The organism is Idiomarina sp., assembly GCF_019431395.1.
Classification (GTDB): domain Bacteria; phylum Pseudomonadota; class Gammaproteobacteria; order Enterobacterales; family Alteromonadaceae; genus Idiomarina.
Genome location: NZ_CP080268.1, coordinates 1036321 through 1151663, shown reverse-complemented (window position 1 = coordinate 1151663; position 115343 = coordinate 1036321). Strand labels below are relative to the sequence as shown.

The 115343-nt window shown below is 48.5% G+C and carries 114 protein-coding genes, 1 tRNA gene and 1 pseudogene (2 of these 116 only partly in view); 71 read left to right on the top strand and 45 right to left on the bottom strand.

Features of this window, described 5'->3' with window-relative positions:
• The 14 genes and pseudogenes from era to KZ771_RS05660 all read left to right on the top strand — a co-directional run.
• Positions 1–637, top strand: partial view of a GTPase Era gene (era, locus tag KZ771_RS05725; protein ID WP_290654637.1) — the 3' portion only. Its footprint begins 311 nt before the window's first position; 637 of the gene's 948 nt are visible here — the last part of the coding sequence; its start codon lies off the left edge, out of view; the stop codon is at positions 635–637.
• A gap of 2 nt (positions 638–639) precedes the next feature.
• Complete coding sequence (recO, locus tag KZ771_RS05720; RefSeq protein WP_290654636.1) at positions 640–1350, top strand: DNA repair protein RecO; 711 nt, start codon at positions 640–642, stop codon at positions 1348–1350.
• Positions 1351–1372: 22 nt separating this feature from the next.
• Positions 1373–2101, top strand: a complete 729-nt coding sequence (pdxJ, locus tag KZ771_RS05715; RefSeq protein WP_290654635.1) for a pyridoxine 5'-phosphate synthase — start codon at positions 1373–1375, stop codon at positions 2099–2101.
• Complete coding sequence (gene acpS, locus KZ771_RS05710) at positions 2101–2478, top strand: holo-ACP synthase (protein ID WP_290654634.1); 378 nt, start codon at positions 2101–2103, stop codon at positions 2476–2478. The genes pdxJ and acpS overlap by 1 nt, the downstream gene beginning before the upstream one ends.
• 8 nt (positions 2479–2486) lie before the next feature.
• Positions 2487–3821: a 23S rRNA (uracil(1939)-C(5))-methyltransferase RlmD gene (gene rlmD / locus KZ771_RS05705; RefSeq protein ID WP_290654633.1), complete on the top strand. Its 1335-nt coding sequence runs from the start codon at positions 2487–2489 to the stop codon at positions 3819–3821.
• A 3-nt stretch (positions 3822–3824) separates the two neighbouring features.
• Entirely contained in the window at positions 3825–6002 is a 2178-nt protein-coding gene (gene relA, locus KZ771_RS05700; RefSeq protein WP_290654632.1) for a GTP diphosphokinase, read from the top strand.
• Between the two features lie 19 nt (positions 6003–6021).
• Complete coding sequence (gene mazG, locus KZ771_RS05695) at positions 6022–6810, top strand: nucleoside triphosphate pyrophosphohydrolase (RefSeq protein WP_290654631.1); 789 nt, start codon at positions 6022–6024, stop codon at positions 6808–6810.
• A 73-nt stretch (positions 6811–6883) separates the two neighbouring features.
• On the top strand, positions 6884–7477 hold the full coding sequence (locus tag KZ771_RS05690) for a DUF5610 domain-containing protein (protein ID WP_290654630.1): 594 nt from the start codon (positions 6884–6886) through the stop codon (positions 7475–7477).
• The gene (locus tag KZ771_RS05685) at positions 7467–7598 is read left to right on the top strand and encodes a hypothetical protein (RefSeq protein WP_290654629.1); all 132 of its coding nucleotides are present in this window, start codon (positions 7467–7469) and stop codon (positions 7596–7598) included. Before KZ771_RS05690 ends, KZ771_RS05685 begins: the two co-directional genes overlap by 11 nt.
• An 11-nt stretch (positions 7599–7609) precedes the next feature.
• The gene (locus KZ771_RS05680; protein ID WP_290654628.1) at positions 7610–7963 is read left to right on the top strand and encodes a DUF488 domain-containing protein; all 354 of its coding nucleotides are present in this window, start codon (positions 7610–7612) and stop codon (positions 7961–7963) included.
• A 97-nt stretch (positions 7964–8060) separates the two neighbouring features.
• Positions 8061–8168, top strand: a pseudogene (locus KZ771_RS05675) (type II toxin-antitoxin system prevent-host-death family antitoxin); the annotation flags it as partial.
• Positions 8169–8383: 215 nt separating this feature from the next.
• Positions 8384–10021, top strand: a complete 1638-nt coding sequence (locus tag KZ771_RS05670) for a CTP synthase (RefSeq protein WP_133538206.1) — start codon at positions 8384–8386, stop codon at positions 10019–10021.
• Positions 10022–10049: 28 nt separating this feature from the next.
• Entirely contained in the window at positions 10050–11342 is a 1293-nt protein-coding gene (gene eno / locus KZ771_RS05665) for a phosphopyruvate hydratase (RefSeq protein WP_290654627.1), read from the top strand.
• On the top strand, positions 11296–11973 hold the full coding sequence (locus KZ771_RS05660) for a hypothetical protein (protein WP_290654626.1): 678 nt from the start codon (positions 11296–11298) through the stop codon (positions 11971–11973). The genes eno and KZ771_RS05660 overlap by 47 nt, the downstream gene beginning before the upstream one ends.
• Here KZ771_RS05660 and KZ771_RS05655 read toward each other — a convergent pair.
• Complete coding sequence (locus tag KZ771_RS05655) at positions 11970–12785, bottom strand: hypothetical protein (RefSeq protein ID WP_290654625.1); 816 nt, start codon at positions 12783–12785, stop codon at positions 11970–11972. The genes KZ771_RS05660 and KZ771_RS05655 overlap by 4 nt on opposite strands.
• Before the next feature lie 110 nt (positions 12786–12895).
• On the opposite strand from KZ771_RS05655, the gene KZ771_RS05650 reads away from it, so the two are divergent.
• From KZ771_RS05650 to KZ771_RS05640, 3 genes are read left to right on the top strand one after another with little or no spacing between them, the layout of a single operon-like run.
• Positions 12896–13555 (top strand): Fe2+-dependent dioxygenase, encoded by a 660-nt coding sequence (locus KZ771_RS05650; protein WP_290654624.1) that lies wholly within the window; start codon positions 12896–12898, stop codon positions 13553–13555.
• A gap of 58 nt (positions 13556–13613) precedes the next feature.
• Entirely contained in the window at positions 13614–14963 is a 1350-nt protein-coding gene (locus KZ771_RS05645) for a GGDEF domain-containing protein (protein ID WP_290654623.1), read from the top strand.
• 8 nt (positions 14964–14971) lie between these two features.
• Complete coding sequence (locus KZ771_RS05640) at positions 14972–15475, top strand: GNAT family N-acetyltransferase (protein WP_290654622.1); 504 nt, start codon at positions 14972–14974, stop codon at positions 15473–15475.
• A gap of 8 nt (positions 15476–15483) precedes the next feature.
• Here the strand turns inward: KZ771_RS05640 and KZ771_RS05635 are convergent, their stop codons facing one another.
• Genes KZ771_RS05635 through KZ771_RS05625 form a run of 3 tightly spaced genes read right to left on the bottom strand, consistent with a single transcriptional unit; the run spans position 15484 to position 17517 of the window.
• Positions 15484–16482: a branched-chain amino acid aminotransferase gene (locus tag KZ771_RS05635; protein WP_290654621.1), complete on the bottom strand. Its 999-nt coding sequence runs from the start codon at positions 16480–16482 to the stop codon at positions 15484–15486.
• Positions 16483–16491: 9 nt separating this feature from the next.
• Entirely contained in the window at positions 16492–16788 is a 297-nt protein-coding gene (locus KZ771_RS05630; RefSeq protein ID WP_290572305.1) for a hypothetical protein, read from the bottom strand.
• A gap of 9 nt (positions 16789–16797) precedes the next feature.
• Positions 16798–17517, bottom strand: coding sequence for a sulfite exporter TauE/SafE family protein (locus KZ771_RS05625; RefSeq protein ID WP_290572307.1), 720 nt, complete (start codon positions 17515–17517; stop codon positions 16798–16800).
• 61 nt (positions 17518–17578) lie between these two features.
• Here KZ771_RS05625 and ftsB point away from each other — a divergent pair, with 61 nt between their 5' ends.
• The 9 genes from ftsB (at position 17579) to rpoS (ending at position 24157) form a co-directional block, all read left to right on the top strand.
• Positions 17579–17914: a cell division protein FtsB gene (ftsB, locus tag KZ771_RS05620; RefSeq protein ID WP_290572309.1), complete on the top strand. Its 336-nt coding sequence runs from the start codon at positions 17579–17581 to the stop codon at positions 17912–17914.
• Positions 17914–18597 (top strand): 2-C-methyl-D-erythritol 4-phosphate cytidylyltransferase, encoded by a 684-nt coding sequence (gene ispD, locus KZ771_RS05615; RefSeq protein ID WP_290572311.1) that lies wholly within the window; start codon positions 17914–17916, stop codon positions 18595–18597. Before ftsB ends, ispD begins: the two co-directional genes overlap by 1 nt.
• 27 nt (positions 18598–18624) lie before the next feature.
• Positions 18625–19113: a 2-C-methyl-D-erythritol 2,4-cyclodiphosphate synthase gene (gene ispF / locus KZ771_RS05610; RefSeq protein ID WP_290654620.1), complete on the top strand. Its 489-nt coding sequence runs from the start codon at positions 18625–18627 to the stop codon at positions 19111–19113.
• The gene (gene truD, locus KZ771_RS05605; RefSeq protein WP_290654619.1) at positions 19110–20174 is read left to right on the top strand and encodes a tRNA pseudouridine(13) synthase TruD; all 1065 of its coding nucleotides are present in this window, start codon (positions 19110–19112) and stop codon (positions 20172–20174) included. The genes ispF and truD overlap by 4 nt, the downstream gene beginning before the upstream one ends.
• Positions 20152–20913 carry a 5'/3'-nucleotidase SurE gene (gene surE / locus KZ771_RS05600; RefSeq protein WP_133538218.1) on the top strand — a complete coding sequence of 254 codons (762 nt, stop codon included), beginning with the start codon at positions 20152–20154 and terminating at the stop codon, positions 20911–20913. The genes truD and surE overlap by 23 nt, the downstream gene beginning before the upstream one ends.
• Positions 20914–20916: 3 nt before the next feature.
• A complete protein-coding gene (locus tag KZ771_RS05595; protein ID WP_133538219.1) occupies positions 20917–21555 on the top strand; it encodes a protein-L-isoaspartate(D-aspartate) O-methyltransferase in 639 nt (212 codons plus the stop codon).
• On the top strand, positions 21552–22139 hold the full coding sequence (locus tag KZ771_RS05590) for a YqaA family protein (RefSeq protein ID WP_290654618.1): 588 nt from the start codon (positions 21552–21554) through the stop codon (positions 22137–22139). Before KZ771_RS05595 ends, KZ771_RS05590 begins: the two co-directional genes overlap by 4 nt.
• A 14-nt stretch (positions 22140–22153) precedes the next feature.
• Positions 22154–23077 (top strand): peptidoglycan DD-metalloendopeptidase family protein, encoded by a 924-nt coding sequence (locus KZ771_RS05585; protein WP_290654617.1) that lies wholly within the window; start codon positions 22154–22156, stop codon positions 23075–23077.
• 81 nt (positions 23078–23158) lie between these two features.
• The gene (gene rpoS, locus KZ771_RS05580; protein WP_290572321.1) at positions 23159–24157 is read left to right on the top strand and encodes an RNA polymerase sigma factor RpoS; all 999 of its coding nucleotides are present in this window, start codon (positions 23159–23161) and stop codon (positions 24155–24157) included.
• 25 nt (positions 24158–24182) lie between these two features.
• Here rpoS and mutS read toward each other — a convergent pair whose 3' ends face one another.
• Positions 24183–26759, bottom strand: a complete 2577-nt coding sequence (gene mutS / locus KZ771_RS05575) for a DNA mismatch repair protein MutS (protein ID WP_290654616.1) — start codon at positions 26757–26759, stop codon at positions 24183–24185.
• A gap of 36 nt (positions 26760–26795) precedes the next feature.
• Here mutS and KZ771_RS05570 point away from each other — a divergent pair, with 36 nt between their 5' ends.
• Both KZ771_RS05570 and recA read left to right on the top strand, forming a co-directional pair.
• Positions 26796–27299: a CinA family protein gene (locus KZ771_RS05570; RefSeq protein ID WP_133538224.1), complete on the top strand. Its 504-nt coding sequence runs from the start codon at positions 26796–26798 to the stop codon at positions 27297–27299.
• A gap of 65 nt (positions 27300–27364) precedes the next feature.
• Positions 27365–28462, top strand: coding sequence for a recombinase RecA (gene recA, locus KZ771_RS05565; protein ID WP_290572327.1), 1098 nt, complete (start codon positions 27365–27367; stop codon positions 28460–28462).
• 2 nt (positions 28463–28464) lie between these two features.
• Here recA and KZ771_RS05560 read toward each other — a convergent pair whose 3' ends face one another.
• Positions 28465–29817: an anti-phage deoxyguanosine triphosphatase gene (locus tag KZ771_RS05560; protein ID WP_133538226.1), complete on the bottom strand. Its 1353-nt coding sequence runs from the start codon at positions 29815–29817 to the stop codon at positions 28465–28467.
• 9 nt (positions 29818–29826) lie between these two features.
• Positions 29827–31044: an HDOD domain-containing protein gene (locus tag KZ771_RS05555; RefSeq protein WP_290654615.1), complete on the bottom strand. Its 1218-nt coding sequence runs from the start codon at positions 31042–31044 to the stop codon at positions 29827–29829.
• 87 nt (positions 31045–31131) lie between these two features.
• On the opposite strand from KZ771_RS05555, the gene rssA reads away from it, so the two are divergent.
• On the top strand, positions 31132–32106 hold the full coding sequence (gene rssA, locus KZ771_RS05550; protein WP_133538228.1) for a patatin-like phospholipase RssA: 975 nt from the start codon (positions 31132–31134) through the stop codon (positions 32104–32106).
• Here the strand turns inward: rssA and ggt (KZ771_RS05545) are convergent.
• The 8 genes from ggt (KZ771_RS05545) to pspF all read right to left on the bottom strand — a co-directional run bounded on the left by ggt (KZ771_RS05545) (position 32103) and on the right by pspF (position 41859).
• The gene (gene ggt, locus KZ771_RS05545) at positions 32103–33806 is read right to left on the bottom strand and encodes a gamma-glutamyltransferase (RefSeq protein WP_290654614.1); all 1704 of its coding nucleotides are present in this window, start codon (positions 33804–33806) and stop codon (positions 32103–32105) included. The two genes, rssA and ggt (KZ771_RS05545), sit on opposite strands and share 4 nt — an antisense overlap.
• 95 nt (positions 33807–33901) lie before the next feature.
• The gene (putP, locus tag KZ771_RS05540) at positions 33902–35425 is read right to left on the bottom strand and encodes a sodium/proline symporter PutP (RefSeq protein WP_290572335.1); all 1524 of its coding nucleotides are present in this window, start codon (positions 35423–35425) and stop codon (positions 33902–33904) included.
• A 68-nt stretch (positions 35426–35493) separates the two neighbouring features.
• Positions 35494–36261 carry an ATP-binding cassette domain-containing protein gene (locus KZ771_RS05535; RefSeq protein ID WP_290654817.1) on the bottom strand — a complete coding sequence of 256 codons (768 nt, stop codon included), beginning with the start codon at positions 36259–36261 and terminating at the stop codon, positions 35494–35496.
• Positions 36255–37247 carry an oligopeptide/dipeptide ABC transporter ATP-binding protein gene (locus KZ771_RS05530; RefSeq protein ID WP_290572337.1) on the bottom strand — a complete coding sequence of 331 codons (993 nt, stop codon included), beginning with the start codon at positions 37245–37247 and terminating at the stop codon, positions 36255–36257. Before KZ771_RS05530 ends, KZ771_RS05535 begins: the two co-directional genes overlap by 7 nt.
• A 6-nt stretch (positions 37248–37253) precedes the next feature.
• Entirely contained in the window at positions 37254–38147 is an 894-nt protein-coding gene (locus tag KZ771_RS05525; RefSeq protein WP_290572339.1) for an ABC transporter permease subunit, read from the bottom strand.
• A complete protein-coding gene (locus KZ771_RS05520) occupies positions 38134–39162 on the bottom strand; it encodes an ABC transporter permease (protein WP_133538234.1) in 1029 nt (342 codons plus the stop codon). The genes KZ771_RS05525 and KZ771_RS05520 overlap by 14 nt, the downstream gene beginning before the upstream one ends.
• The gene (locus tag KZ771_RS05515; protein ID WP_290654613.1) at positions 39159–40778 is read right to left on the bottom strand and encodes an ABC transporter substrate-binding protein; all 1620 of its coding nucleotides are present in this window, start codon (positions 40776–40778) and stop codon (positions 39159–39161) included. Before KZ771_RS05515 ends, KZ771_RS05520 begins: the two co-directional genes overlap by 4 nt.
• Entirely contained in the window at positions 40771–41859 is a 1089-nt protein-coding gene (gene pspF, locus KZ771_RS05510) for a phage shock protein operon transcriptional activator (protein ID WP_290572345.1), read from the bottom strand. Before pspF ends, KZ771_RS05515 begins: the two co-directional genes overlap by 8 nt.
• A gap of 208 nt (positions 41860–42067) precedes the next feature.
• Here pspF and pspA point away from each other — a divergent pair, with 208 nt between their 5' ends.
• The 14 genes from pspA to KZ771_RS05440 all read left to right on the top strand — a co-directional run bounded on the left by pspA (position 42068) and on the right by KZ771_RS05440 (position 56706).
• Complete coding sequence (gene pspA / locus KZ771_RS05505; protein ID WP_133538237.1) at positions 42068–42745, top strand: phage shock protein PspA; 678 nt, start codon at positions 42068–42070, stop codon at positions 42743–42745.
• 43 nt (positions 42746–42788) lie between these two features.
• Positions 42789–43028, top strand: a complete 240-nt coding sequence (gene pspB / locus KZ771_RS05500) for an envelope stress response membrane protein PspB (protein ID WP_133538238.1) — start codon at positions 42789–42791, stop codon at positions 43026–43028.
• Positions 43028–43399 carry an envelope stress response membrane protein PspC gene (gene pspC, locus KZ771_RS05495; protein ID WP_133538239.1) on the top strand — a complete coding sequence of 124 codons (372 nt, stop codon included), beginning with the start codon at positions 43028–43030 and terminating at the stop codon, positions 43397–43399. The genes pspB and pspC overlap by 1 nt, the downstream gene beginning before the upstream one ends.
• Positions 43396–44778, top strand: coding sequence for a YcjX family protein (locus tag KZ771_RS05490; protein WP_290654612.1), 1383 nt, complete (start codon positions 43396–43398; stop codon positions 44776–44778). The genes pspC and KZ771_RS05490 overlap by 4 nt, the downstream gene beginning before the upstream one ends.
• Complete coding sequence (locus KZ771_RS05485) at positions 44775–45770, top strand: TIGR01620 family protein (RefSeq protein WP_290654611.1); 996 nt, start codon at positions 44775–44777, stop codon at positions 45768–45770. The genes KZ771_RS05490 and KZ771_RS05485 overlap by 4 nt, the downstream gene beginning before the upstream one ends.
• Positions 45771–45917: 147 nt before the next feature.
• The gene (megL, locus tag KZ771_RS05480) at positions 45918–47144 is read left to right on the top strand and encodes a methionine gamma-lyase (protein WP_290654610.1); all 1227 of its coding nucleotides are present in this window, start codon (positions 45918–45920) and stop codon (positions 47142–47144) included.
• A 31-nt stretch (positions 47145–47175) separates the two neighbouring features.
• Positions 47176–47979 (top strand): phenylalanine 4-monooxygenase, encoded by an 804-nt coding sequence (phhA, locus tag KZ771_RS05475; RefSeq protein WP_133538242.1) that lies wholly within the window; start codon positions 47176–47178, stop codon positions 47977–47979.
• Between the two features lie 61 nt (positions 47980–48040).
• Positions 48041–48379 carry a 4a-hydroxytetrahydrobiopterin dehydratase gene (locus tag KZ771_RS05470; RefSeq protein WP_133538243.1) on the top strand — a complete coding sequence of 113 codons (339 nt, stop codon included), beginning with the start codon at positions 48041–48043 and terminating at the stop codon, positions 48377–48379.
• A 139-nt stretch (positions 48380–48518) separates the two neighbouring features.
• Entirely contained in the window at positions 48519–50072 is a 1554-nt protein-coding gene (gene tyrR / locus KZ771_RS05465) for a transcriptional regulator TyrR (RefSeq protein WP_290572360.1), read from the top strand.
• Between the two features lie 263 nt (positions 50073–50335).
• Positions 50336–51409, top strand: coding sequence for a 4-hydroxyphenylpyruvate dioxygenase (gene hppD / locus KZ771_RS05460; RefSeq protein WP_290654609.1), 1074 nt, complete (start codon positions 50336–50338; stop codon positions 51407–51409).
• Positions 51402–52532: a homogentisate 1,2-dioxygenase gene (locus KZ771_RS05455; RefSeq protein WP_133538246.1), complete on the top strand. Its 1131-nt coding sequence runs from the start codon at positions 51402–51404 to the stop codon at positions 52530–52532. The genes hppD and KZ771_RS05455 overlap by 8 nt, the downstream gene beginning before the upstream one ends.
• Positions 52533–52538: 6 nt before the next feature.
• Positions 52539–53564, top strand: a complete 1026-nt coding sequence (locus KZ771_RS05450; protein WP_290654608.1) for a fumarylacetoacetate hydrolase family protein — start codon at positions 52539–52541, stop codon at positions 53562–53564.
• Positions 53564–54202 carry a maleylacetoacetate isomerase gene (maiA, locus tag KZ771_RS05445; protein ID WP_290654816.1) on the top strand — a complete coding sequence of 213 codons (639 nt, stop codon included), beginning with the start codon at positions 53564–53566 and terminating at the stop codon, positions 54200–54202. The genes KZ771_RS05450 and maiA overlap by 1 nt, the downstream gene beginning before the upstream one ends.
• 11 nt (positions 54203–54213) lie before the next feature.
• A complete protein-coding gene (locus KZ771_RS05440; RefSeq protein WP_290654607.1) occupies positions 54214–56706 on the top strand; it encodes a prolyl oligopeptidase family serine peptidase in 2493 nt (830 codons plus the stop codon).
• A gap of 10 nt (positions 56707–56716) precedes the next feature.
• Here the strand turns inward: KZ771_RS05440 and KZ771_RS05435 are convergent, their stop codons facing one another.
• Positions 56717–57277 carry a rhomboid family intramembrane serine protease gene (locus KZ771_RS05435; protein WP_290654606.1) on the bottom strand — a complete coding sequence of 187 codons (561 nt, stop codon included), beginning with the start codon at positions 57275–57277 and terminating at the stop codon, positions 56717–56719.
• A gap of 73 nt (positions 57278–57350) precedes the next feature.
• Between KZ771_RS05435 and ggt (KZ771_RS05430) the strand changes: the two genes are divergently transcribed.
• Entirely contained in the window at positions 57351–59153 is a 1803-nt protein-coding gene (gene ggt / locus KZ771_RS05430) for a gamma-glutamyltransferase (RefSeq protein WP_290654605.1), read from the top strand.
• Position 59154: 1 nt separating this feature from the next.
• Entirely contained in the window at positions 59155–59610 is a 456-nt protein-coding gene (locus tag KZ771_RS05425; protein WP_290654604.1) for a hypothetical protein, read from the top strand.
• A gap of 16 nt (positions 59611–59626) precedes the next feature.
• Here KZ771_RS05425 and KZ771_RS05420 read toward each other — a convergent pair whose 3' ends face one another.
• Positions 59627–59995: a histidine triad nucleotide-binding protein gene (locus KZ771_RS05420; RefSeq protein ID WP_133538251.1), complete on the bottom strand. Its 369-nt coding sequence runs from the start codon at positions 59993–59995 to the stop codon at positions 59627–59629.
• Positions 59996–60085: 90 nt separating this feature from the next.
• On the bottom strand, positions 60086–60430 hold the full coding sequence (gene hspQ / locus KZ771_RS05415) for a heat shock protein HspQ (protein WP_290654603.1): 345 nt from the start codon (positions 60428–60430) through the stop codon (positions 60086–60088).
• 86 nt (positions 60431–60516) lie between these two features.
• Between hspQ and KZ771_RS05410 the strand changes: the two genes are divergently transcribed.
• Positions 60517–60819 (top strand): PilZ domain-containing protein, encoded by a 303-nt coding sequence (locus KZ771_RS05410; RefSeq protein WP_290654602.1) that lies wholly within the window; start codon positions 60517–60519, stop codon positions 60817–60819.
• A gap of 10 nt (positions 60820–60829) precedes the next feature.
• Here the strand turns inward: KZ771_RS05410 and metG are convergent, their stop codons facing one another.
• Entirely contained in the window at positions 60830–62869 is a 2040-nt protein-coding gene (metG, locus tag KZ771_RS05405; protein WP_290654601.1) for a methionine--tRNA ligase, read from the bottom strand.
• A gap of 90 nt (positions 62870–62959) precedes the next feature.
• Between metG and apbC the strand changes: the two genes are divergently transcribed.
• Together apbC and dcd are read left to right on the top strand one after the other, a co-directional pair.
• A complete protein-coding gene (gene apbC, locus KZ771_RS05400; RefSeq protein ID WP_290654600.1) occupies positions 62960–63958 on the top strand; it encodes an iron-sulfur cluster carrier protein ApbC in 999 nt (332 codons plus the stop codon).
• Positions 63959–63991: 33 nt separating this feature from the next.
• Complete coding sequence (gene dcd, locus KZ771_RS05395; protein ID WP_133538255.1) at positions 63992–64579, top strand: dCTP deaminase; 588 nt, start codon at positions 63992–63994, stop codon at positions 64577–64579.
• A 17-nt stretch (positions 64580–64596) separates the two neighbouring features.
• Here dcd and yvcK read toward each other — a convergent pair whose 3' ends face one another.
• On the bottom strand, positions 64597–65493 hold the full coding sequence (gene yvcK, locus KZ771_RS05390) for a uridine diphosphate-N-acetylglucosamine-binding protein YvcK (RefSeq protein ID WP_290654599.1): 897 nt from the start codon (positions 65491–65493) through the stop codon (positions 64597–64599).
• Positions 65494–65566: 73 nt separating this feature from the next.
• Between yvcK and KZ771_RS05385 the strand changes: the two genes are divergently transcribed.
• The 4 genes from KZ771_RS05385 to KZ771_RS05370 all read left to right on the top strand — a co-directional run bounded on the left by KZ771_RS05385 (position 65567) and on the right by KZ771_RS05370 (position 69786).
• A complete protein-coding gene (locus KZ771_RS05385) occupies positions 65567–66973 on the top strand; it encodes a protein adenylyltransferase SelO family protein (protein ID WP_290654598.1) in 1407 nt (468 codons plus the stop codon).
• 69 nt (positions 66974–67042) lie between these two features.
• Complete coding sequence (locus KZ771_RS05380; RefSeq protein WP_290569611.1) at positions 67043–67564, top strand: DUF192 domain-containing protein; 522 nt, start codon at positions 67043–67045, stop codon at positions 67562–67564.
• Between the two features lie 33 nt (positions 67565–67597).
• Positions 67598–69310, top strand: a complete 1713-nt coding sequence (locus KZ771_RS05375) for a M28 family metallopeptidase (RefSeq protein WP_290654815.1) — start codon at positions 67598–67600, stop codon at positions 69308–69310.
• 92 nt (positions 69311–69402) lie between these two features.
• Positions 69403–69786 carry a hypothetical protein gene (locus KZ771_RS05370; RefSeq protein ID WP_290654597.1) on the top strand — a complete coding sequence of 128 codons (384 nt, stop codon included), beginning with the start codon at positions 69403–69405 and terminating at the stop codon, positions 69784–69786.
• 64 nt (positions 69787–69850) lie between these two features.
• Here the strand turns inward: KZ771_RS05370 and KZ771_RS05365 are convergent, their stop codons facing one another.
• From KZ771_RS05365 to KZ771_RS05355, 3 genes are all read right to left on the bottom strand, one after another.
• On the bottom strand, positions 69851–72952 hold the full coding sequence (locus tag KZ771_RS05365; protein ID WP_290569615.1) for an efflux RND transporter permease subunit: 3102 nt from the start codon (positions 72950–72952) through the stop codon (positions 69851–69853).
• Between the two features lie 12 nt (positions 72953–72964).
• A complete protein-coding gene (locus KZ771_RS05360) occupies positions 72965–74125 on the bottom strand; it encodes an efflux RND transporter periplasmic adaptor subunit (RefSeq protein WP_290569617.1) in 1161 nt (386 codons plus the stop codon).
• Positions 74126–74218: 93 nt separating this feature from the next.
• Positions 74219–75223 carry a zinc-binding alcohol dehydrogenase family protein gene (locus KZ771_RS05355; protein WP_290654596.1) on the bottom strand — a complete coding sequence of 335 codons (1005 nt, stop codon included), beginning with the start codon at positions 75221–75223 and terminating at the stop codon, positions 74219–74221.
• A gap of 138 nt (positions 75224–75361) precedes the next feature.
• Here KZ771_RS05355 and KZ771_RS05350 point away from each other — a divergent pair, with 138 nt between their 5' ends.
• On the top strand, positions 75362–76129 hold the full coding sequence (locus tag KZ771_RS05350; protein WP_290569621.1) for a hypothetical protein: 768 nt from the start codon (positions 75362–75364) through the stop codon (positions 76127–76129).
• Here KZ771_RS05350 and KZ771_RS05345 read toward each other — a convergent pair.
• From KZ771_RS05345 to asnC, 6 genes are all read right to left on the bottom strand, one after another.
• Positions 76081–77112 carry an ArsA family ATPase gene (locus tag KZ771_RS05345; protein WP_290569623.1) on the bottom strand — a complete coding sequence of 344 codons (1032 nt, stop codon included), beginning with the start codon at positions 77110–77112 and terminating at the stop codon, positions 76081–76083. The genes KZ771_RS05350 and KZ771_RS05345 overlap by 49 nt on opposite strands.
• Positions 77113–77141: 29 nt before the next feature.
• Positions 77142–77414, bottom strand: a complete 273-nt coding sequence (locus KZ771_RS05340; protein ID WP_290569624.1) for a cory-CC-star protein — start codon at positions 77412–77414, stop codon at positions 77142–77144.
• Positions 77415–77438: 24 nt separating this feature from the next.
• Positions 77439–79112: a carbon starvation protein A gene (locus tag KZ771_RS05335; RefSeq protein WP_290654595.1), complete on the bottom strand. Its 1674-nt coding sequence runs from the start codon at positions 79110–79112 to the stop codon at positions 77439–77441.
• Between the two features lie 126 nt (positions 79113–79238).
• A complete protein-coding gene (locus tag KZ771_RS05330) occupies positions 79239–79409 on the bottom strand; it encodes a DUF1328 family protein (protein WP_290654594.1) in 171 nt (56 codons plus the stop codon).
• Between the two features lie 128 nt (positions 79410–79537).
• Positions 79538–82168, bottom strand: coding sequence for a M14 family zinc carboxypeptidase (locus KZ771_RS05325; protein WP_290654593.1), 2631 nt, complete (start codon positions 82166–82168; stop codon positions 79538–79540).
• A 117-nt stretch (positions 82169–82285) separates the two neighbouring features.
• Positions 82286–82756 (bottom strand): transcriptional regulator AsnC, encoded by a 471-nt coding sequence (gene asnC / locus KZ771_RS05320; protein ID WP_290654592.1) that lies wholly within the window; start codon positions 82754–82756, stop codon positions 82286–82288.
• 161 nt (positions 82757–82917) lie between these two features.
• On the opposite strand from asnC, the gene asnA reads away from it, so the two are divergent.
• Positions 82918–83898 (top strand): aspartate--ammonia ligase, encoded by a 981-nt coding sequence (gene asnA, locus KZ771_RS05315; RefSeq protein WP_290654591.1) that lies wholly within the window; start codon positions 82918–82920, stop codon positions 83896–83898.
• Entirely contained in the window at positions 83898–84692 is a 795-nt protein-coding gene (locus tag KZ771_RS05310; RefSeq protein ID WP_365996587.1) for a CLCA_X family protein, read from the top strand. Before asnA ends, KZ771_RS05310 begins: the two co-directional genes overlap by 1 nt.
• On the opposite strand, the gene KZ771_RS05305 is transcribed toward KZ771_RS05310, so the two are convergent.
• Positions 84661–85323: a permease gene (locus KZ771_RS05305; RefSeq protein ID WP_290654590.1), complete on the bottom strand. Its 663-nt coding sequence runs from the start codon at positions 85321–85323 to the stop codon at positions 84661–84663. The genes KZ771_RS05310 and KZ771_RS05305 overlap by 32 nt on opposite strands.
• Positions 85247–85528: a hypothetical protein gene (locus tag KZ771_RS05300; protein ID WP_290654589.1), complete on the bottom strand. Its 282-nt coding sequence runs from the start codon at positions 85526–85528 to the stop codon at positions 85247–85249. Before KZ771_RS05300 ends, KZ771_RS05305 begins: the two co-directional genes overlap by 77 nt.
• 79 nt (positions 85529–85607) lie before the next feature.
• On the opposite strand from KZ771_RS05300, the gene KZ771_RS05295 reads away from it, so the two are divergent.
• Positions 85608–86591 (top strand): LLM class flavin-dependent oxidoreductase, encoded by a 984-nt coding sequence (locus tag KZ771_RS05295; protein WP_290571232.1) that lies wholly within the window; start codon positions 85608–85610, stop codon positions 86589–86591.
• Positions 86592–86784: 193 nt separating this feature from the next.
• Here the strand turns inward: KZ771_RS05295 and KZ771_RS05290 are convergent, their stop codons facing one another.
• Genes KZ771_RS05290 through KZ771_RS05280 form a run of 3 tightly spaced genes read right to left on the bottom strand, consistent with a single transcriptional unit; the run spans position 86785 to position 89837 of the window.
• Entirely contained in the window at positions 86785–87498 is a 714-nt protein-coding gene (locus KZ771_RS05290) for a DsbA family protein (protein ID WP_290571234.1), read from the bottom strand.
• A gap of 13 nt (positions 87499–87511) precedes the next feature.
• Positions 87512–89413, bottom strand: coding sequence for a protein-disulfide reductase DsbD domain-containing protein (locus KZ771_RS05285; protein WP_290654588.1), 1902 nt, complete (start codon positions 89411–89413; stop codon positions 87512–87514).
• A 49-nt stretch (positions 89414–89462) separates the two neighbouring features.
• Positions 89463–89837: a hypothetical protein gene (locus KZ771_RS05280; protein ID WP_290571241.1), complete on the bottom strand. Its 375-nt coding sequence runs from the start codon at positions 89835–89837 to the stop codon at positions 89463–89465.
• Between the two features lie 69 nt (positions 89838–89906).
• Between KZ771_RS05280 and KZ771_RS05275 the strand changes: the two genes are divergently transcribed.
• Entirely contained in the window at positions 89907–90293 is a 387-nt protein-coding gene (locus KZ771_RS05275) for a glutaredoxin domain-containing protein (RefSeq protein ID WP_133538277.1), read from the top strand.
• Positions 90294–90296: 3 nt separating this feature from the next.
• Here the strand turns inward: KZ771_RS05275 and KZ771_RS05270 are convergent, their stop codons facing one another.
• Together KZ771_RS05270 and KZ771_RS05265 are read right to left on the bottom strand one after the other, a co-directional pair.
• A complete protein-coding gene (locus tag KZ771_RS05270) occupies positions 90297–90587 on the bottom strand; it encodes a hypothetical protein (RefSeq protein ID WP_290654587.1) in 291 nt (96 codons plus the stop codon).
• 167 nt (positions 90588–90754) lie between these two features.
• The gene (locus KZ771_RS05265) at positions 90755–91354 is read right to left on the bottom strand and encodes an isoprenylcysteine carboxylmethyltransferase family protein (RefSeq protein WP_290571245.1); all 600 of its coding nucleotides are present in this window, start codon (positions 91352–91354) and stop codon (positions 90755–90757) included.
• A gap of 160 nt (positions 91355–91514) precedes the next feature.
• Here KZ771_RS05265 and KZ771_RS05260 point away from each other — a divergent pair, with 160 nt between their 5' ends.
• Positions 91515–92792: an acetyl-CoA hydrolase/transferase C-terminal domain-containing protein gene (locus tag KZ771_RS05260; protein ID WP_290571247.1), complete on the top strand. Its 1278-nt coding sequence runs from the start codon at positions 91515–91517 to the stop codon at positions 92790–92792.
• Here the strand turns inward: KZ771_RS05260 and KZ771_RS05255 are convergent.
• Together KZ771_RS05255 and KZ771_RS05250 are read right to left on the bottom strand one after the other, a co-directional pair.
• Positions 92782–93636, bottom strand: a complete 855-nt coding sequence (locus KZ771_RS05255; RefSeq protein WP_290654586.1) for a hypothetical protein — start codon at positions 93634–93636, stop codon at positions 92782–92784. The genes KZ771_RS05260 and KZ771_RS05255 overlap by 11 nt on opposite strands.
• Positions 93637–93670: 34 nt before the next feature.
• Positions 93671–94468, bottom strand: a complete 798-nt coding sequence (locus KZ771_RS05250; RefSeq protein ID WP_290571251.1) for a hypothetical protein — start codon at positions 94466–94468, stop codon at positions 93671–93673.
• Between the two features lie 156 nt (positions 94469–94624).
• Between KZ771_RS05250 and KZ771_RS05245 the strand changes: the two genes are divergently transcribed.
• The gene (locus KZ771_RS05245; RefSeq protein WP_290571253.1) at positions 94625–95146 is read left to right on the top strand and encodes a YqiA/YcfP family alpha/beta fold hydrolase; all 522 of its coding nucleotides are present in this window, start codon (positions 94625–94627) and stop codon (positions 95144–95146) included.
• Positions 95133–95540 carry an HIT family protein gene (locus tag KZ771_RS05240; RefSeq protein ID WP_133538282.1) on the top strand — a complete coding sequence of 136 codons (408 nt, stop codon included), beginning with the start codon at positions 95133–95135 and terminating at the stop codon, positions 95538–95540. Before KZ771_RS05245 ends, KZ771_RS05240 begins: the two co-directional genes overlap by 14 nt.
• On the opposite strand, the gene KZ771_RS05235 is transcribed toward KZ771_RS05240, so the two are convergent.
• Positions 95537–97450, bottom strand: coding sequence for a methyl-accepting chemotaxis protein (locus KZ771_RS05235; protein WP_290654585.1), 1914 nt, complete (start codon positions 97448–97450; stop codon positions 95537–95539). The genes KZ771_RS05240 and KZ771_RS05235 overlap by 4 nt on opposite strands.
• Before the next feature lie 121 nt (positions 97451–97571).
• Here KZ771_RS05235 and KZ771_RS05230 point away from each other — a divergent pair, with 121 nt between their 5' ends.
• Genes KZ771_RS05230 through KZ771_RS05220 form a run of 3 tightly spaced genes read left to right on the top strand, consistent with a single transcriptional unit; the run spans position 97572 to position 101277 of the window.
• A complete protein-coding gene (locus KZ771_RS05230; RefSeq protein ID WP_290654584.1) occupies positions 97572–98153 on the top strand; it encodes a biliverdin-producing heme oxygenase in 582 nt (193 codons plus the stop codon).
• A gap of 10 nt (positions 98154–98163) precedes the next feature.
• Entirely contained in the window at positions 98164–100248 is a 2085-nt protein-coding gene (locus tag KZ771_RS05225; protein WP_290654583.1) for a sensor domain-containing diguanylate cyclase, read from the top strand.
• 39 nt (positions 100249–100287) lie between these two features.
• Positions 100288–101277, top strand: a complete 990-nt coding sequence (locus tag KZ771_RS05220) for a Fic family protein (protein ID WP_290654582.1) — start codon at positions 100288–100290, stop codon at positions 101275–101277.
• Here KZ771_RS05220 and KZ771_RS05215 read toward each other — a convergent pair.
• The gene (locus KZ771_RS05215; protein WP_290654581.1) at positions 101234–102601 is read right to left on the bottom strand and encodes an MBL fold metallo-hydrolase; all 1368 of its coding nucleotides are present in this window, start codon (positions 102599–102601) and stop codon (positions 101234–101236) included. The two genes, KZ771_RS05220 and KZ771_RS05215, sit on opposite strands and share 44 nt — an antisense overlap.
• Positions 102602–102712: 111 nt before the next feature.
• Between KZ771_RS05215 and KZ771_RS05210 the strand changes: the two genes are divergently transcribed.
• The 4 genes from KZ771_RS05210 (at position 102713) to KZ771_RS05195 (ending at position 106977) form a co-directional block, all read left to right on the top strand.
• A complete protein-coding gene (locus tag KZ771_RS05210; RefSeq protein ID WP_290654580.1) occupies positions 102713–104356 on the top strand; it encodes a diacylglycerol kinase family protein in 1644 nt (547 codons plus the stop codon).
• 70 nt (positions 104357–104426) lie between these two features.
• Positions 104427–104780 (top strand): hypothetical protein, encoded by a 354-nt coding sequence (locus KZ771_RS05205; RefSeq protein WP_290654579.1) that lies wholly within the window; start codon positions 104427–104429, stop codon positions 104778–104780.
• A gap of 78 nt (positions 104781–104858) precedes the next feature.
• On the top strand, positions 104859–106751 hold the full coding sequence (locus KZ771_RS05200; RefSeq protein WP_290654578.1) for an ankyrin repeat domain-containing protein: 1893 nt from the start codon (positions 104859–104861) through the stop codon (positions 106749–106751).
• Positions 106752–106779: 28 nt separating this feature from the next.
• On the top strand, positions 106780–106977 hold the full coding sequence (locus tag KZ771_RS05195) for a hypothetical protein (protein ID WP_290654577.1): 198 nt from the start codon (positions 106780–106782) through the stop codon (positions 106975–106977).
• Between the two features lie 17 nt (positions 106978–106994).
• Here the strand turns inward: KZ771_RS05195 and KZ771_RS05190 are convergent, their stop codons facing one another.
• Together KZ771_RS05190 and KZ771_RS05185 are read right to left on the bottom strand one after the other, a co-directional pair.
• Positions 106995–108260 (bottom strand): M23 family metallopeptidase, encoded by a 1266-nt coding sequence (locus KZ771_RS05190; RefSeq protein WP_133538290.1) that lies wholly within the window; start codon positions 108258–108260, stop codon positions 106995–106997.
• 183 nt (positions 108261–108443) lie between these two features.
• Entirely contained in the window at positions 108444–109145 is a 702-nt protein-coding gene (locus tag KZ771_RS05185) for an aspartate/glutamate racemase family protein (protein WP_290654576.1), read from the bottom strand.
• Positions 109146–109253: 108 nt separating this feature from the next.
• On the opposite strand from KZ771_RS05185, the gene KZ771_RS05180 reads away from it, so the two are divergent.
• Positions 109254–109511 carry a hypothetical protein gene (locus tag KZ771_RS05180; protein WP_290571274.1) on the top strand — a complete coding sequence of 86 codons (258 nt, stop codon included), beginning with the start codon at positions 109254–109256 and terminating at the stop codon, positions 109509–109511.
• Between the two features lie 17 nt (positions 109512–109528).
• Here the strand turns inward: KZ771_RS05180 and KZ771_RS05175 are convergent.
• Together KZ771_RS05175 and KZ771_RS05170 are read right to left on the bottom strand one after the other, a co-directional pair.
• Positions 109529–109605, bottom strand: a tRNA-Pro gene (locus tag KZ771_RS05175).
• A gap of 78 nt (positions 109606–109683) precedes the next feature.
• Positions 109684–111318: a DUF3413 domain-containing protein gene (locus KZ771_RS05170; RefSeq protein ID WP_290654575.1), complete on the bottom strand. Its 1635-nt coding sequence runs from the start codon at positions 111316–111318 to the stop codon at positions 109684–109686.
• 71 nt (positions 111319–111389) lie between these two features.
• Here KZ771_RS05170 and yejK point away from each other — a divergent pair, with 71 nt between their 5' ends.
• Positions 111390–112433 carry a nucleoid-associated protein YejK gene (yejK, locus tag KZ771_RS05165; protein ID WP_133538294.1) on the top strand — a complete coding sequence of 348 codons (1044 nt, stop codon included), beginning with the start codon at positions 111390–111392 and terminating at the stop codon, positions 112431–112433.
• 63 nt (positions 112434–112496) lie between these two features.
• Here the strand turns inward: yejK and cspD are convergent, their stop codons facing one another.
• A complete protein-coding gene (cspD, locus tag KZ771_RS05160; RefSeq protein ID WP_290570252.1) occupies positions 112497–112712 on the bottom strand; it encodes a cold shock domain-containing protein CspD in 216 nt (71 codons plus the stop codon).
• Between the two features lie 224 nt (positions 112713–112936).
• On the opposite strand from cspD, the gene clpS reads away from it, so the two are divergent.
• Both clpS and clpA read left to right on the top strand, forming a co-directional pair.
• On the top strand, positions 112937–113251 hold the full coding sequence (gene clpS, locus KZ771_RS05155; RefSeq protein WP_133538296.1) for an ATP-dependent Clp protease adapter ClpS: 315 nt from the start codon (positions 112937–112939) through the stop codon (positions 113249–113251).
• Between the two features lie 42 nt (positions 113252–113293).
• Positions 113294–115343 carry the 5' portion of an ATP-dependent Clp protease ATP-binding subunit ClpA gene (gene clpA, locus KZ771_RS05150; RefSeq protein ID WP_290654574.1) on the top strand. Its footprint extends 221 nt past the window's final position, so 2050 of the gene's 2271 nt are visible here — the first part of the coding sequence; its start codon is at positions 113294–113296; its stop codon lies beyond the right edge, outside the window.

Here is a 115343-nt window from a genome sequence, read left to right as displayed (position 1 = left end):
CGACCTAATTTTGATGGTAGTAGAAAATACCAAATGGACTGACGATGACAAAATGGTGCTGGAAAAACTGGCCAGAACTGAGCGCCCGGTGGTGCTGTTAGTCAATAAAGTTGATGAAGTTAAAGACAAATCGAAGTTATTGCCTCATTTACAGTGGCTAAGTGATCAGCGTGAATTTAAAGATATCTTACCGATTTCCGCAAAAAATGGTGACAATATCGACGCGTTACGCACGGTGGTTAAAGCACACTTGCAACCGGGCTTTCATTTTTATCCCCAGGACTATGTCACCGACAGGTCTGTACGGTTTATGACCGCCGAGATTATTCGCGAAAAATTGATGCGTTTTACCGGCGACGAATTACCCTACGAGACGACCGTAGAAATTGAACAGTTTGGTAAGTCAGAGCGTGGTACAACGCACATTCATGCGTTGATTTTAGTTGAGCGTCCAGCGCAAAAACGCATGGTAATTGGCGAAGGCGGCAGTAAATTAAAGACCATTGGCACCGAAGCCCGACGTGACCTGGAAAAACTCCTAAGCAGTAAGGTTAACCTCAAGCTGTGGGTGAAAGTTAAATCGGGTTGGTCTGATGACGAGCGAGCGCTGAAAAGTCTGGGTTACCGCGAGGATTAACGGTGCCACAAGCGGCCTATGTTTTGCACCGTCGCGACTATCAGGAGTCCAGTTTACTGGTTGATTTATTAACCGTAAATGAAGGGCGCGTAAGAGTGATAGCCAAGGGCGCTAAACGTAATAAAAATCCCTGGCGAGCGGTATTACAAGCGTTTAATCCTTTGCAAGTAGAATATAGCGGTCGCCATGACTTAAAAACACTCACGCTGGCGGAGTCACCTGGCACGCCGCTTAGCCTCAGCAGCTACTATTTGTATAGTGGCTTTTACTTGAATGAGCTGCTGCAACGCCTGTTGCCGCAGTACGCTGAAGTCTCAGAGTTATTTCTTGCCTATGAGTCAGCGCTAAGCGCACTGGCAAAAAAGCAGGATATAGAAACGGTTTTACGTTGGTTTGAGTGGCAATTACTACAACAATTGGGACATGCATTTGATTGGCGAAGCGAAGCTGAAACCGGCATAACGCTGGATCAGCAGGCGCACTGTTATTTTGATCCCGAGCGTGGCTTTTTGCACGAGAACCCTATGCCCGATGCGACCCCACTGGATACGCAGTTGGTGATGTCGTTAGAGCAACTTAGCCAGCAACCGCTGGTGTCGGATCAGGTGTTAGATCCGGCACAACGCAAATTATGTAAATTAATTATGCGCGAAGCATTGGCAATTCATTTAGGCACTAAGCCGTTGCGCTCGCGAGAACTTTTTAAACGCTAACGCGCTAACAAAGGAGCAGGTAATGAGTAACTTACGCTTAGGCGTGAATATTGACCATATTGCGACATTGCGAAATGCCCGCGGCGTGCGTTACCCCGATCCGGTACATGCAGCGGCGATCGCTGAACAGGCTGGCGCGGATGGCATCACTATTCACCTACGGGAAGATCGTCGGCACATTATGGATCGCGATGTCCGTATGTTGAAACAAACGCTTAACGTGCCGATGAACCTGGAAATGGCAGTGACTGACGAGATGTTAGCTATTGCTGAGGAGATTAAACCGCGCTATTGCTGTTTGGTGCCGGAAAAGCGTGAAGAGCTTACGACGGAAGGTGGGTTAGATGTTGCAGGTCAGCTGAACACGGTGACGGCTGCGGTTGAACGGTTAGCTGCGGCGGGTATCACGGTATCGCTGTTTATTGATGCAAACGAACAACAAATTGATGCGGCAAAGGCTAGCGGCGCACCGTTGATTGAGCTGCACACCGGGCAATACGCTGAAGCTGAGACACTAGCGGAACAAGCGAAAGAGCTGCGCAAAATAGCCGAAGGCGCTCGTTATGCCGCAGGTTTAGGGCTACAGGTTAATGCCGGCCATGGCTTGCACTACCATAACACCCTTGAAATTGCGCAAATCGCAGAGATTGAAGAGCTAAACATTGGTCATGCAATCATAGCCCGTGCGGTACTCGTCGGGTTGGAAACCGCAGTCCGTGATATGAAAAATATTTTAAACAAGGCGCGTTAATGGCAATTTTTGGCATCGGTACGGATATCGTTGAAGTGGCAAGGATCCAAAATTCATTGAGTCGTGGGCAACAGTTGGCAAAACGTGTTTTAACACCGCTTGAGCTGGACGAAATGCAAGGTGATGCCAGCCCTGATCACTTTCTGGCAAAACGCTTCGCAGCAAAAGAAGCGTGCGCGAAAGCTTTTGGCAAAGGCATCGCTGAAGGGCTGTCGTTTCAGGATATGCAAGTAACGCACGACGAATGGGGCAAACCCGAGTGGAATTTTAGCGGTACTGCCGCGCAGTGGTTTGATGAGCTTAACTTAACTGCGGCATTTCTGAGCATCAGTGATGAAACGCGCTATGCAGTCGCGACGGTTGTGCTTGAGCGTTAGGTTAACCAATGGTTCAATTTTTTAAAGCCAGTAAAAAAACCGATAAACAACCTCGTAAAGGTAGTGTCGCTGCGCTCGACCACCAATTACAGGGCGTCGTTAGAGAGCAAAGTGGCGGTACCCGCTTTGTTGCAGGGGCCTTGCCCGGCGAACAGATTACCTATAAGCCGCTGAGTAAATTTAGTGCTGAATTATTATCGGTAAAGTCAGCCTCGACTGAGCGTATCGAGCCGCCATGCCCTTATTATCAAGCGTGTGGCGGATGCGACGTACAACACCTGAATGAGTCAAACCAGCAGACTTATAAACAAGCCGCGGTGGCCGGATTATTGCAGAAATTCGCCCAAACCGAACAGTTATCATGGCAGCCGACCTTAATGGCCGACGCATGGTGCTACCGACGCAAAGCGCGCCTGGCGACCTTTTGGGATGGCAAGCGGCAGCACCTGAGGCTTGGTTTTAGAGCGGCGAAGAGTAAACAAATAACCGAAATTGCGAACTGTCCGGTGTTGCGACCCTCGTTATCGGCATTAATCGAGCCGTTGCGACAGCTTATATTCGATACAGGACTTGGGCGAACTCTGGGGCATATTGAGTTAATTCAGGCCAATGTTGTGCATGTGGTTTTGCGGGTGCTCAAGCCTTTATCCGCGCCACAAAAGCAAGAGCTGAGAGCTTTCGCCGAACGACACTCGCTGGCGTTCTGGTTGCAGGACGATAACTCGATCGCATCGGTTACGACAGCAAAGGAATGTAATAACGCTTTCTGTTATGACCAAAGTATCGATGGTGACCGATTATATTTCACCCCGGGTGACTTTATTCAGGTAAATGCCGACGTTAACGAACAAATGGTGCGGCAGGCACTAGCGTGGCTTGCGCCGGAGTCTGAAGCGGTGGTGCTGGATTTGTTTGCCGGCGTGGGAAATTTTTCATTGCCACTGGCACGACGCGTAAAACAGGTTATTGCCATCGAGGGAGTTGCGGGCATGAGCCAACAACTGGCCGATAATGCCCAAGCAGCAGGTTGTGATAACCTGACTGCCGAAACCCAAGACTTGAGTCAGATTGGTGCTAAAAAGCTGGCTTCCTATAACGCGACTCACTGGCTGTTAGATCCGGCCCGTGCCGGTGCTGATAAAATTGTCGAGCAGTTAGGCCAATTGCCTGAACAGCGCAAGCCCACGCGCATTGTCTACGTATCTTGTGCGCCGGATACGCTGGCCCGAGACAGTAAATGTATTTTAGCTGCCGGCTACCGGCTTAAACAGCTCGGTTTAGTTGACATGTTCCCGCAAACCCATCACATTGAAACCATGGTGTGTTTCGAAAGAGTGGCGTAGACAATGGTCCATGTACGCAGTACCCACGTGGATGACCCCAATTACAATGATGAACAACAACATTGGTTGCACGATGTTGCTCAGCCCGAGGTAGTGAAGCAGCACGCAGCCGAGCTTGCTAAAGCTCACCCAAAGCATGCCCAGGCACTGCTCAAGGGCAAAGAAATGGTCGAAATTCTGGCGCCGCTCAATCTTGATACCGAGTCATTGGTCGCCTCGCTATATGCACCGTTAATCGAAGCCGGTGCGATTAATTTAGATAAATTGCCGGACGACACATCTAAAACGCTGCGCGTGTTATTGCAGAACGTTCACCAGATGCAAAGTATTTCTGATTTACAGCACTTTCAGCATGGTCAACCGGATGGTAATCAGATCGATAACGTGCGACGCATGTTGTTATCCATGGTGGAAGACGTCCGCGCTGTACTCATCAAGTTAGCTGAGCGTATCTGTTACCTCCGTGAAGTCAAAAATGCGGACGAAGAAACGCGTGTGTTGGCAGCTAAGGAGTGCGCGGAAATCTATGCTCCGCTGGCAAACCGGTTAGGTATTGGGCAGTTAAAGTGGGAGCTGGAAGATATCTCGTTCCGCTACCTGCATCCACAAACTTATAAAGCGTTAGCAAAACAGTTAGATGAACGCCGTCTGGATCGTGAAAATTACATCAGCGCCTTTGTCGAAGAATTACAACAATTATTACGTGAACAAGATATCGATGCCGAGGTGTATGGCAGGCCAAAGCATATTTACTCGATTTGGCGCAAAATGCAGAAAAAGCATCTGCAGTTTGATCAATTATTTGATATCCGCGCGGTGCGCATCCTGACCGATTCGTTAAAAGATTGCTATGGTGCATTAGGCGTCGTGCACACGCGGTGGCGGCATTTAGCGTCTGAGTTTGACGACTACGTTGCTACCCCTAAACCGAACGGTTATCAGTCGATCCATACCGTGGTGGTGGGGCCGGATAATAAAAACGTCGAGATTCAAATTCGCAGTCACGATATGCATGATGACGCGGAACTGGGCGTTGCTGCGCACTGGATGTATAAAGAAGGGGCCAGTGCCGGTAAACGTCATGGTTTTGAAGAAAAAATTTCCTGGTTGCGGAAGCTACTGGCCTGGCACGAAGACATGGCTGGCAGCGACTCGTTGGTTGATGAAATTCGCTCGCAGGTTTTTGAAGATCGGGTTTACGTGTTTACTCCTAAGGGCGAGGTGGTCGACTTGCCGGCGGGCTCAACGCCACTGGACTTTGCTTATTATATTCATAGCCAGGTTGGTCACCGTTGCGTGGGCGCAAAAGTGGATGGACGGATTGTGCCGTTTACCTATCAGTTGCAAAACGGTAACCGCGTTGAAATCCTTACCCAGAAAACCGCAAAACCGCGCCGCGATTGGCTTAACCCGCAAATGGGATATCTGCACTCGGCACGGGCACGGGCTAAGGTACACACTTACTTTAAAAAGCAGGACCGCGATAAGAATATAATCGCGGGTCGTGAACTGCTGGAAAACGAATTACATAAACACAACCTGCCACTAAGCAAGGCGAGCGATGCGCTGGAGCGTTTTAACGTGAGTTCGCTGGATGATCTGTTAGCAGCAATCGGTGCCGGCGATGTGCGTTTGCATCAGGTGGTTAACTTTTTAAAACCGCAAACCAGTGATGCCGAAAAAGTCGAACAGCTTAAGAAGCGGGCAAAGGTCAATAAACGTAAAGTCGGCGGTACCTCAGAAGTGGTGGTTGAGGGTATCGGTAACCTGATGATGCAGTTTGCTAAATGCTGCGAACCACTGCCGGGTGAGCCCATTATGGGCTTTATCACTCAGGGGCGGGGCGTCTCTGTACACCGCCGCGACTGTGACCAGCTTGCGAACTTGTTGCATCAGCATCCGCAGCGCGCTATTGAAGTTAACTGGTCACGCGAAACCAAGCAGGATTACCGTGCCGGTATTCGTATTTCTGCATTGGATCGTAACGGCTTATTGCATGATATCACCAGCGTATTATCGAACGAAAAAGCCGCTGTTTTACAAATGGATAGTGACGCGGATGGTACCTCACAAACCGCGACTATCGTGCTGCAGGTGGCGGTAAAGGATAGTGAAAGTTTGCAGCGCATTAGTCAGCGCTTGCGACAAATTAATGGTGTCGAACAAGTACAACGGGTGTAAGGGGTTAAGGGTTTTATAAATGAGTGAATTTAACGGTGTCGCCGAATTAACAGAAGTCATGCGTCGGTTGCGCGACCCCGAGGGCGGCTGCCCCTGGGATTTAAAGCAAAGCTTTGAGTCTCTGCTGCCTTACACCATAGAAGAAACCTACGAAGTGGTTGATGCGATTCAATCGGGTGACATGGCCGCGATAAAGGACGAGCTGGGTGACTTGCTGTTCCAGGTGGTGTTTTATGCACAGCTGGCGAAAGAGCAGGGCGACTTTGTGTTTGATGACATCGCCGCGCATACCGCCAATAAGTTGATTAGCCGCCACCCGCATGTATTTGGCAGTGATGCTGAACGCAACTTGTCCGATGCCGAAATTAAAGCCCAATGGGAACAAATAAAGCAACAGGAACGTACTGAGAAAAATGCCCGTGGCTCCGTGTTTGACGACATTCCCAGTCAGTTGCCAAGCATTTTAAAAGCCGCCAAACTGCAAAAACGTGCGGCCTCCGTCGGTTTCGACTGGCCAGAAGCCGAGCCGGTATATGACAAAATTGAAGAAGAAATACAGGAAGTAAAAGAGGCAACAGACCAAGCGCACATCGAAGAAGAAATTGGCGACTTACTGTTCGCTGTCGTTAACCTCGCACGCCACAAACAAGTTAACCCCGAAGCTGCGCTGCAACGCGCCAATGAAAAATTCAAAAGCCGCTTTCAAAACATAGAGCAACGCCTAAGCCAGCAGGACAAGCATCCCACTGACTGCAATTTGGATGAGCTTGAAGCGTTGTGGCAACAGGCTAAACTGACTAAAGTTTAAACAATTCCTGCCGATAATACGGTTACGGACTATACTGAAAGTCAGTGATAGCCGACTTTACAGGAATATCATCATGCCTATTAATCCAACCAATTTCGCAACAGGCTCTGGCAAGCCTAATTCTAATAGCGTAAGAGCAGAAGCTAACGCTGATAACCGTGATGTTAAAGACGTACGAGCTGAATCGAAAAAAGCCTATAATGCGGCAATTTTAGCGGCGCATGAACGAGTTTCGCTGAACAGCAGCAACGACGCATTAAGCTTGCTGTACAAGACCGCACTCGAAGGCATTAATGCTGAGCTTGAGCCTGTCATGGGCAAGAACGCAGCAAAGAAAATTTACGAATCCGGCGTCGACACTTCCCCTAAAGCCACGGCTGATCGCATTGTCTCCTTTGCCACCAACTTTTACAGCCGTTACAAAGAATTAAACCCTGGCGGCTCTGAAGAAGAGACACTAAATAACTTTCTGGAGCTGATAAAAGGTGGTATCGACAAAGGCTTTAACGAAGCGGTGACTATTTTGCAAGGCCTACAGGTCTACGAAGGCAAAGTGGAAAGCGATGCTGATGAAACCTACAAGCTAATAGAGCAAGGTCTTGAAAGCTTCCGTGAGCAAGTGTTTGGAAACGAGAATGATCAAGGAGAGTCTGCAAATGAAGATTAATCAAGATGAATCGACAGCAGAACAGCAAGAAACTAAAGCTTTAATTACGCTTTTAAAGCTGTCAGAAGAGTCTTTAAACGATGAGCGCCTCACCTTAGATGAGGCGTTTGATATTAGTTAAATATTTGAACTATGACTATCCAGCTCAAACGCATCTATGACGATGCATCATCTGACGACGGTTACAGAGTTTTAGTGGATAAACTCTGGCCTCGCGGCATTTCAAAAGACGCAGCCAACCTTGATAAATGGATAAAAGACATAGCGCCTTCCGATGAGCTTCGTAAATGGTTTCACAGTAATCGCTCTGAGTGGGGCGAGTTTCGCAAGCGGTATTTGTCTGAATTAAAAGAACACAAAGAAGACTTACGTGATCTGGCCAGCAAAGCTAGTAGTGAAAAAGTCACATTGCTGTATTCCTCTAAAGATACTGAGCACAACAATGCGGTAGTGTTGAAAGAGTATTTAGGAAAATTAACGTCATAACGTTTTGTAGCTATAACGTCATGGTGCTCTTATGTAGGCTAGTCTCATGAGCGAGACAACAAAGCGGTCAACGATTGACTTTGACCCTCAATTACAGCGTTTAGCGCTTTTAGAGGGGCTCTCAAGAGGAGAGCGGGACTTACTTCACGGAAGAACGTACAGTCAGAATGAGGCCAAGGAGAAAATGAGGAAATGGCTGAAGTAATATGGACACATTCAGCATTACAAGATCTCAGTTGGATATCAGAGTCTGAGGATTAAAAACCGCAGAATTTACTTGTGAAGCTTTGGGAAACGAAGCAATCCAGGTATCCATCGCACATCCAAAGGCTTTTTCATTTGTCGTCATGCGGGTCTTTCGGTATACTGTTTTCCCGTCTTAAAGAAATCCCTACATTGACCTGACCAACTGGGTAAAACATGGCGACAAATTATATTTTCGTAACCGGCGGAGTGGTATCCTCGCTGGGAAAAGGTATTGCTGCAGCCTCACTAGCAGCGATTCTTGAAGCACGGGGCCTCAAGGTAACTATCATGAAGCTGGATCCATACATTAACGTGGATCCGGGCACCATGAGCCCAATACAGCACGGCGAAGTTTTTGTGACTTCTGACGGTGCTGAAACTGATTTAGATTTAGGTCATTACGAGCGTTTTATTCGCACGCGTATGACGCAGCACAATAACTTCACCGCAGGTCGAGTGTACGAGGATATTATCCGTCGTGAACGTAAGGGGGAGTTTTTAGGTGCGACCATTCAGGTCATCCCCCACATTACCAACGAAATTAAACGTCGCGTTGTCGAGGGAGCCAAAGGCTTTGACGTCGCCATTATCGAGATCGGTGGCACCGTCGGTGATATCGAGTCACAACCGTTCTTAGAAGCGATTCGCCAATTAGGCACAGAAGTGGGTCGTGATCATACTCTGTTTATGCACCTCACGCTGGTTCCTTTCCTTGGCGCCGCCGGCGAAGTAAAAACCAAACCGACTCAGCACTCAGTCAAAGAACTGCGTTCTATCGGTATTCAGCCGGATATTTTGATATGTCGCTCTGACCGCAGTTTACCGGCCTCCGAGCGTTCGAAAATTGCGCTGTTTACCAATGTTGAAGAGAAAGCCGTCATCGGGCTGCGCGATGTCGATAGTATTTACAAAATTCCGTCGATGCTGAAATCACAAGGCCTTGATGAAATTGTGACTCATCGTTTCCGCTTAGAATGCCCTGAAGCCGACTTAAGCGAATGGGAACAGGTGCTGTATCAGGAATCGAATCCAAATGGCGAAGTGACCGTCGGTTTTGTCGGTAAATACGTTGAGTTACCGGACGCTTATAAGTCAGTGAATGAAGCACTTGCACATGCGGGCCTTAAAAATCGCTTAACGGTTAATATTCGCTATATTGATGCCCAGGATCTGGAAACCAAAGGTGTCGGCAAGTTAGCTGATGTTGATGCTATTTTGGTGCCGGGTGGTTTTGGTGATCGTGGTATCGAAGGTAAATTACTGGCGGCGCAGTATGCGCGCGAAAACGATATTCCGTATTTAGGTATTTGTCTGGGTATGCAAATTGCGATGATCGAGTATGCGCGCAATGTAGCCAAGCTTGACGATGCTAACAGCACCGAGTTTGACGCTAACTGCAAAAGCCCGGTGGTGGGTTTGATTACCGAATGGATGGATGCGTCAGGTCAAAAAGAACTGCGTGATGAGCATTCTGATCTGGGCGGAACCATGCGTCTGGGCGCTCAGGAGTGTCATCTGGAGCCGGGTTCGAAAGCGCTGGCCATGTATGGTGCAGAGACGATTGAAGAGCGTCATCGTCATCGTTATGAGGTTAATAATCATTTTATCGAGCCGTTAGAAAAAGCGGGCTTAAAGATCAGTGGTTACTCGCATGACAAAAAATTGGTAGAAATCATTGAAAATCCAGGCCACCGCTGGTTCGTTGCTGTGCAGTTCCATCCGGAATTCACTTCAACACCACGCGATGGTCACCCGCTATTCAAAGGCTTTATCGAAGCTGCGGGCCAATATAACAAAGAACGCTTAGGTTAAGTTAAACAGCACAAATACAGGACAAATAATGAGCAAAATCAGCCGAATTATTGCTCGCGAAATCATGGATTCGCGCGGCAACCCAACTGTCGAAGCCGATGTTTACCTGGAATCTGGCCACATGGGCCGGGCAGCTGCACCGAGTGGCGCCTCGACCGGTTCGCGTGAAGCATTAGAGTTACGCGATGGCGATAAATCACGCTATCTGGGTAAGGGCGTACAAACTGCCGTCGATAATATCAATGGCGCTATTGCCGAAGCCTTGATGGACAAAGATGCAGATAACCAGCAAGCCATTGATGACATTATGTTACGCCTTGATGGCACCGATAATAAAGAGAAGCTGGGCGCCAATGCGATTCTGGCAGTGTCACTGGCGGTTGCCAAAGCCGCGGCGGCAAGTCAGGGTATTGCGCTGTATGAGCACATTGCCAACCTGAATGAAACCGCAGGCCAATACAGTATGCCATTACCGATGATGAACATCCTCAATGGTGGTGAGCATGCCGATAATAATGTTGATATCCAGGAGTTCATGATCCAGCCGGTGGGCGCAGAAAGCTTTAAAGAAGCGCTACGCATGGGGGCTGAAGTTTTCCATGCCCTTAAGAAAGTACTGCAACAACGTGGCTTAAGCACTGCTGTTGGTGACGAGGGCGGCTTCGCACCTAATCTGGCGTCTAACGAAGAAGCATTGCAGGTCATTGTCGAGGCAGTTGAAAAGGCCGGCTATGCCATGGGCAAAGACATTACTCTGGCGTTGGATTGTGCAGCCTCTGAGTTTTATAAAGACGGTCAATATGTACTGGCTGGCGAGAATAAGTCGTTTGACGCGGCAGGTTTTGCCGACTATCTGGCCGAGCTGTGTGATCGCTATCCAATCGTGTCAATCGAAGATGGCCTCGACGAAAGCGATTGGGACGGTTGGAAAGTATTGACTGAAAAGCTGGGTGATAAAGTACAGCTGGTCGGTGATGACCTGTTTGTCACCAACACCCGTATCCTGAAAGAGGGCATCGATAAATCGATTGCTAACTCGATTTTGATTAAATTTAATCAGATTGGTAGCCTGACTGAAACATTGGCGGCAATCAAAATGGCGCGTGATGCCGGTTATTCAGCCGTTATTTCGCATCGCTCAGGCGAAACTGAAGACGCAACCATTGCTGATTTAGCGGTCGGCACCGCGGCCGGACAAATCAAGACCGGCTCATTATGCCGTTCTGACCGTGTCGCGAAGTACAATCAATTATTACGTATTGAGGGCGAGCTGAATGGCAAAGCGCCTTACCGTGGAAGACAGGAAATCAACGCGGGATAATCAGCAGGCTGATATATTTCAGCCAATAGCACAGCACGGCGATTTCGCCGAGCTGTGCGCTGCCTTGTACGAACGCGAACTCAATCAACTGGCCCATGCCGACGACCTGCCGGTAGCTGCACTGCAGCGACGTTTGGCCAGCTTACCATTTTACATTCAACGCGCAGCACATGGATGCTTGCGGGCTGCGGATGACTCACCACTATCGCTTGATGTGCAGAACGCCAGTTGGCAGGGTAAGCAAGCAACACAATGCCCCGATGCCAGCGGTACGGTTAAGGCACAACATGACTGGTTTGCAAAACATTCGGCGTTAGGGTTGGTAGTGCCTGTGCGCTATTATACCCCCGAACTCAAGACAATATTTTTGGACAGTATTGATCGGGTTGATAGCAAGCATAACCGAATTCATCTTAATTACCGCGGCTGGTTTACCTATAGTGGTGAGGGTGAAACAACAACCGAGCAATTATTAAAACCTAACAAGCGCATCATGACAGCAGCCTGTTGTGGTCATCAATGGAATCATAAAGGACGAATTAACCCGCGCACGCTGACGTTGCGCGAGTTACTATTGGTTGCGACCCTCGACTGGAAAAAGTTTCAGGCCGCACTTTCCATAGCCCGTTAAAGGCTATTGGCTTCTAGCTCGATACGTGACGCTGCACCATAGATGCGACTGGCATCGCCCTCAACGGTACCCGCAGGCGTCGTGGTTGGCCATAACGACGTTAAACCCTCAATAATACGACGCGTTTCTGCTATCTCAGCTGCAGCTTTTTCCTGCTCAGATTTGTTGATGGCATCCAGTCTTGCCAATGTGATTTGCTGAAAACCAAAGGCATCTTGGTACTCATGAACATTACTAACCTCGCCGCTAGTAATACCAATAGCATATTCATCGGCAGCAATAACCAGCATACTTGAAATGCTTTTAAGCACCTGTTCTGCCGACATTTGTTGAATGGGCTCGTTAGCACTGATCGCATGCTGCAGTGCTTGATACGCGTTATTAACGATTTCAGCACTGTTGTCATTATTAACTGCGTCTGCCAACGCCTGTAACTCATCAGCAAAGCCGGGCAAGTCGCGAGCTTCAAAAGCGCTTACCAAACCAGCGTATAATTCGTCACCGGGGTGCTTCATATGGGTTTTAGCCATATCAATGTGACCCTGCTGATAAAGTTTCATACCGACCCACAGATGACCACGGATGAGACCGAGCTGGGCAAGAAATTGCGCGTCATTCTCGGCTAAATTGACACTGACCGCACCTTCGCCTTCACCTTCTCCGCCTTCGCCCTCCATCATCGGACCGGGCGCAACGACTGCGGCAGATGGACTGTAATGAGTGGGGCTGTCAGCTGCTACCTGGCCAGTAACCAGCGTGCTAGCGAGAGCAGAACCAACGCCTAACCAGACTTTACGCTTCTCGTTCATCATAGAATCCTCGTTATTGTTTGTTAAGGTAGGTTTACCTTTTAACTCGCGGTATAATCTCAGAAATGAGAACGATTCGCAAATAATCACGAAATCTAACAGGTAGCTTGAACATGATCCTTCACTTAAAACAGGTTATCGACCCGGATACTCTGACTGCCGTGCGCGAGAAACTGGCCGGGCAGACGTTTACCGACGGCAAACTAACCGCCGGATGGGCAGCTAAAGGGCTAAAAAATAATCAGCAACTAGAAAAAACTAAGGCGGCCGACGGTATTATCGAGCTACTACTAAAACGAATGCGCGCCGCGTCAGGCGTTGATTCAGCTATGCGGCCTAAACAGTTTGCCCGCGTTATGATCAACCGGTATGCGGAAGGAGAGTTTTACGGCATGCATATGGATGATGCGTTAATGGCGGGAATCCGTACTGACATTTCATTTACCCTGGGTCTTACGTCGTTGCAGGATTATACAGGTGGAGCGCTGACGATTGACGATAGTTCGGGTCAACGCAGCTGGCGGCTGGATGCCGGCGATTTATTAATTTATCCCTCGCATTATTTGCATCAAGTTGAGCCTGTCGAGCACGGCGAGCGCTTAGCGATGGTGGGTTGGGTACAAAGCCTGATGCGCGACCCGCAGCAACGCGAAATTCTTTTCGACCTGCAGGCTGCAGTCAAAACAGAGCATGAATTGAACGGCCACAGCGAACAATTTTTTCGCCTAACCAAAAGCTATCAAAACCTTTTACGGCGGTGGGCTGATCGTTAGCGAAGCGTTAGAAATGGTGGTACGATTATTAAAATATTTAAGTAAATAGTGTTACTTAGTGAAACTGAAACAAAAAATCAAACGGAAAGCCTTAAAACATGCCCAGATGCTTTTAATCGCGATAGCGATTGCGGGCATTTCCTTAGTTGAGTTTATCGATGAGTTAGCCTATCAACGATTAAAGCAGGCTCATTATACCGAATCGATGAATGCTCTAGCTATGTTTCGCTCGGAGTTAGAGCAAAGGCTAACCAGATCGACACAGTCAGGTCTGGCTTTGGCCACTTTTTTCTCAGTTAATCCTGCTCCAAAGTTATCTGATGCAAGGCTGGTTAGCGCTGAAATTATCAAGCGTCACCCGGCTATCGAACAAATACGTATTAATACTAAACAGGGCGAAGCCTTTGTTTATCCAGTGGTAACTTTTTACAACGATCAAATACCCCGATTACAACTGTCATCCTGGGCTGATCAAGTTGATTTGGCGATGGGGTTGAGTCGTGAAAAGATTGAAAAGCCGTCTTATCATAGCGACGGCTACTTGGGCTTGAGGATAAAGTCACCAATTTATTCTAGTTTCTATCTTTACCAGGGATACTTTTGGGGTGAATTGAACTTGCAGCTTAACCTTAGCCGAACATTGGAAAGGGTTCGTCGAATTGTAGATGCGAAAAACTTTGATTTCGCTTTGACGCACTCGGATAATCCGCCTTTAATTGAATCTCGCTTTTATGGCAGTGACAATACCATCTTAAATCATGATGCCAAGTTAACGGTGCAGTTTTATGGCACTCGCTGGAGTCTATTCGGTCTTAATAACAATCCGTTACCTGCCGGTATTTCAGCTCATCCGGTAAGGGTTATTGGCTACCCATTGCTTGCAGTGTTGTTGTTGTTATTGTGGCTGCTTATCCGTAGCTATCGAAAAATACGCAGTTCAGCATTTACTGATGCTCTGACGGGCTTGCCTAATCGCCGGTTGCTAATAGATCGTATGCAACAGTTAATTAACGCCCGACAGCAAGCATTCTCGGTTTTATTTATTGACCTCAACAAATTCAAGCCGATAAACGATACTTATGGTCACCAGGTGGGTGATGAGTTTTTGGTCCATGTTGCTAAAACGTTGAGTGGTGCTTGTCGTAAAGGTGATACAGTAGCGCGGGTTGGTGGCGACGAGTTCGTTGTTTTGTTACCCGGTAATGAGGGCGACGTGACGGTTGTTCGTGACAAACTGGAACTGACTTTAGAGCAAAATCCACTGCATTGGAATGGTATACAATTAGACATTAGTTCCAGTATCGGTGTTGCACAGTTCCCAGTTAACGGAAGCAGCGCCGACGAGTTGCTAAAATTAGCGGATAATGAAATGTATAAATACAAAAAAAGCCGTGCAGATATGCGCTAAGTTTTGTAATGATTGTAACTAAACGTTTATGTATCGAAGCATTAACAACTAAAGATGCAGCCTTTATTTTAAACCTGCTAAACCAAGATAGCTTCATCACTAATATAGGTGATCGCGGCGTGCGTTGTATGGCAGATGCTGTTGATTACATTAAAATGGGGCCACAGGCCAGCTACAGAAAGCACGGACTCGGCCTTTGGAAAGTCACATTATTTAATAGCCATCAGGCCATTGGCCTGGCAGGCTTATTACAACGAGACTATTTACCTGCTCCAGACCTTGGCTATGCATTGTTGCCCGAATTTACCGGAAGAGGGTTCGCTTTCGAGGCAAACCAAGCTGTATTGAACTGGGCGAGAGAGCAAAGTTATTCTGAAGTCCTGGCTATTTGCAATCCGAGCAATAGCGCGTCGCATGGACTCTTGCAAAAACTGGGCTTTGTCGTTGATGGTAAGGTTGTGCCCCCGGGCGAGACACAACCAATTAACCGCTATTATTTAGCGCTAAAATAAGGAATCGACTATTTGACGCGTGTCAGCCAGCCGTGTGTATCCTCAGCTTCGCCCCACTGAATCGCATTTAACGCTTTGCGCAACTTCTCAGTGACCGGGCCACCTTCGCCGCTACCGACGGTTATCGTTTTATTGTTGTGTATCAGTGAGCCGACCGGCGTCAGCACCGCAGCTGTGCCGGATAGCGCCGCTTCGGTGTTGGGTTTAGCAGCTCGTTCAATCAATTCATCAACGCTCAATGCGCGTTCACACACTGTCATCCCCAGATCGCGGGCTAATGTCAGGATTGAGTCTCTTGTAATGCCATGTAAAAAGCTACTGTCGAGGTCTTTGGTGATAATTTCGTTATCGTCGATCAGTAAGAAGTTTGCGGCACCGGTTTCTTGTACATCGCCGCCGGGGCAAAACAGCACCTGGTCGGCTTGATGTTGTTGCCGGGCGGCTAAAATAGGTCCTAACGCGCTGGCATAGTTACCGCCGCTTTTAATCATGCCCATGTGCGCGGCGCAACGAGAGCCGTTTTCCTCGATAAGTAACTTAAGTGGTTTAATACCACCGGAAAAATAATCACCAACCGGTGACAGCAGCACATAAAGCAATGACTGTTGAGTCGGGCTGGCCGCCTTGCCAATGGCTGGTTCAGTACCGATATGGGTAGGGCGGATATACATCGATCCGGGTGGGCTGGGTACTTGTTCAGTGAAGCTGCTGACGGCATCGATAATCATCTGCTCAAGCAGGGCTGAGTCTACTTCAGGTAAAGTTAGTAGCCGACTACTTTGCTGCATGCGGGCGATATTCTGATCCATACGAAAAATATGCACGCTGCCATCGGCGTGTTTAAACGCTTTTAATCCCTCAAAGCAGGTGCTGGAGTAATGCAGAACATGCGCCCCCGGATGCAGTTCAATGCGATCGGAACTGACCATGTTTTGATAGGTCCAGTGTGCATCTTTAAATTCTGCCAAACTCATTTGAGGCATAAATTCGGTGCCGAATGCCGCCATGATGTGTCCTTATTTAAATCGAATATTATGTTTTTTGATGTACCAGATCGCGACGGGGGTTTCTAATACAATGTAGATAATCAGCGTGTACCAAAACCAATTAAGCGGAATGCCCAGCAGATAAAAAACAAAGCCGGTCCCCCAATATTTGTAGCCCACGATAAATAAGGCCAGACCAGCCATTAACCCATCGTAAAACGCCAGTTTATTAAAATTGTTACCGGCAACCTTGGGGTATACTTGTAAATAGCCCACCAAGATCATGATCAGGCATAGCATTACCACTAAAAACTCAGCTGCGATCATAGATTTTCCTTACAGGCTTTGAAGGCTCACTATGATACCTGACAACAGCATTAATCCAATAGTCAGCTGCCGAAAACGGTATTCTGAGACATGGTGTTGTAGTCTCTGGCCCAGCGCGGCGCCTATTATTGCACAGGGTAGTAGCACAGCAATTAGGGCAAGGTGCGTTTCGGTATAGAGTCCCTGACGACTAAAATTAAGCACATTAGCCAGTGCAATACACAAGAAAAATAAACTCAAGGTGGCTCTGAACTGTGTCTTAGGCAAGCGGGCATTGGCCAAAAACAGCACGATCGGAGGCCCGCCTAATGTCATCAGCCCGTTCAATATGCCTGAACCTGTACCAATGGTGATGTAGCCCGGGGTATGTTCGGCTGTAGGTAGCTGACGACCACTGGCAATAATTAGCGCGACAGCGATAATGACAATACCCAAACACAATTTAAGCCACTGTTCGTTGATGGAAACCAATAGACTGCCGGCAATAAGTGACGCCACTACACCCGCAATGATTAGCCACTTCCATTGGCTGGGGCGCGCTGCATGTCGATTTTTCCAGTAAATTAGCGCGGCAACAAAGATATTTATTACCGACAGTGCCGGCGTCAGCAGCGTTAACGGGAACCATAATGCCAGTATCGGAACGGCGACTAAGCCGGAGCCAAAACCGCTGATTCCCTGTAAGGTTGTTGCAAAAAACAGCACTAAACCGGCAAAAATAATGTCCATAGCCTTTTCACACTGACCATAAGTATTCATAATACAAAGTATAATAATAACGGAGCAACGCATGCGAGTGGTGATATTGCTGCTATTGACCGTTTTGGTGGCGCTACAATACCGTTTATGGTTAGGAAAGAACAGTCTTCCTGATTATTGGCGCCTACAAAAAGAGGTCGACAGTCAGCAGACAACCAACGACAACCTCAAGCGTCGTAATCAGGTTTTATATGCCGATATCGAGGATCTTCGCGAAGGCGAGGATGCGCTGGAGGAACGTGCGCGTAATGAGTTAGGTATGATTAAAAAGGACGAAGTTTTTTTTCGCGTTATTCCCAGTCGAGTTCCGGACTCACTTCCTGCTCAGGACACGTTCTCCCGTGATAACGGACAGGAGTTAAACTAATGCCTGCGGAGCCGAAAATCGCGGCAGTTATTCCCGCCGCAGGTAGTGGGTCACGGATGCGCAGCGATGTGCCTAAACAATATCTGGCGGTGCATGGCAAGACACTGCTGCAATATGCAGTAGAAGCTGTGCAAAACGACCCGCGGGTAGCGCATGTATTTATCGCTGTTAATGAACAACAACACCCCATTGGCGCAAAGAGTGTTGCCGATATATCGTTTGTTGCTGGTGGCAAAACGCGCGCAGAATCGGTGTTGTCAGGTGTCCTGCATGCAATTAATCAGGGCTATAGTCACGTTCTGGTGCACGATGCGGCCCGACCCGGACTACCGGCGTCGATTCTAACCGAGGTTATCGATGTTGGTGTAAGCAGTGATCACGGCGCGATTGTGGCGATGCCGGTTCGTGACTCGTTAAAACGCAGCGAGCCTGACCAAACAATAATTTCCCAAAGCGTTGCCAGAGACGATTTATGGCAGGCGCAGACTCCTCAAATTTTTGCTGCTGAACTACTTGCTGACGCGATTAGTGAAGTGGGAATTGATAACCCGAACTTAACTGATGAAGCTTCAGCAATGGAGGCTATGGGCTATCATCCGCGGTTGGTGATGGGCTCTCTTGATAATATAAAAGTTACCCACCCCGATGATCTCCGTTGGGTAGCAACGATTCTTAAGCCATGATAGATGTGCTTTTACAAGGAGTTTTAAATGCAATTTAGGGTAGGTCATGGTTATGACGTGCATAAGTGGGGATCTGATAAACCCCTGGTTCTTGGCGGCGTAACCATACCCAGCAAGCGAGGCCTGCTAGCGCATTCAGACGGCGATGTGGTGCTACATGCGATAACTGACGCGGTGTTGGGGGCGGTAGCCTTAGGCGATATTGGGCGACATTTTCCTGACACCGATGAGCGCTTCGCCAATGCCGACAGTATGTTACTGCTAAAATATGCGGTTGAGCTGGCTGCAAAAGAAGGTTACCGGGTCGGTAATGCGGACATAACGATCGTGGCGCAATCACCTAAAATGGCACCCTATATCGAGCCAATGCAAGTCTCCATCGCTAGCGGGCTCGGCACGGCCAGTAAAGCAGTTAATGTTAAGGCGACAACGACCGAAAAACTCGGTTTTGTAGGACGTGAAGAAGGCCTGGCCTGCCACTGCGTGATACTAATGCAGGCGGTACAGCAACCATGAGCTCAATATCTGAACCGTTTCAACTTAGCTGGCCAACGCTCAATCAACAAAAAACTACTGCCTCATTTAAGCAGCAACCGGCTGATTTTCGGGTGCGAGAAGTACTGGATGTCGATGACGAGGGCGAAGGTGAACACCAGTGGTTATGGATAAAGAAAACCGGTGCCAACACACGATTTGTTGCCGAACAACTCGCTAAGTTTGCCGGCGTTCACCCGCGTAATGTGAGTTTTTCCGGAATGAAAGACCGCAACGCGGTAACCTGGCAGTGGTTTTCTATTCAGTTACCCGGCAAAGACACGCTTGACTGGCAGCAAATGATGCTGGAAGGGGTCGAGGTTGAACGGGTGATCCGCCGTACTAAAAAATTAAAAACCGGATTTCACAAAGCTAATGCCTTCACTATTCGGTTACGCGATGTCGCTGATACCGAGCGTTTTGAACAAAACTGGCAAGCACTGTGTTCGCAGGGCACGCTCAATTATTTTGGTGCGCAGCGGTTTGGTTTTAACGGGAGTAATTTGTTGAACGGGCGCCAATGGATTAGCGCTGAGCGCCCGGCAAAAATTGCTAAAGGCAAACGCAGTATCTGGCTGTCGGCTATGCGCTCCTATCTTTTTAATCAGGTCGTGGCAGCTCGATACCAGCAGTATCAGTTCATGCCACTCGCTGGTGACTGTGTGATGTTGCAGGGATCACAGTCGGTGTTTATTGCTGAGCAATGGGACGATGAGTTGCTTAGTCGTTTAGCTTCAGCGGATATCCAATTAACCGGGCCGATGCCGGGTGAAGACGGGGTAGGCAACGTTGCTACCGATGCGTTGCAGTTTGAGACCAGCCAACTAGCGCAATTTGATGACTGGATTGCTGACTTTGCTAAGGTACGATTAAAGGCTGCGCGCAGACCCTACCGGTTGTTGCTGCAGCAGCCTGAATTAATGTGGCAAAACCAGGATGCAGTAATTAGCTTCACCTTACCCACAGGTAGTTTCGCAACAGCCTGTATCAATGAACTTATCGATTTAGCGGTGACCGAAAATGATGAAAATTCTGTTGAGTAACGATGACGGGGTTCATGCCCCGGGTATTCACGCGCTGTACCGCGCATTAAAAGAGGTGGCAGACGTGCGGGTGATTGCACCTGACAGAAATTGTAGCGGCGCTTCCAATTCGTTGACATTACACAACCCGTTGCGGTTACAAAAACTGGACAATGGTTTTTATTCGCTTAACGGTACACCGACAGACTGTGTACATTTAGGCACCAATTCGCCGTTTGCGGACGAAGTCGACCTCGTTGTATCAGGTATTAATGATAGCCCCAATATGGGCGATGACGTGTTTTACTCGGGCACGGTTGCCGCAGCAATGGAAGGGCGTTTTAAAGGACTCCCTGCTATAGCCGTATCAATGGGCGGTAAAGGCCATGATTACTACGATACCGCGGGGCGTGTGGTAGCAGAGATGGTAGCGGCGATGGAAAAAGACCCGCTGCGCCTTGATACTGTATTGAATGTAAACGTTCCTTATATGACTTATGAGCAATTAAAAGGAACGCGGGTGACGCGTCTTGGGCGTCGTCACCGTGCCGAGACCATGGTGCATGATCGTGATCCTTTTGGCCGTGAGATTTTCTGGTATGGGCCGATTGGTCATCATGCTGATGATGCGCCCGATACTGATTTTACAGCTGTTCACGAGGGCTATGTATCCATTACCCCGCTGAGTCTGGACATGACTGCCAAGCGACATCAGGATACCCTGAATGACTGGCTTAACGCAGGTGAACTAAAAGATTAAACCATGACAGCTTTTTCATCTTCTGGCCCGGCACGCCGCTTAGTTTCGGTATTGCGTCAGGCGGGTATTACTAACACAGATGTTCTCTCGGTTATCGAAACCACGCCGCGGCAATTGTTTATGCCGGAGTCGCTGGCACATAAGGCTTATGAGAACACAGCATTACCCATTGGCAATGGACAAACGATATCGCAGCCGCTGATGGTAGCAACGATGACACAATTGCTGATGCAGCATGAGTGTAAAAGTGTCCTGGAAATTGGCACGGGGTCGGGTTATCAGACAGCCATTTTAGCTCAGTTGATCGATAAGGTATTTAGCGTGGAGCGTATTGCGCAATTGCAATATCAGGCAAAGCGCCGGCTGCGTAACCTGGATTTGCACAACGTCAGTATGCGCCATGGTGATGGCTGGGAAGGCTGGCGCAGTAAGGCGCCGTTTGATGGCATTATTGTAACCGCAGCGGCGGCGCAAATACCGCAAGCGCTGGTTGAGCAACTGGCGGATGGCGGAGTGATGATTATTCCGGTAGGCGAGCAACAACAAACTTTGGTTGTACTCAGGCGTTTTGGCGAACAAATTGAACAGCAACGGATTGGTGATGTTCGATTTGTGCCATTAGTAAAAGGTGAATTACTTTGAAGTTATTTTCTGCACTATATGATCGGGTGCTCAGCTGGACGAAACACCCAAAGGCAGATTGGTTACTAGGGTTAATTAGTTTTACGGAATCAGTGATTTTTCCGATCCCGCCTGATGTTATGTTGGCTCCCATGGCGATGACGCAGCCACAGCGGGCGTGGCGACTGGCTGCGTTAACCACCCTATGTTCTGTTGCAGGCGGGGCGTTGGGATACTTGCTGGGTTACTGGGCGTACGATGCAGCGGTGCTGCCCATGGTAGAAGCATTGGGGTATCAGGATAAATTAGCCCGTGTCAGCGACTGGTTCACTGAGTATGGAGTCTGGATCGTATTTATTGCCGGCTTTTCACCTATTCCTTATAAACTGTTTACGGTGACCGCCGGGGTCATGCAAATGATGTTCTTACCCTTTATTATTGCGTCGGCAGTCAGTCGTGGATTGCGTTTTTATTTAGTCGCCTGGTTACTTAAAACTGGCGGGCCGGCAATGGCACTTAAATTACGTCGTTATGTCGACTTTATCGGTTGGAGTGTTGTAGTCGTAGCTGTACTCGGTTATTTTATTTATCAATGGGTTAACTAAAGGTTTTCGTAACGATGGCTGAACGGCAAAGGTACTTATGCGTATTGCTGGCCGTTTTATTAACCGCTGTGCTCAGCAGTGGTTGTAGTAGCCGTAGTACACCGGCGCCGGTCGAAGAACTTTACACCGGCAAGACTTACCGTGATTTTGAAGCCAATTCATTGCGCGGCGAAACCTACCAGGTTCAGCAAGGTGAAACCCTCTATTCTATCGCATTCCGGGCAAATCAGGACGTAAAATCGATTGCCCGTATCAACAATCTACTACGCGAGCCATACACCATTTATCCGGGTCAGACGATCAAATTATCCGCTGATCGCGCACAAGCGCGTCCGTCAAAATCAGTTGCTCAAACTAAAGCGCATAACAATACTGTTGAAAACTCAAAAAAAGATATAACTGAGCCCGTTGCCAAGCCACAGAAAGAGTATGGTCAAAAAGTAGACACTAGAAAAAAGGTTGCAAAACAACCAGCTAGGCCAAAAAATAAAACGCCTGCTACGGCCAAATCTGTCGCTATAAAGCCATTAAAACGCCGTCAGAGTGTTAACGTTGAGAGCAAGGATATTCAGTGGCAATGGCCGTCAGAGGGGCAAATTATTGCGTCGTTTTCTACTGCAGAACTGGGCAATAAAGGGTTAGATTTTGCCGGTGAGCGCGGTGATCCGGTAACAGCGGCGGCAGCTGGTAAAGTGGTTTATGTCGGTGATGCATTACGGGCTTTTGGCCAGTTAATCATTTTGAAACACAACGATGATTATATTACGGCTTATGCGCACAACGATAAGATTCTTGTTAAGGAACAAGATTGGGTAGATGTAGGTGAGGTTATTGCTGAAATGGGCGATTCAGGTACGCAGCGGGTAAAGCTGCACTTTGAAGTTCGTTATCGGGGCAAATCTGTTAACCCACGGCATTATTTACCGCAAACTCGCTAGTGAAAGCGGGCGATAATAATAAAAAAGATAAGGATATCAGCGTGTCATTTGTCACGAATATGCAGACATGGGGAAGTTGTTATGAGCAGGACAAAGCAAGAACAAGATCAGCAAGTCGACGATATCATTGAGGAGGAACTTGATGAGTCGCAAGTAGCCGAATTGCAGGCTACTGAACGTGATGCTGCTGAAGAGGAAAGTGCGCTCGAAGAAGCGTTAGCCTCAAGTTCGCAGTATCAACGTAAAATGGATGCGACACAAATGTATCTCGGCGAGATTGGTTTTTCGCCATTGCTGACAGCTGCCGAAGAGGTTTTTTACTCACGGCGGGCATTGAAGGGCGACCAAGCCGCGCGCCGCCGCATGATCGAGAGTAATTTGCGGCTGGTAGTAAAAATAGCCCGTCGTTACAATAATCGTGGCTTAGCACTGCTCGACCTCATCGAAGAAGGCAACTTAGGTCTGATTCGGGCCGTTGAAAAATTTGATCCTGAACGTGGCTTTCGGTTTTCTACTTATGCGACCTGGTGGATTAGACAAACCATCGAGCGCGCCATTATGAACCAAACGCGTACTATTCGACTGCCTATTCATGTGGTCAAAGAGCTTAACGTGTACCTGCGCGCTGCCCGTGAACTGGCACACAAACTTGACCATGAACCGACTGCAGAAGACATTGCGCGTAGCTTGAATAAACCCGTCGCAGACATCAATAAAATGCTTCGTTTAAACGAACGCATTGCGTCGGTTGATATGCCAATGGGCGGCGATGGTGATAAGGCATTATTAGATCTGCTAACCGATGAAAATGGTAACAGTCCTGAGGGTATCCTGCAGGATGGAGACTTAAAAGAGCGCATCACTGAATGGTTGGATGCCTTAAGCCCTAAACAAAAAGAGGTATTGGCGCGTCGCTTTGGCTTGCTCGGTTATGAACCGTCTACGTTAGAGGATGTCGGTCACGAAATCGGTTTAACGCGGGAGCGTGTCCGGCAGATACAAGTTGAAGCATTGCGTAAGCTAAGAGATTTTTTAAAGCAGCGGGGCTTAACTCTGGATTCTTTGTTTACCGCTCAATAGACCGTTAAAACCCCAAACCAGGCGCTCAATCGAGCGCCTTTTTCCATTCATACAGCAGATCAAGTGCCTGTTTAGGCGTGACTTGTTCCAACTCGAGCATTTCTAATTGTTGTTGCAGTTTTTGCAGTTGCTCGTTGACGACGGGTTCAGTCGGTTGCTGTGGTTGCGTTAATGGCAGCGACGGCTGCACACGGCTTTCGTGTTCGAGTTGTTGCAGTTTTTGTTTAGCTGCTGCGATAACGTTGCCCGGAACTCCGGCTAATTTCGCAACCTGTAAGCCAAAGCTTTGGCTAGCCGCGCCTTCCGAAACACGGTGTAAAAAGACAATGTCATCGTTATGCTGTTGTGCCTCTACGTGAACGTTGACGGTTGCCGGTAGTTGCTCGGCAAGCTCAGTCAGCTCAAAATAGTGGGTTGCGAACAAGGTTAAACATTGTGTTTTTTGCGCAAGTTGTTCGGCCACAGCCCATGCCAGCGAGAGCCCGTCATAGGTTGAGGTGCCGCGGCCAATTTCGTCCATCAATACCAGGCTTTGCTTGCTGGCATTGTGCAGGATGTTGGCGGTTTCGGTCATTTCTACCATAAAGGTAGAACGTCCGGAGGCGATATCATCTGCGGCGCCAATACGAGTAAAGATACGATCAAACTGGCCAATTTGAGCTGCTTCGGCGGGCACGTAACAGCCCATGTGAGCAAGAATAACGATCAATGCTGCCTGACGCATATAAGTCGATTTACCGCCCATATTGGGCCCGGTAATCATCAGCATCTGGCGCTGCGGCGACAGCACGATATCATTAGCAATAAAGGGGTCGTCACTTAACCGTTCAATAACCGGGTGGCGGGCTTGAGTCAGTTGTAACTGATTCGTTTGTGGCAATAGTTGTGGACGACAATAATTTTGTTGTTGCGCCAACTTAGCGAAGGCTGCCAATGTGTCTAATTCGGATAACGCTGAGGCTGTTTGCTGCAATGCGTTAAGTTGCGGCAGACACTGATCAAACAATGCATCGTAGAGCCATTTCTCGCGAGCCAGCGAGCGCGCTTGAGCTGTAAGCACTTTTTCTTCGTGTTGCTTTAATTCGGGAATAATATAGCGCTCAGTATTTTTTAGCGTTTGGCGGCGCTGATAGTCAGCCGGGATATCCCCTGAAGCATTGCGGGAAACCTCGATAAAATAGCCATGCACTTTGTTATAGCCGACTTTTAACGTAGCAATCCCTGTTCGCTCCCGCTCGCGGCTTTCCAGTTGCTGCAGGTAGTCCGACGCGCCAGTTGCTAATGTACGTAGTTCGTCCAGTTCATCGTCATAGCCGGCGGCGATAACACCACCATCACGGATCAGCATGGGGGGATTTTCGATGATCGCCTGGTTAAGTAATTGTTGAAGCGAGTCAAAGCGATCTATTTGCTTATTTAATTGCTGCAAGGCGTCGTCATGGCATAGCTCTTTCACGGAATCGATTAAGGTTAAGCTATCGCGTAAGCGTGCAAAATCACGTGGACGTGCGCTGCGCAGGCTAATTCGAGCAACAATACGCTCGATGTCAGCAAATTGCTTAAAAAGTTGCTGTACATCGTACCAACATTCGTTTTGTGATAGTGCATCAATGGCGTCGTATCGCGCTTCTAATATTTGCTGATTGCGAATGGGTCGTTGCAGCCAGCGTTGAAAATTACGGCTCCCCATCGCCGATACGGTCTCGTCTAAGACCGCACTCAGATGGGTATCCCGCTGCGACAGGCTTTGTTGCAACTCAAGATTACGACGAGTTGCTGCATCAATAATAATGGCGTCCTGCGGTGGTTCGCGCAAAATGGATTGAATATGAGGTAATGCTGCGCGCTGGGTCTCCTGCACATAGTGGAGTACGGCACCCGCCGCGCTAATAACAGGATCGTTATCAGCTAGTCCGAACCCTTGTAAGTGCTGAGTACTGAATTGCCGGGTTAACAGTTGCAGTGCGGTCGCCACATCAAACTCCCACACGGCGCGGCGGCAGGTACGTGTGTTGGCCAGTGGTAAAGACGCGATATCCATTCCTTCCGGATACAGCATTTCAGCGGGCTGTAACCGCTGCAATTCGGCTGCGAGCTGTTCTTCACTTTGTGCTTCAGTCAGCCAAAAACGCCCGCTGCTTAACTCAAGCACGGCAATAGCATAGCCTTGCTTTAGCGGATTTATTGCCACTAATAAATTTAATTGACGATCATTAAGCAGCGATTCATCGGTAATGGTCCCCGGCGTCAGAATTCGCACCACCTGCCGCTCTACCGGGCCTTTACTGGTTGCAGGGTCACCAATTTGCTCACATATAGCGACTGACTCGCCTTTATTGACCAGCCTTGCTAAATAGTTCTCTGCTGCATGGTAGGGCACTCCTGCCATCGGAATAGGCTCGCCATTGCTGGCACCGCGTTTGGTCAGTGAAATGTCGAGTAATTCGGCCGCGCGTTTAGCGTCGTCGTAAAAAAGTTCGTAAAAATCCCCCATCCGATAGAACAAAAGCATGTCAGCATGTTCGGCTTTTATACGCAGGTATTGCTGCATCATAGGGGTATGTGATTGGATCGTCTGTTCACTGATTGCTGAGGCTGGCATACTCTAATAATCTATTTTAAAAGGGCTCTGAACACTATGGTAACAAGCCGACAAAACTGGGCGCAACGGGTATCACTGGCTGCTGAGGTCGGGCAACGATTGCTCGACCGCGGACAAACCCTTAGCACCGCAGAATCTTGTACCGGTGGAGGTATAGGATACGTCATAACCGAAGTGGCGGGAAGCTCCGGCTGGTTTAATGGCGGTTTAATCACTTATACTAACGCGCTCAAGCAACAATGGTTAGAGGTGCCGGAATCGGTGTTGCGAACCCAGGGAGCGGTGTCACGAGAATGTGTAGAAGCAATGGCTATGGGCGCATGTAAAGCCGCCTCGTCGGATTGGGGGCTTGCTGTCAGTGGTGTTGCCGGCCCCGGCGGAGGAACGGCAGACAAACCTGTTGGCTTAGTTTGGATGGCGATAGCCTCAGGGCAGCAGGCCGATAGTTTTGCCGAGCGCTTTGAGGGCGACCGTGAAGCGGTGCGATTAGGCACCATAGACTGTATTTTGCAGCGTTTATTAAAAAAGTTGCAGGATTAACTTGATACTGTAAAAACATACAGTATACTGTTTATAAAACCAGTAATTAATAGTTGGAGCATAGCATGAGCAACGATCGTTCAAAAGCACTCGATGCAGCACTTGGACAAATTGAACGCCAATTCGGTAAAGGGTCAATTATGCGTCTGGGCGACAACCAGACAATGGATATTGACTCTGTCTCGACCGGTTCGCTTGGCCTTGATGTTGCGTTAGGTATTGGCGGTTTGCCATACGGGCGTGTTGTAGAGATCTACGGCCCGGAGTCGAGTGGTAAGACGACACTAACATTGCAAGTCATAGCGGAAGCGCAAAAAGCGGGCAAAACCTGTGCTTTCGTTGATGCGGAGCATGCATTAGATCCAATCTATGCGGAGGCTCTGGGCGTTCAGGTTGACGACTTGTTAGTTTCACAGCCTGATACTGGTGAACAGGCGCTGGAAATTTGCGATATGTTAGTGCGCTCAGGTGCAGTTGATGTGGTTATTGTTGACTCGGTTGCGGCATTGACACCTAAAGCTGAAATCGAAGGTGAGATGGGGGATAGCCATGTCGGTTTGCAAGCCCGTTTGATGTCGCAAGCATTGCGTAAGTTAACTTCGAACATTAAAAAGTCGAATACCATGTGTATTTTCATCAACCAAATTCGGATGAAGATTGGTGTGATGTTTGGTAACCCGGAAACCACTACGGGTGGTAACGCACTTAAGTTTTACTCATCTGTTCGTCTTGATATCCGCCGTACTGGTGCGCTTAAAGAAGGCGATGAAGTTGTTGGTAACGAAACGCGCGTTAAAGTGGTGAAGAATAAGGTGGCGCCACCGTTTAAAGAAGCAAACTTCCAAATTCTTTATGGTCGTGGCATTTCCAAGGAAGGCGAACTAATTGACCTGGGTGTAAAACACAAAATGGTTGATAAAGCCGGTGCCTGGTATAGCTATAACGGCGATAAGATCGGTCAGGGTAAAGCGAACTCGATGAAATTCATGCAGGAAAACCCAGACATTGCTAATGAGTTAGAAGGTCGTTTGCGTGAACTGTTGTTAGCTAAACCGGTTAAAAAGACTAAGGAAGATCGAGCCGCGGAAAAAGCTGCTTTAGCCGAAAAAGAAAGCAAGAGTACGAGTAAAGCTGGGCTCGATGATGATTTGTCACTGACCTAAAACTAAGAATTGATGCGTAGCGGCGAGTTTACCGAGAACATTTCCTGGTGTAGTCTCGCTGCATAGGCATCGGTCATACCGGACAGGTAATCAGCAATAATGCGATAAGGGTTACCTGTTCCGTCTTCTTCCTGGCGACGTTGCTCTGTTAGATAGCGTTGCTGAGTATTAACGGGTAATAACCGTAGCGGATCGACAGCAAACGCATCAAAGATTTCCATCACCACTTGCTGCCCTTTAAACTCTTGCACTTGCATTTCTGGCTTACGAATTACGAACCTAAAAATAAACGATTTTAATTGGTCTAATAACCGTTGTTCGGTTTGTCCTAAACATGTTTTATATTGCAATAGTGGCGATTCAAACTGTAAGTCATTCGGTTCCAGTTGGGCAGAAGTAACCAGGCGGTTGACTAAACTTCCAATAGCCCGTTTGCGTTGGTAATGTTCTGGTGAGAACAGCTTATCAGTTAATGCGCTGGCACTAAAATCACTGAATTCACTATCGAGTTCAGATAAAAAATCATACATTTCAGCCATCCATAGCTCGCGGGTGATTAATCCCACCACGATGGCATCCTCGAGATCATGAACGCCATAGGCAATATCGTCAGCAAGCTCCATGATTGCAGCATCTACGCTTTTAAACCGGCTTTTCCCATGTTGCTTGGGCGAAGGTTGTTCGGCAAGTTGTTGCAACGCCATTTTATCGTCATCACTCAATGGCGCTAACACCCAGTTAAAGGCCGCCTCATCGTCATGATAAAGCGCTTTTGCAGGTAGCCAGTCTCGTGTTGGCAGATGACGAAAATCACTGACATCAGCAGGTGATTGCAATCGCTGCACCTGCTGCATGAGTACCGGGTATTTGAGCAAGCCTAATAGTGTGCGGCGGCATAAGTTCATGCCGACATCTTCGGTGTAGGCCTCTAACCGTGTAACAATACGAAAGGTCTGTCCATTGCCCTCAAAGTTTCCGTGGTTACGCATCATGTAATTTAACGCGATCTCACCGCCATGGCCGTAGGGCGGGTGACCAATGTCGTGAGCCAGACACAGAGACTCAATCAGAGCTTCTGATAATTGTAATTGCTTAGCTAACGCTGGCTGATGGTGTTGAAAGTGTATAACCAGGCCACTACCAATCTGACTTGCTTCAAGAGAATGAGTAAGACGTGTTCGCGGGAAGTCATGCATACCGATATACATGACTTGTGTTTTTGCTTGTAGGCGTCTAAATGCAGCTGAATGTAGAATGCGAGCTTTATCTTTTTGGTAGGGCGTACGCGTGTCCCCGGTTCTGGCGGAGGGGGTCGATGGGTGCTGCCTTGCGAACCAATGATCTAACTGCTGCATTCGCCTTCCTTATTCGTCTCTGTTAACTGCGGCGGCCCAATTCGACGCCTCGTGATAAAGTGCAATTACCGCGCTACTGCTAAGCTTCAACTTATCAGCCGCGCGCTCAATATGTTGCCAGTCGATGCGCTCAATTGCTGCCGCAGTAGCCAGGAAAAAACTGATTGCACCGCGTTTTTCGATCAAAGCCTGCAGAATGGTTGGGCCTGCGTGGATATGACCGAGTATTTTAGATAGTTCATCATCCATCATTGCATCCAGCTTTGACAACAAACCTGACAGGAATGCAGCACCTGGCTCAGCGCCGTAACGCTTGTCTTTTAACGCTAATTGTTCGCAAAACCGTGCTCGAGTTATCGATAACCGAGTTAACTCGTTGGGTTTGGTTTCGCCAAGCGAGGCTGTGGCAATAATAGCAACAAACTTTCTAACTTCTTCCTGACCGAGACGAACCACTGCCTGTTTGAGTGACGTTATCTTAGAGCGCCGGGCAAAAAATGCGGAGTTAACGAAACGCAGCAGTTTAAATGACACGCCGGTATCGCGCTCCACGATATGTGCAATTTCGTCCGGGTTATATTGTTCAGCGGTTACCTTTTCTAGTAACTCCAGGTAGACCTTTTGCGATACCGACAGGGAGCGACGTTGGATAATTTCTGGTTTAGCAAAAAAGTAGCCCTGAAAATAATCAAAACCAAGCTCATAGGACTGGTTAAATTCGTCATAGGATTCGACCTTTTCCGCCAGGTATTGACCCTCAAAGCCTTGGTGGCTCTTCATTTGCTGTTTAATTTGTGCCACCGACATCAATCGAAAATCCATCTTTATAATATCGATATGAGGCATAAACCGAGCCCAGCGTGCGTCATATTCAAAATCATCGAGCGCAACGGTGTAACCCAGCTGTTTTAAAGAGACAACAGCGTCATAAACCTCATCGGTTGGCGGCACGGTTTCCAGTAATTCAACAACAATGGTGTTTTTTGGTAGCACCTGCGGCAGCTGTGAACAAATGGCGCGTTCAGTAAAGTTGATAAAAGCTTTGTTATTGGCGGTTAATGCATCAATGCCACTACTAAACTCACTGTTCTCCACCAGACGCTCGGTCGCCTCGTTAGAATCGACATTAGGGAATGCGTTGGCAAAACCATCACGGAACAATAACTCATAGGCAACAAGCTTTTTTTGGCGGTCAAAAATAGGCTGTCGCGCAATATAAAAAATCACCTAAGTTTCCTTATAGGAATCAATCGATTTATGCTACAAAGGACGTACTTCAGTGTACGGATAAATCAGGGAATTGGGAAGAACTACATGTCGGAAGTAAAAGTTGCCTTGGCATTGGGATCAGGCGCTGCCCGCGGCTGGTCTCATATTGGTGTTATCAAAGCGCTAGAGGAAATGGGTGTACGCATAAACATGGTCGCCGGCACCTCAATTGGGTCGCTGGTGGGCGCTGGGTACGCATCGGGCCGGTTAGCCGAAATCGAAGATTGGGTGGTTAACATGGGCCGCTGGGAAGTCTGGAATTTATTGGACTTTGGCTTTAATCAGGGCGGCTTAATCGGTGGCGAAAAAGTATTTAACGAGGCGCGGGAACAATTTGGAGCCAAGCAAATCGAGGACCTCCCGATAACCTATGGTGCAGTCGCTACCGATTTATACAGTGGTCGCGAGATTTGGCTAAGAAAAGGCGACTTGTATGATGCCTCGCGCGCATCCTGCGCGATGCCCGGCATCCTGGCGCCGATGGCAGTAGATGGTCGCTGGTTAATCGATGGCGGGCTGGTTAACCCGGTACCGGTATCCTTGTGCCGTGCTTTAGGAGCTGACTTTGTTATCGCCGTTCATCTTAATTCGCAGTTAAACTCTAAAGTGATTGAACAGCGGGGTCGTAATATTCCGCCGCAAACCGAGGCCGAACAAGCGCAAAAGCAACAACTGGCCAATAAACACAAACATGATGAGTCTGGTTTTTTTGAAAACTTTTGGTCCAGCAGTCAACACTACTTCGACAACATAAAAGACCGGTTTAAGGCTAATCCCCACAAACCGCCTGGTATGTTCAGTGTCATGTCCAGCTCTATTGATATTATGCAGGAGCGTATTACCAAAGCACGGATGGCGGGCGATCCTCCCGATATATTGGTTCAGCCAAAACTCGGCCATATTGGAATTATGGAGTTCGATCGTGGTAATGAGGGCATTGATATTGGCTATGAGACCACGCACCGGATGCGTGATCTCATTATGGAAGAAATTGATTTGTACCGTGAGCGGCGGGGCTAATAGCCCGCGGCATGGCCGTCTTTACGACTTTCTGATGCGCCGTAGTAAACGTCCTCCTGGTGGTTTTTCCAAATAGCCTGATAGCCGCCAAATGGTCCAACCGCTTCTTGCAGCGTATGGCCCATTTTAATCAACTCCCGGCGGGTATGTTTAGAAAAGCCGTTTTCTAAGTGTACTGTACCACCATCATTCATTTCGGCGCCGGTAGGTTGGCCAGATCCGGTATGCAGTATTCTGGGGGCGTCACCGGCTTCCTGCAGGTTCATGCCAAAGTCAATGATGTTAATGAGGATTTGCGCGTGCATTTGTGGCTGCGTCGCGCCACCCATCACACCATAACTCATAACAGGTTTACCATCTTTAGTCACAAACGCTGGAATAATTGTATGAAAAGGGCGTTTGCCGGGTTCGAATACGTTGTTATGGTTAGGAGCTAAATTAAATAACTCGCCACGGTTTTGTAGTACAAAACCTAAACCAGCGGGCGTTACGCCAGAACCCATGCCACGGTAATTACTTTGAATCAGAGACACCATGTTGCCGGCTTCATCTGCTGTGGTTAAATAAATGGTATCGCCTTCGGTTGGCGGATTGCCGGGCTCGACCGCATTCGCTGGCCTATTCGGATCAATAAGTTCAGCGCGCTCACGCGCGTAGCCTTTGTCTAACAGGCCCTCTACAGGAACGTCGTTAAAAGCCGGGTCAGAGTAGTATTTGGCGCGGTCTTCAAATGCCAGTTTTTTCGCCTCGACAAAATGGTGAATGTACTCGGGGCTATCAAAACCCATAGCTGCGATATCAAAATTCTCAAGCATGTTAAGAATTTGCTGTGCCGCAATACCCTGTGTATTTGGCGGCAGTTCCCACAGGTCATAACCACGGTAGTTTGAAGAAACAGGGTCTACCCATGTCGACTCATGAGAAGCCAGATCTTCATAGGACAGAAAGCCACCATTGTCCTGAACAAAGTCGCTTATAGTGCGTGCAATGTCGCCTTCATAAAAAACATCACGACCTTGTTCTGCAATTGTCTGGTAAGTATTGGCTAAGTCCGGATTAGTAAATCGCTCGCCTTTTTGCGGCATATCACCGTCTTTCATAAATACATCGGCAAAGCCCGGGTAGTCTTGCAGAACTTCGCCATTGCGTTCAAAGTAATAAGCAATAACTTCGGTTACCGGAAAGCCTTTACGGGCATACTCGATGGCTGGAGCCAAAACTTCTTTCATGTCCAGCTGCCCAAAACGTTCGTGTAGTTCAAACCACCCATCGACGGTTCCGGGGACCGAAATAGGTAGCACACCCCGGGCTGGTATGCTGTCGTAACCGTTCTCGACAAAATATTCACGAGTGAGTGATTTTGGCGAGCGTCCGGATGCGTTGAGTCCGAACAGACGCTTGCTCTCTGCGTCCCAGACAATAGCAAATAAATCACCACCAATGCCGTTACCGGTAGGCTCAACCAGCCCTAAAACCGCATTAGCTGCGATGGCGGCATCAATAGCGTTGCCGCCTTGTTGCATAATGTCCAGTGCTACCTGAGTTGCCAGGGGTTGACTGGTCGCTGCCATTGCATTAGGTGCCATGGCTTCGGAACGAGTAGCAAAATGGTGGCCGGTAATACGATCGGCGGCCGCCGTTGTATTGGCGATAACGCTTAAGCCAAGAGCGACGGTACAGGTTAATAGAGTCGACTTCATGGATAATCTCCTGATGCGAAAGATAACTACAGCTTAGCGATAAAAAAGGGTCGCGTTAAGCGACCCTCCTTAGCATGATTTCAGTCTACTACCGATTACTTCTGAGTATGGTAGTAATCGTCGATGACTTTTTCCATTTCATCGAATTTGTCCTGCAATGCCTGGTCAGGTTCTGCTGTTAGCTTACTGAAGATAACGATAGCTAACACAGATACAATGAAGCCGGGCACGATTTCATAAACGTAACCGCTTAGTGGCTGGCCACCGAATTCAGGGCCGTAGATCCAGAATAATACGGTTAACGCACCCAGGATCATACCGGCGAGAGCACCGTGACGGTTCATTCGCTTCCAGAACAAGCTCAGAATAACCACTGGACCAAATGCCGCGCCAAAGCCTGCCCATGCATTAGATACCAGAGTCAGTACCGTATTCTCCGGGTTCCAGGCAAGCCAGATAGCTACCAGCGATACTACCAGTACCGAAATACGACCTACTGCGACCAGTTCTTTCTGGCTAGCGTCTTTGCGCAAGAATGCTTTGTAGAAATCCTCTGTCAGTGAACTTGAGCTAACCAACAGTTGTGACGAAATGGTACTCATGATGGCTGCCAAAATAGCTGCCAGCAAGAAGCCGCCAATTAACGGATGGAACAAGAACTGAGAGAAAATAATAAAGATCGTCTCGGCATCATCTAGCGTCATTTGGGTTTCGTTAACATAGGCAATACCAACAAAACCTGTTGCCATGGCACCGATGATCGATACAAACATCCAGCTAATACCAATGCGGCGTGCGTTTTTAATGTCGCTTACCGAGCGTATGGCCATAAAACGGACGATGATATGTGGCTGGCCAAAGTAGCCAAGACCCCAGGCTAATAGGGATATAATCCCGAGAGCAGCCAAACTTTCGCCGCTGGCACCATCTTTAAAGAAATCCAGGAATTGCGGATTAATATCCTTCACCTGACCGACAACATCGCTGTAGCCGCCAAGTTCGGAAAAGGCCACAATAGGTACTAAAACCAGGGCGACGAACATGATACACCCTTGTACGAAGTCGGTCATACTCACCGCCAGAAAGCCACCAAACAGCGTATAAGCACAAACGACGCCCGCTGTTACCCAGAGGCCGGTGGTATAATCCATCCCGAACGAGCTGTCGAATAACTTACCGCCGGCAACCAAGCTGGCAGAAGTGTACAAGGTAAAGAAGATGATAATGACCACAGACGAGAAGATCCGCAGTTTGCGGCCTTTATCGTTAAACCGGTTAGCAAAGTAATCCGGTATAGTTATCGAGTCATTAGCAACTTCGGTATAAGTCCGCAGACGCGGGGCTACGATGACGTAGTTAAGGTATGCGCCAATGAGCAAACCCACAGCAATCCACAGCTGCGAAACACCTGAGACGTAAATCGCTCCGGGTAGACCCATCAACATCCAACCACTCATGTCAGAAGCGCCGGCTGATAGCGCGGTTACCGCGGGACCAAGCCCACGTCCACCAAGCATGTAGCCAGAGACCGAGTCAGTCGCTTTTTTGTAGGCATAAAGACCAATGCCCAACATGACAATAAAATACAGCGCTAGCGATATCAGAGTACCTGTTTCCACATTAAACTCCCTTAGTTTTAGTTTTAGCGACGTTAGCGCTTGTGTCGCTTTAGGTTTAAGTGTTCTGTTTAAAGATGTTCATGCAACAATTGTTCTACGTAAGGTTGTTGCGGTTCGTTTAACAAGTGTTCAGTTTTTTCAAACGTAATCATTTTACCACGATACAAAATTAAGATCTTGTCAGCAATATGTTTAACGATTTGCGGCGAATGTGTAACGAAAATATACGAAATGCCCATATCTTGCTGCAAATCTAGCATTAGGTTAATGATTTGAGCTCTAACTGATGGGTCAAGCGCAACCAGCGCTTCGTCGGCAACGATGATTTGTGGCTCAAGCGATATAGCGCGGGCGATAGCAACCCGTTGCTTCTGACCGGTAGAGAGCATATGCGGGTAAAATTCGTAATGCTCTGCTAATAGCCCCACCTTGCGTAAAGTCTGTTTTACGGTATTTTGCCGCTCTTGTGCCGTTTGTCGGGTATTAAAAATCAGCGGCTCTTCTAATTGTTGGCCAATGGTGCGTTGACTATTTAACGATTTCTCGCTGTCCTGAAAGATCATGCGGATATTTTGACAGCGTTGTTTGGTATTGGCGTCATAGAGCTTCTGGCCATTAAGATAAATGTCGCCGCTGGTTGGGTTATCAACGCCGGCGACCAGTTTTGCCAGGGTCGATTTACCGGAGCCGGTTTCGCCCATGATAGCCAGTGTTTGGCCAGCGGCTAGCGTAAATGAGGTGGGCTCTAAAGCCACTGATTTAGGTGACCAGGGCCAGTCACGGCGGCCTCGAAACGATTTACTGAGATTCTTCACCTCCAAAATAGATGTCATGATGTCGGCTCGTTTAAAGGGTAATGACAGTGGAACAATTGTTGCTCGCGCGTTGCCGCCGGCGGCGCTTTAACGCATTGCTTTTGCGCGTAGGGGCAACGTGGGCCCAGACGGCAACCGATAGGCATATGTCGGAGCGTCGGTACGGCTCCGGGTAACGTTGGCAAACGTGATTTTCGCGGTAATTCATGCTGACTTTGCAAGGACATATCGATCATTGATTGGGTATACGGGTGCGCTGGTGCTTGCAGTAACGCCGAAGCTTTACCCGTTTCCATCAACTGGCCACAGTAAAGTAGGGTCAAATACTGTGTCGCCGGTAAGATCGAGGCGACATCCTGCGTGATAAGTAATACCGACATATCCTGACTCATTGCTAACTTAGTAATCAGCCGCTGGATTTGGTCGCGCGTGGATGGCTCCATGGCGGTTGTTGGCTCATCAGCAATCAACAGTTTTGGCCGGTGCGCAATTGCAATAGCAATACTGACTTTTTGTGCGATGCCCTCAGACAGCTCGAACGGATAGCTTTTCAATACCTTTTCGTGATCGCGTACCCCAACCCGGTGCAGTAACTGCCTAACCCGTGTTTTACGATCAATTCGCCGGCGTAAAAAAGTACCGGTCACGTCACCATTGGGAATGGCTTCGTTGATTTGTTGTTCAATCGTATTATTGGGATCTAAATAGGCTGCCGGGTCCTGAAAAATCATCGCCATGTCACGACCGGTAACGGCACGGCGGGCTTTTGCGTCCATCGCCAGCAAGTCCTGTCCGTTCCACCATAAACGATCAGCGGTTACGCGCCAGGCAGGATTAATCACGCCAATAATGGCTTTAGCTAATAAACTTTTGCCCGAACCTGACTCGCCGACAATAGAGTGAATTTCGCCCGCCTTTAATTGCAGGTTAACGCGATCCAGTATCCGCACCCGGCCTTGTGGCATATCCAGTTCGATAGTGAGATTACGAATGTCCAGCATGTCCATAACAGCTTACCCATCCATCCGTTGTTTGATTGCCCGACGCAAACTATCACCGACAATATTGATGGCGGTAATGGTAATAAATAGTGCGACACCGGGTAGCACCATTGACCAGGGCGATAAATAGACTTCATCCAGGCTGCGAGCGAGCATGCTTCCCCATTCAGGAGTTGGCGCTTGTACGCCTAAACCAAGAAAGCTCAGCGCCGCAATATCCATAATGGCTACTGATAGCGCCACAGTAAACTGCATCACCATCGCTGGAGTGATATTAGGGAAAATCACCCGGTACATTAAATAGGTATCCGAACAGCCGTTAAGTCGTGATGCTGTGACATAATCTTTTTGCCACTCACTTTGTACCGCATTGCGGGTAACGTAAATGAACTGCGGAATTAGCGATAGCGTAATCGCGATAATCGCGTTACCCAGACCCGGCCCCAGAATCGCAATAATAACCAGTGCCAGCAAAAACGAAGGAATGGTTAATACACGGTCGAACACCTGCCCGAACACGCGATATTTTGCGTTGCGATCAATACCCGCAATAGCACCGGTAAAAATGCCAAATGACGATGCCACAATGACGATAACGAGCGGTAAGGCGAAGCTATAAGCTGCTCCGATGAGTAATCGAGACAGCATGTCTCTACCCAGATCGTCGGTACCGAATAAAAAGGCCATGTTGCCGTCGGCGGTCCAGGACGGCGGTAATGATAACGCGTCGGAGAATTGCTGTACCGGATCGTAAGGCGCCAAAAGATAAGAGGCTAAGGTGACCACCAGCAAAATAATTAAGAACCATAACGCAATCATTGCCGCAGTGCGCTCGCGGAACGAATACCAGACTAGCTGCAACGGCGATGGGTTACGGTCTTGATAATACAGATCAGGCTGAGCCATAGCGCTCCTCCCGGACAATTGGGAACCGCCAGCCGCGATAAATTTCAAATAAGAAGTTGGCAAACAGCGTGGTCGCAACCAACAATAGCAATGCTGCCTGAATGACAGGGTAGTCGCGATCCAGAATCGCTTTTAACAACCAGGAACCAATACCAGGCCAGTTGAAAATAGACTCGACGATAACGGCATTGGCTAACATCAGACCGAAGATAAATGTAAGTTGTTGCAGAATACCCTGCATCGCATTGGGCACCGCATGCTGCATAACAACTCGGTAGGGGGGCAGGCCGCGCGCGCGCACAGCTTTTATATAGGGTTGCTGCATAATTTCTACGGTTGTATTGCGCATCATCCGCAGCAGCAACATGGCCGGCAAACTGGCCAGTACCACAATCGGCAACACCATATGGGCTAACGCATTTTGATAGGCAGATGCCTTATAGGCTGAGTCACTCAGAGCAATGTCGAGTAACACTGAGCCGGTTTGCGGCTCAATCAAATAAAGTGGGTCAATTTGTCCGGTAATGGGCAGCCAACGTAAATTAACGGCAAAAAACAGGATTAATAGCTGCGCTAACCAGAATACGGGAATCGAATAGCCGCCAACCGCAAACGAAACGATGGTTTTATCCAGCGGAGCCTTGTACCAGGCCGCGGATAAAGCGCCGAGCGGTACACCAATCAGCAAAGCTAAAAGCAACGCCAACAGGAGAATTTCAGCCGTTGCCATAAAGGTACGTGAGCCTTCCAGCCAAACAGGTTGCTGGGTTACCAGCGAATAGCCCCAATTCAGGTTAATGAGGTTTTGCAGGTAATACGCGTACTGAACAAAAAGGTTGGTATCGCCGCCGCGCAGTGCAAACTCTTCACCATAGGCTTCTGTGGCCACTCGTATGCCCGACATGTTGGTAATGACATCGCCGGGGAATAACCAGTTTAAAAAGAAGCTGAATACCGTCAGTAGCCATAACGCCAGCACAAAATAGAGCAGCCGGTTGATGATAAAACGCGTCATTGCGCTAACTCCTTACCGGCACGGCGGAAGCTAATACCACCATAAGGCGGCAGCTCAACACCGGTGACAAAATCTTGCTGGGCCTGATAGCGCATCGAGTGGGCAATAGGTAATAAGGGAACCTGCTGATTGAGCAAATCCTGCGCCGAACGATACAATTGACGGCGCTCAGCGGTGTCGGTAGTGGCGATGGCTTGTAACAAAATCTGGTCAAACCCGGGGTGACACCAGTTAGCGCGGTTACTGCCGGTGGCAACAGCGGCACAACTCAACAGCGGTCGAAAGAAATTATCCGGATCCGCATTGTCGGCGTACCAGCCAATCAGGGCGGTGTCATGTTCGCCACGACTTAATCTACGCCTAAAGCTATTCCACTCGTAACTGACAATGCGTACATTAATTCCCACCTGCGCCAAATCAGACTGCATAAGTTCAGCCATGCGGCGAGCATTGGGATTGTATACACGTTGCACTGGCATGGCCCAGATGGTCATTTCAAAGCCAGCTGTGATACCGGCTTCATCTAACAAAGCGCGGGCTTTTTCAGGATCATACTGATAATCGATTTGCGCTTCGCGGAAGGCCCAGGATGTCGGCGGCAATACCGATTCTGCTTGCTCAGCACTGCCGTAATAGATGGCATCAATAATAGCCCGCCGATTAATCGCATAGCTCAACGCCTGACGCACCTGCGGGTTATCAAAGGGTTTTTTCTGGGTATTAAATGCCCAGAAAGATACATTAGGGCTAACCTCTGATTTAACTTCTATTTGCGCCTGGTTCAACGACCGCAATTTACTGACCAGCGGATAGGGTATGACATCACACTCGCCGGTAACCAACTTCAGCATGCGCTTATTCGCATTCGGCGTAATGGAGTAAACCAAGTGTTCAATATCGGGACCTTCACGCCAGTAATCCGGATTGCGTGAGTAACGGATGTAATAATCCTTACGATAAGCTTCAAACCGAAATGGCCCGGTTCCAATGGGTTGCTGATCAATCAGCTCCGGTTGGTTTGCAATATCCAGCTTATGCGCATATTCAGCCGATAAGATCACCGCAAAGTCGGTAGCCAGATTGGCCAAAAATGAACTATCGGCATTATTGAGCACGATATCGATAGTGTGAGGTCCGACTTTGACCACACGGTTGATCAGACGATCCAGTCCGGTCGCCGTAAAAAAGGGGTAGCTGCCGCCGCCTACCGGGTGATAAAGCGCGGTAGAGTCTAGCCAGCGGTTAAAACTAAAAATAACGTCATCGGCATTTAAGTTACGGCTGGGCGTAAAAAAATTCGTGGTATGAAAGGCAACATCGTCGCGCAGTTTAAAGCGATACCTTGTGCCATCGTCCAGTGCCTGCCATTCGGTGGCCAGCGCAGGTACGAAGGCTTGCTCACTGGCATCGTAGTCAATTAGCCGGTCGTAAAGTTGGGCGGCAGTGGCGTCAACCGTGGTACCCGAGGTTATCCGCTGTGGATTAAATCCCTCAGGGTTGCCCTCGGAACAATACACCAAACCTTTTTGCAGTGGCTCAGGTAGTTCACGTTCGCTGCTGCAGCCGATGCTAATTAGGCTCAATAATATAGGCAAACTGGCACGCAAGTTAATCATTATCGCCGTTCGTTCCTTCCAGTAACTGGTATTTTTTTAAATAGCCACGCAGTTGGTGGTAAGTAAGGCCTAAATGTTTAGCCGTTTTCTTTTGGTTAAACTGACAGTGTTTCAGGGCATCTTGCAATAGTTTTATTTCGAAGTTTTGCGATGCCTGCTTTAAATCCAGTGGTTCCGTAACGTCGGGTGCGGCCGCAGTGGTTGAGCTTGGTTCAGCAGCCATGCCCGGCGAATCTTGCGCAGTATGTTGCTGAGTGTCAACAGCTCGTGTTTCAGCAGGTGTTGATGGTTTGGGACGAAACGGACTATCGAACGGGTCCAGTACGATCTCAGATACCGGGATGTGACCATTGCCCACCCGATAAACACTGCGCTCGACCACGTTTTTAAGTTCACGCACGTTTCCGGGCCAGTGGTAGTCCAGCAGCAGGCGCTTGGCCTTTTCAGTAAAACCACTGAATAGCTCGTATTGTAATTCGCGCGCCATGGCAATGGCGAAATGTTCAGCTAATACCATAATATCTTCACGCCGCTCACGCAAAGGCGGTAGTGTAATCACATCAAATGCTAAGCGATCGAGCAGATCGTGGCGAAACTTTCCCTGCCGTGCCAGCGACGGCAAGTCCTCGTTGGTGGCAGCAATAAGTCGTGTATCAACTTTAACGGGACGGGAACCACCGACGCGTTCGAACTCACCATACTCAATAACGCGTAGTAGCTTTTCTTGCACCAGCATCGAGGTGTTGGCCAACTCATCCAGAAACAAAGAACCGCTGTCGGCGCGCTCAAAGCGGCCTTCGTGCCGTTTACTGGCGCCGGTGAAGGCGCCGGCCTCATGGCCAAACAATTCACTTTCCAGTAAGTTGTCGTTAAGCGACGCACAGTTAAGGGTTATGTACTTTTGGTCCCAACGCTGGGATAAAAAATGACAGCGTTGTGCAATCAATTCCTTACCGGTACCACGCTCGCCAATAATAAGGATAGGCTTGTTCAGTGGGGCAACCTGTGACACATGCTCTAATACTTCAACAAAGCTGTTAGACTGGCCAATGAGGTTGTCCGTTGGGCGAAATTGGCTCATGTTAGGAAAAATCCCGTTTTTATAGTTATTTTTGCCAATTATTAGTTTATTTTACAAATTGGCGCAAGTTTTAATATGGCACAACAAAGTAAAAAACTAACAAAAACAGCGTGTTAAGTCGAATTTAAAAGTTGGCCTAATTGTTGAATGCCTATAACCAGAGACCAATTAGGTCACTTATTCGATTAAACACTGTGAGGTAATGATTATGGGTATTTTTTCACGTTTTAGCGATATCGTGAACTCGAATATCAACGCATTGTTAGATAAAGCGGAAGATCCGCAAAAAATGGTACGCCTGATTATCCAGGAAATGGAAGACACATTAGTCGAGGTTCGCTCAACGTCAGCGCGTTTAATCGCCGAGAAAAAAGACGTTCAGCGCCAACAACAGCGTGCCGAGCACGAAGTGCTGGACTGGGAAAGCAAAGCTGAATTAGCGTTGTCTAAAGAGCGTGAAGACTTGGCTAAGCAAGCGCTGATCGAAAAGCAAAAAGCGCAACAGGTGGTTGATTCGCTGCAACAGGAAATTGACCGCATCAACGAGAGTCTGGACAAATTAAATAGTGAAATTGGCCAGTTACAGGAAAAACTGGCGGATGCTAAAGCGCGTCAAAAGACCATTTTAATGCGTCAAAAAACGGCAACCAGCCGGTTGGCAGTTAAACAGCAAGTCGACAGCAATAAAGTTAACGATGCCATGGAAAAGTTTGACCGCTATGAGTCAAAAATTGATGACATCGAAGCGCAGGTCGAATCGTACGACTTAGGCAAACGTACCTTACGAGATGAATTTGCTGACCTGGAAAACGAAGGAAAAGTTAATGACGAGCTGGAAGCATTGAAAGCACGCATGAAAGCCAAAGAGAAAAAAGGCGACGAGTAATCTCGTTGCCCACTCTTCAACATTGATCGGTTAGGAACTGACTATGGAAATGGAAGGAATTATTGCACTACTGGTAACGCCACTCATCCTTTTTATGATCTTTGTGGCGCCTGTCTGGCTTATTCTTCACTATCGCAGTAAAAAGCAGGTGAACAAGGGATTAAGCGAAGACGAGAGAACACAATTAAATATGATGGCGGAAAAAGTTGAAAAAATGCGTGAACGGGTAAAAACACTAGAACGTATCTTGGATGCTGACTCGCCAAACTGGAGGAGCCAATAATGACCTCGATTAAACGTGAATTATGTCGCAATACCGAAAAGGGTAAATTAGCGGGTGTATGTGCGGGTCTGGCGGACTATTTGAATATCGAAGCATGGATAGTACGTGTGGTGTTTTTTACCGGCCTGATTTTTTCCAGTGGCTTCTTCTTTATCCTTTACGTTGCCGGCTGGTTAATTTTGGATAAGAAACCAACGCAGCCGCACCATATGAATGTTAAAACCGGTGTTTACCAGGCAGGAGAACCGCCGCACAGAGCGTTTCGCGAATTAAACACCGAGTTAGAAGAACTTGAGCATACGTTGCAAAAAATGGAGCGCTACGTAACCTCGGAACAATACAACCTGCATAGGGAATTCAGCAAACTGTGAGTCGAACCGATAAGCTGACCCGAAAAGTATCGCAACGAGCCCGTGATTTAGTCGATCGCGGGCTCGATCGTCATATCAGGCTGGCCGTTACCGGCTTAAGTGGCGCCGGTAAGACGGCCTTATTAACCGGCATGCTGGAACAGCTATTGTATGCCAACGACAATCCGACCCTGCCTTATTTAAACGTCCATTCGCAGCAGCGCTTACACGGTGTCAGATTGGTACCCAGCCCCAATTGGTCGGTCGCACGGTTTGATTATGAAGCGGCCATTAATGCCTTAACCAGTGAACCGTCCAACTGGCCTCAGTCGACTCGCGATGTCGCAGAAATTCGCGTCGAGATTAATTATAAGCCGTCGCGGGGTCTGGCGAGTAAGTTAAGTGACAGCCGCCGTTTAACACTCGATCTGGTTGATTACCCCGGTGAATGGTTATTGGATTTACCGATGCTTGATCAGGATTATAACGACTGGAGTCAGCAACAGTCGCGGTTAGCGAGGCAACCACTTCGCAGTGACATTTTTGCGGACTGGCACCAGCGGGTCGAAAATAGTATTCGCAACAACGATGATATCGACAAGACGCTGCGCCGCTTAGCGAATGATTATCAGCAGCAACTGAAACGCTGCAAAAATGAATTTGGCTTATACTTTTTGCAGCCAGGGCGACACTTGTTACCGGGCGAGCTGGCCGGAGCACCGGCGCTGGATTTTTTCCCCTGGCCGAGCCATTTAACCATGCCCGAATCATGGCGCCCGGTACTGGAAAGTAAGTACCGTTATTACCAGGACAAGGTCATAAAGCCCTTTTACAAAGAATACTTTCAGAATTATAACCGTCAGGTAGTGCTGGTGGACGTGTTATCTGCCTTGCAGGCTGGTGAAAATGCACTAGCTGAACTTAAGCTGGCATTGAATGAGCTGATGAAGAGCTTTGATTACGGCCACAACAGCCTGCTGAAGCGTTTGGTCGCGCCGCAAATTGACAAAGTCGCACTGGTTGCGGCCAAAGCTGACCATGTGGCGCCGCCGCAGCACGCCAATATGCGTCAGCTATTAGCCCAGTTAATGCAACAAAGCAGTCAGCAACTCTCGTTTGAACGTATTCAGTATCAATTATTCGCCACCGCCGGCGTGGCGGTTTCGCAGTCAGGAGAGCGACCCGACGGCACACTGGTTTTGGACGGCTATGACGATACCGGCGAACGGGTTCGTATTAAAGCGCCGCAGGTGCCGGCAACCTGGCCGAGTTCACAACAATGGCAACAAGGTTTCGCATACCCACGCTTTTATCCCCACTTTAGCAGTGGTCAGTCGCCGTTACCGCATATCCGCTTGGACCAGTTACTGGAATTTTTATTAGGAGATAAGTTGCGATGAGGCAGCAGTCACAACAACCTAAACAAGGAACCGCCGAGCTGGAATACCTGGATCCAGACGATGATGCCATTAAACCCGTGGCTCTCGAACCGACTGAGGTGTCAGAACCCTTGCCGAGCCGACCGCAAAAACGACGTCACCTTAGCCGCTGGTTGCTACTTGGTATGCTACTGCTGTTGGCAGCAGTAACCATTGAGTCAGCCTTACTCATTGTCGAGAGTTTTAATCAACACTGGCTGCTGGGCGTGTTATGGAGCGGCGGCTTAAGCATCTTATTGCTATTACTTATTATCTTTGTTGGCCGCGAATTTCTGCTGCTGCGTAAACTAAAACGACGCTGGCGCCGGGATACGCAAACAGCACAGCCACAACAGTTATTGAATGAGTTAAAACATCCCGATTTGGCGCAGGCGTGGCAACAGCTCGAGCAACCCTACTGGAACGAGCAAGAACGAGCAGAGCGCTTCGAGAAAGATATTCTCAGCCGGGTGGATCAGCAGGCACAGCGTATTATCAGCAAACGCGCCGCAGAAACTGCCGCCTTAGTCGCGGTCAGCCCCAGTTCGGTTGCGGATATGTTGTTATTGTTGTGGCGCAATCAGCGCATGATTGCTGATGTAGCTGCCTGTTATGGTGTCGAATTAGGTTATTGGAGTCGGCTACGACTTTGGCGTCAAACACTAGCGAATTTGGCTTATGCGGGCTTAAGCGAATTAGCGGTGGATCTGGGCGCTCAATGGCTCAGTGCAGAGCTGATGACAAAACTGTCCGCGCGCGCGGGGCAGGGTCTAGGCGCTGGCCTTTTGACGGCGCGACTGGGTTATCAGGCCGTTAATTTAACGCGGCCACTGCCTTTTCATTACACCAAACGTCCCGGCTACGCGCGCCTGCAAAAAGATATCTTAACGCAACTGAGTCAGTTGTTACCGGGTATTTACCGGCGCTCGAAAGGCACCGAAAAAGAATCGCAAAGGGCCGGTGAGACGTCCTGAATGATTGCCACTGGAAAATTTACGTTACACAAAAGCCTGCGCTTGTCGCGGGCTTTTTTATTGCCTTAACGCCCGCCTTCAATGCACTCTTAGAATTAATAAACGCGGTAACAAGTTTTTAATAATATAGGTGAAAAACGCATCACTATGGCTAATTCTGATAACAATAATAAAACAGCCTGGCAGATGGCTACACAAGTTATCCACGCCGGCAGTGGGCACGATGATCCTCATGGTGCGCTGGCGGCTCCGTTGTATCAAACGTCAACCTTCAAGTTTGCCAATACCGAGCAAGGCTCAGCTCGCTTTGCCGGGGAAGAAGGCGGCTATATTTACAGTCGGCTGGGTAATCCCACTACGCATGAGTTAGAAACGCGTGTCGCGGCGTTGGAAGGTTACGATGCGGCTGCAGCAACAGCCACCGGAATGGGTGCCATTGCCGCAACGACTATGGCGTTTGTTAAGGCCGGTGATCACATTATAGTTTCTGATGCGATTTATGGCTGTAGTTTCGCCCTGTTCAGTGAGTTATTTGAACGTTTTGGCGTGCATGCCGATTTTGTCGACTTAACTGACGCTGATGCGCTAACCGCGGCGCTTAAAGACAACACGCGATTGGTGTTTTTGGAAAGCCCGGCTAACCCGCATTTAAAGCTGGTTGATATCGAAGCAGTAAGTCAAATACTAGCCGGCCGCGATATCAAGCTGATTGTCGACAACACGTTTATGACACCGTTATTACAGCAACCAAAACAACTGGGTGCTGACCTGGTTATTCACAGCGCCACCAAATTTTTGAATGGTCACGGTGACGTTGTCGCCGGCATCGTTTGCGGCAGCAATGATGACATTGCGCTGATTAAAGGCACGACGCTAAAAGATATGGGTGCAACCATTAGCCCGCACGATGCGTGGTTAATTTTAAGAGGTTTAAAAACGTTAGATGTGCGGATGCAGCGGCATTGTGAAAATGCAGAAAAAGTCGCTGACTTTTTGCATAAGCATAGTTTAGTGCGCAAGGTTTACTATCCGGGATTAGCTGAACACCCGAATCACAGTTTAATCGGCACCCAGATGCGCCATGCCGGTGCTGTTATTGCGTTCGAGCTTGATGGCGATGAAGCACAGGCACGTTACTTTTTAAATCAGCTACAGATGATACCGCTGGCAGTGAGTCTGGGGGATGCAGAAACCTTGATACAGCATCCGGCGTCAATGACACATTCGCCTTATACCCCGGAGGCACGTCAAAAAGCCGGTATTAGCGATACGCTGGTTCGCATAGCCGTAGGGCTGGAAGCTGCTCAGGACATCATTGCTGATCTTAGCCAGGCACTGCAGTCCAGTCAGCAGCGTTGGCAACGAAGCGCATAAAAAATTACGACTAACACAACAAGAGGAAGGTATGGGTAAACAGAGTCAATACGTATCCAAGCAGCCGGACGAGAATGGCATCATTCATTGGACCGACGAGGAGAATGCAATCTGGCATGATTTAGTTGAGCGCCAGTTAAAATGTATTCCCGGAAAAGCCTGTGACGAGTATATGAAAGGACTCGAGTTACTCGATCTACCGACAGATCGCTTACCGCAATTACACGAACTCAATGAGGTGCTTGAGCGCGAGACCGGCTGGCAAGTGGCCGCGGTGCCGGCGCTTATTCCGTTCGACGAATTTTTCCGGCTACTGGCTAATAAACAATTCCCGGTAGCAACCTTTATTCGTACACGGGAAGAGTTTGACTACCTGCAAGAGCCAGATATTTTCCACGAGATTTTTGGCCATTGCCCGTTGTTAACGAACCCGGCCTTCGCTCACTTTACCCATCAATACGGTAAGCTGGGTTATGCTGCCTCACCTAAAGAGCGTGTATACTTAGCGCGTTTATATTGGTTTACCGTGGAATTTGGTTTGATGAAAACCAAAGAAGGGTTACGCATTTATGGTGGAGGTATTTTATCGTCACCGGCAGAAACCGAGTACGCCGTAAACAGCGATAAGCCCGAACGTAAGCCGCTGAAAGCGCTGGACGCGCTACGCACGCCATACCGCATTGATATTATTCAGCCGGTGTACTACACCATCGAAAGTGTTGATGAACTATTTGAAATTTCCGACATGGATATTATGGCGTTGGTTCAAGAAGCAATGGAACTCGGCTTGTTTGAGCCGAAATTTCCGCCAAAACCAAAAACCGATGTCGCATAAGACATAAATCCAGTAACTTGCGCCTCTGGCGCAAGTCAAAAAATAAACCAAAGGAGCAACAATGTCTCTAGATAGCGAAAAATGCGAAGCCTGTCGTGGCGACGTGCCAAAAGTAAGCGACGACGAGCTTAAAGAGTTAATGCGTGAAATCCCCGAGTGGACCCCAATCACCCGTGACGGCGTGATGATGCTACAACGCGAATATAAGTTCAAAAACTTCCGTCAGGCTCTAGCCTTCACTAATCGCGTCGGCGAGCTTGCCGAAGAAGAAAAGCACCATCCGGAGATCACCACCGAGTGGGGCAAAACAACCGTTATCTGGTGGACGCACGCAATTGACGGTCTGCATCGCAATGATTTTATTATGGCGGCAAAAACCGATAAGGTTGTTGAAGCGTAATTAATTTACGTAGCTTTCGACCAATGGAATAAAACCCCAGCCGAGTGCTGGGGTTTTTGCTATCTGTCCGGGGTCAGATGCTGTACTATTTGCTTTACAAACATTCGATGATTTGACGTGAGAGTTAAACGCCAGGGTTATGAGACTAGAGATTACATGCGACGACCGTTTAGGAATCTGTCAGGACGTTTTACAGATACTGCGCGATCAAGAGATTGATTTACGCGGCATAGAAGTTGATCCGCGCGGTAAAATATTCCTCAACTTCCCGGAGTTGGCATTTGAAGACTTTAGTCATTTAATGCCGCAGATTCGTCGTATCCCCAACGTTAAAGATGTTAAGACGATCCCCTACATGCCGTTTGAGCGTGAGCACTTTGAGTTTAGCTTGCTGTTGAGTACCTTGCCGGATCCGGTGTTATCCATAGACAGCAAAGGCCAAATCGATATTATCAACGATGCTGGTGTGCAGTTACTAGCAGGTAACAATGAACAGCTCAAAGGCGAACTCATCAATCAGTATATTCATGGTTTTTCGATTTTGCGCTGGTTAGATAAGGAGCCCAAAGAGCCCACTTACGAGGCGATTCTTATTGGGCAAAGTGAATATCACGCGCAGTTATTACCGATTTGGGTCACCGCAGAGGATGGCGGTGAAACCTTTGCCGGAGCGGTTATTACCTGTAAAACCGAACCGATCACAGCCACTTGGCAGCGTGGCGACAATCAATCAGCGTTTGGTGGCATTTTAACCGAACACGCGAGTATAAAGCGTGTGCTTAAAGACGCACAGCGTATGGCAGAACTCGATGCGCCGTTATTGATAGAAGGCGAAACCGGCTCGGGGAAAGAGTTGTTAGCCAAGGCCTGCCACTTTGCCAGCGCGCGCTTTGAAAAACCATTTTTAGCGATTAACTGTGCGGCGCTACCGGATAACGTTGCCGAGAGTGAATTATTTGGTCACGGTGAGGGTAGTCTGAGTCATCAAAGTGCACGAAAAACCGGGGTTTTAGAGCAAGCTGCCGGCGGTACCGTGTTACTGGACTCCGTGGGTGAAATGTCCATAAGCTTGCAGGCCAAATTATTGCGCTTTTTAGAGGATGGCGTATTTCGTCGCATTGGTGAGGAGCAGGAAGTCAGTGTTGATGTGCGGGTAATTTGTACCGCTCAGGACCAATTGTACGCATTGGTGGAGCAGGGTAAGTTCCGTGAAGATTTATATTATCGCCTGAACGTCTTATCGCTAAACCTGCCGCCGTTGCGAGAGCGTGGGGCAGATGTTCTGTTGTTGGCGGAACATTTTATTAATCAAGCCTGCAAAACCTTGGGTAGAAGCCAGGTTAAGCTGGGTCGCGCGACACGCGAAAAGTTACGACGTTATCAATGGCCGGGTAATGTCAGACAACTTGAAAACACCATGTTCCGCTCAGTATCAATGCTTGAAGGCGACATTCTTGAGCCCGGCGATGTACGTTTGCCTGAACTAAAACAATCCGATGAACCCTTAGCCATCGATATGGATGATCTGAGTTTAGATGATGCCGTGCGGCAGTTTGAAGCCAGCATTCTAAAACGCTTGTATCCTAGCTTCCCCAGTACGCGGCAACTAGCTAAGCGGTTGGGCCTTTCACATACCGCTGTTGCTAATAAGTTACGAGACTATGGCATTGGAAAACAACGCAAGCGTAAATAAAAGCGGACACTAAAAAACGGTTGTAAAAATATGTTTACAATCAAAATCAATCAAAAACGCGCTAATTGTAACGACTCGAGCGCGTTTTTTTGTGCCTGCTTCCGCCTGTAAAAAAAACGCTACAGCGGTCGTGCCGACTTCGCAAAAATCTGTGTGTGTCAGAAGCTCGCCAAGTTCCGGCCATCCTTCTAAAGTAAGCTGACAAACAACAACATTACAAATGACATAAAGTCATGAAACCGAACACGAGGAAGGAACACACTATGTCAGAACAAATGACTAACCCCCTGAATACCGATGGTTTTGAATTCGTTGAGTACACGGCTCCGGATCAAAAGGGTATCGACGCGTTAAAAGACTTATTTGATAAGCTGGGCTTTACAGAAGTGGCCAAGCACAAATCTAAGCAAGCTTGGTTATACAAACAAAATGATATTAACTTTGTGGTAAATGCGGAGCCAGGCGGTCAGGCTGAAGAGTTTGCACAAGATCACGGGCCCAGCGTTTGTGGTATGGCGTGGCGAGTGAAAGATGCCGTGCACGCACAGCAGCATTCTTTGGAGAACGGCGCTAAAGCCTTCCCTGACGAGAAGGGTGTTGTCGAGAGTATCCCGGCGGTTTTCGGTATCGGTGAGAGTGCACTGTATTTCATTGATAATTATGAAAACAACGAAATTTATAAGCAGCATTTTGATTTCTATGACAACTGGGAAAACAAAATGAAAGACCACGCGGCAGGTCTGTACGAAATTGACCACCTGACGCATAACGTATTCCGCGGCAACATGGATACCTGGGCAGGCTTTTATGAGCGCATTGGTAACTTCCGCGAAATCCGTTATTTCGACATTGAAGGAAAGCTGACAGGTCTGCTAAGCCGTGCAATGACTGCACCTTGCGGCAAAATCCGTATTCCAATTAACGAGTCGCACGACGACAAGTCACAAATTGAAGAATACCTGCGTGAATACAAAGGCGAGGGCATTCAGCACATTGCACTCACCTCAGACAACATCTACAAAACCGTTGAAGACCTGCGCTCAATTGGTATGGAATTCATGGACACGCCGGACACCTATTACGAGAAAATCAACGAGCGTGTTGAAGGCCATGACGAAGACGTTGACGCGCTACGCAAGCAACGCATTCTGATTGACGGAGCGCCAATGAAAGACGGTATTTTGCTGCAAATCTTCACGCAAACTGTGATTGGTCCGGTATTCTTCGAGATCATTCAGCGTAAAGGTAACGAAGGCTTTGGCGAAGGTAACTTTAAAGCGCTGTTTGAGAGCATTGAAGAAGACCAAATTCGCCGGGGAGTATTAGACGATGCGTAAATGGATCAGCTTCCCGAAGCAGGAAGGGACGTCGTCACGACAAGCCCATGCTGACTTTCCGGAGCAGGCCATTTATGAGCGCGAAGCGGGTCGCAGCGGCTTTTTTGGCCCTGCGACACACTTCCATCATCAACATGCGCCGACCGGTTGGTCGGAATGGGAAGGTCCGCTTAAACCGCGTGCCTTTGATTTTAACCAGCTTACCGAGCAAGCGCCGGAAAATCCGTGGTTAACGCCGGATTTGCTGTCAAACAACAGTTGTAAGTTCCGTATCTGGCACTGCTCAGAGAATATGCCGTATTTGGTGCGCAATGCTGACGGCGACGATCTGTTGTTTGTGCATGAAGGCAGCGGTCACTTGTATTGCGACTATGGCCATATTCACCTGGTTAAGGGTGACTACTTCTTAGTGCCGCGTTCGACCAACTGGCGCTTAGAGCCCGGCGAGAAAATGGAATTGCTGATGATTGAAACCACCAATGGTTCGTATCAGCTGCCGGAGAAGGGCATTGTCGGTAACCATGCGGTATTCGACCCGGCGGTTCTGGATACGCCTGCCATTGATGACGAGTTTAAAGCACAGTACAGCGAAGACAGCTGGAAAGTGTATGTTAAGCGTCATCAGCAAGTCAGCGTTATTACTTATCCGTATAACCCGTTGGATGCCATTGGCTGGCACGGTGATTTAGCCCCCGTGCGTTTGAACTGGCGTGACATACGGCCACTAATGAGTCACCGGTATCACTTACCGCCGTCAGCACACACAACGTTTGTTGCTGAACGTTTCGTGGTGTGTACTTTTGTGCCACGTCCTATCGAGTCTGATCCTGGCGCACTTAAAGTGCCGTTTTATCACAACAACGATGATTATGACGAGGTGTTGTTCTACCACGAGGGTGACTTCTTTAGCCGCGATAATATTGACCGTGGTATGGTAACCTTCCATCCGGCAGGATTTACCCATGGCCCACACCCGAAAGCTTTCAAGGCGGGTCGGGAACATAAAAAGAAATTCACTGACGAAGTCGCAGTCATGCTGGATACACGCGACGCATTGCAAATGAGCGACGCGGCGATGAAAGTCGAGAATCCAGATTATGTCTACAGCTGGCAGGAGAAATAACAACTTATGAAATTAGCCACTTATAGAAATGGAACGCGTGACGGCCAGTTAATGGTAGTCAGCAAAGACTTAACCCGAGCGGTTGCAGTACCGGCAATTGCTTCATGTATGCAAGAAGCCATTGATAACTGGGACGATGTTGAGTCAAAGCTTAATGACGTTTACACGCAACTGAATAAAGGTAGCGTTGATGGTGAAGTGACTTTTGAGCAAGTCATGTGTGAGTCGCCATTGCCTCGCGCGTATCAGTGGGCCGACGGCAGCGCGTATGTCAACCACGTTGAATTGGTACGTAAAGCACGTGGTGCCGAAATGCCACCGAGCTTCTGGGAAGATCCACTGATGTATCAAGGTGGCTCGGATGACTTCTTAGGTCCACATGATGAAATTCAAATGGCGAGCACCGAGTGGGGTATTGATTTTGAAGGCGAAATTGCTGTAGTTACTGACGACGTACCTATGGGTATCGATGCGAAGTCGGCTGCAAGTCACATTAAACTACTTATGTTGGTTAACGATGTGTCATTGCGTGGCCTTATTCCGGGCGAACTCGGCAAAGGCTTTGGCTTTTTCCAGAGTAAACCATCGTCTGCGTTCTCGCCTGTGGCGGTAACGCCGGACGAGCTGGGCAGTGCCTGGAAGGACAGTAAAGTTCACTTACCATTGTTGTCGCACTACAACGGTAAGCCGTTTGGTAAGCCAAACGCGGGCGAGGACATGACCTTTGACTTTGGTCAGTTAGTTGCGCATGCGGCTAAAACTCGAAACCTGGGCGCGGGCGCTATTATTGGTTCGGGTACGGTGTCGAATAAACAAGGTACAGACCACGGAACCGCTATTGCTGAAGGTGGCGTTGGTTATAGCTGCATTGCCGAAGTCCGTATGATCGAAACCATTCGTGATGGCAAGCCAACGACTGAGTTCATGAAATTTGGTGACACCATCCACATGGAAATGAAAAATGCTGATGGCGAGTCCATCTTTGGTGCTATCGATCAAAAAGTGGTTGAATACAAAGGACCTTCAGCATGATGAAGCTCTATGGATACTGGCGCTCAAGCGCCAGTTTTCGTGTCAGACTGGCGCTTTATTTAAAAGAGCTGCCGTTTGAATACCATCCGGTGCACCTGGTAAAAGATGGTGGCGAGCAGCATACCCCCGAATATCGCAAGTTGAACCCTGCCGGACTGGTACCGACCTTTGTCGACGATGACGTGACGCTTAACCAGTCACTGGCGATAATCGAGTACCTGGATGAACGTTATGCGACCAACCCGCTGCTGCCGTCGGCGACTGTCGATCGGGCGCGTGCGCGTGCGTTGGCTTATGATCTGGCTTGCGAGCTACAGCCGGTAACTAACCTGCGCGTATTAAAATATTTAACCGGTGAGCTTAATTGCAGCGATGAACAGCGCACGGGCTGGATACATCATTGGGTAACGACCACGTTCACCGCATTTGAACAGCGCCTGACCGAAACAGCAGGTGATTATTGCTATGGAGATTCGGTAACATTAGCGGATATTTGCTTGTTACCGCAAGTGTACAATGCCGAGCGTTTTAAGGTACCGTTAGATAACTACCCAACGCTGGTTGCAGTGCATCACCGCTTACAACAATTAAACGCGGTACAGCAGGCACGCCCAGAGAATCAGCCAGACGCACAATAAGGAATAACAACATGCTAAAATCACGTTTAGTGATAGCAATAGGGGCGGCATTAATGGCCGCCTCTTGCGCATCTACAACACCAGCTAATGACTCCGCTAACACATCTAATGCAACCGCACCACAGGTACAAACCTTAAGTGCGAACCCGCTTGCCTCTGCACAAGGCACGGCTGAATTAACCATAGAACAGATCATGGCCGATCCGGACTGGATGGGGCGTTTTCCGGAAAATGCTTTCTGGAGCATGGATGGTGAACACATTCTGTTTTATCAGAAGCGCGAAGGCAGTGAAATCCGTGACCTGATGATTATCAACAATGCTGAAGGCGAAGCCAGTAAAGTGGCGCTGTCGGACTATCACCTGTATGTGGCGGACGAAAAAGAGCAGTCCGTTGCCGGTAATTGGCTGGCCTACACTTTTGAGGGCAATGTGTTTGCCCGCTTTGGCGACGGCAGTGTTAAGCAACTGACCCGTGACGAAGCCCGCCAGCATAACTTACAAGCCATGACGGACGGCTCTTTAAGCTATCAGCAGGGCAACGACTTTTATGTGATTGATGTTAACTCCGGCCTGACGCGTCAGGTTGCTGCTATCAAGTTTGCCGATGCACCCAAAGCGAATGAAGCGCCAAAAGATTACTTAGCGAAAGAAGAACAACAGCTTATTCAGTACGTGCAGAAAGAGCGTAAAGCGGCTGAAGAACGTTTTGAACGTCAACAACAGTTACAGTCTCAAAACGTCAGCCTGGCTCCTAAGCCTTTTTATCTGGATAAGTCGAAGCAGTTAGTTCAGGCACGTTTGTCACCGCGCGGCGATAAAATTGTTGCGGCGATTAGCGAGCCGAACAAATGGCGTGAAGACGGCGATATCATGCCAAACTACATTAACGAAGACGGCCGAGTTTCCAGCGAACAGGTACGCCGCCGTGTCGCTGATGCGCTGCCAGATGAAGATCAGTTAGTAATCCTGGATTTAGAAAACCACACTGATACGGCTCTGACTTACAATACGTTGCCGGGCTGGAATGAGGATGTACTGGCTGACGTTAAGCGTGAGAACCATCAAGCGCGTGGCGAAACCTATGAATCAGAACAAAAACCACGTCCAATTCATTTAATGGCCGATTGGGGCTGGGAAAATGGTGCGATTCAGTGGAATGACAACGGCACTGAGTTGGCGGTTATGCTGGAAGCCTGGGACAACAAAGATCGCTGGATTGCGACTGTTGATTTCGGCGGCAAAAAATTAGTGCCACAGGATCGCCTGCACGATGATGCCTGGATTAACTATACTCACAACGAGTTTGGTTGGTTAAACGACGAGAGCCTGTGGTTCATGTCTGAAGCCGATGGTTATTCGCATTTGTATGTGAAGCCGCTGAACGGTGACACTCAGCAGCTCACCGAAGGCAACTATGTCGTCGAAACGGCGGAGTTAAGCAACGACGCTGAGTACCTTTACTTTCAGGCCAATATTGAGCACCCGGGTATTTACGAAGTTTACCGTGTAAAAACTGACGGTAGCTCAGAGCCGGAAGCGATGACGGATTTAGACGGCATGACGGCGTTTGAGTTAAGCCCGCAAGCAGACGAGCTGATTCTGACCCACTCAACGCCATTAATGCCGCCTGAGCTTTATCATAAAGAGGCTAACGTCAGCGATGCGCCTGAGCGGATGACCCATACGGTGTCAGAGAAGTTCCTTAGCATCGACTGGACAGCGCCGGATGTTGTCGGCGTTGAGTCGAGCCATGTTGATGAGCCTGTTTACACGCGTATCTACACGCCGGAAGGTTTTGATGCCGAGCGTGCAGAAGAATACCCGGCAGTGGTGTTTATCCATGGTGCTGGCTACTTGCAAAATGCGCACATGGGCTGGTCTGGTTACTTCCGTGAGTTTATGTTCCATAGCCTGCTGAACAAGCACGGCTACGTGGTCGCGGATCTTGATTATCGGGGCTCTAAAGGCTACGGACGCGACTGGCGCACGGCCATTTATCGCCAAATGGGCACGCCGGAAGTAGAAGATTTAGTCGATGTGGCGAGCTATCTGGAAACCAACCTGAACGTTGATGGTGACCGCCTTGGCACGTACGGTGGCTCCTATGGTGGCTTCTTAACCTTTATGGCGCTGTTTAAAGAACCGGGATTATTTGAAGCCGGCTCTGCATTGCGTCCGGTCACTGACTGGGCACATTACAATGTCGGTTATACGTCCAACATTCTGAACCTGCCTCAGGACGATACCATTGCGTACCGTCAAAGCTCGCCTATCTACTTTGCTGAGGGCTTAGAAGATGCGTTGCTGATCAATTCACCGATGATTGATGACAATGTATTTTTCCAGGACAGCGTACGGTTGGTACAGCGTTTAATCGAGCTGAAGAAAGAAGACTGGGAAACAGCTATTTACCCGGTTGAACCGCACGGTTTCCGCCAGCCGGAAAGCTGGCTGAACGAATACCGTCGGATTTTCAAACTGTTCGAGGAAAACCTAAAGTAAGCACCTAAGCTTAGTCTTTATGGGGAACGGCGTCGCTTAACCGACGCCGTTCTAATTTTAACAACACGGCAGCACTAAGTAGTCCGGCAGCGTGAATTAGTGCCACATCGTCACCAACAAAGTGAGCCGGTCGCCAGCCGAGTAATTCAGCAATAACTTTTATCACCAGTAATACACTGACGCCCCATAACCAGCGGTGCTGTTTGGCGTCTCGGACCAGGCAATAAAGCAATAGCCCGTGAATAACCCCCGATAAACCAACAAATTGCACTTCGAACGGCAGTAGCAGCAGGCTAATGGTTACCCCGCTTAACAGCGTCGCATTAATCAGCCACCGACTGGATAACAAATCTCTCCAAATGACCACGATAACCGCTAGTGCCAAATAATTGAACAGGGCATGCGACCAGTCCAAATGCAGCAAATGAGCCGCTATTAGCGGCCAGCCCTGACTAATGGCAGTGTCGCTATTATAGGTGAGGGCCTGGTGCCACTGTGGATTTAGCTGCAGTACCGCCATAACGATAAGCAGTAGAATTAATCCAAAAACACCGTGTTCGAGCTTTTGCATGATTGATCTCATTGCACCTGTGGTCATGGGTTCGTATGATAGAGGCAAAATGCTGTAACAGAAAAGGGATTGTATGAAAATTAATGTCAGGTACACGATAGTCGCATCAGTGTTGTCATCATTTTTGCTGGCTTGTAGTCCACAGTCGCAAGAGTCGTCGCAAACCAGCACAGCTCAGACAAAGGCGCCGGAGAAAACCTCTGTTGAAGTCCGTGAACCTGAAGCAGCAACGGGATTTGCTGATAAAAAAGCCGTTCATAGCAAAAACTTTATGGTGGCTGCCGCCAACCCTCATGCGGTTAATGCCGGTTACGAGGTGTTGAAAGATGGTGGTAGTGCGGTTGATGCGGCGATTGCCGTGCAAACTATGCTGGGATTAACCGAACCACAGTCGTCAGGCATTGGTGGTGGCGCGTTTATTTTGTATTGGGACAACAGCGAGAAAAAGCTCTATACGGTTGATGCTCGTGAGACGGCGCCGATGAATGCCACTGATGAGTTATTTTTAGATGAACAAGGTAATGCGCCGCGTTGGATTGATGCTGTGGTTGGCGGCCGCTCAGTCGGTACTCCCGGTGTATTGCGCGGCCTGGAACTGGCGCATCAACGTTGGGGTAAAAAGTCATGGTCCAGTTTATTTGACGATGCGATCAGTTTAGCCGAGCAGGGCTTTGAAGTATCGCCACGGCTGGCTAAGCTAGTTGAGATGGAAATAAACCCGGGCGTCAAGAAAATGCCCGCTGCAAGCGCTTATTTTTTCCCTGATGGTGAGCCGCTGCAAGCCGGTGAACTGTTGAAAAACCCTGACTATGCAAACAGCTTGTCATTAATAGCCGAGCAGGGCGCTGATGCGTTTTACACAGGTCCCCTGGCGGAAAAAATTGTTGATGCGGTACAAAATAGTCCCATTGCACCGGGTAAGTTAAGTTTAAAAGATCTGGCCAATTATGAGGCAAAAATTCGTCAGCCGGTGTGCGATAACTACCGTCAGTTTCAGGTGTGCGGTATGGGGCCACCAAGCTCAGGTGGTTTGACGACATTGCAGACACTGGGTGTTTTAGCCAACTTTGAGTTAGCAGAAATGCCGATTAACGGTTTGGAACCTACACACTTGTTTACTCAGGCGTCACGTATGGCATTCGCTGACCGTAACCAATGGATTGCCGACCCGGACTTTGTTGATGTACCCGTTGCTGCCATGCTGGATGACGATTACCTGGCGTCGCGCGCGCAACAAATTAGCGGCGACGATATGGGCAAAGCTAGCCCCGGCTTATACCTGCAGCCAGAGTACCGTCAGGATATTGCTTATGAACGTCCTAATACCAGCCATATGAGTATCGTTGATGCCGAAGGTAATGTAGTATCGATGACGACCAGTATTGAGATGGGCTTTGGCTCGACCGTCATGGCAGGCGGATTCTTGTTAAACAATCAGTTGACTGACTTTTCGTTAGTGCCAATGGCTGGTGATACGCCGATTGCTAACCGGGTTGAGCCGGGCAAACGTCCGCGCAGTTCGATGTCGCCGACAATAATACTGGATGAACAAGGCAAGCAAGTTGTGCATGCTGTTGGGTCACCTGGCGGTAGCCGCATCATTAATTATGTGACGCAAACCATTGTCGGGTTGATTGACTGGCAGCTGGATATGCAGCAAGCGATGAATATTGGTCACGTAACAAACCGTAACGACTATACATCGCTGGAGAAAGGCATGGCGATCGAAAAGCACGCCGAAGCACTTAAAAAACGAGGTCATGACGTGCGTGTTATGGATTTAAATAGCGGTTTACATGGCATAACGATTAACCCGGATGGAACATTAACCGGCGGTGCAGACCCGCGTCGGGAAGGCATTGTAAATGGGGAATAGCATGCACATAAAAGCCGGTATGTTTTTGTGCTTATTAAGCATTATTTTGCTTGGCGGGTGCAAAGAAGTAGACCGCGACTTTTTTAGTGACGGTGACGCCGATACTGAAGAGACACAAGCCGTTAAAGGGTTTTATCAATCAATCTATCGTGATGATGATCTGAATAAGGCAAAGTATTTCGCGTCGGAGAGAATGGATGGCTTGATTGATCATTATGCGACCTTAAATGGCGTGGAACGCTATGTCCTGGGTCGCTATTATGAGCAAGTTAAACTTACTATCGAGGCGGAATCCATAGTTCCTTATCTCAATAAAAAAGAGGAGCGAAGGGCTACGGTTATATTTGATGGTCAATACAATGGCGAGAACGTCAAGGATAGCCGTGACGTTGTGCTGGTTAAAGAGAAAGGCCAATGGCGCGTTGATCAAATTCTTGACCCGCGCTATCGACCCTAATAGGTTAACGCGTCTATTAAGCGTTTTTTAATGTATCAGTGTAAGGTGGCCAGCCCATTGCTTTGCCTGCCAATAAATGCAGATGAATATGGTAAACGGTTTGGCCACCGTGTTCGTTACAATTCATAACACAGCGATAACCATCTTTGGCGAAACCGTGTTGCACAGCAAGCTTGCCGGCAACCACATACAGGTGGCCAACGATAGCAGCATCCTCGTCCTCGATATCATTAACGGTAGCAATAGGCTTTTTAGGAATAATCAGTAGGTGCACAGGCGCCTGTGGATTAATATCTTTAAACGCCAGAGCGACATCATCTTCGTAGACGATGTCAGCGGGAATTTCGCGATTGATGATCTTGCTAAATATCGTTTCTTCGGCCATAACGCATTCCTTGATTTAATGACATAGGCTGTAACTTACTGAATTCCATGGTACTGATACAGCGCACATCGGGCAATCGTTCTGCGTTATTTAGTTGATTTTATCTGCTAACACATAGTGGCCATGGCTGCGGCCGGAAAAAACAATATCAACCATCGGATGCTGAATGGCCTGTTCGGTAAAGTCAGGCTCCAGGCTGGATTCACAGACATAGGTTTGGATGGACGAGTTATTTACCAGTACGTGATACCAGGGTTGTTGTTTTGAAGGCCGCGTGGTCGCCATACGCTCATACCAATCATTCGATAGACTGAACTCTGGGTCGGCATCAATAATGACCCCACGGTAACCATAAAGTGAATGTGTAATCAGCTGACCGATAGCAAATTTAGCGCGAACCATAGCATGTGCACCCTGTTGTGAGACCGACATCATATTTTCCCTAATTTGATTGCTGTTTTCTTATCGGCACGAGCGTGCTAAAACTGAACTATAAAAATGTAAAGTTTGAGGAAATAGTCATGCTAAATAACGATGAAAACCGGGATTTTATGCGTATGTCGGTGAATGCTGAGGCAAAAGTTATTGTTGGCTATGATGAAGGGGGCGATCACGAGCAGGTATTGGATGCAATATGCCTGGACTTGAGTGCAACAGGAGCATCGTTGCATTTGCAGAGCCCTGTCGAGCAAGGCGAGTCAGTTGTTATTTATATAAAAGCCGGAAAGGTTCCGGCATTTAAAGCCAAAGCCGAAGTCGTACGTAGCCAACGTCTGGAAGAGGGCGACTATCAGCTCGGCTGTAAGATAACCGAGCTGTTATAGCCCAAGACTGTTACATCACTCGCATGCCGGGCTTGGCACCATCATGCGGATTAAGAATGTAAATTTCGTCCTTCCCGGGGCCTGCTGCCAGCACCATACCTTCGGACATACCAAAACGCATTTTGCGTGGCGCTAGGTTGGCGACCATTACCGTCAACTGCCCAATCAATTTTTCCGGCGCATAAGCGGACTTTATTCCGGCAAATACTTGACGCTGCTCACCGCCTAAATCCAGTGTCAGCTTTAACAACTTGTCTGCGCCTTCGACGTGTTCAGCATTCGCAATCAGCGCGACGCGCAGATCAACCTTGGCGAATTCGTCAAAACTGATTTGCTCTGCCAGTGGCTCTTTCTTTAATTCATCATTAGCAACGGCAGGTGCTGCTGATGCTTGAGCCTGCTGTTGTTCTTTAGACGCCTCTAACATAGCGTTAATATCATCCATTTCGACGCGTTGCATTAACGCTTTAAATTTATTAATCGGGTGATTAGTCAAAGCGCTACGATGACTGTCCCAACTAAAGCGATCATTTAAAAAGTTCTGCACTGATTTAGATAATTCCGGTACCACCGGCGTCAAATAGATCATTAGCAGACGGAATAGGTTAATGCCCAGCGAGCAAATGTCATGAACTTCGTTCTCATGATCCGGCTGTTTGATTAACTGCCATGGCTCTTTGTCGGCAATATACTGGTTGGCGCGATCGGCCAGTGCCATGATGTCGCGCATCGCTTTAGCAAATTCGCGCTGCTCGTAATACTCAGCAATTTGCGTACCTGCTTGCTGAAAGTCTTCCAACAAGGTCGCATCGGCGATGTCGCTGGATAGACGGCCATCGAATTTTTTGCTGATAAAACCGGCACAGCGGCTGGCAATATTAATAACTTTACCGACCAGATCTGAGTTAACTCGTTGTGCAAAGTCAGTTAGGTTTAAATCCAAATCGTCAATTCGGCTGGTTAGCTTGGCAGCAAAATAATAACGCAGATACTCCGGGTTTAAGTGGTCAAGGTAGGTACGCGCTTTTATAAAGGTGCCCTTCGACTTCGACATTTTGGTACCGTTGACGGTGATGAAACCGTGCGCCCAGACGTTGGTTGGCTGGCGGAAGTCTGCGCCCTTTAACATCGCTGGCCAGAACAAGCTGTGGAAGTATATGATGTCCTTGCCAATGAAGTGATAAACTTCGGCTTGACTGTCCGCTTGCCAGTAGTCGTCCCAAACCGCTTTGCCGGTCGTATCGCAGTAGTTTTTAAAGCTGCTCATATAGCCGATAGGGGCGTCCAGCCAAACGTAAAAGTATTTATTTTCGGTGCCCGGAATTTTAAAGCCGAAATAGGGCGCGTCGCGCGAAATATCCCAACGTTGCAGTCCTTGCTCGAACCATTCGTTTAACTTGTTTGCCATTTCGCTTTGCAGCGAGCCGGAACGAGTCCAGCTTTTAAGCATGTCGCCAAACGCCGGCAAATCGAAAAAGTAATGCTCGGATTGACGCATTTCCGGAGTTGCTCCCGAAACCACAGAACGAGGATTCTTTAAATCCGTAGGCGCATAAGTGGCACCACAGACGTCGCAGTTATCACCATACTGATCATCAGCACCACAATCCGGACATTCGCCTTTTACAAAACGATCCGGCAAAAACATTTCTTTTTGCGGATCGTAAAGCTGCTCAATGACCTCGGTTTTTATGTGCCCGGCTTTGTCTAAGCGTGTGTATATGGTTTCGGCTAACTCGCGGTTTTCCTCACTATGGGTGCTGTAATAATGGTCAAAACCAATATTAAAGCCGGCAAAGTCGTCTTCATGTGACTTTTGCATGTCGCCGATCATTTGCTCAGGGGTAATACCTAATTGCTGCGCTTTAAGCATGATGGGCGTGCCGTGTGCATCATCGGCACACATATAATGACACTCGTTACCGCGCAGCTTTTGAAAGCGCACCCAAATATCCGCCTGGATGTAGCCCAATAAATGGCCAATATGGATAGGCCCGTTGGCATAGGGCAAAGCATTGGTCACTAAAATTTTACGTTCGCTATGGCTCATGCGAGAATCTGCTTCCATTACGGTTAATTAATTTACGTAGTAAAATATTATCATAGGACGCGCATGATACACAGAGCCAAGAGGTGGCTGATGGCACAGTTTTCTGAAAATTCTATCGACTTACCCGCTGGTATATCCAATCAATGGGTGAGCGTGGATAATGACAGCAGGCAAGCGACTTTGACACTGCCATTTGCCGCTGATATCGAGGCGGTTAACGCACAACTCAATCAGCATCCCGGTAGCAGCGATTATGATTGGGAGGTTAAGGTAAATATAAAAAAAATGCCTAACTCGCAGCCTGAACTGCCACTGACAACGGGCAACGTGATCGTGGTTTCGTCAGGTAAAGGCGGTGTCGGTAAATCGTCTGTTAGTGTTGCGCTGGCGTTAGGCGTGCAGCAGCTTGGTGCCCGCGTTGGGCTGCTGGATGCCGATATTTATGGACCCTCGATACCGACTATGCTCGGGCGTGATGAGCATGAGCTAGTTATCAACGAGCGCAATAAAATGGTGCCAATGGAACGCTTTGGTGTGCAGGTAAATTCGCTGGGCTATTTGGTTAAGGATGATGACGCCACCATCTGGCGGGGGCCCATGGCCAGTAGCGCACTGCAGCAGCTTTATCGTGATACGCAGTGGCAACCACTGGACTATTTAATCGTGGATATGCCGCCGGGCACCGGGGATATCCAGTTGACGATGGCACAAAAGCTACCGGTAACGGCAGCTGTGGTTGTTACAACGCCGCAAACGGTAGCCTTGCGAGATGCTGAAAAGGGCATAGCGATGTTTGATAAGCTGAATATTCCATTATTGGGTGTGCTGGAGAATATGAGCTTTTATGAATGCCGCCAGTGCGGTCATCAGGAGGCAATATTTGGTAGCGGGGGTGGTGCTAATATTGCTGCTTCGCACGGCGTGGAATTGTTAGCCCAGTGGCCTTTAACAACCGCGTTTCGTGATAGTCTGGATCACGAGCGGCCGTTGCTTATTGAGCAACCGGAGCACAACTTCAGTCAACTAATTAAGCAAACCGCCGCCAAAATAGCAGCAAGAATTTACCATCAAGCCGACAAAAATGTGTAATATCGACAGCAATCGGTTATATAGGGAAGCGCCATGCGATTAAATGATAAAGAAATTGAACAGTTTTTAGAGCAAGGCATTATTGGTGTTGAGCCGGCGCCACAGAAACAAAATATTTCGGGCGTAACACTGGATATTCATCTGGGCTCTGAGTTTCGTGTGTTGCAGGATCACACGGCGCCTTACATCGATATTAGTGGCTCGCGGGAAGCCATTGAACAGGCAATTCAGGAAGTCATGAGTGACGAAATTAAATTGCGGCCGGAACAAGCATTTTTTATCCACCCGGGGGAATTTGCCCTGGCTGTTACGCATGAGTCAATCCGCCTGCCGGAAGACATGGTGGGCTGGCTTGATGGTCGCTCTTCGTTGGCAAGACTGGGACTCATGGTTCACGTTACCGCGCATCGCATCGATCCGGGCTGGTCTGGTCAAATTGTGTTGGAGTTTTATAATAGCGGCAAATTACCGTTGGCGTTACGACCCGGTATGAAAATCGGCGCAATTAGCTTTGAACGTCTCAGCGGACCGTGCGAGCGCCCCTACAACAAACGCGTTGACGCAAAATACCGCGATCAGCATGGTGCCGTGGCATCGCGGATTTCGGCTGATGGTGGTTAACTACAGCGGCGGCTAGCTCAAGCACTCTGGCGGAATAACGTGGCCACGGCCCGGTCAAGCTGTTGTAGTAACGACTCGGGTGCGTGCCGGTAGTGCACCTCCGGGTCGGCGGTAAGCCCGTCAATCCGCGGTTTTTTAAGCTCGGGGTCGTGGTGGTTGGATAACACTAAGTCAACCACGTCATGACCAATGTGTGCGTTCAGAAACTCCAGTTTTTCACTCACACTCAAGGCGCCGGCCGGACCTTTTTCGTGCACCAGGTTATCGATAAAAACGACTTTACCCTGAGTTTTGCGCAGAGCCTCCGCAATATCAGCCACCAGGAATGGCGGCAGTACCGAGGTCAAAAAACTACCCGGCCCCAGGATAATCAACTCGCTGTTGTATAGGTGCCGGACTGCTTCGGGGGTAGCGTGAGCTTGCGCCGACAGGCTTAATCTCTTCGGCATATGCTCCAATTTATCGATAAGGATTTCGCCGTGGCACTCAAAGTCTTCGGCCGTTGTTGCAACCAGATCAGTGGGGCACTCAGACATAGGTAAAAGGCGCGTGTTAACGTTAAGCAAACGACTCAGTAACTGGATACCGTCAATGGGACGTGCACTAACCTGATCCAGCGTATACAACAATAAATTGCCCAAATTATGCCCGGCAAGGGAGGTTTCGCCCTCAAAACGAAAGTTTAGCACGTCCGCTGCCAGCGGTTGCTCGACTAATTGCGACAGACAATTGCGGATATCCCCCCAGGCAATGGTATGATGGGATTCACGTAATAAGCCGGTAGCGCCGCCGTTATCGGTGGTAGCCACAACGCCGATTAATCTGTGCTTTAAAAACGCCAGCGTAGAGAGTACGCGGCCTAAACCGTGACCGCCACCAATCGCTGTTATGCGGCGTAACGCCGTAATTTGCATGCAACAATCCTTTTGCTGTTTTGTCGTAAGCAGATAATGCTAAACAGTTTATTATCCAGCAAGAAAAGAGTCTATGAGTTTACAGTTTGTTAACGAATATGGAAAAAAGTTCCCGGCGCTGGTTCATCAACAGCGCATTGTTGCTGACGGCGAATCGACCTCAGTGTTGTTTAATCACTCACTTTGGCGCGCATTAGGCGGGGATGACATCAAACCTGCGCAACTTGTGGCGCAGCTAGATGGAGAAATACCCTGGCCGGCGCTCGCGCCTTTAGCTCAGAAATATGCAGGCCATCAATTTGGCCACTTTAATCCGTATCTGGGCGATGGTCGTGGGCTGTTGCTGGGTGAAATTAAAACCCCCGATGGATACTATCGAGACCTGCACCTAAAAGGCGCAGGCCCGACGCCGTACGGACGTGGTGGTGATGGCCGTGCGGTGTTACGCTCGTCGATACGGGAATATCTGGCCAGTGAAGCCTTTGCCGCGTTAGGTATACCGACCACACGGGCGTTGCTGTTGACCCGCACCGGGGGACAAATACAACGCGAGCAGCTGGAGCCCGGCGCGATGCTGCTGCGTGTTGCCTCTACCCACGTGCGTTTTGGTCATTTTGAACATTGTTATTACCGGAACCTTGCGGATACCCAACTGCAGCTGTGGGATTACGTTATCGAGCGCCACTGGCCATCGCTTAAAAATTCGACGCGAAAACAGCAATTTCGCCAGGTTATGCAAAGTACCGCAGTTATGATTGCGCTGTGGCAGGCCTACGGTTTTATCCATGGAGTTATGAATACCGATAATATGAGTTTAGTGGGCGAGACCTTTGATTTCGGCCCGTATGCCATGTTTGATCGGTACCTGCCGGATAAGATTTTTAATCATACCGATCAGGGTGGTCGTTATGGCTTTATGCAACAACCCGGTATCGGTCGTTGGAACCTGCAGCGACTGCAGGTTGCTTTAAGCGCTAGTATGGATGTGACTGAGTTTACCGAGGTGCTGGACGAGTACGAACCTTTTATACAGCAGTGCTATTTTAACCAGATGCGGCAACGGCTGGGGCTTACATCGGTGGAAACGGATCAGGCAAGGCCATTGATTGCAAGTTGGCTGGCGTTACTAGAGCAGGAACAATTAGATTATAACCGCAGCTTTGTTGAGTTAGAGCAACTACTGCAGCACTCCGATAAAGTTAACGAATTGGCGTTGGTCGCTAAAGACTGGCTGGCAGACTATCGAGCGACAGTCGACGAGCCTGATATTGAATCTATGCAGGCGGCGAACCCCGTGGTGACCTTACGCACTCATTTGTTAACCCAAGTGATTAATGCGGCAGAGCAGGGTGATGAAGCGCCATTGAATCAGTATTTGCAGGCGTTAACGACACCTTTTGATCGCAAGCATCTGAATGATAGTTGGGCTCAACCTCCGGCAGAGGAGATTGAGGCGGGCAGTCTGTCTTGCTCGAGTTAGCCTGGCGGTTGCGCTTTTAAGGTGTATAGTACAAAATCGAACACAAATAATAATATCATGGGCGGGCACATGGCCGTTGTTAGAACAAGCACAATCGCGATTGTTTTGAGTGTTTTTTCGTTTTGGGTATCGGCACAGCAATGGCAGGTACCTGCACCACAATCGTTTGATACGACAAATATTTGCCTGGGTAATTTACAGCAACCGTTAACGGTTGAGTTGGCCGATACGACGGCGCAACATGCCCGTGGACTAATGCAGCGGGAATCGCTGGGAACGTTTGAAGGGATGTTGTTTCGTTATCCTCAGGTGCGTCCGGGCAGCTCCGGGTTTTGGATGTACCAAACACTGATTCCACTGGATATTGCTTATTTAAACGCACGTGGCGAAGTCGTTAAGACTTTTACCATGCTCCCCTGTGGCAGTGATGATCCCAGCCAGTGCCGTAGTTATGCGCCGGGTAAAAACTATCAATATGCGTTGGAGATGAACGCGGGATTTTTTGCCGACCATGATATTCGGCTTGGCGACCGCGTAACCATTGTTGGCTCAGTCGAGGACGGCCAGCAATGCGACGAACTTTTGCAGTAACACCATGATAAAAATAAAGGACCAGGGACAATGATGAGAACATTTATTTTCACAGCCATTGCTGCCAGTGTACTGGCCGCTTGCGGTCAGCAGCAAACCAGTGAAGCACAATCAGAAACTTCCGTTGCAGAGCCTGAACAGCAAAGCCAGACGGCGCAACAACCGGATCTGGAAGGCTCAGCATTTAACCCCAATTACCGTGACTACCTTGAAACAATCTCAGCAGACGAATTCGCCGGGCGGGAACCGTCAACCGAGGGTGAAGAGAAGGTCGTGTCGTTTATCGAAAATCACTTTAAAGAGTGGGGCTTGAAGCCTTATAACAGTGAAACCGGCAGCTATCGGCAGTCAGTACCGCTAGTCAAGATTATGCCTTACCAGGTCAGCGACATGACTTTTAGCGGTGAAAACGCGCCGGACACCATGAAATACCGCACCGAAATGATGGCCTGGACGATGCAGGTTACCGACGAGGTAGCGGTAGAAAACAGCGACATGGTATTTGTTGGATACGGGATTGTGGCGCCGGAGTACAATTGGAATGACTACGAGGGGCTTGATGTAGAAGGCAAAACGGTGGTGATGTTCGTTAATGACCCCGGTTATGCCACGCAAGATCCTGAACTGTTTAATGGCAACGCCATGACCTACTATGGTCGTTGGACTTATAAATATGAAGAAGCAGCACGACAAGGCGCTGCCGGGGCTATTATCATTCACGAGACCGGTCCGGCAGGTTATGGCTGGGGCGTTGTTGCCAGCGGTTCGCCGGTGCGCTACGACCTGAAGAAAGAAAATAACAACATGGATCGGGCAAAAGTTGAAGGCTGGATGACGCTCGACAGCGCGCAAGACTTGTTCGCACAGTTGGATATGTCAGTTGATGAAGCGCGGCAAATGGCCTTAAGTGACGACTTTGAGGCAATGCCATTAAATGTCCAGGCTAACGTTTCGGTCAAAAACAAATTCGAAGAACTGAGCGCCTACAACGTGGTCGGTTATATCGAGGGTAGCAAGTATCCGCAAGAACACGTTATTTACATGGCTCACCATGACCATCTGGGTACCGACCCGGTGCGCGAAGATGACCCAATCTATAATGGCGCTCAGGACAACGCGACCGGAACTGCAGGTTTGTTGGCACTGGCGGAAAAATTCTCGCAGCAACCTCAGCCGGAACGTTCGATCGTGTTCCTTGCCGTTGGTGCTGAAGAAAGTGGTTTACTTGGTTCTAAATGGTATGCGGAAGAGCCCATGTTGCCGCTGAGTCAGGCCGTTGGTGGTATCAATATGGATCTGATGAATGTTTATGGCCCGGTCAAAGACATGGTCGTTATCGGTTATGGCAACAGCGAAATGGATCAGTACCTTAAGCCTTACATAGAGGAACAGGATCGTTATTTAGCGCCGAATCCAACGCCGGAAGCTGGTTTCTTTTACCGCTCAGACCATTTTAGTTTAGCCAAAAAAGGCGTGCCTATGCTGTATGCGGAAGGTGGCAATAATGATCACATAACTAAAGGCAAAGAGTGGACCGAAGAGCAGCGTGCGAAATATGTCGCTGAGGCTTATCACAAGCCCGCTGATGAGTATGATCCAAACTGGGATTTACGGGGTGCGCAGCAGGATATGTCTGCTTTTTTCAAGCTGGGCTGGCAGTTGGCCAATTCACGCGATTGGCCGCAATGGGCTGACGGTAATGAGTTTGAAGCGGCACGTAAAGCAACCGAAGAAGAACGCAACTAGTCGTTGCGTTAACGCAAAAAACCGAGCGGCCAAGGTTGAACATGACGCCAATTCTGTGGTCTAGTAAATAGAGACTGTTAACAGGAGTAGTCATGAGCGATCAGCGAAGACAAGTTTATATTCGCTTCAACCAAGGCCGTTATTCGGGGTCAGGTGGACCAGGCGGTCCCAACAGAGGCTCCGGTGGTAACTGGCTCAGTCGTATGCTGGGCCTTTTTTTATTGCTGGTATTTTTGGGGTTAGCGGTCACCTTTGGTGTGTTTATTCTCATTATTGGTGCCATCCTGATGATTCCCGTCATGTGGAAGCAACGCCATGCGATAAAACAATTTTGGCAATTACGGAAGCAGGCCAAAGCTCAGTTTGAAGAGAGTAAGCGGCAATATCAGCAACAGCAACAACGGACACAAAATGAAAACGACCCGGATATTATTGAAGGGGAGTACGAAAAAATGGACGATGATAATAAACGTTAATTATTATTAAGCCATTAAAAAACCCCGGGTGTGAAGCCCGGGGTTTTTTATTATCAGCAGAACCTTATTCCGTTTCTGTCTTAGGAGGAAAGATCCGGCGTACCACATAAAAGAACAAGGGTACGAAGAATATCGCAAGCACTGTACCGCCAATCATGCCACCGATAACACTGGTACCAATAGCATTACGGCTGGCAGCACCGGCGCCGTCACTTAGCGCAAGCGGCATAACGCCCATAATAAAGGCTAACGACGTCATTAGGATTGGACGTAAACGCAAGCGAACCGCTTCCAGTGTTGCATCCAACAGTTCTTTACCCTGTTCCTGCAAGTCTTTGGCGAATTCAACAATAAGAATAGCGTTACGAGCCGACACACCCACCGTGGTCAGCAAACCAACCTGGAAGTAAACGTCGTTGGCAATACCGCGCAGCATAACCGCGAGCACTGCACCAAGAATACCCAGTGGTACCACTAACATGACCGAGAACGGTATTGACCAGCTTTCATAAAGTGCAGCCAAACACAGGAATACAACCACTAGCGAGATGGTGTACAGGATCGGAGCAAAATCACCTGATTGGCGCTCTTGCAGTGAGATCCCAGTCCACTCGTAGGCGGTGCCCTGTGGCAGTTGACTGACTAAGCGCTCCATTTCGGTCATCGCCGCACCGGTACTCACGCCTGCAGCGGCCTGACCCTGAATATTCAGTGCAGGTACGCCGTTATAACTCTCGATACGTTGTGCACCATAGGTCCACTCCCAGCTGGAGAAGGAGCTAAATGGCACCATATCGCCCTGGTTATTGCGCACATACCACTCATTGATATCTTGAGGCAGCATACGGTCATCTGCTTCACCCTGGACATAAACGCGTTTAACACGGCCACGGTCAATAAAGTCATTTACGTAGGCGGAACCCCACGCAGTGCTTAGCGTATCGTTAATACTGGCGATGGTCAGACCTAACGCTTGTGCTTTTTCAAAATCAATATCGATTTTAAGCTGCGGTGCATCTTCCAGACCATTGGGTCGAACCTGCGTCAGCAAATCACTCTGCGCTGCCATTCCAAGCAACTGATTACGCGCCTCCATGAGTTTTGCATGGCCAAGGTTGCCACGATCTTGCAGATACATGTCGAAACCACTGGCGGTGCCAAGCTCTGGAATAGGCGGTAAGTTAAAGGCAAAAATCATCGCCTCTTTTACAGTCGAGAAGAAGCCAAATGCACGTCCAATAACTGCTTGTACGCTTTGGCTCTCGTCACGCTCTGACCAGTCTTTTAACCGCACGAAGGCTATACCATTGGCTTGGCTGCGACCGGAGAAGCTGAAACCTACTACTGAGAAAACTGACTGTACAGCATCTTCCTGATTTAAGTAATAGTTCTCGATTTTATCCATCACCGCATTGGACTGCTCAAGAGTTGAGCCAACCGGTAGGTTCATTTGGGTTAAAAATACGCCGCGGTCTTCTTCCGGCAAAAATGCCGACGGTAAGCGTGTGAATAAGAAAGCCAGTATGGCAATAATGCCCAGATACAGAAGCCCAACACGCAATGAACGGCGTAAAATGCCATGCACCGAGTTGGTGTATTTTACCGTCGCTTTTTCTAGCGTTCGGTTAAACCAGCCAAGTGGCCCCCAACCGTCGCTTTTGTTGTGTTTGACCGGCTTCAGCAAGGTCGCACAAAGCGCAGGCGAGAATATAATCGCGACCAATACGGATAGTCCCATAGAGGTAATGATGGTTAACGAGAATTGGCGATAGACCGCACCCGTCGAGCCCGGAAAGAATGCCATAGGCGCGAATACTGCCGCCATTACCACACCGATAGCGACCAGTGCACCGGTAATTTGTCCCATTGACTTAATGGTTGCCTGTTTAGGCGACAGTCCTTCTTCGGCCATCAGTCGTTCGACGTTTTCTACCACAACAATGGCATCGTCAACCAACAAGCCAATCGACAGCACCATACCGAACATGGTCAGGGTATTTATCGAGAAGCCTGCCAATGAAAGCACACCCATGGTGCCTAAAATGACCACCGGAATAGCTAAGGTAGGAATCAGTGTTGCCCGCAGGTTCTGCAAGAACACGAACATTAGCAGGAACACCAGAATTATCGCCTCGATTAATACCTGCGCAACTTCCGAGATGGATATTTTAATAAACGGCGTGGTGTCATAGGCCGTTACCATTTCCATGCCATCCGGGAAGAACTGCTCCAGCTCATCCAGCCTTGTTTTAACGGCTTCTGCCGTTTCCAATGCATTAGCACCAGTTTGCAGATTAATAGCCAGGCCGGTTGCCGGCTTGCCGTTGTAATTGGCGTTAATGGAGTAGTTTTCCGCTCCCAGCTCAACCTCGGCAACATCGCGCATTCGTACTTGTGAACCATCAGGCAACACTTTCAGGGTAATGTTTTCGAATTGCTCAGGATCGGACATCCGCGTTTGCGCAATAATCGTTGCGTTAAGACGCTGTCCCTCAACGGCCGGCGTACCGCCTAGCTCACCCGCGGCAACCTGCGCATTTTGTGCGCGGATGGCCTCTTTAACTTCTGCCATCGACAAACCATAATTGACCATCGCTGCCGGGTCGATCCAAATGCGCATGGCATATGGCGCACCGAATAGCTGAACGTTACCCACGCCGGTGGTGCGCGAAATGGGGTCTTGCAGGTTGGTCGCAATATAATCACTTAAGTCCGTTTGTGTGAAGCGATCGTCATTGGCAACCAGAGCGACGACCATCAAAAACGAGCTACTGGACTTACTTACAGTAATCCCCTGTGCCTGCACTTCCTGCGGCAACTGCGGGGTGGCCTGAGAGAGTTTATTCTGAACCTGTACCTGCGCAATGTCCGGGTCAGTACCCGATGCAAATGTCAGACTGATGCTACCGTTACCGTAGTTACTCTGCGAGGAAAAATACAACAGGTTATCAATACCCGTCATGTTTTGCTCAATAACCTTGGTTACGGTATTGGCCACGGTATCTGCGTTAGCGCCGGGGTAGTTATATTGAATCTCAACCGCCGGTGGCGCTATTGTCGGGTATTGTGCGATCGGCAATTGCAACATAGAAATCGCGCCTGCCATCATCGTCAACAATGCGATTACCCAAGCAAATATAGGCCGGTTAATGAAAAACTTTGCCATGTCAGAACTCCCTTACTGCTGTTCTGTGCTTGAGTTATCGATACGCACCTGAGCACCGGGCTGAATATTCTGCAAGCCAGACGTGATCACTTTTGTGCCTGCTTCGATACCACTACTAACCAGCCAGTCACTGCCGATGGCTCGCTCGGTCTCAATCATACGTTGTTCAACTTTGTTACCGTCAGCCACAATCATCACATAAGGACGACCACGCGGGTCACGTGTAACTGCCTGTTGTGGAATTAACAGTGCCTGATTGAGCGTGCCTTCGCTGACAGCGGCGCGAACAAACATACCCGGATACAATTCATTGTCCGGATTAGGAAATTCAGCGCGCAGCAAAATAGCGCCGGTATCTTCATCAACGGTAACCTCAGAGAACAACAGCTCGCCTTGTTGGTCATAGTCCAGACCGTTGAGGTTCAAACGAACCGGCGCATTACCATCTGGGTTTGCCTCGATATGGCCAGATTCAATATCGGCTTTTAGTTGCAAAAATGCTTTACTTGACTGGCTAATGTCCACATAAATCGGATCAAGTTGATTGATAGTGACTAATGGCTCAGCTTGTGAGGCCGTCACTAAAGCACCTTCGGTAAAGTTAGAACGGCCGACAATACCGCTAATAGGCGCATTAACGTTGGTGTATTCAAGATTGATTTCTGCGTTCTTCAGTTGTGCTTCTGCCAGTGCAACCGCTGCTTTGTTTTCAAAGAAAGTGGCCTCGGCGGTATCGAACTCGTCCTGGCTAACAGCATTTTCCTGCAGCAACTCTTCAAAGCGTTTGTAGCGAAGCTCAGAACTCCGCAGAACCGCTTTTGTCCGCTCTACTTCGGCGCGTGCGCTGGCCACTTCAGCTTCGTACACCGCGGGATCAATTTGATAAAGCTGTTGACCGCGTTCGACGTAAGTACCTTCTTCAAACTTGCGTTCCAGTAGCACACCGCTAACCTGGGGACGGACTTGCGCGACCCGATAAGCCGATGTACGCCCCGGTAACTGGGTTGAAACCTCCACCGCCTCTGGTTGCACTGTAATAATTTCAACGGCCGGGGCAGGGCGTTGTTGCCCCTGCTGAGCTTGCGCTGAGTTATCATCACTGCACGCAGTTAATGTGGCCGTCGCAAATAGACCGGCGACAACAAGGGGTACGAGCTTTTGTCGTTTGTTCATCCATTACCTCTAGTTGATTCTATACTAATTTTAACGCGGTGATTATACATACATGCCTGTATGTTTGTAAAATTTAAATGTCTGCCAGATTGATTATTGCGGCACTGTTAAGGCGATTTTGCCAATCGTTTTACCCGATTCGACTTCAGCATGTGCCTTAATTAAATTTTCTGCGTTCAACTCTCCCATGTTCTTACCCAAGGTTGAGCGTAACTGACCATTATCGACTAACGCAGAAATTTGGCTCAGCAGACGCCCCTGAGCCTTAATATCATGGGTCTCAAACATGGCGCGGGTAAACATGAACTCCCAGTGCAAACTCAGGCTCTTTTGTTTTAGCCGCGTTATATCCAATGGTGAGGCAGGGTCATCAATAATGCCAATGCGCCCCTGCGGCTGGATGAGCTCAATCACGTCATCAAAATATTGGTCGCTGTGGGTTAGTAGTGCGACATCGGTTACTGTATCTTCTTCGCTAAGTTGTGCAGCGAGTGGGGCGCTATGGTCGATAACCAAATCGGCACCGAGTGCTGTTACCCACTGTTTTGACTCGGGGCGGGATGCGGTGGCGATAACACGTGCCGAAGTCAATTGTTTGGCTAACTGCACCATAACCGAACCCACACCTCCGGCAGCGCCAATGATCAGTAGCGTTCGTTCATTACTGTGCTGGTCAAGTTGTAAACGGTCGAACAGCAGCTCAAACGCAGTGATACTGGTTAACGGCATGGCAGCCGCCTGGCTATCGTCCAGCGATGTTGGCGCGTGCGCCGCTATTCGGTAGTCAACTACATGCTGCTGAGCGTTGCAGCCGGGGCGGGTGACATCGCCTGCGTACCAGATACGATCACCCGGCTGGAAGCCGGTTACATTTTTACCCATATCGATAATCTCGCCGACGGCATCCCAACCCAATACTTTGTACCCCTGCTCGGGGGCGGCGCGCTGGCGCACCTTGGTATCTACCGGATTAACTGCCACCGCGGAAACTTTTACCAGCAAGTCATTGTCTGATGGCTCGGGAGCGTCGAGCTCAACATCAAGCAAGGCCTCAGGCTGATCGATGCGAAGGGACTGCTGGTATGCAACGGCTTTCATTGTGTGTACTCCTGTGATTAACGTAAGCTTGGGTAAAAGCCAAGAAACAATTATATAAACGTTTATAATACGGTGAAATGACAGGTTTTCGATCGGTTAATGATAAAAAACCAAACCATAAAAAATAGAGATAAGTTAATGAACCTAAAAGTAGCCACGGTTTTCAGTGCTGGATTATTACTCAGTGCGGCCCCTGTTATGGCGTCTGATGCACAGGTCGACAAAGCGAAGTCAGCGATTCAACAGCTCAAAAAGCAAAGCGCGGTTGAATTTGCTTACCAGCGTCATTCCGACTTTGGCGAGCGTACCATGCGTGAACGCTATCGGCCTTTACCGGACAGTCATGGCTGGACCTTACTATCAGAAAATGGTGAGAAGCCAACCACTCAGCGTTTAACTGAATATCAGCAGATGAAGAATGACGAGTGGCAGTCCGGGCAACAAACACAGGATACCGAGGATCAGGATCAGCAAAGTATCAAGTTGTCACTGAGCGATATGATCCAGGCAGATACACTGGTTTATGTGGGCGAGCAAGAGTGGCGGCAACAGCAGGTGCTGGCTTATACGTTTACGCCGTATCTAGATAAGTTCAGCGAGCATGACGATAAGTTACAGGGTAATCTTTATTTAAGTCCGAATAGCCACTCGCCCGCAGGGCTCAGTATCACACTTAAGGAGTCTTTTTCGCCGGCGATGTCTGTGACCCTGGAAAACTTCGAAATGCAGATTGAGCTAATGCCCATCACTGACAAGGGCACAACGTTTTATGTGCCCAAACAGACAGAAGAGAAAATGGCGGGCAGCTACCTTTATTTTAAGGATTTTAGCAACCACACCATTCGCGAATATACCGATTATTCGGTCTTGGATACCGCATCAGTAAGTCGCGTCAGCGCCAACTGATCAGCAAACGACTCGAGCGCTACCAGGCCCTGCGGATCCTCAGTAAGTAAGGGTAATCGATGGTTAGGCCAGTGCTTAAAGCGCTGGTCTATTTCCTCAAGATAGCTTTGCTGTTGAACCCGCCGTCTCGCTAAAAATTCACCGTCAGCATCGTCGGGTAAAATGCGGTTAATAATGACCCCGGCAATGGGTAACTTCTCTTTGGCGAGAGCCTCTAATGCACGCTCGGTTTCCTGTATGGGCAGGCGTTCCGGCGTCAAAACAAACAAGATGCCGGTATAATCCGGGTCTTGCAACAGCCGCCGCGTGCGTTGGAATAGCCGCTGACGCTCTAACAATTGCTCGGTTATAGCTTTAGTGCGATCGGTCATTCCTTCAGTGGCATGCTCATCAGGATTCGCCATTGGATTAGCAACATCTTTACCGGCTTTGGGGGCAAGGTGTTTTAATACTCCCTCAAATTCCTCCGAGCGGTGTTGCGAACGTAACATACCCTGAGTCCAGGCTGCCATTGCTTCAGGCAACGTGAGCAAACGTAAGGTATGACCGGTTGGCGCGGTGTCAAAAATCAGTAAGTCATAGTCCCGTTCAGCCTGTTCTATAATTTGGCAAATTCGTTCCAGCAAGGCGGCTTCCTGCGCCCCCGGCGATTGCTGCGACAGTCGCATTTGTCGTTCAATTTCAGGGAATAACTCCGGTTTTGTAAACCGCTTCATTTGCTGAGTTACGCGTTGAATATGCGTTTTTACTTCTTTGTCGGGGTCGATTTCCAGTGCATCAACACCGTCTTTTATCGTCGTTATGTTATCGCCAATGTTAGTACCGAACGCATCGGCCAAACTGTGCGCAGGGTCGGTCGACACGATCAACACACGTTTGCCCTGGCGCGCAGCTAAAATAGCTAATGCAGATGATACGGTGGTTTTGCCAACACCACCCTTGCCGCCGACAAGCAGCACTTTTCGATCAAGAGGTTGTGTCATTGCTGATGTCCGTTAGTTTGCTTACTGCATTAGCAGCAGCGGAAGTGATCAAGCGGGGAATGTTCCATGCCCATACGTTGATGCCATTCGTGAAAGCGTTCCAACATCAGGGGTTGTAATTCGAGCGTGTAGTAGGCGGCCGGATTCGGCACGCCCATCATTTCGGAGAACACCAGTAACATGAACAAATCATCCTCATCGCGCTTAGCTCGTGCAATCGCAGAGCGATAGGGCGCATTGTAAAACTCATTCATCAATTCGCTCGCACGACCAAACCATTGTCGAATCGAATGAATGTTCATGTTACGGCTCCTCATATTTTAAGCCTAACCAGCGGCTTTATTTTCTTTACTGACTTTAGATAGCGTAGCGGTCGCTTCCAGAATAATCCAGATAGCGGCGATAAGTACCACGATATCCAAGAAGAACAAGAAATACTTCTCTTGCTCATAAAAGCCTTGCAACTGAATAACCAGCGCAAAAACTGTCATGATCAGCAAGAAAATTAGCGGTAATAGTGTAACGTACATGGGGCGTCCCAAACGTACCAGCATTACCGTAATAACCATCAATGTCAGGCCTGCCAACAGCTGGTTAGTGGTACCGAACAGCGGCCAAATTTGTAAGCCCCCTGAACCATCTGCACCACCCGCACCAAAGGCAAGTAATAAACAGCTACCAACAGCTAACAAGGTAGCAACCGCGGGCTTCTGAATAAAGGAAATATCGTAAATATTACCCCATTCCTGGAAGATATAGCGTTGCAGGCGCAGGCCTGTGTCCATGGTGGTTCCGGCGAACAATACTGCCATTACCGTTAATAAGGTTTCTGAGATACCAACATCCAAACCAATACCCTGGCTGATAATGTTAGCACCACCTTCAACGAAAGCAGATACGCCGCCCTGGCCGAACGAACTGTAGACCGCTTCCCAGTCCGCCAGAGTAGCAAAACCGGCACAGGCTGCGATGATTGTTGCCAGCGACAATGAACCTTCGCCAATGGCACCGAAGTAACCCACAAAGCGTAAGTCAGTTTCTTTGTCCAGCTGCTTAGAGGTGGTACCTGACGCTACTAAGCCGTGGAAACCGGAAATAGCACCGCACGCAATGGTAACGAACAATAACGGTAGCATTGACGGTGTGCCTTCCGGTGTATTGCTGTTAAAGGCAGGAGCAGTCATATCCGGCCCCAGTAATAACACCGCACCGTAAAGCAAAATCAGACCAATGAACAATTGTAAGCCGTTGATGTAATCACGAGGTTGTAGCAATACCCAAACCGGCAGTAATGAAGCGATAGCCGCGTAACCAAACAGGATTAAGATCCACTGGGCATTGTCAGATAAACCCATTGCCATGTCGGGTAGTTGCAGTGGCATGGTAGGGCCTACCCAAATTAGCACGTAAAGGGCAACAACACCCAGCACCGATACTGCACCCAGGCCCATCCATTTGCGGAAGATTATCTGACCAATAATCAACGCCACAAATATGGCTCCCGAGACCGGAATCACTGCGCTTGGGAAATTAATCAGCAGCCCTGCAATGGCTGTTGCAAATACTGCATTAACCATCAACAGGACCAGGAAAATAACGATCATAAACAACGTTTGCGCGCGTTTACTGACTACGTCACCGGTCAAGCTACCCATGGACTTCGCTTTATTGCGGTTTGATGCCCATATAGCACCGGCATCGTGTACGCCGGCAAAAAAGATTGTACCGAATACCACCCATAAAAAAGCAGGTACCCAACCCCAGATAACGGCAATTGCGGGACCAATGATAGGCGCTGCGCCGGCAACTGAAGTGAAGTGGTGACCCCAAAGAACATATTTATTGGTGGGAACGAAATCTACGCCGTCTTCGAATTCGTGCGCAGGTGTTTTGAAGTTTGGATCAAGCTTGTAGATTTTCTCGGCAATGAATTTTGAGTAAAACACATAACCGAGGAACATCGCGCCCAGACCCAGAAGCATCACAATGATCGCATTCATGGACAGTGCCTCTTAAGTTATACAGACAATTTGTAATAAACAGTAAAAAAACCTTGAACTAGCCCAATTATTGTAACGCATGCTCAATAACACTGGGCATCAGACCAAGGTCTAATAGACTGCTTGTTATTTTTTACCATGCCTTAACAGACTGCCAATTAGCGAGATGGCAAACAGAATAATGAAGATAAAGAAAATAATTTTTGCAATCTCTGCTGCCGCGCCGGCGATACCGCCAAAACCCAACACCGCGGCAATAACTGCAACCACCAGAAAAATAAGTACCCAACGTAACATACTGAATCTCCCTATTTTTTTGTTGTTCCATATAACAATAGTAAACAAATTCAGAAAAGATCAAATGAGTATAAAAAAACCGCTATAGCGCGAACTATAGCGGTTTTGATTGCGCGGTTCAGTATTGCTTAGTGCGCTGCTTCTGCCGCCGCAGCATCTGCGGCTTTTTTGTCTTCAATCGGTTTGGCATAAGCTTCTATCGCAGGGGCCAGATAGACGGCATTACTCAGTAATTTGGCCGTTCCCCAGAAGAAAGCACGGAAGTTAACATTGTCTGCAAAGCCAATAACGTGCCCGCCACCTAAACGGTGTGCAACGATGTTTGATTTGCCTTTCAGCACATCGCGGTTACGTTCGTCGGCATAGCCGCTTAATAAGGGTTGTTCCTGATCGTAGCTGGCAACACTAATAAACGGGCTTTCCGGCACCTCCATAGCATTTAATTCGTCTTTAAATACCGGCATATTTTCGCGCGGGAAGCCAAACAATAACGGGTGAGAGGTATCAACTTGCATGTTGAATATTGCACCCGCTACGCGACGCTTCGCATAAAAGCCGTCACGCTCAGCATAGCTTAAGCCGCTGCTGTCGAAGGCTTTCTCGAATACTTCGTCCGCCACCCATTGCGCGCGTAACAACTCATTTTTAGCGAGCCATTCCGCACCGCCTTGTTGGCCAATAATCACGCCGCCATTGTTAACCCATTGCGACAGCTTTTGTTGCTCTTGCTCACCGAGCGTGTAATAGCTCCCGTCAACCAGCACAATATGGCTGTATTTAGTCAGGTCAACACGCGACAAACGATCAGTATCGACCATAGACAATGGCACACCTACATGACGGTCAAAGTAATACCAAGCCTCACCGGCCTCGTACAGGTTTACACCGTCACCGGTCAACATCATCACCGATGGCTCTTCGACCGGATTAATGTTACGGCTACCCAGGTCAATGCCCTCGGGAGTTAAACCGCTTTCGATAGATACGACCGCGATGTCACGCTCCGCAGCTGCCTGATCCAATACCTTTTGTACATCAGCCCAGTCATGCTGTTGATAAGCGCGCGTTACCACGATTGAGCCGGCGCTGAGCTTTTTCACGCCGTCAGGTGTTTCCACCGTCAGCGGTTTGTAACTCTGGCGGGCATGGATGTCATTTTCTAACAGTTCCTGCAGTAAGCCCGGGGCAAGATAGTCATTCCAGTCAAACGCGTATGCATAGGCATCGGCGGCTAACGGATAACTTGCTCGTTGAGGTTCATCCCAGGCGTTGTCAGCCAGACTGATACGACCGCGGTATTGCGAAAAGTCCAGGTTAAAGGCCATCGGTAGCGTCCAGCCGGAAACATCATAGAAGGTATTGTCCGGGAACGATTTACGGGTACTAAACATACCCTGGATTAAGCCAAACTGCGGCTGCTCGGCAGGTACAAAGTAACTGCGGCCAGCTTCATAACGCTTGCCATCAGTCTCAATGTTTTTTTCTACCCGGTACGCCTCGACACCATGCTGTTTAAGAATATCAACTAAGCCCTGCAGGCGATTGGCATCGCTGCCGTCACCAATCAGGTAGCCATCAAAGTTGGCGTCATCACCCATCTCCATCCAACGGTCGTAGGTATTTTCCTGAAACTCGATAAAGCGGGCTTTGTTTTTGTGCGCGCCATAAATGGTGCTTAACGACGTAATAAACTGATTACGGATGGTAAATGGAAACTCCACTTCGCCGTTAATAGAGTCCTGCAAATGACCGCGGCTTGAGGCTTGTTCAAACAGGATACCCACCGCGCCTTGCACGTCCGGATAAGTCGAACCTTTGCCGTAATAGAAGTCATCGAAGGATTCTTCGGTGTAATATAAATTACCAAACTCATCCAGTGAGTCCGCGTGCTCAGCAGCCAGGATCTCGGTTAAGCGAACATTTTCATCCGGCGTAATCGGATTTTTACGTGATGGAATGCCGGGCTGAAAGAAAAAGGTGCTATTAGTGCCCATTTCGTGAAAGTCGGTTAACACGTTTGGCTTCCATTTTTGGAAGTTAGCAACACGCGCACGTGACTCAGGGTGTTGCAGTAGCAACCAGTCACGGTTCATATCAAACCAATAATGATTGACCCGGCCGCGAACAAAGGGTTGCACATGCTCGCGATGGTCCGGATCAGCTACCAGGTTTTGGCCGCGATGCTGGTTCGCCCACTGAGCAAAACGTGCTAAGCCATCAGGGTTAAAAGCGGGATCCAATAAAATAACCGAATCGTTGAGTACCTGTTCAATCGCATCGCCCTGAGCGGCAGCAAGATAATACGCGAAAACTAAAGCGGCGTTGCTGCCACTGGACTCGTCGCCATGGATACTGTAACCCATATACATGACCAGTGGCGTGTTATCTGGATCCGCATCACGGTTGGGATCGGCGGCGGCTAAATGACGTTGTCGCACATCGTCAATGTTTTGTTGGTTATCGGGTGAGGTTACGGTTAATAATACCAATGGGCGTTGTTCATGCGTACGTCCCGTTACTTCAAACGTAATCCGGTCAGACTCTTCTGCCAGCACTTCCATATAACGCACGATTAAATCGTGACGTGCATGCCATTCACCCACCTCATGACCCAGAATTTCAGCGGGTTTGGTAATCGATGGGTCGTAGCTAACATCGGACGGCAGATAATAGGATAGATCTTTGCTTGCAGCCATTGAGGGTAGTGCAATACTGACTACCGCAACTGCGCTTAGACCACGGATAAGCTGACGTAGCATAAGTGAATTCCCCTTGTTGTAGTTTGCGCAATACCATAGCAAAAACCCAGCCGACGGTAAGTACTTTTCGGTATTCTGCGGCTGGTTTGCGATGGGGGGCGCATACTAATCGTTGTTTTATGGCTTGATTTGACGCTGAATCGGTTGTTGCAGGGATATCAGTGTTTCAGTCGACTGAACTTCTTCTATCGACTGAATTCGATTAATTAACACATGCTGCAAGTCATTGATCGACGGTGTCATGATTTTGATAAACACATTGTAGGGTCCGGTGGTGTAGTAGGCCTCAATAACTTCTTCTAATGCTTCGAGTTTCGCAATCGCTTTAGGGTAGTCGCCGGCGTGACGCAGGGTGATACCAATAAAACAACAGACATCGTAACCCAGCTGCTTAGCATTAACCTTAAGCTCAGTACCGGCGATAATTCCGGCTTTGCGCATTTTTTCGACCCGCACATGGATCGTTGCCGGACTGACGCGCAATGTTTTTGCGATTTCGCTATAGGCTGTGCGTGCATCATTCATCAGCGTATTAAGGATTGAACGGTCTAAACTGTCGATTTGATAATTTTCACTGGTATTCTTCATGATTTTTTAACGATTTGCTGGTTTTAGTGGATTTAATTTTATTTTATTAATTATGTAAAGGCTTTTCTTTTAAATAGTGTTTAATAATTAACGTGATTGTGCGAAAAATGTTTAAACAATTGAGCATAAGTAATGAATCACGGTTAATGACGAGGCAAGCCATGACAAAAACGACATACATCAAACACCAGCTACAGATCCAACAGGTCAAAACAACTTTTAGTCAGCAACTCTGTCAACAATTACAGTTAGTTCCAGTGCAGGCACCGATTCTGAGTGAAACAGGTACGGGGATCCAGGACGATTTGGCTGGACACGAACAGGCGGTATCAGTCTCGGTAAAAGCAATTCCGGATAAGCGTTTTGAAGTGGTGCACTCATTGGCAAAATGGAAGCGTCACACGCTCGCACGCTATGGCTTCGAACCCGGTGAAGGTATTCTGACAGACATGCGCGCGCTACGCCCGGATGAAGATAGTCTAAGTGCCAAGCACTCCGTTTATGTTGACCAATGGGATTGGGAAAAAGTCATTGACGAAACTGAGCGTAGCGTCGCGTTTTTAAAGCAAACCGTTCGACAGATATACGCCGCATTGCTGGCTACCGAGGCAAGCTTGGCTGGGCAGGGGGAGCGCAAGCATCTAGCGGATCAAGTTTATTTTATTGACAGCGAGGCACTGGCGCAGCAATTTCCCGAACTTTCGCCCAAGCAGCGTGAGCGTGAAATAACTCGTCAGCAGGGTAGCGTGTTTATTATGGGTATTGGTGGTCAACTCAAAGAAGGTCAGCCGCATGATGTCCGGGCGCCGGACTACGATGACTGGAGCACATTGTCAGAAGAAGGATTTACCGGCTTAAATGGTGACTTACTGGTTTGGCACGATGGCTTACAGGATGCACTAGAGTTGTCGTCCATGGGCATCCGCGTCGATAGCACCGCACTATTGCAACAACTCGAATTAAGCCGCCAACAGCATCGTGCTGAACTACCCTGGCATCAGGCATTGCTGACCGGGCAATTGCCGCTGACCATCGGCGGAGGCATCGGGCAATCACGCGTAGTGATGCAACTATTGCAACTTGATCATATTGCCCAGGCCCAGTGTGGCGTGTGGCCGGAAGAAGTAAAACACGCGTTGTAGTGCAACTAAGCCGTGCGTACAATAATGCGATGCGAGAATACTATAGAAACGGTGCCAACCACCGCGCGGGTGCCGATGTTAGCTTTGCCGATATCGTCCAGTTGTTTGGTTTTTACTCAGTCCGTATTGGTCGTTGGGTAACCAAAGCAGAACAACAGCGGGCGGCTAATTTATTTTTTGATGCGCTGTGCGACCTACAACAGTTACTGCAAGTGCCGGCTGAGGTGCTGTCGTTACGCGGTACTTTAGCGTTGCACTATGGTATCGGCGGTCGTCCGGGTGCGAGTGCACATTATCAGCCGACAGGTCGAGTCTTAGCATTGGCCAAAAATGCTGGTGGCGGCAGTTTAGCGCATGAGTGGTTTCATGCGTTTGATCATTATGTATGCACAAAAATGTTTGCGGATGAACCACCGGCCATGCGATTTGCGTCACGGCATTGGCTAACCAGTGACGCACTTATTGAACATCCCCTCAACCATTGTCTGGCATTGGCATTCAAGCGCTTGTTTTTGTCAGCCGATGGTAAGCAGCCGGGAACATTTATGCGCCACTGTATGAATTACGATAAACGCTTGAACACTCAATATTTTGCTATGCCGGAGGAAGTGGCAGCACGCTGCTTTGAGGCTATTTTACAGCGCCAGTCATTAAAGAATCACTTTCTTGTGGCAGGCACCATACAAACCGATACGGCACAGGCGGGACTGTACCCGCCGATAGACTTGCAGAACAGTGTTGCTGAGTGTTGGTTTGATTACTTTAACCGGTTAGGTAAAGCGCTAAACCAATAACCAGCCATGCCACACTGACTGCACTCAGTGTCAGCATCACCTTATCGCTGAGTGTTTTACCGCTACCATGATTGTGGTGATGATCGTGGTCATGCCCGGTTTTGTGGTCGACAAAGAGTTTGACTAAAAGCGCAGCGAAACTGAGAAATATGAGGTTCAGCACAAAGCCATAATTTAGTTCAAAGTGCGCTCTGTCAGTCGGAGCATTCCAGTTTTCTGCAGTTGGCAATGCGTCAAAGCTCAATAAACCGTAATGCATGACTAAAGAGGCTGCGACTAATGAAACGAATAACATCAAGGCGATATACAGCGACATCTTCCAACCGTAATAACGCGCATTAATTCGCAATACAGGCAACACGACTAAATCAGAAAAAATAAATGCCATCACGCCGGCAAACGCAACACCTTCACCAAACAGAACAGCTGCTAGGGGAATGTTGCCCATCGATCCGATAAAGGTGAAAAAAGCGGCTATAGGGCCAACAACCGCCTGTTGTAATACCGCCCAAAAACCGAGTTCCTGCTCTGAGCCAACGCCAACAAACAACCACTCAAAAAATGCGCTGGGAACAAACGCAGAGATAATACCTGCAACGGTAAAGCCAATCAGGACGTCCTTCCACACCATTTGCCATTCCATCACAAACTTCATCGAAACTTGATGCCACGTATGCAGCTTTAGCGACCATCGATTTGCGCATACGTTGTTTGGTAATTAATACCTGAATCAAACTGCTGATAAGGTAACCCAGAATAAAGGCCCACAATGCCATCCAGAAAAAGCCGACACTGGTATAGGCAGCCTCGCCCCAGGTTGCCAGAAACTGTTTCATGTTTGCTCCTTGAAACCGCGATAAAATAACCTCACCTTATTACATACAACTCAAATGGAATTTTAGATTACTTTTGCTCATGCGGTATTCATTACTAGACCTTGCCCCTATTACTGAAGCGGGCTCAGCGGGCGAGGCCTTGCGCAATTCTGCTGATCTGGCACAACACGCTGAAAAATGGGGCTACCACAGATTTTGGATGGCCGAACATCACAATATGACCGGTATTGCTTCGGCCGCGACAGCCGTTGCGCTGGGCTATGTTGCTGGTAAAACGGATAAGATCCGGGTTGGATCGGCCGGTATCATGTTGCCTAATCACGCCCCCTTTGTGGTGGCTGAACAATTTGGCACTTTAGATGCGCTATATCCGGGACGGGTTGACCTGGGCTTGGGCAGAGCACCCGGTACTGACGGGGCCACGTTAAGAGCACTGCGTCGAAAGCCGAACGACGCCGAGCAGTTTCCGAATGACGTGCAGGAGTTGCTGGGTTATCTTGCTGAGGCAGATGAAGCTGATGCCATCAAAGCGGTGCCGGGGTTTAAACAAAACATACCGGTTTGGCTACTGGGCTCCAGTACCTTTGGTGCTCAGTTAGCGGCGCACTTGGGGTTACCTTATGCCTTTGCATCGCATTTTGCACCAGACTATCTGCACCATGCGCTGCGCGCTTACCGTGATAACTTCAAGCCATCACGCTATCTGGATAAACCCTACGTAGCAGCCGCAATGAATGTGTTTGCGGCGGATAAAGAAGCGGACGCTCGGCACATGATGACCTCGATGCAACAGCAATTTGTGTCACTAAGACGCGGCATGCCGGGACCGCTTAAAGCACCGGTCGATGATATAAACCAGGTGGCATCACCACACGAACTCGCCGCTGCTAACCATGCCTTAAGCTATTCGGCGGTGGGCAACAAAGAACAGGTACAGCACACGCTCAATCACTTTATTGACGAAACCGGCATTGACGAAATTATCCTGACCTGCCACGCGTTCGACCATCAGCAACGCTTGCGTAGTTTAGAAATCGCCGCCGAAAGCTTGAGCCAGAATTAAATGGGAAGCTGAAAACCGGAAGGCGTGGCGACGTCAGTGTAAAAGCTTTTGACGAAGCGGGAGGGGTCTCGCAGCGGAACCGCCACGAGCACATCCATGTGGGCTTGTTTCCGGCCATCCATGGCCTCCAACATTCCGCTGCGAGACTCCTCCCACTCCGCCACACTTTTACACTGAGGCCGTCTTTCTACTGTTACTCGGCGACCTGTAAGTTGGCTTTAACGACTTCTAACAGGTTCTCGTAGGGTACCAGACCGGGGATGATATCCTTACCAACGACAGTGCCGGGCGTGCCGCGCAGGCCGATATCGCTGAACATTTTATAATTATTACGGATACTGGCTTCGACTGTATCACTCGGCGCTAATAGCGACTCAGTGTTCGTTTTGCTGGCAATTTGGCGCAGGGACTTGGCGCTATGCATGCCATTTTTGGCCATTAACAGGTCGTGCACTTGTTTAAACTTAGCGGGCTGTTCCTGCCAGACGCGCTGGGCGTAAAAGGCCGAGTTGGTGTCGATACCCTCTAATTGCTGTTGGCGCAAGGGAACAATCACGTTAACCACTTTGAGTTCGGGATAGTTTTCCAGTAACTGCTCCAGCACCGGTTCGAGACGTTTGCAGTAGGGACAATTGTAGTCGGTAAATACGACGATTTGTTGATCGCTTGCTGCGTCAAGGTTGCCAAACGCAGGATGATCGTCGCTGTCATAAATTGCCGACATGTTTGTGTTCATAGACGCGCGTTGTTGCTGATACTGCTTGATGCTTTGGTAAACAGATTCAATAATTTCAGGGTTTTGTTGCAGCATCGCCTCGATTTCATCGATTTTATCTTGTTGTGCGTAGGCTCCGGTGCTCAAGGCAAAGAAAATACTTGCTGTAAGGGTTTTGGTTAATAGTTTCATGGGTTTCCTCGTATTATTTGGCTTGTTCGATAGCGTCTAAAACGGCGCTGTCGGTAAGAATTACAGGTAGTGCAATGCCCTCAGGGGCAGCGGGTCCGTAGACGATGTTAAAAGGCACGCCGTAGCGGTTATGCTGGCGTAAGTAATCAGTAATGTTATCGCTGGGTGTGGTCCAGTCGGCTTGCAGCAGCGTCATATCCGCTTCGGTTAAGCGCGTAGCTACGGGGTTTTGTTCAATAACCGCACGCTTGTTGGCTTTGCAGGTAAGACACCAGTCGGCTGTCACGTCGACGAAAACGACTTGGTTGTCATCAACTGCGGCGGCTATTTTTTCTTGTTCAAAGGTTTGCCAGCCTGGGTCCGGTGTCGCGGTAGCGGGTGCCAGGTGGTGGATAATCAATAAACTCAGCAACCAGAGTGTTGTTAAGCCCATCATGATGCCAAAAACCGGCTTAATCCAATTTAACCAGCGTCCGGGTTTGGGTAAAAACCGTACTAACGAAGGTTTCGCGGCCACCAATAGCCATGGCAGCGCCATGCCAACGCCCAGTGCAACAAACAAGGTCAGTTGCACGGCAATGTCGGCACCCATGGCAAATGCAACGGCGGTTCCTAAAAAAGGCGCTGTGCAGGGAGTTGCCAGTAGCGTGGCTATAACGCCCTGAAAAAAGTCGCCGCGGTGACTGTCGCTGGTTTTTTGCGTGGCCAACTTTTGGCTCATTCCCTGCGGCATGCGGATTTCGAATAGTCCCAACAGGTTGGCACTAAATACTGCGGTAATTACGACCAGTGCGCCCAAAAACCAGGGGTTTTGGAACTGCATACCCCAGCCAACTGCCTGACCGCTCAGCTTCATTACCGCGACGACAATGCCCAGGGCAAAAAAGGTACTGATAATGCCTGCCGCAGAGGCTAAAAACTTAGTCCGGGCTTGGGTTTTCTGTTGACTTTGGATTAGGCTACGAAGTTTTATACCCAGCACCGGCAGCACACAAGGCATAACATTCAGTATTAAGCCGCCGAGCAGGGCGAACAGCAAAATAACAGGTAGCGAATGCACCGTAGTAGGGAGGTTGTTAACTGCGCCTGCTGTGATATCAAGCGGTGATTGAAAAGCTCCGGTTTCATCGACAATGACGGCAGCAATAGACTGATCTTGTTCTAAACCTGACAGTTCAGGTGTTTCCAGCCAATGGTCAACTTTAACAATAGCCTCGCCGCCTTCTGTACGTGTATTGGCAAAAGTTAGCTCGTTAAGGTCAGCATCGTCCGAATAAAAATAAATCTGCTCGATGCCCTGCGCTGAGCTTAGGGATAGCAACTGACGGTCGTTATCCCAGACAGCCTCGATGGGTGTGTTGCGTTGCACAGGGACCCTGGAACGGGCAATTTGAAAACGCTCGGCTCGTTGGCTATAAACCGTCCACTGTGAGGTGTCACCGCTTAAGTTGATTTTATAGTCGGTTAATACACAGACCGTAGTACAGGTCGATAACGTTAGCGTGGTTTGCCAGTCAAAAGCTCCCTGTTCGTTAAGCTCTACTAACAGCGGGAACACTACATTGTCTTGATAGCCAATGGTATTAAGGCCTTGCAGCGAATAGGTTTGTGGTAACGGCCATAACCATTCGACTGCAGCGATATTTTCCAGCTGTTGGTGATTAAAGGATGGTGCTACGCCACCTTCGCCGGGCGCTCGCCAATAGGTTTTCCAGTCGTTATCGAGCTGAACCTCGAGTGTGGCCAGCGCTTTACCGTCCTTTATTTGACCGGTAAACGCTAAACGTACTTTAACATCAGGATGTTCTTGCTGTTGTAGCCAGCCGCTGGAGGGCGGCTCAGCAGCAACTGCAAAGGCACTGCTTAATAGCAGCATCATCATCATCGCCGTTACAGCGAGTATTCTTAGTTTCATGTTTACTTCCTCACAAAATTAAAACGATAAGTTTTTAAGTGAGGTGAATTTATTCCAGATAACTACAGTAGAGGGTATGGTAGGGCGGATGCGGACGCGGCGGCTGCTGCTCGCGATAGCGTTGACTATGGTGCAAATAAAACAGTGCCGCAATAATAAGCAATGCAGCTGCATAAAGTACCACGTCGGCAAAGTCGGTATTAACCGACGATGAGGCTAATAGCTGCTCGGAGGCCGCGCAGTCATGCTCTGCGTTGGCTGTTGATTCACCATAGCTCGCTGAGTCAGCGACTACGGTTGCTTTAGCAGGACAGTAATGGGTTACCGAAAATTGCTGTCCCCAACACAGCACAAACACAGCGATCAGGGCAAACGCTGTAAAGAGCAGGTGCTGTAATTTTTGTGGTGTCGGGAGTGTTTTCATCGGCGCTAAACTTATCACAAAAATCAGCATGTGGTAAGCTTGCGGCGTTTTATTTAAGAGGTAAGTCTTATGCGTATTTTGATTCGCTATTTTTTTAGATTGGTTCGCCTGATCTTAACGCCTTTTATGTTAATTGGCGAAAAGCTCAGTACGCCAAAAGGTGTTGAACGCTCGTCTGAACAACAGGCAAAAGTCGAGGAAGAATGTCAGCAGCTAGCACTATATCAATTTAAAACCTGCCCATTTTGTATCAAAGTACGCAAACACATGGCAGGTCTCTCGTTACCCATAGAGACCCGCGATGCACAAAACGATAACGCGTATCGGCAGGAGCTAGCGCAGGAAGGAGGCCGGGTCAAAGTGCCTTGCCTTAAAATTACGCAAGACGATGGCAGCGTCGAATGGATGTATGAATCCAGTGACATTAACGCCTATCTCACCCGACGTTTCGGCTAACAATTAAATGTGTTCGAGTTGTCTCTTTTGCTGCGCTTTGATGTGATGGTAGATTTTATCTGCGACCAACGTCAGCGCGGCAGATACCGCAATAATAGTCAGCACTGTGTACAAACGTGGATTTTGCCCGAAAAAGGTGTTGGACTGGCGAAATACTTCATGCAACCAATCGGCGGCAATCCAAATCACTGCAACCGGTGACACGGCTAATAACGCCAACGCCAAATACATCATTCCGGTGGTTAGAAAAAAGCCCAGCGAACTACCATTAAGTTTGGTTTGATGATTGTCCATAACCACACCCCCTTACAGAGTATTAACAACGTCAATTACCTGTTAATAAGTGTAGTTAAGAATTTTGGATTACTGCGTTATTAAATTGTAAAGACTGTGTTAAAAAAGCCAATCTCTTTGAATTTATTCAGATTAAAGTTTGCCCTTAAAACATTTGTTAAATGCCGTTACAGCCACCGCGAAACCTGTTGCTTATACTGTTCGTAGGGTCCGCCATACAAGGCGTTTAGTGCGTTCTCTTCGTGTTTCGCCTGGCTAATGATAGCGGTGGCACCGGCAATAAAACAAATTAAAGTGAACAGGCTGGGTAAGCTAAAAAAGAAGCCCAGCTGGCCCAGCATAATACCGATAAACATAGGGTTACGAGAGTACTTATAAGGGCCTTCAGTCAGCAATTGTGTTGCGCCATCAGCAACGCCCGAACGCCACTCACTGCCCATGTATGAATGCACATAGCTGACAATGCTTAGCGAAGCCAGCATTAAAACGATACCCGTTAATACCACAGGTAATTGGTACAGGCTGTCAAAACGACCCAGGTAACTGTCGGTTGGTAGCAGTAAACGAGACACACAGAGCACTAAAATGGCGGTTCGAAAAAAGTTAAACGTTTGTCGAACAATCCAGGGTTTGGTTCCGGTTCTGCCTGCATTAATATGAGACTGCCCGGTACGCTGCAAGCGGCCGAGTGCAACGCTAGTGTAGTGAACGCCAATCACCAAAAAATAAATCGCCAGAAAGTAGCGGGATAGTAAATCCACATCCACAGTGAACACTCCTTGGTGTTAATGATTCTAAAAATTAGATCGGTTCATTGTACGGTGATTGTCAAAAATTAAAAGGGGTACCCCTAATGTCCACAACAGTGCTAGGGACATTGTGATAAAATGCCTGAAGTTTTAATGGTCAACAAGAGACGGATGATCGATGAAAGTTAACAGCGCAGAGCAAGCACTGGAAATATTACAGGACAATGATGTCATTTGGTGCCAGTCAATGGCGGCAACCCCTTACAAATTACTTGAGGGATTAAAAAATGTAGCTGTTTCGCGCCAGAACTTAACCTTATTACAGTTACATACTGAATACAGCGAATCCTTGAGTGATCCCGCTCTGAAGGGCCATTTACGACAACGTGCGTTTTTTGTTGGGGCGTCTACCCGCAAAGCGGTCAACGACGGCTTAGCAGATTATGTGCCGATTTTTCTGTCCGAAATACCGAAATTATTTCGCTCAGGGGAGCAACCGTTAAACGCCGCGATTATTCAGGTTTCACCACCAGACAAGCATGGTAACTGTAGCCTGGGAATTTCGGTCGAAGCCACGCGGGCAGCGCTGCAGGCCGCTGAAAAAGTAATTGCCTGGGTTAACCCAAAAATGCCACGGACACATGGTGATGCGTTAGTTCCGTTAAGCCGTTTTGATCGTTACTTTGTCGAAGAAGCTGAGTTACCTTTGCACCAGCAGCCGCCGCAAAATGAAACCACTAAAAAAATTGGCGAACAGGTGGCGAGCCTTATAGACGATGGTGATTGTCTGCAAATGGGGATAGGGGCGATACCCGATGCCACATTAGGCTGTCTGGGTAACCATAAGGACTTGGGTATTCACACCGAGATGTTCTCGGATGGGGTATTACCGCTGGTAGAAAGTGGTGTTATTAATAACTCGCGTAAGCGCAAGCATCGCGGCCGAATCGTGACAACCTTTGCCATGGGATCGCAGCGTCTGTACGATTTTGTCGACGATAACCAGGAGGTGTTCTTTTTGGATGTTGAGTACACCAACGATACCTCGGTGATTCGGCAAAATAAGCAGGTTATGTCGATTAACAGCGCCCTGCAGGTTGATTTAAGTGGTCAGGTTTGTGCTGATTCAATCGGTACCAAGATCTATTCCGGTGTGGGCGGGCAGATGGACTTTGTTCGCGGGGCAAGCCTTTCTGAGGGCGGCCGTTCAGTTATCGCTTTGCCATCGACAGCCTGTGGCGGAACGGTTTCCCGTATCAGTTCGTTATTGGCACCCGGCGCCGGTGTAGTAACGACACGCGCCCATGTGCATTATATTGTCACCGAACATGGCATCGCGAATTTACGTGCCAGAAGCATGACTGAGCGCGCCCGCGCATTAATCGACATCGCTGCGCCACAGTTTCGTGAACAGCTTGCGCGCGAAGCATACAACGATTGGGGGCTTACGGTTTAGGCCGTTGCTCACCCAGCCACTGGTCCAGCGCTTGCTGAAAGCGAGCGTTGGCTTGCAGCCGCTCAACAGCACTATTAAGGTGTTCAGCAGCGCGTTTGCCCCAGTCGTTATTACTGCAGCCAATGGCGCCTTCGATAACCTTCCCCTGATATTCCGCTATCGGTAAAAACACCAACTGTTCGTCGGTCTCATTGACTTGGTCGGCTTCATAAAATCGTTTAATCATCTCGTAATCAACGGTGTAATCGACACGGTGATTCAACATCATGGTCATTAAATTAACGTGGGCGTTATCACCGGTTACGATACGGTAATGTGACTTGCCAATAAGATGTTTCTCGACCAACGGCTGCAGTTCGCCATAGCGACGCTCTATAGGCTGTGCAAACCGAAAACGATTATCCTGCACTAGAGCCTCGAAGGAGACCGGGTTACCGTAGCGATCAGTAATTTTTTTAGCGGCGTTGGCATGCGCAACAATACCATGCGGCGGATAGCTGTGTGTGGTATCGGTGTAGTAAAACTCGGCGTTGTAGCTGGAACGTTTGATTAGACAGGGGAAGCACAAGTTGCGTTCGCGTTTCATTAACAGGGTGATACGGCGCGCGGGTAATTGACGAATTTGTTGCTGTAGCTTCGGCAATTCTTGTTTCATAACATCGACTAGCACGTCGCAGATACCTTCTCCCTGATAGTCACCTTGTGAAATATGAAACGGCGGTGAAGTGTTAACTCCCCAAATAATATCTGCCGGGTCATCTTCTGCCTGAACTTGCTGCATGGCCTGACCAATTGCAATAGCAGACCAAAAAGCAATTAGCATGAGTATCTTACAGCTTTTCATTTTCACCTCCCGTGAACGCGTCACAGTGATTGCGCTATTTGGGCCGATCCGCGCCCAACCAAAAATCGAGACTGCGGTTAAATTCTTTATTCTGTTTAATTTTCGGCAAAACAGAATTAATGGCGTCGATAGCTTGTTTACCCCAGGGGGTTCTGGCGCAACCGATGGCACCGATGATAGGTTTTTGCTGGTATTCGGTAATCGGAATAAAGGTTAACTGGCTTTCGGCTGTGTTCACGGCGCCGAGTTGTCGATAGAGTTTTATCATCATCGGGTAATCGACTGTGTAATCAACTCGATCTGTCGCGATCATAGACAATAGGTTGTAGGTCGCATTGTTACCAAATACGTCCTGATATTTGTCAGTATCAATCAGGTGCTCTTCTAAAATGGGCTGAATATCACCGTATTTACGCCCACTGGGTTGAGCAAAACGTAGTTCGGTTTGGCTGGCAATATCGGCAAAACTAATTTGATCACCGAACTGTTGGCGTAATTGTTCGGCTACTGATTTACGCGTGATAATTCCATGTGGGGGATAAAGATTAACGGTGTCACTAAAATAGTAATCAGGATTATACGAGCTGCGCTTTATTAAACAGGGAAAGCAAAGGTTCTGTTCTCGCTTCATTAAGCGACGAATACGTATCTGCGGTAACCGGCTAACTTCGATTGTGTGGTCGGGTAGTTGCTGTGATACGGTTTCGACTAGTGCATCACAGAAGCCGGCCGGTATCTGCTGCTTTTGCTGCATCGACTCGGGAATATGAAAAGGCGGCGCGGCGTTTATACCAAAACGAATATCGGGATCCTGAGCAATGGCTGTATCCAAGGGTAATACAGCCCCCAAAAGGATTAATAATACAGTGACAAGCCGTGCTACTATCAATTGAATCCACCGTTACGTCGAGTTGTACGCATTAACTTTGCTACAACAATACACTATACGTTTTTTATAAGATAAATTTAACACGATATACAAGAGACTATGCACGTTATTTTTAATCACGGAAAAGAAAGCGGTCCCTGGGGCACAAAAATAAAGCGTTTAGCTGAGGTCGCACAAAAACTTGGCTGTTCGGTCGAGAGCCTTGATTATGAAGGCGAATATGATGCTGATCAGCGCGTTAAACAATTACAGGCGCATGTGCACGGCTGCTCCTCAGGTCCGTTATTACTGGTCGGTTCTAGTATGGGCGGTTACGTAGCAACAGCAGTTGCCGGTGCAATCGAATGCAGTGGATTGTTTGTAATGGCGCCTGCCTATTATCTTGGCGGATATACTAATCTCGATAACCTGAACCTGAGCTGTCCGGTTAGCATTGTTCACGGCTGGCGCGACAACGTTGTGCCGGTGGAAAATAGCTGGCGCTTTGCCCAACCGATGAACGCGGATTTACATATTGTGAATGATGACCATCGACTGGTCGACACGTTAGACCATACGGCCGCTATTTTTGAGCGGTTTTTAAAGGATATTATGGCAGGAGAGCAATATGGCAGAGTTTGAATTACATCCGCAATTAGCTAAGGATAGTTTGCATCTGGCTGATTGGCCGTTGTCCCAGGTTAGAGTCATAAACGATGCGAATTTTCCGTGGTTTTTATTAGTACCACGCATCCCAAATATCATTGAAGTCATTGATTTAAGCGAGAACGACCAGCAGCAACTGTGGCGGGAAAGTGCTTTTTTAAATCACTGGCTAAAAGCCGAGTATCGGCCTGATAAATTAAACCTTGCTGCCATCGGCAACAAGGTTCCGCAATTACATCTGCACCACATTGCCCGTTATACCGATGACCCAGCATGGCCTGACCCTGTCTGGGGTAGGTTGCCGCCACAGCCGCTTGCTGAGCAGGAAGTTGTGCGGCTGCAGCAGGTGTTTCGTGAGTTAACGCTTTAACTTTTAAACTGAGCCAGCAACTGGCGCAACTCATCGGCCATTTTGCTCATACTGCGGCAGTCATCATGACTTTGCGCGACAGACTGACTGACGTCACGAGAAAAATCAGCAATGGCCTGAATATTACTGGCAACATCCTGGCTCACCGATGCTTGTTCTTCGGTTGCCGTAGCTATTTGCGTACTCATGTCAGCTGTACTTTCTATCAACGCAACTAAGTCGCGAAGTTTTTGCGCTGCATTAGCAACGTGTTCACTGGTTTGCAGCGCATCATCGCGGCTATGGTTCATGCGTTCGACGGCATGGTTGGCAGAGCCTTTCAGCGACTCCATTTTGCTGCGTACTTCGTCGGTTGATTGGTTGGTACGTTGCGACAATGTTCTTACCTCGTCGGCAACAACCGCAAAACCACGCCCGGCTTCGCCTGCGCGGGCAGACTCAATAGCTGCATTAAGTGCCAGTAAGTTGGTTTGCTCGGCAATAGCTTCGATGGTTTCGATAACAGAGGAAATGCTTTGCACTCCGTCTGCCAGCTCGCTCACGGTTTGCGCTGCGGAGTCTATGTCTGCTGACAGCTGTTGCATCCGTTGCTCAGTTTGCTGCAACTGTTGTCGGTTTTCTCGCGTTGTTTGTTGGGCTTCAGCTGCGCCATTGGCGGTTTCGTTAGCGTTTTGCGCAATTTCCTTAACGGTGGTTTCCATTTCGTTCATGGCAACCGCAACCTGATCGGTTTTGTTTTCCTGTTCGTTAGATAACCCATTGATCTTATTCATTGACTGATCAATTTCTACGACTTTGTCATTAAGTGCTTTAGCGGTATCTCGAACGCTATTAATGATCGCGCTCAGGTTTTCCAGGAATGCATTAAATCCGTTGGCTAATTCGCCAATTTCGTCATTAGTTTCTACCTCTAGCCGTTGGGTTAAATCGCCGCCTTCACTGGCCATATTATTGAGCCGCGATGCAACTCGTTTAATGGGCTTAACGATGCGGCGGGCATACCATGCCATGGCAACCACAAAGCCAATCCCGACTAAAATCGACACAATGGTTAGCGTGACAATGGTGTTCGTCAGCTGGCCATAAACTTCGGCTTCGGGTAGCTCGACGACGATTCGCCACTGGGTATTGGGTAAAGGGGTACTTGCAACAATAAGCGGTTCACCGTCGCGTTCGGTTTCGGCGTAGTTAAAATCGCCTTGTTTTAAAAGTTCGCCCGCTGCCTGCGAGCCAACTAATCGGTTTAATTGTGGGAAGTCACTGTGTTTGGGGTGAATCTGTACGGCACCGGATTGGTCTGTAATATAGGCAACACCCGATTCTCCGACCTGGTAATCAGCAACGGCCTTGCTTAAATTCTGTAACGACTTGCCAATACCTGCAACACCCAGAAATTCGCCATCTTCCGCCACCCGAACGTTAACGAAAATAGTTGGCACGCCGGTATTTTCGTCTACGTCAAAGTTTAATGACAGCTGCTCGTCACTTTTAGCAAAATCAAAGAACCAGCTGTCGCGTGGCTCCGCCGAGGACACTTGTTTTAGCAATCCGTCCGCGGTGTAATAGTTACTGGAGCGTTGTGAGACTATAAATGCAGCGGTTGCCTGGTTACTTTCTGCGGTGGCCGAGAGCTGGTTGATTATGGCTGTTTGCGCATTATCGGTTTCGCCTGCCAGCAAATCACTAATCACATAACGGTTGTTAGCTAATTCGCGCGATACCTGTATGGGCTCATTGATCAATTGTCCAACCTCGCCACGTACCTCACCCAGGGTCGCCGGCAACTCTTGCTTTAGCACCCGGGTTTCGAGCATTCGGGTTACCATCACCGAGGTAATTACTAGTGATATGGCTAGTAGGGTGGCAAGTGCTACGGCAATACTAACCGTTAACTTTTGTTGTAACCGCATGTAAGCTCCGATAACTTATTGCTGTAAAGGTGTTGGCTTATTCAGTGTCTATGTCGGCCAATTAGACAAAAAGTAAAGCGCAGCGACTGATCAAAATTAATCAAGGTACCGTTTTAGCTATATGGAAAATTTATCGTTACTTGCATTATTGCGTCAACAGACCGCGGCTAAACACCGACAAGTCGAGCAACAAGCGCCGATTAGCGCATTGATGTCAGCGGATCTTGATGATGACGGTTATCTGGATGCACTTTTTGTGTTGCATGATTTCGTGGCGTCTGCCGAGCGTAGCTTACAGCATCATTTTGGTGATCAATCCAGTGGCACTTATTACTACATGCCAAGGCTACGCGAAATCATTCGGGATATTCATCAGCTTCAGGGGATTACGCCAACTTATCAGCCGGCAACGGTGGAGCCCTGCTTCTATCGCGCTATTGGCATAGCGTACGTGATAGAGGGCTCAACAGCCGGCGGTAAAATATTAGCGAAAAGACTAGCGCGCCAACTGCGTCGTGATCGAAACTCAGGACTTGCGTATTTTAACTTTCACCGCCGCGGAACCTGGTCATTGTTTCAACGTTGGTTAGAAACAGTGCAATTGAACGCAAGCCAGCGACAACGGTGTATCAGTGGCGCAATGGATGGTTTTGATACATTATTAGCGCAGCAGCATTCTATCTATCAACAACAAAGTTGCTAAGGAGAGCAAGGTGGTAGAAAAATTGAATGATACTGAGCTATCGGAAGCACTGGAAAACTGTGCTAAAGAGCCTATTCATATTCCCGGTGCGGTGCAGGGACATGGCGCGCTTGTTGCATTTGATACTCAGTTTCAGCAGGTGCTCGCCTGCAGTGAGAACATCGAAAATTTTTTGGGGTGTAACCCTGAGCAGCTTTTTGGCAAAAGCGCTGCAGATTGTTTCGCTGATAATTTAATGACTGCCATGCAGCGCGCTGCAAACCGGCTGGATCCGGCAACGCCGACGGCGTCTTTTGAATACTCCTTTGAACAAGCTGATATCGATGTCTTTTGTACGTTATTTAAGATCCGGCAGCAACAAAGCCAACAATTATTAATCCTCGAAATCGAGCCGCTTTACGTCAAGTTAGCGAGTGATTTTACTTCGACTGTGCGGCAACAGTTTAGTCGGGTTCAGGCAGCTAAAACGGAGCAGCAAACGTTACAGCAATTAGTTAAGTCAGCTGCTGCTATCAGTAATTTTGAACGGGTATTAGTGTACAAATTTGATAGCGAGTGGAACGGCGAAGTAGTTGCTGAATATCTCCGCGAATCTGACATCAGTAGCTTTATGGGACAGCATTTTCCGTCTAGCGATATTCCCCCGCAAGTGCGGGATATGTACCGGGTTAATGCGGCACGAAAAATCGCGTCGACATCAATGCCCGCTGCTCAGTTAGTCCAGAACCCGGATATTGAGGCGTTAGAGCCGCTCGATTTAAGTTTAGGCATGCTGCGCGCGGTATCGCCCATACATGCTGTCTACATGGAAAATATGGGCATCTGCCGATCGCTCTCTATAGCTATCTTTGACGAAAAAAAGCTCTGGGGCATCTTGTCATGCCACGGCCTGCGACCAGCACAAACGAACCCTTATCAACGCCATGCGTTGCACTCACTGGTGATGATGGCCAGTCAGCGGTTGATGCTACAGCGTCAGTATCAGGCCTTGCAGTTTTTCGATAAGGTTGAGCAAAGTCGCAAAGCGTTACTGGACCCTGATAAAGATATCATGGCGCCCGAACAATTGTTAAAAAGTCAGGGTAAGCGCTGGTTAAAGCTATTTCAAATTGAACTGGTGGTATTAGTTCACGGCAATGAAATCAGTCAAGTAGGTGAGAAACTTCCCCTTAGTACACTCGTCGAGTTAGCTGAATGGCTACGCAAAAAACACTGGATTACCGGCCTTTACAGCAGCCGCGAGCTAGGTGCGTCTGATTGTTCAATGCTGCTAAAAGACACAGATTTTCGAGGCTTACTCGCGGTGTCGATGCCTTACGAAAAAGAGCTAAATGGTTGGCTGCTGATGTTTCGTCGCGAAGCTGTGGAAGTAAAAACCTGGGCCGGCCAGCCGGAAAAAACCGAAAGACAACAATTTAAGGGACGCACGGTGCTGTCGCCGAGGCGTTCGTTTGTCGGTTGGCAGGAACAGCTACAAGGCCGGTCGATCGAATGGACAGATGACGAAAAACAAGCGGCTAAAACACTGGCAGAGGATTTGGCTATTGGCGCCTCCGCTTATCAAATCGAACAATTAAACAGCCAGCTGCAGCAAGCTAATGATCGTTTAGAGCATTTGGTTCATACCGATGCCTTAACACAGCTATGGAACCGTTATCACATGGAGCAGGCGCTTGACGAGGAGCTGAGTCGTGCACAACGGCATGGGCATCCACTAAGCGTCATTATTTTCGACATCGATAATTTTAAACAGATTAATGATGATTACGGGCATGATGTTGGCGACGAGGTGCTAAAAGGTATTTCTAAAGCGCTCGACAGCCTAATGCGAAAATCCGACGCACTAGGCCGATGGGGCGGAGAGGAATTTTTGGTTATCGCACCTGAAGTTGAGTTAGATAACGCTGCGGAACTTGCAGAAAGATTACGGCAAGTTATGGCGGATATTGAATTTGACAAAGCAGGCGTGGTAACCGCAAGCTTTGGTGTAGCAGAACTGGACCAGGCTGATACTCGTAGTGACTTAGTAAGACGAGCTGATAAAGCGCTTTATCGCGCCAAAAACGAAGGGAGAAATCGCGTTTATAGCGAATAGTTTGCAAATAGTCATCGATATTAGAATAAAGGACGCTAAGTGAGCTTATCTCAGGCAATGCTGGCGGTGGCCGAAGTCGCAGGCCGTCTCGCTTACACAAGCGAAGCCGTTGGTGTATTAAAGGTTAAACTTGAGCAAACAACATCCATTAATTCGCTAAGGGAAGACTTTTTGCGCGCCAGCCTTGCTATTGATTCGTTAGATGAGCCGCAAGTCATAAGCACGCTAGTATCGTTATTTGATCGTGTCGCAAGTCTCTCCACTAACGATGAAAGAGCATTACGGCAACTGCATGCGCAGCTGCTCCAGCCCGCAACTGATGCCGGACATTATCGTAGTACTGGCATGGGGGTTTATCGGCAAAACCGACTGGTGCATATGACAGCTCCGGCCAATCAAATTTCTAAAATGCTGCGTCAGCGCCTGCATGCCAATAGCGATGTCCGCCACCACCCGTTGCTAAATGCCGCCAACACCCTTTTTGATCTGGAGTTTATCCAGCCATTTGCACGCGCTAACGGCGTCATTGCAAGATTATGGATAAAAGCGATTTTGCATCAATGGCATCCTTTTTTGTTGGAAATTCCGTTTGAGCAGTGTGTTAAAAACAACCAAGCGCAGTACTATGAATGCTTGAAGCAAGCGATAGCTGATAATGACAATAGCCGTTTTATTGATTTTGTCCTGCAGTTAATCGGGCAGGCAGTTGAACAGCTTACCGAGCAATTACCGAACAAGGAACAGGGGGTAAGTTCGGAAAAGAACCGCAGTAATACCTCCGAATTGGAGGGCTCTATAGGTTCGGAAAAAATCTCTACCCGCGAGAAACTGCTGCATTTACTGGAACAGCAACCCGACTGGAGCGCCGCGCGCGCAGCAGAGGTACTGGGGATTTCATCGCGCGCGGTAGAAAAACATTTATCTCGGTTAAAACGGGATGGTTTGTTAGAGCGTCAGGGCTCGGCACGGTCAGGTCGCTGGATTGTCACCCGCCCAACGTCCCGGCAGCTGTCTCTACCGGAATACTGAAGCGCGCATTAATTTTTTGTGCGAGTGCCGCTTGCGCGTCTGGTTCACCATGAATCAACCGCACCTGCTTTACCCCACCGTTGGCGCTGCCAATAAAATCCAGCAGCTCGGCCTGGTCTGCATGGGCAGAATATCCGCCTAACGTATGTATTGCTGCCTTGATCGTTATTTTCTCTCCATCCAACACAACGTAACCACCGGTTGGGCCGTATTGTTGAATATCCCTGCCGGGCGTACCCTGTGCCTGAAAGCCAACAAAAAGCACATCGGTTCGCGCATCGGGTAACAGCGCTTTCAGGTAGTTGACCATACGCCCGCCGGCGCACATGCCACTGGCGGCAATAATAATGACCGGCTCAGCCGTAGATGCCAGTCGGTTGACCAATGCCTGGTGCTGATCGTGATCCCGAATCACATGGCAATGTTCAAACGATAATGGGTGGCGACCATTGCTAAGCCGTTGTTTTGCTTCTTCGTCCCACAGCTCATGTAATTCGCTATAGAGTTCGGTTAATTCGCTAGCCAGGGGCGAATCTACAACAATTTCAGGGAAGTGTTGATGTCCTGCGCTGGCTAGCTCGTGCCAAATCTGTTCAAATTCATAGAGCAACTCCTGGGTTCTGCCCATACTGAACGCAGGTATCAGTACCGCACCCCGATCCTCAATACAGCGGTTAATAATCTGTTTAAGGCGTTGCTTTCGTTGTTCACGAGACTCATGCAAACGGTCACCGTAGGTACTTTCTAATAGCAGCAAATCAGCGTGTTCTAACGGCGCAGGATCAGGTAAAAGCGGGGTGTTTTTGCAACCGATGTCGCCACTGAAAACAATGCGTTGTGTCGGGGTATCCATCTCGATAAACGCCGAGCCCATAATGTGACCCGCATTCTTAAACCGTATCCGGCAATTATCTGATAACGTCAGCCAATGGTCATAATCAACCGGTTGCAGTTGCCGGCCGAGCCGGGCTAGCACGGCCTCCACCAATTCAGGGTTGCGGCTAATACCGACTTTAACCGCATCCGCTAATACCAGCGGCAACAACTTTGCGGTTGCTGAGGTACAAATGACAGGACCTTTGTAACCTGCAGCGAACAAATAAGGTAAACGGCCAATGTGGTCAAGGTGACAGTGTGTTATCAGGACAGCGTTTAAACCAGCTAACGAAAAGTTAATACCGAAGTGTTCGTCATCAACATCAGTCGTTACGTCCTCGCCCTGAGCTAATCCACAGTCAATTAAATAGCGCTCGTGGTTCGATAACAGTATTTCGTGACAAGAGCCCGTTACTTGATTAAACCCGCCATGGTGGATAATGTTCATTAAAGACCTTATTAAATGAAACACCTTAAGATTGTGCTAATGTTGCATAGAGATTATCGCCTTAGCAATACGAAATAATGGACATTGTTGGTGCGACAAAGGAGCGTAGACATGCACGTCAGTTATATCCCACTGTATTATTTGATAGGCGCAATCGCTGCACTCTTTTTCGCTATTTTATTACCCGGTTGGCCGTTAAAAGTCGTATTTAGCTGGATTTTTATTGCCTTGGCCATGATTGCATCAGCCTATTGGCTAAATATGGCCAGCGTGTTTCGCAAACGTGAGGGCGGTCAGATACCGGTTTATATTCGCTGGCTTCTCATTCCCTTTTTACTCGGTGTGCGAATTTACAATGCAGTGGCCCGAAAACGCGATGGTCTTGCCGGTTGGCACCAGGTCGGAGAACGTCTTTATGTAGGCCGGCGGCTGTTCGGTAGTGATATTGACGCGTTAAAGCAGCAGGGCATTACCGCTATTTTAGACGTTACAGCCGAATTTGATGCACTTGACTGGTCCTCGGAAAGTGCAGATATCCATTATTTGAATATTCCGGTGCTCGACCATAAAGCGCCTTCCGAACAGCAAATTCACCAAGCCATTCAGTGGATACAACAACAGCAGCAGAGCCAGCGCAATGTGCTTGTGCATTGTGCTCTTGGTCGGGGCCGTTCGGTGTTTATGGTGGCGGCATACCTGTTAGCCAGAACAAAAACCATGGATGTGGACGCGATACTCGAACAAATTCAGGCTGAACGCCATGTGGCACGATTAAATTCGGTGCAATATGAACAATTAAAGGCATTTGCACAAGATAACCGCATGTTGTTGGCGAAAACTGCCTGGATTATCGCAAATCCGGTTTCCGGCGGTGGTAAATGGAAGGAATGTCAGCAGAATATAAAAAACCTGTTACAGCCCTATTTTGAACTGGAAATATTAGAGACTAGCGAGCAGGTCGGGGCACAACAGTTGGCCAGGCAGGCACTGGATGCTGACGCAGAATTAATTATAGCCTGTGGGGGCGACGGCACGCTAACTGCGGTGGCTAGCGAGGTTAAAAACTCTGACACAGTAATGGCTATCATTCCTATGGGAACCGCCAACTCGTTAAGTCAGGCACTGTGGGGGATGAGTTCAAAGATAAGTCCGGTAACGGCAGCCTGCACGACGATTATTGAAGGCCGTAGCCGGGCGATTGACGTTGGCGACGTTAATGGCCGCACCATGTTGCTATGCGCAGCAATAGGGTTTGAACAGCAAATGATCGAAAAGGCTGATCGCGATGCCAAAAATAAGCTGGGTCAATTGGCATACTTGCAGGGGCTTTGGCGTGCCTGTAACGAAAACCAAATACTGGACTTATGCGTTACGCTCGATGATGATGAGCCGCAACACTGGCAAACCAGTAGTCTGATTATTGCTAATGCAGCGCCAATAACTACGCTGTTAGCACAGGGCAAGGGCAGCCCCATGCTCGATGATGGCAAGCTGGATCTGACCTGGCTAGAGCCACAGGAAAGCGGTAACCAGCACGTCCTGAGTTTAATCGAATTACTTTACTCCGGGCTGACTGAAGATAACCCGGGTATTAATACCGGTTACACCCAGGCATGTAGTGTTAAGGCAAAACATCAACAAGGGGAAGCGCTAAAATATGTGGTCGACGGCGAACCCTACGAAGCGAATGAATTAATGGTGAGGTTGCAAAAAAGGGCGCTTAACATATTGATTCCAGAACAGGCTGATTACTAAAGAGCCCTAATTTGTGCTATTATTGCGCTTGTTGAGTTGAGTTTTCCAACATAAAGGTAGGGTGTTTTCGTTGTCTAATCTTTTGTCAAAGTTGCCACGTTTTGATTTTGTCGGTTGGTTCCAGCAACCCGCTTTAGCAGATGTAGATCCCCGCGTTGCCCATCGCGCTATTACAATCGCTAAGTTTCGCGCTAAGATTTATCAAAAAGGTTCAGTCATTCTGCGTCAGGCTGCACTGCTATCTATTATCGCGGCCGCCATTATTCTGCCGGAATGGAACAGTTTTCCGGCGCCGGTGCTACTGGTGCCTGCTTATTTAATTGGTAGTAAAGCGCTCAATGCGCGGGCTTACCGTGAACATGCATTTCCGCTGTTGCCTGAAGCGGTGGATGATGCCTTGAAGTTTCCATTAAAAGGTGCTTAAGTAAATCCCTGAATCATAGGTAATGTACAGGGATGTATGCAGAACAAGTACTACGCTTTAGCAGCGTTGGCAGCGGTTATGACCGCCTTCTTTTTTTTCGTTAATGACGATAAGCCGTCTGCCAACGGCATGCAAAATTCAACGGATAGCAATCAACTTACGGCCGAAAACTCACCTTCAACCAAGCCTAAGCCGACACACGAAAAGGTTAGCGCACCCGCTAATCAATCGGCGCCAATCGACACTTCCCATTTTGCCCAGTGCCAGCAAGTACTCTATGACATGCGCGTAGAGCAGGAACAATGGCGTCAGGAGAAGGTCGGTAGTTTTACCAAGTTTTTGCAACAGGGATACTCCTTAGACGAGGTAACTCTGGCTATTGATGAATTCCGCAATAGTAATTTTGCCGCAAGGTTTAGGGTGGCACAGCTTCGTAAAAACGCGGCAATAACCGAAGTTAATGCGATGCTTGAAGACGAGCTAAAACAACGTCTGGCGGACAAGCCGATTACCGGCCTATCGATACAACGCCGTGTACCATTGCAGGTATTAGATAATTTTGACGAACTGTCGTTAGCGCAACAACAGGAAATTGCTGATAGCGGCAAAGTAACCGTTGATGATGTTGCCTTTATGATGGGTCGCTCAAAATACAGTGACGAACAAATCCTGATGTTAACCAAAAGTTTACCTGACCCCGGCGCGACGGTAGGTTACGAACATCTTGATGAAGCTGTCTCTTTACTTGATTTTGCGGCTAAATCAGGCCGCCTCAGTAGCTTTAATTATTTGATCGATCAGGGGCTGGCTCCAACCCAGGATCGTTATCTGGGTTCGACTATGGAATGGGCACTGAGTGGCTTAATGGACTGTTGTGAGCGTCGCCAGAGACGTGTCGATATTATTAAAAAATTAAATTCGTTAGGAGCAGCAGCGCGTTTTAGGGAACAGTCTCCGACACGTGTCTATGGCAACTTCCCTCGTCGGTTTTATCGTTTTGACCAAGCTGATATCGCTTCGCTTCGCGATGAATTCGGATTGAACTTACTGGCGATAAAGCAACGACAGCCGCTCTCGATGACGCAACACGGGCGCCTGGTTAAGCGACTGGCAAAGCAGCGCGACGACTTTATCGAAACGCAAACAGCAATGACTGACGTAACCGGTACCCGTGCTGCCTGTAGGGCCACCGTCAAACGCATTAGCGATCAATGGCGCCCGCGTCGCAGTCATGAGGTGGTACAAGAGATTCGCGAACAATATCCCGATTCTGACTCCTCAGCATTAGCGGTATTAACTGATATGGATCCTGCGCTGGTGGACGAGTACCGACGATATTTTGTATGGTCTGGCGGAATGCGACAAACCGACGCGCTTGGCGAGGTCTATCAATATTTAGCCGATGGTGATATCGAGCGCGTTATCAGTGAGTTGGAAGCCGCTTCGCTAAACACGCGCGAAAAACGATTTGTTATTAGTAACCTATTAAAACGCGACCTGAACTATTACCGGGCATTGAGTCAATCATCGCTGATGGACGACGGTTTACAACATCACCAGCTGGCATTTATTACGTTGGACGCAGATAAATTAAAAGCCCTGGTTGATGCAGGCTATGACGTTTACGGGCACGATAATCGGGGCAAAAGTCTGCTTTACTACGCGGCAACAAAAGCCAACACAGAAACTGTCGCTTGGCTAATCCAGCAAAACGCGCCGTACGAAGGCGACGGGCAAGGCAGAGATCCGCTTTATCAGGCGATTAAACATGCCAGCGGTGGTCAGTCTGCTGAACAGTCAAAATTTTTGATAGATCAGTTGATGACAAGCTACCAACCAACCGTCACGCGCTTCCACAAACAACGCATGGCCGTGGTCAAACTGCGTTACCCAGAGCAGTATCAGCAGTTGATCGACTTGCATCCAGCGCTTACAGTGGATGAAGCAACTGAGCTACCGGTGGTGTGGTAGATAGAACAAACAGACAAGGAGAGAACGTATGATGGGAGCAGGTTTCGGTGGCATGCTTATTTTTCTTATTATTTGGCTGCTACCAATTATATTGATTGCGAAATCAAACCGCACACAAGGCGGTGAGAAAGCGGCGTGGATACTGGCAATTATTTTTGTATCCTGGTTGGCGTGGGTATTCTACTTATTACTTGCGCCGTTAAAGCCAAAAATTGATGACCTGTAACGGCGCTTAATTGAGTACTACGGAGCCAGGCCTGCGAGTTCGCTGGCCTGGCTTTTTAATTGCGCAAGGTAACGCTTAAAGCGGGCCAGTTCGACACCGGAGAGACGGCGGTCTGACGGAACTTTAATATCCACCGGGTTAATGGTGCGGCCATTGCGGTATACTTCGTAATGTAAATGACGCCCTGCCGACAAGCCAGTATTGCCGAGGTAACCGATAATATCGCCCTGACTAACATAGTCACCAACATCGATATCTTCATTAAAACGGTCCAAATGGGCATATAGTGTTTCGTAACCTTGTGCGTGCTCAATAATTACTGCGTTACCAAAGCTACCTTTACGACTCGCGTGTTTTATAGTGCCACGACCTGCCGCCATAATCGGCGTGCCCACCGGGGCGCTAAAATCAATCCCTTTATGCTGACGGTTGTAGCCCAGCACCGGATGGTAGCGATTGCCGTAATGAGAGGTCAGGCGTGCGCCGTTAAGTGGCGTTTTAAGCAAGAAACTCTGTGCAACCCGGCCATCCTCGAAGTAGAAGGTGCCGTCAAACCGGTACATACGATAATCTTCGCCGCCATTGGTAAAGCGCAGGTAACTGAGCTTTAACGGATTCTGCAGGTGCGAAAACAATGCCTTATCCCGTACAACTTCAGAACGTGCGTATTGCGCTTCAAAAATATCGCCCGGCTGCAGCTGTCGCTGAAAGTCGACAAAATGCGACAGCGCCATCATGGCACTGTTAATAATGGTCACGGGAACATCTTCTGCTACGGCGTCTTCATACAAACTGCTGCTTATCGTGACGGCCGCTTCATGGGTTTCGGCGCGTAATGGCACCGTTTGCTTGGTCACGTTCCATGCGCCGTTCTCATAGATTGCGTCAATGATTTCGCCGTACTCTTTTGCGAGCCTTACGCGCGGCTGATCATTGTCATTAAAACTAATTTCTAGCGGAGCACCAATTTGTAAACGACCAAGATCGATAAGCGGTTGTGCCGTCAGTGCCAATAACACCACTTGCTGTGCCGACAAGCCTTCGTTGGTCAGTAACGAGGTTAAGTTTTGACCGGGTTGCACATAAACGATATGAGTTTCGCGATTATGTGTGGGTGGCTTACGGTAATTTGCATAGGAACCTGTGTTCCATGCACTATCAAAAGCTACCAACGGCTGTGGAATAGGTTCATCAGAGATTGGCTTGGGTGATTCGATGGCGGCGATAAATAGCGCCCCGACGGCGATTGCTGCCGCAACATGCCAACGTTTAATACTTAGCATCTAACAGCAGACTCCGTAATCTCGGTTACAACTCATCAGCAAATAAGGCCTGTTTATTCGTTTATTGTGTTATCGCTTACGCTGCGGGCGCGCTAAGTTATCAGCGTAGCCCCAAACGTGCAAGTTTTTGATTAGACAGGCGTTGGCTAAATAATTCCCCGGCATGTTGTAAAGATCGGTAAGTTACTGTTTGGTGTCTTTAAGCATCCATTTAACCGCAGCGTCGGTGTGGATTTCGGTTGTGTCAAACAACGGCAGCTGTGTATCGGATTGTGAAATAAGCAGGCCGATTTCGGTGCAGCCCAGAATCACCGCCTGTGCGCCGTTTTCAGCAAGATTATCAATAGCGTCGACATAGCACTGGCGTGAGTGCGCTGTGGTGACACCATGGCATAGCTCGTTAAAAATAATGTCGTGGATCTGCTGACGCGTATCGCTGTCCGGCGTTAATACGTTGATACCGTAGTGCTCGAGCCGCTCGCGATAAAACGCTTGCTCCATGGTAAAACGGGTGCCGAGCAGGCCGACAGTTTTAACGTTTTTTTGCTGCAAGGCGAGGGCGGTGGCATCAACAATATGTAGTAGGGGAATGCTGACCGCAGCTTCAACCTGAGGTGCAACATTATGCATGGTATTGGTGGCAATCAGAAAACCGTCTGCACCAGCTGACTCCAGCGCTTTTGCCGCAGCAATTAAACGTTCGCCAGCCTGGTTCCAGTCTCCGTGCCGTTGTAATGGCTCTATGTCAGCAAAATCGACGCTATTAATGATGATTTTTGCTGAATGCAGCCCACCAAGTTTTGCGTTAACTTTCTGATTAATTAGACGATAATAACTGAGCGTCGACTCCCAGCTCATACCACCAATAATGCCGATTGTTTTCATAGCCGCTCTTTCAATAGTTTAAAACATCTAATTAACAATTTATGCTAACAGAAATTTGATCTAGGATGGGAGCTGATCTGGGAGAATATTAATTAAAAAGGAAAAATTATGGAGTCACTACCTTCGGGTTATGTTGCCTTTGGCGCGCTTGCGGTGGTTGCGGTCAATATTATTATGGCGTTTGGTGTTTATTTTGAAGCTGAGCGTTATCGGAGTATAACCGGGCAAAAAACGGCGTTTTTTCATCCGCTAATTTGGTTTTTCGTCGGATTATCAACCGGCATTATGGGAGCGATACTTTTCTGGCTGAGTCATTGGCTTGCGCCGAAAAACGAACTAGCCGCGAGACAAAAAAGTAAGGAATAAAAACTAGGAAAGGAAATTGGTCGGCGTGAGAGGATTTGAACCTCCGACCCCTGACACCCCATGACAGTGCGCTACCAGGCTGCGCTACACGCCGACCGTGGAGCAGTATGTTACGGATTTATGCGCAATTAGCAAGGCTTAAAGCACGCAGCCTGTGCTGACTGCGCTTTTTTTAGTCAGTTTTTGCGGAGCGACTAAAGCGTTTTAAGTCTTTTAGTGCATCAATCAGGACAGGAACGGGCGGCTCTGCGCCTTTTTTCAATTCAAATTCAGCAAAACTGTAAACACTGAACTGACCGGTATTATCCAGAATCGTTATTTCTTCACTATCGTAAATTACGATATAGGGACTGTAAGTTTCTATCAATGGCCAGCGTTCACCGCTGTCGGTCAGGCTTTCGCCATTACTGAAGTTTTTAGTACCGCCGGCACAAGACATGGTCTGGTTCAGTAATGTCGGCATCAGATCCATTAACCCGGCGATAGGGTGCTCCGGCAACGAATAACCACGTTCATATAAGGGTACCGCCATGTTCTTAGGCATGAACTGCTGCTGTCCCAGTATTGACTCTGAGTCGCTGGGTGCCAGCGCAGTAACCAGCAATTGGTGTTGCTGTGTTTTGGCTAAAATATCCGGTAACTTTGCAAAATCATCGCCATCAATAAAAACAATATTCAATTGATTACGTGGGCGCGGTGCAAAACCTTGCAGAGCCAACAGGTCACTGTCCTGGTAATAGCTTGATAATGTCAGTTCTTGCGACCAGTTGGCGCTAGCGTACCAGTTAACCTGCAGACCAAAATCATCTAATGGCTTCAAGTAAGCCGGCGCGATATTTTGACGGGCAATGGTCTCCTGGTAAAAGTCAGGCAGGCCGTAAACAAGCTGAAATAGTCCGCCATCACGACTGGGATGGCCTAGCAACTGACCGTTAAATCCAACAAGTTCAGAATCCGTTGCAATCGTTGCTAATTGACGCTGTTGTTGCTGCGTTAGACGGTCAAACACAATCAAGGATTTTGAACGCTCATCTGGACGTTTGGTGCAGAGCAATTCGTTTTGCGGGTAACGCAGACGAATATTATCGGCCACCATCAGCATCTGTTGTTGTGCCTGATAACTTTCTACGTCGATAAACCCATGCTTGGCCATTAACGTTTTGGCAGTGGTGGGGTATGACAACGGGAACATGTCATCTTGCTGAGTAATGGGTTCATAGAGTTCCGCATCCGCCCAAACGTGGGTCAGATGGCTGGTAAAGAAACACAGCACAAACACGCTGGTCGCGGATGCGCCAATACGCCGGCGTTGCAATTCCTGTAGGTGCTTCCAGGTGTAATTGGCGACCAATAACTCAAAGCCCAGCAGCACCAAAAAGCCAAGTAATACGCCCAGAATGATTAAAAAGCTGGCTCCGGCAAAAACCGTTTCTGCGTCTTTCGCCATCTGCGCCAGCGAGTAACTATTGAGGTGATAGCCGTATTGGCGATAAAACAATAAGTCTGCAACTAATGCAACAATCCCGAGCGAACCAATGAGAGCTGCCCAGCCGCGCAGAATACGGGCATACGGTAGTACTAAACAGAGCGGAAAAATAAGAATAATAAAGAAAACAAAGGGCAAAAACGCAAAGTGACCAATCCAGTTAACAACGCTATACAAGGTCGCCAATGCCGTCTCTGATGGCGGCGATGCTTCCAGGTAGAGTGAGCCCAACGCCAAACACAACAGAATATTGATAAACGTGAACCAGTGGCCCCAGCTGATCAGGCGGGCGATTTTATCCCGGCGTTGGTGTTTTCCCATTCTTATTATGTCCCGTGGTACACTATTAGCCATTAGTCTAACACACGGATTTTGCAAGGATAGTCCCGCTTATGCAACTGCGTATCGAAAACAGTATTATTCATCAGTTTTACAGCCACGATGACCAGGTTGGCTTACGCTTAGCGCCGGAGGCGTTGGCTGAGGATGAACAACTTCACGAGTTATTGGAAGAGTTGACACAGGTCTATACCAATAAACCCGCTAAGGGCTATGCCAGCTTTTTAACCGAGGCGGACGATGCTGAGCGGGGACCGTTTCCGGATTTTATGCAGCAATGGCACGCAAACGAAATACAGTTTGTCGACTTTAGCCAACAGGCAGCAAAGCTTCTGCTTGAGCAGTTACAGAACCACAATATGCTGGAGGCTGGCTTTTTGTTAATTACCCGCTATCAGCATTTGAGCACCGACTATCTGTTAGTTGCGTTCCTGCCGGTTAAAGAAGGGGTGTCGATTAACCCCAACCTGGCGGTCAATAAATCCTCGCAGCTGGATATTAGTAAGGTACAGCTGGCGGCGCGCATTAATCTGACTGACTGGGAAACCGAAGCGGATAGCGAACGTTATATTTCGTTTATTAAGGGTCGCGCGGGTCGCAAAGTATCTGATTTTTTCCTCGACTTTTTGGGTTGCACCGAACGACTTAACTCAAAGTCACAGACGCAAACCTTAATCGAGGCCGTAAACGAATACGGTAAAGCTGCAGAATTAGAGCCACAGCAGCGCCAGTCGTTAAATGCTGTTGCCTATGAATATTGTGATCAGCAATGGAAGCAGGGCGAAGACGTCAACGTTAAAGATTTGTCTGAACATTTTTCGCAAGCGCAGCCGAGCGAACGCTCGTTTGACGACTTTAGCCGCGAATATGCGCAGCAACGTGAAGCTGAATTACCGGACGAGTTTCCGGCAGATAAGTCGACCTTGCGTAAGCTAGTTAAGTTTCAGGGGCAGGGCGGAGGCGTTAGCGTTGGCTTTGATCACACACAGTTAGGTGAACGCATTAACTATGATGCTGCAACAGATACCTTAACTATTCATGGTACGCCACCGAATTTACGTGATCAATTGCGGCGTTATTTTGGTATTGATAGTTAAGAAGGAAAATAAAACGCCGGCACAGGGCCGGCGTTTTGGTAATTCGTTGTATAGGTGTTACCACTATTTGTCAGTGGATCCCGGAACGATATTGGAGGCGTGCAAGCCTTTAGGCCCTTCTTCCAGTTCAAACTCAACAGTTTGACCTGCTTTTAGGGTACGGTAGCCTTCCATTTCGATGGTTGAATAGTGAGCGAAAATGTCACCTTCGCGGTCTTCAGCCTCAATAAAGCCAAAGCCTTTTGAGTTGTTGAACCATTTGACTTTTCCGGTAGCCATACTTCTACTTCCTTCTTTTGCAACAGAGAATGTTTATTATTATGTCAGTGCTAAACGAGAGCTCTTGAATTATGCAATCGGCAGCACCATGTTTTACTCTAGAAAACGCAGTGTAATAGTCAAGCATTTGCGGTGAAAAAATCAACATATTTGTTAAGGTTTTTCGAAAAAATATCGCATAAAACGTTAACAAATAAACTATAGTGATAATAGGTCGTTAACTCATGAGTCAGTCTGATCATCAACATCTTCATGATCTGGAAGAGAAAGAAAAGCAGGAATTGAAACCGCCGTCGATGTACAAGGTCATACTGAATAATGACGATTTCACGCCGATGGACTTTGTGATTGAAGTGTTGATGAAATTTTTTAAGATGGATCAAGAGCGTGCGACGGACACCATGTTGCAGGTTCATTATAAAGGCAAAGCCGTCTGTGGCGTTTACTCGGCACAAATCGCAGAAACAAAAGTTGTACAGGTCAACCAATATGCGCGCGAAAACCAGCACCCATTACTTTGTACTATGGAACAGGCGTAATGGGACAACGGATAGAGCCAGCATGGCGGTAAGGAGTGGTATATGTTGAACAAAGCCCTTGAACTGACGTTAAACGATGCATTTCGTTTGGCGCGTGAACGTCATCACGAGTTAATGACGGTCGAGCACCTGTTGGTTGCGCTGCTGGATAATCCGGATGCGGCGGAAGTTCTGCGTGCCTGTGGTACTAATTTTGACCAGTTAAAAGACGAACTGCTGTCCTATATCGACCGCAGTACGCCAAGTTTCGAATCAGAAGACGAAAGCTCGGATACGCAGCCGACGTTGGGTTTTCAACGCGTATTGCAACGTGCTGTGTTTCACGTGCAATCATCCGGCAATGCTGAAGTGACCGGTGCCAACGTGCTGGTTGCCATTTTCAGTGAGCAGGAATCACAAGCCGTTTATCTATTAAACAAACACGATATTACTCGCCTGGACATTGTTAACTTCATTTCGCATGGCATTTCGCGCATGCAGGATGAGCAGCCGGGCGAGGAGCCAATCGATGAAGAAGAGGCGGCTGAGGTTCAGGAAGAGCAACAGAGCCACTTAAAACGCTTCTGTACTAATCTGAATGTGCAGGCTAAAGACGGCAAGATCGATCCGTTAATTGGTCGTGACCACGAGCTGGAACGCTGCGCACAGATTCTGTGCCGTCGGCGCAAGAATAATCCTTTGCTGGTCGGCGAAGCCGGTGTCGGTAAAACGGCGATTGCTGAAGGATTAGCGTATCGTATCGTTAATAAAGATGTACCCGAGATCCTCGAGGATGCGGTTATTTACTCGCTGGATATGGGCGGCTTGTTAGCAGGTACTAAGTATCGTGGTGATTTCGAGAAGCGCTTTAAACAGCTGCTTAAGGAATTGAGCGAAAAAGAAAACGCTATCTTATTCATTGACGAAATTCACACCATTATTGGTGCAGGTGCGGCCAGCGGCGGGGTGTTAGACGCCTCAAACCTGCTTAAGCCGTTACTGTCGGGTGGTCAGCTTAAGTGCATCGGCTCGACAACTTACAACGAGTTCAAGAACGTATTCGAGAAAGATCGGGCTTTGGTACGTCGGTTCCAGAAGGTTGATGTGGTCGAACCCTCTGTCGAGGACACCACCAAGATTCTGATGGGGCTCAAAGATCGCTATGAGAGCCACCATGGTATTCGCTACACCCAGCCGGCAATTAAAGCGGCGGCAGAACTGTCTGCGAAATACATCAACGAACGCCACCTGCCGGATAAAGCCATCGATGTGATGGATGAAGCGGGCGCATCGCAGCGATTATTACCGCCGTCAAAACGTCGTAAGACCGTTGGTGTGCAGGATATCGAAACCATTATTGCCAAAATTGCACGGATACCTGAGCAGTCGGTATCACGTACCGATCAGGACGTGCTGAAGCAATTGGATCGCAATCTGAAAATGGTGGTATTTGGTCAGGACGAAGCCATTGATAAACTGACATCCGCTATTCGCCTGTCGCGTTCAGGTCTTGGCAATGAACATCAACCTATCGGTTCGTTCCTGTTTGCGGGCCCAACCGGTGTTGGTAAAACCGAAGTCACCCAGCAATTGGCAAAAGCCATGGGCATCGAGCTGGTTCGTTTTGATATGTCGGAGTACATGGAGCGCCATGCGGTCAGTCGTTTAATCGGCGCGCCACCGGGCTACGTAGGCTTTGATCAGGGTGGATTGTTAACGGATTCAGTTATTAAACAGCCACATTGTGTGCTGTTGCTGGACGAAATCGAAAAAGCCCATCCCGATGTCTTCAATATCCTGTTGCAGGTAATGGATAACGGTACCCTGACTGATAATAATGGTCGTAAAGCCGACTTCCGCAATGTGATTATCGTTATGACCACCAATGCCGGTGTTCGCGAGACGGTGCGTAAGTCCATTGGCTTTAAGCAGCAAGACCATAGTCATGATGCCATGGCTGAAATTAACCGTACCTTTACGCCTGAGTTCCGCAATCGTCTGGACGGCATTGTTTGGTTTAATCACCTTAACGAAGAAGTCATCAAGCAGGTGGTGGATAAATTTATCACCGAGCTACAGGCGCAGCTGGATCGCAAAGGCGTATCGTTGGAAG

What these genes read in the sequence shown, in the direction of transcription:
- pdxJ (WP_290654635.1), top strand. Translation starts at nt 1,373, where the DNA reads ATGAGTAACTTACGCTTAGGCGTGAATATTGACCATATTGCGACATTG.
- acpS (WP_290654634.1), top strand. Translation starts at nt 2,101, where the DNA reads ATGGCAATTTTTGGCATCGGTACGGATATCGTTGAAGTGGCAAGGATC.
- rlmD (WP_290654633.1), top strand. Translation starts at nt 2,487, where the DNA reads ATGGTTCAATTTTTTAAAGCCAGTAAAAAAACCGATAAACAACCTCGT.
- relA (WP_290654632.1), top strand. Translation starts at nt 3,825, where the DNA reads ATGGTCCATGTACGCAGTACCCACGTGGATGACCCCAATTACAATGAT.
- mazG (WP_290654631.1), top strand. Translation starts at nt 6,022, where the DNA reads ATGAGTGAATTTAACGGTGTCGCCGAATTAACAGAAGTCATGCGTCGG.
- KZ771_RS05690 (WP_290654630.1), top strand. Translation starts at nt 6,884, where the DNA reads ATGCCTATTAATCCAACCAATTTCGCAACAGGCTCTGGCAAGCCTAAT.
- KZ771_RS05685 (WP_290654629.1), top strand. Translation starts at nt 7,467, where the DNA reads ATGAAGATTAATCAAGATGAATCGACAGCAGAACAGCAAGAAACTAAA.
- KZ771_RS05680 (WP_290654628.1), top strand. Translation starts at nt 7,610, where the DNA reads ATGACTATCCAGCTCAAACGCATCTATGACGATGCATCATCTGACGAC.
- KZ771_RS05670 (WP_133538206.1), top strand. Translation starts at nt 8,384, where the DNA reads ATGGCGACAAATTATATTTTCGTAACCGGCGGAGTGGTATCCTCGCTG.
- eno (WP_290654627.1), top strand. Translation starts at nt 10,050, where the DNA reads ATGAGCAAAATCAGCCGAATTATTGCTCGCGAAATCATGGATTCGCGC.
- KZ771_RS05660 (WP_290654626.1), top strand. Translation starts at nt 11,296, where the DNA reads ATGGCAAAGCGCCTTACCGTGGAAGACAGGAAATCAACGCGGGATAAT.
- KZ771_RS05655 (WP_290654625.1), bottom strand. Translation starts at nt 12,785, where the DNA reads ATGATGAACGAGAAGCGTAAAGTCTGGTTAGGCGTTGGTTCTGCTCTC.
- KZ771_RS05650 (WP_290654624.1), top strand. Translation starts at nt 12,896, where the DNA reads ATGATCCTTCACTTAAAACAGGTTATCGACCCGGATACTCTGACTGCC.
- KZ771_RS05640 (WP_290654622.1), top strand. Translation starts at nt 14,972, where the DNA reads ATGATTGTAACTAAACGTTTATGTATCGAAGCATTAACAACTAAAGAT.
- KZ771_RS05635 (WP_290654621.1), bottom strand. Translation starts at nt 16,482, where the DNA reads ATGGCGGCATTCGGCACCGAATTTATGCCTCAAATGAGTTTGGCAGAA.
- KZ771_RS05630 (WP_290572305.1), bottom strand. Translation starts at nt 16,788, where the DNA reads ATGATCGCAGCTGAGTTTTTAGTGGTAATGCTATGCCTGATCATGATC.
- KZ771_RS05625 (WP_290572307.1), bottom strand. Translation starts at nt 17,517, where the DNA reads ATGGACATTATTTTTGCCGGTTTAGTGCTGTTTTTTGCAACAACCTTA.
- ftsB (WP_290572309.1), top strand. Translation starts at nt 17,579, where the DNA reads ATGCGAGTGGTGATATTGCTGCTATTGACCGTTTTGGTGGCGCTACAA.
- ispD (WP_290572311.1), top strand. Translation starts at nt 17,914, where the DNA reads ATGCCTGCGGAGCCGAAAATCGCGGCAGTTATTCCCGCCGCAGGTAGT.
- ispF (WP_290654620.1), top strand. Translation starts at nt 18,625, where the DNA reads ATGCAATTTAGGGTAGGTCATGGTTATGACGTGCATAAGTGGGGATCT.
- truD (WP_290654619.1), top strand. Translation starts at nt 19,110, where the DNA reads ATGAGCTCAATATCTGAACCGTTTCAACTTAGCTGGCCAACGCTCAAT.
- surE (WP_133538218.1), top strand. Translation starts at nt 20,152, where the DNA reads ATGATGAAAATTCTGTTGAGTAACGATGACGGGGTTCATGCCCCGGGT.
- KZ771_RS05595 (WP_133538219.1), top strand. Translation starts at nt 20,917, where the DNA reads ATGACAGCTTTTTCATCTTCTGGCCCGGCACGCCGCTTAGTTTCGGTA.
- KZ771_RS05585 (WP_290654617.1), top strand. Translation starts at nt 22,154, where the DNA reads ATGGCTGAACGGCAAAGGTACTTATGCGTATTGCTGGCCGTTTTATTA.
- rpoS (WP_290572321.1), top strand. Translation starts at nt 23,159, where the DNA reads ATGAGCAGGACAAAGCAAGAACAAGATCAGCAAGTCGACGATATCATT.
- mutS (WP_290654616.1), bottom strand. Translation starts at nt 26,759, where the DNA reads ATGCCAGCCTCAGCAATCAGTGAACAGACGATCCAATCACATACCCCT.
- KZ771_RS05570 (WP_133538224.1), top strand. Translation starts at nt 26,796, where the DNA reads ATGGTAACAAGCCGACAAAACTGGGCGCAACGGGTATCACTGGCTGCT.
- recA (WP_290572327.1), top strand. Translation starts at nt 27,365, where the DNA reads ATGAGCAACGATCGTTCAAAAGCACTCGATGCAGCACTTGGACAAATT.
- KZ771_RS05560 (WP_133538226.1), bottom strand. Translation starts at nt 29,817, where the DNA reads ATGCAGCAGTTAGATCATTGGTTCGCAAGGCAGCACCCATCGACCCCC.
- rssA (WP_133538228.1), top strand. Translation starts at nt 31,132, where the DNA reads ATGTCGGAAGTAAAAGTTGCCTTGGCATTGGGATCAGGCGCTGCCCGC.
- ggt (WP_290654614.1), bottom strand. Translation starts at nt 33,806, where the DNA reads ATGAAGTCGACTCTATTAACCTGTACCGTCGCTCTTGGCTTAAGCGTT.
- KZ771_RS05530 (WP_290572337.1), bottom strand. Translation starts at nt 37,247, where the DNA reads ATGGACATGCTGGACATTCGTAATCTCACTATCGAACTGGATATGCCA.
- KZ771_RS05525 (WP_290572339.1), bottom strand. Translation starts at nt 38,147, where the DNA reads ATGGCTCAGCCTGATCTGTATTATCAAGACCGTAACCCATCGCCGTTG.
- KZ771_RS05520 (WP_133538234.1), bottom strand. Translation starts at nt 39,162, where the DNA reads ATGACGCGTTTTATCATCAACCGGCTGCTCTATTTTGTGCTGGCGTTA.
- KZ771_RS05515 (WP_290654613.1), bottom strand. Translation starts at nt 40,778, where the DNA reads ATGATTAACTTGCGTGCCAGTTTGCCTATATTATTGAGCCTAATTAGC.
- pspF (WP_290572345.1), bottom strand. Translation starts at nt 41,859, where the DNA reads ATGAGCCAATTTCGCCCAACGGACAACCTCATTGGCCAGTCTAACAGC.
- pspA (WP_133538237.1), top strand. Translation starts at nt 42,068, where the DNA reads ATGGGTATTTTTTCACGTTTTAGCGATATCGTGAACTCGAATATCAAC.
- pspB (WP_133538238.1), top strand. Translation starts at nt 42,789, where the DNA reads ATGGAAATGGAAGGAATTATTGCACTACTGGTAACGCCACTCATCCTT.
- pspC (WP_133538239.1), top strand. Translation starts at nt 43,028, where the DNA reads ATGACCTCGATTAAACGTGAATTATGTCGCAATACCGAAAAGGGTAAA.
- KZ771_RS05485 (WP_290654611.1), top strand. Translation starts at nt 44,775, where the DNA reads ATGAGGCAGCAGTCACAACAACCTAAACAAGGAACCGCCGAGCTGGAA.
- megL (WP_290654610.1), top strand. Translation starts at nt 45,918, where the DNA reads ATGGCTAATTCTGATAACAATAATAAAACAGCCTGGCAGATGGCTACA.
- phhA (WP_133538242.1), top strand. Translation starts at nt 47,176, where the DNA reads ATGGGTAAACAGAGTCAATACGTATCCAAGCAGCCGGACGAGAATGGC.
- KZ771_RS05470 (WP_133538243.1), top strand. Translation starts at nt 48,041, where the DNA reads ATGTCTCTAGATAGCGAAAAATGCGAAGCCTGTCGTGGCGACGTGCCA.
- tyrR (WP_290572360.1), top strand. Translation starts at nt 48,519, where the DNA reads ATGAGACTAGAGATTACATGCGACGACCGTTTAGGAATCTGTCAGGAC.
- hppD (WP_290654609.1), top strand. Translation starts at nt 50,336, where the DNA reads ATGTCAGAACAAATGACTAACCCCCTGAATACCGATGGTTTTGAATTC.
- KZ771_RS05455 (WP_133538246.1), top strand. Translation starts at nt 51,402, where the DNA reads ATGCGTAAATGGATCAGCTTCCCGAAGCAGGAAGGGACGTCGTCACGA.
- KZ771_RS05450 (WP_290654608.1), top strand. Translation starts at nt 52,539, where the DNA reads ATGAAATTAGCCACTTATAGAAATGGAACGCGTGACGGCCAGTTAATG.
- maiA (WP_290654816.1), top strand. Translation starts at nt 53,564, where the DNA reads ATGAAGCTCTATGGATACTGGCGCTCAAGCGCCAGTTTTCGTGTCAGA.
- KZ771_RS05440 (WP_290654607.1), top strand. Translation starts at nt 54,214, where the DNA reads ATGCTAAAATCACGTTTAGTGATAGCAATAGGGGCGGCATTAATGGCC.
- KZ771_RS05435 (WP_290654606.1), bottom strand. Translation starts at nt 57,277, where the DNA reads ATGCAAAAGCTCGAACACGGTGTTTTTGGATTAATTCTACTGCTTATC.
- ggt (WP_290654605.1), top strand. Translation starts at nt 57,351, where the DNA reads ATGAAAATTAATGTCAGGTACACGATAGTCGCATCAGTGTTGTCATCA.
- KZ771_RS05425 (WP_290654604.1), top strand. Translation starts at nt 59,155, where the DNA reads ATGCACATAAAAGCCGGTATGTTTTTGTGCTTATTAAGCATTATTTTG.
- KZ771_RS05420 (WP_133538251.1), bottom strand. Translation starts at nt 59,995, where the DNA reads ATGGCCGAAGAAACGATATTTAGCAAGATCATCAATCGCGAAATTCCC.
- hspQ (WP_290654603.1), bottom strand. Translation starts at nt 60,430, where the DNA reads ATGATGTCGGTCTCACAACAGGGTGCACATGCTATGGTTCGCGCTAAA.
- KZ771_RS05410 (WP_290654602.1), top strand. Translation starts at nt 60,517, where the DNA reads ATGCTAAATAACGATGAAAACCGGGATTTTATGCGTATGTCGGTGAAT.
- metG (WP_290654601.1), bottom strand. Translation starts at nt 62,869, where the DNA reads ATGAGCCATAGCGAACGTAAAATTTTAGTGACCAATGCTTTGCCCTAT.
- apbC (WP_290654600.1), top strand. Translation starts at nt 62,960, where the DNA reads ATGGCACAGTTTTCTGAAAATTCTATCGACTTACCCGCTGGTATATCC.
- dcd (WP_133538255.1), top strand. Translation starts at nt 63,992, where the DNA reads ATGCGATTAAATGATAAAGAAATTGAACAGTTTTTAGAGCAAGGCATT.
- yvcK (WP_290654599.1), bottom strand. Translation starts at nt 65,493, where the DNA reads ATGCAAATTACGGCGTTACGCCGCATAACAGCGATTGGTGGCGGTCAC.
- KZ771_RS05385 (WP_290654598.1), top strand. Translation starts at nt 65,567, where the DNA reads ATGAGTTTACAGTTTGTTAACGAATATGGAAAAAAGTTCCCGGCGCTG.
- KZ771_RS05380 (WP_290569611.1), top strand. Translation starts at nt 67,043, where the DNA reads ATGGCCGTTGTTAGAACAAGCACAATCGCGATTGTTTTGAGTGTTTTT.
- KZ771_RS05375 (WP_290654815.1), top strand. Translation starts at nt 67,598, where the DNA reads ATGAGAACATTTATTTTCACAGCCATTGCTGCCAGTGTACTGGCCGCT.
- KZ771_RS05370 (WP_290654597.1), top strand. Translation starts at nt 69,403, where the DNA reads ATGAGCGATCAGCGAAGACAAGTTTATATTCGCTTCAACCAAGGCCGT.
- KZ771_RS05365 (WP_290569615.1), bottom strand. Translation starts at nt 72,952, where the DNA reads ATGGCAAAGTTTTTCATTAACCGGCCTATATTTGCTTGGGTAATCGCA.
- KZ771_RS05360 (WP_290569617.1), bottom strand. Translation starts at nt 74,125, where the DNA reads ATGAACAAACGACAAAAGCTCGTACCCCTTGTTGTCGCCGGTCTATTT.
- KZ771_RS05355 (WP_290654596.1), bottom strand. Translation starts at nt 75,223, where the DNA reads ATGAAAGCCGTTGCATACCAGCAGTCCCTTCGCATCGATCAGCCTGAG.
- KZ771_RS05350 (WP_290569621.1), top strand. Translation starts at nt 75,362, where the DNA reads ATGAACCTAAAAGTAGCCACGGTTTTCAGTGCTGGATTATTACTCAGT.
- KZ771_RS05345 (WP_290569623.1), bottom strand. Translation starts at nt 77,112, where the DNA reads ATGACACAACCTCTTGATCGAAAAGTGCTGCTTGTCGGCGGCAAGGGT.
- KZ771_RS05340 (WP_290569624.1), bottom strand. Translation starts at nt 77,414, where the DNA reads ATGAACATTCATTCGATTCGACAATGGTTTGGTCGTGCGAGCGAATTG.
- KZ771_RS05335 (WP_290654595.1), bottom strand. Translation starts at nt 79,112, where the DNA reads ATGAATGCGATCATTGTGATGCTTCTGGGTCTGGGCGCGATGTTCCTC.
- KZ771_RS05330 (WP_290654594.1), bottom strand. Translation starts at nt 79,409, where the DNA reads ATGTTACGTTGGGTACTTATTTTTCTGGTGGTTGCAGTTATTGCCGCG.
- KZ771_RS05325 (WP_290654593.1), bottom strand. Translation starts at nt 82,168, where the DNA reads ATGCTACGTCAGCTTATCCGTGGTCTAAGCGCAGTTGCGGTAGTCAGT.
- asnC (WP_290654592.1), bottom strand. Translation starts at nt 82,756, where the DNA reads ATGAAGAATACCAGTGAAAATTATCAAATCGACAGTTTAGACCGTTCA.
- asnA (WP_290654591.1), top strand. Translation starts at nt 82,918, where the DNA reads ATGACAAAAACGACATACATCAAACACCAGCTACAGATCCAACAGGTC.
- KZ771_RS05305 (WP_290654590.1), bottom strand. Translation starts at nt 85,323, where the DNA reads ATGGTGTGGAAGGACGTCCTGATTGGCTTTACCGTTGCAGGTATTATC.
- KZ771_RS05300 (WP_290654589.1), bottom strand. Translation starts at nt 85,528, where the DNA reads ATGAAACAGTTTCTGGCAACCTGGGGCGAGGCTGCCTATACCAGTGTC.
- KZ771_RS05295 (WP_290571232.1), top strand. Translation starts at nt 85,608, where the DNA reads ATGCGGTATTCATTACTAGACCTTGCCCCTATTACTGAAGCGGGCTCA.
- KZ771_RS05290 (WP_290571234.1), bottom strand. Translation starts at nt 87,498, where the DNA reads ATGAAACTATTAACCAAAACCCTTACAGCAAGTATTTTCTTTGCCTTG.
- KZ771_RS05285 (WP_290654588.1), bottom strand. Translation starts at nt 89,413, where the DNA reads ATGAAACTAAGAATACTCGCTGTAACGGCGATGATGATGATGCTGCTA.
- KZ771_RS05280 (WP_290571241.1), bottom strand. Translation starts at nt 89,837, where the DNA reads ATGAAAACACTCCCGACACCACAAAAATTACAGCACCTGCTCTTTACA.
- KZ771_RS05275 (WP_133538277.1), top strand. Translation starts at nt 89,907, where the DNA reads ATGCGTATTTTGATTCGCTATTTTTTTAGATTGGTTCGCCTGATCTTA.
- KZ771_RS05270 (WP_290654587.1), bottom strand. Translation starts at nt 90,587, where the DNA reads ATGGACAATCATCAAACCAAACTTAATGGTAGTTCGCTGGGCTTTTTT.
- KZ771_RS05260 (WP_290571247.1), top strand. Translation starts at nt 91,515, where the DNA reads ATGAAAGTTAACAGCGCAGAGCAAGCACTGGAAATATTACAGGACAAT.
- KZ771_RS05255 (WP_290654586.1), bottom strand. Translation starts at nt 93,636, where the DNA reads ATGAAAAGCTGTAAGATACTCATGCTAATTGCTTTTTGGTCTGCTATT.
- KZ771_RS05245 (WP_290571253.1), top strand. Translation starts at nt 94,625, where the DNA reads ATGCACGTTATTTTTAATCACGGAAAAGAAAGCGGTCCCTGGGGCACA.
- KZ771_RS05240 (WP_133538282.1), top strand. Translation starts at nt 95,133, where the DNA reads ATGGCAGAGTTTGAATTACATCCGCAATTAGCTAAGGATAGTTTGCAT.
- KZ771_RS05235 (WP_290654585.1), bottom strand. Translation starts at nt 97,450, where the DNA reads ATGCGGTTACAACAAAAGTTAACGGTTAGTATTGCCGTAGCACTTGCC.
- KZ771_RS05230 (WP_290654584.1), top strand. Translation starts at nt 97,572, where the DNA reads ATGGAAAATTTATCGTTACTTGCATTATTGCGTCAACAGACCGCGGCT.
- KZ771_RS05215 (WP_290654581.1), bottom strand. Translation starts at nt 102,601, where the DNA reads ATGAACATTATCCACCATGGCGGGTTTAATCAAGTAACGGGCTCTTGT.
- KZ771_RS05210 (WP_290654580.1), top strand. Translation starts at nt 102,713, where the DNA reads ATGCACGTCAGTTATATCCCACTGTATTATTTGATAGGCGCAATCGCT.
- KZ771_RS05200 (WP_290654578.1), top strand. Translation starts at nt 104,859, where the DNA reads ATGACCGCCTTCTTTTTTTTCGTTAATGACGATAAGCCGTCTGCCAAC.
- KZ771_RS05195 (WP_290654577.1), top strand. Translation starts at nt 106,780, where the DNA reads ATGATGGGAGCAGGTTTCGGTGGCATGCTTATTTTTCTTATTATTTGG.
- KZ771_RS05190 (WP_133538290.1), bottom strand. Translation starts at nt 108,260, where the DNA reads ATGCTAAGTATTAAACGTTGGCATGTTGCGGCAGCAATCGCCGTCGGG.
- KZ771_RS05185 (WP_290654576.1), bottom strand. Translation starts at nt 109,145, where the DNA reads ATGAAAACAATCGGCATTATTGGTGGTATGAGCTGGGAGTCGACGCTC.
- KZ771_RS05180 (WP_290571274.1), top strand. Translation starts at nt 109,254, where the DNA reads ATGGAGTCACTACCTTCGGGTTATGTTGCCTTTGGCGCGCTTGCGGTG.
- KZ771_RS05170 (WP_290654575.1), bottom strand. Translation starts at nt 111,318, where the DNA reads ATGGGAAAACACCAACGCCGGGATAAAATCGCCCGCCTGATCAGCTGG.
- yejK (WP_133538294.1), top strand. Translation starts at nt 111,390, where the DNA reads ATGCAACTGCGTATCGAAAACAGTATTATTCATCAGTTTTACAGCCAC.
- cspD (WP_290570252.1), bottom strand. Translation starts at nt 112,712, where the DNA reads ATGGCTACCGGAAAAGTCAAATGGTTCAACAACTCAAAAGGCTTTGGC.
- clpS (WP_133538296.1), top strand. Translation starts at nt 112,937, where the DNA reads ATGAGTCAGTCTGATCATCAACATCTTCATGATCTGGAAGAGAAAGAA.